The 115,077-nt window shown below is 72.7% G+C and carries 95 protein-coding genes and 1 pseudogene (1 of these 96 only partly in view); 31 read left to right on the top strand and 65 right to left on the bottom strand.

All coding sequences use genetic code 11. The features are described from left to right. From ACGFI1_RS27695 to ACGFI1_RS27670, 6 genes are all read right to left on the bottom strand, one after another. Nucleotides 1–720: the 5' portion of an ABC transporter ATP-binding protein gene (locus tag ACGFI1_RS27695; RefSeq protein WP_392789258.1), read on the bottom strand. Its footprint begins 105 nt before the window's first position; the window shows 720 of its 825 coding nt (coding positions 1–720); it begins with the start codon at nt 718–720; its stop codon lies off the left edge, out of view. Then, nucleotides 717–1,766 carry a FecCD family ABC transporter permease gene (locus tag ACGFI1_RS27690; RefSeq protein WP_392789255.1) on the bottom strand — a complete coding sequence of 350 codons (1,050 nt, stop codon included), beginning with the start codon at nt 1,764–1,766 and terminating at the stop codon, nt 717–719. Before ACGFI1_RS27690 ends, ACGFI1_RS27695 begins: the two co-directional genes overlap by 4 nt. Beyond that, complete coding sequence (locus ACGFI1_RS27685; protein WP_392789254.1) at nt 1,763–2,806, bottom strand: FecCD family ABC transporter permease; 1,044 nt, start codon at nt 2,804–2,806, stop codon at nt 1,763–1,765. The genes ACGFI1_RS27690 and ACGFI1_RS27685 overlap by 4 nt, the downstream gene beginning before the upstream one ends. Then, nucleotides 2,803–3,093, bottom strand: a complete 291-nt coding sequence (locus ACGFI1_RS27680) for a hypothetical protein (RefSeq protein WP_386874029.1) — start codon at nt 3,091–3,093, stop codon at nt 2,803–2,805. Before ACGFI1_RS27680 ends, ACGFI1_RS27685 begins: the two co-directional genes overlap by 4 nt. A 100-nt stretch (nt 3,094–3,193) precedes the next feature. Continuing rightward, nucleotides 3,194–4,393, bottom strand: coding sequence for an RNA-guided endonuclease InsQ/TnpB family protein (locus ACGFI1_RS27675; RefSeq protein WP_386874030.1), 1,200 nt, complete (start codon nt 4,391–4,393; stop codon nt 3,194–3,196). A gap of 40 nt (nt 4,394–4,433) precedes the next feature. Then, nucleotides 4,434–4,799 (bottom strand): AraC family ligand binding domain-containing protein, encoded by a 366-nt coding sequence (locus ACGFI1_RS27670; RefSeq protein WP_386874031.1) that lies wholly within the window; start codon nt 4,797–4,799, stop codon nt 4,434–4,436. Nucleotides 4,800–4,845: 46 nt separating this feature from the next. Here ACGFI1_RS27670 and ACGFI1_RS27665 point away from each other — a divergent pair, with 46 nt between their 5' ends. Next, nucleotides 4,846–5,478, top strand: a complete 633-nt coding sequence (locus ACGFI1_RS27665; protein ID WP_386874032.1) for a pyridoxamine 5'-phosphate oxidase family protein — start codon at nt 4,846–4,848, stop codon at nt 5,476–5,478. Nucleotides 5,479–5,498: 20 nt separating this feature from the next. On the opposite strand, the gene ACGFI1_RS27660 is transcribed toward ACGFI1_RS27665, so the two are convergent. Beyond that, complete coding sequence (locus tag ACGFI1_RS27660) at nt 5,499–7,361, bottom strand: helix-turn-helix domain-containing protein (RefSeq protein WP_392789250.1); 1,863 nt, start codon at nt 7,359–7,361, stop codon at nt 5,499–5,501. 141 nt (nt 7,362–7,502) lie between these two features. Here ACGFI1_RS27660 and ACGFI1_RS27655 point away from each other — a divergent pair, with 141 nt between their 5' ends. Then, complete coding sequence (locus tag ACGFI1_RS27655; RefSeq protein ID WP_364554497.1) at nt 7,503–8,162, top strand: TetR/AcrR family transcriptional regulator; 660 nt, start codon at nt 7,503–7,505, stop codon at nt 8,160–8,162. On the opposite strand, the gene ACGFI1_RS27650 is transcribed toward ACGFI1_RS27655, so the two are convergent. From ACGFI1_RS27650 to ACGFI1_RS27630, 5 genes are read right to left on the bottom strand one after another with little or no spacing between them, the layout of a single operon-like run. Continuing rightward, nucleotides 8,126–9,091 carry a branched-chain amino acid ABC transporter permease gene (locus tag ACGFI1_RS27650; RefSeq protein ID WP_392789247.1) on the bottom strand — a complete coding sequence of 322 codons (966 nt, stop codon included), beginning with the start codon at nt 9,089–9,091 and terminating at the stop codon, nt 8,126–8,128. The two genes, ACGFI1_RS27655 and ACGFI1_RS27650, sit on opposite strands and share 37 nt — an antisense overlap. After that, nucleotides 9,088–9,948, bottom strand: a complete 861-nt coding sequence (locus ACGFI1_RS27645) for a branched-chain amino acid ABC transporter permease (protein ID WP_392789245.1) — start codon at nt 9,946–9,948, stop codon at nt 9,088–9,090. Before ACGFI1_RS27645 ends, ACGFI1_RS27650 begins: the two co-directional genes overlap by 4 nt. A 12-nt stretch (nt 9,949–9,960) precedes the next feature. After that, the gene (locus ACGFI1_RS27640; RefSeq protein ID WP_364554259.1) at nt 9,961–11,202 is read right to left on the bottom strand and encodes an ABC transporter substrate-binding protein; all 1,242 of its coding nucleotides are present in this window, start codon (nt 11,200–11,202) and stop codon (nt 9,961–9,963) included. Between the two features lie 52 nt (nt 11,203–11,254). Continuing rightward, complete coding sequence (locus ACGFI1_RS27635; protein ID WP_392789242.1) at nt 11,255–11,956, bottom strand: ABC transporter ATP-binding protein; 702 nt, start codon at nt 11,954–11,956, stop codon at nt 11,255–11,257. Then, nucleotides 11,943–12,716, bottom strand: a complete 774-nt coding sequence (locus ACGFI1_RS27630; RefSeq protein WP_392789239.1) for an ABC transporter ATP-binding protein — start codon at nt 12,714–12,716, stop codon at nt 11,943–11,945. Before ACGFI1_RS27630 ends, ACGFI1_RS27635 begins: the two co-directional genes overlap by 14 nt. A 275-nt stretch (nt 12,717–12,991) precedes the next feature. Between ACGFI1_RS27630 and ACGFI1_RS27625 the strand changes: the two genes are divergently transcribed. Further along, nucleotides 12,992–14,380 (top strand): tannase/feruloyl esterase family alpha/beta hydrolase, encoded by a 1,389-nt coding sequence (locus ACGFI1_RS27625; protein WP_392789237.1) that lies wholly within the window; start codon nt 12,992–12,994, stop codon nt 14,378–14,380. Here ACGFI1_RS27625 and ACGFI1_RS27620 read toward each other — a convergent pair. Next, nucleotides 14,373–15,281, bottom strand: a complete 909-nt coding sequence (locus tag ACGFI1_RS27620; protein WP_392789235.1) for a LysR family transcriptional regulator — start codon at nt 15,279–15,281, stop codon at nt 14,373–14,375. The two genes, ACGFI1_RS27625 and ACGFI1_RS27620, sit on opposite strands and share 8 nt — an antisense overlap. A gap of 133 nt (nt 15,282–15,414) precedes the next feature. Here ACGFI1_RS27620 and ACGFI1_RS27615 point away from each other — a divergent pair, with 133 nt between their 5' ends. Together ACGFI1_RS27615 and ACGFI1_RS27610 are read left to right on the top strand one after the other, a co-directional pair. Continuing rightward, nucleotides 15,415–16,602 (top strand): CaiB/BaiF CoA transferase family protein, encoded by a 1,188-nt coding sequence (locus ACGFI1_RS27615; RefSeq protein WP_392789233.1) that lies wholly within the window; start codon nt 15,415–15,417, stop codon nt 16,600–16,602. Continuing rightward, nucleotides 16,603–17,871 carry an SLC13 family permease gene (locus ACGFI1_RS27610; RefSeq protein WP_392789231.1) on the top strand — a complete coding sequence of 423 codons (1,269 nt, stop codon included), beginning with the start codon at nt 16,603–16,605 and terminating at the stop codon, nt 17,869–17,871. Nucleotides 17,872–17,890: 19 nt separating this feature from the next. Here ACGFI1_RS27610 and ACGFI1_RS27605 read toward each other — a convergent pair whose 3' ends face one another. Then, nucleotides 17,891–19,075, bottom strand: a complete 1,185-nt coding sequence (locus ACGFI1_RS27605) for a cytochrome P450 family protein (RefSeq protein ID WP_392789228.1) — start codon at nt 19,073–19,075, stop codon at nt 17,891–17,893. Continuing rightward, nucleotides 19,075–19,884, bottom strand: coding sequence for an SAM-dependent methyltransferase (locus ACGFI1_RS27600; RefSeq protein ID WP_364554245.1), 810 nt, complete (start codon nt 19,882–19,884; stop codon nt 19,075–19,077). Before ACGFI1_RS27600 ends, ACGFI1_RS27605 begins: the two co-directional genes overlap by 1 nt. A gap of 169 nt (nt 19,885–20,053) precedes the next feature. On the opposite strand from ACGFI1_RS27600, the gene ACGFI1_RS27595 reads away from it, so the two are divergent. Next, the gene (locus tag ACGFI1_RS27595; protein WP_387075625.1) at nt 20,054–20,494 is read left to right on the top strand and encodes an SRPBCC family protein; all 441 of its coding nucleotides are present in this window, start codon (nt 20,054–20,056) and stop codon (nt 20,492–20,494) included. Then, nucleotides 20,491–21,036, top strand: coding sequence for an NUDIX hydrolase (locus ACGFI1_RS27590; protein ID WP_301176007.1), 546 nt, complete (start codon nt 20,491–20,493; stop codon nt 21,034–21,036). Before ACGFI1_RS27595 ends, ACGFI1_RS27590 begins: the two co-directional genes overlap by 4 nt. Before the next feature lie 24 nt (nt 21,037–21,060). Here ACGFI1_RS27590 and ACGFI1_RS27585 read toward each other — a convergent pair whose 3' ends face one another. From ACGFI1_RS27585 to ACGFI1_RS27550, 8 genes are all read right to left on the bottom strand, one after another. Then, the gene (locus tag ACGFI1_RS27585; RefSeq protein ID WP_392789225.1) at nt 21,061–22,542 is read right to left on the bottom strand and encodes a hydrogenase large subunit; all 1,482 of its coding nucleotides are present in this window, start codon (nt 22,540–22,542) and stop codon (nt 21,061–21,063) included. After that, nucleotides 22,542–23,999, bottom strand: coding sequence for a proton-conducting transporter transmembrane domain-containing protein (locus ACGFI1_RS27580; protein ID WP_387075628.1), 1,458 nt, complete (start codon nt 23,997–23,999; stop codon nt 22,542–22,544). Before ACGFI1_RS27580 ends, ACGFI1_RS27585 begins: the two co-directional genes overlap by 1 nt. After that, on the bottom strand, nt 23,999–24,658 hold the full coding sequence (locus ACGFI1_RS27575; protein ID WP_387075631.1) for a hypothetical protein: 660 nt from the start codon (nt 24,656–24,658) through the stop codon (nt 23,999–24,001). The genes ACGFI1_RS27580 and ACGFI1_RS27575 overlap by 1 nt, the downstream gene beginning before the upstream one ends. Next, nucleotides 24,655–25,599: a respiratory chain complex I subunit 1 family protein gene (locus ACGFI1_RS27570; protein WP_386874047.1), complete on the bottom strand. Its 945-nt coding sequence runs from the start codon at nt 25,597–25,599 to the stop codon at nt 24,655–24,657. The genes ACGFI1_RS27575 and ACGFI1_RS27570 overlap by 4 nt, the downstream gene beginning before the upstream one ends. Further along, complete coding sequence (locus tag ACGFI1_RS27565) at nt 25,596–27,611, bottom strand: proton-conducting transporter transmembrane domain-containing protein (protein ID WP_392789222.1); 2,016 nt, start codon at nt 27,609–27,611, stop codon at nt 25,596–25,598. The genes ACGFI1_RS27570 and ACGFI1_RS27565 overlap by 4 nt, the downstream gene beginning before the upstream one ends. After that, nucleotides 27,608–28,093 carry an NADH-quinone oxidoreductase subunit B family protein gene (locus ACGFI1_RS27560; protein WP_392789220.1) on the bottom strand — a complete coding sequence of 162 codons (486 nt, stop codon included), beginning with the start codon at nt 28,091–28,093 and terminating at the stop codon, nt 27,608–27,610. Before ACGFI1_RS27560 ends, ACGFI1_RS27565 begins: the two co-directional genes overlap by 4 nt. A 130-nt stretch (nt 28,094–28,223) precedes the next feature. After that, on the bottom strand, nt 28,224–28,580 hold the full coding sequence (locus tag ACGFI1_RS27555) for an ArsR/SmtB family transcription factor (protein ID WP_392789217.1): 357 nt from the start codon (nt 28,578–28,580) through the stop codon (nt 28,224–28,226). 188 nt (nt 28,581–28,768) lie between these two features. After that, nucleotides 28,769–29,497, bottom strand: coding sequence for a hypothetical protein (locus tag ACGFI1_RS27550; RefSeq protein ID WP_392789214.1), 729 nt, complete (start codon nt 29,495–29,497; stop codon nt 28,769–28,771). A 143-nt stretch (nt 29,498–29,640) separates the two neighbouring features. Between ACGFI1_RS27550 and ACGFI1_RS27545 the strand changes: the two genes are divergently transcribed. From ACGFI1_RS27545 to ACGFI1_RS27525, 5 genes are all read left to right on the top strand, one after another. After that, entirely contained in the window at nt 29,641–29,925 is a 285-nt protein-coding gene (locus tag ACGFI1_RS27545; protein ID WP_392789212.1) for a zinc ribbon domain-containing protein, read from the top strand. A 40-nt stretch (nt 29,926–29,965) separates the two neighbouring features. Further along, on the top strand, nt 29,966–31,213 hold the full coding sequence (gene fmdA / locus ACGFI1_RS27540) for a formamidase (protein ID WP_392733396.1): 1,248 nt from the start codon (nt 29,966–29,968) through the stop codon (nt 31,211–31,213). Nucleotides 31,214–31,502: 289 nt separating this feature from the next. Then, on the top strand, nt 31,503–33,035 hold the full coding sequence (locus ACGFI1_RS27535; protein ID WP_392789210.1) for a cellulose binding domain-containing protein: 1,533 nt from the start codon (nt 31,503–31,505) through the stop codon (nt 33,033–33,035). An 84-nt stretch (nt 33,036–33,119) separates the two neighbouring features. Further along, nucleotides 33,120–33,743: a class I SAM-dependent methyltransferase gene (locus ACGFI1_RS27530; RefSeq protein WP_387075646.1), complete on the top strand. Its 624-nt coding sequence runs from the start codon at nt 33,120–33,122 to the stop codon at nt 33,741–33,743. 60 nt (nt 33,744–33,803) lie between these two features. Further along, on the top strand, nt 33,804–35,243 hold the full coding sequence (locus ACGFI1_RS27525) for a hypothetical protein (RefSeq protein WP_392789208.1): 1,440 nt from the start codon (nt 33,804–33,806) through the stop codon (nt 35,241–35,243). Between the two features lie 130 nt (nt 35,244–35,373). Here ACGFI1_RS27525 and ACGFI1_RS27520 read toward each other — a convergent pair whose 3' ends face one another. Further along, entirely contained in the window at nt 35,374–35,838 is a 465-nt protein-coding gene (locus ACGFI1_RS27520; RefSeq protein ID WP_392789205.1) for a pyridoxamine 5'-phosphate oxidase family protein, read from the bottom strand. Nucleotides 35,839–36,180: 342 nt separating this feature from the next. Between ACGFI1_RS27520 and ACGFI1_RS27515 the strand changes: the two genes are divergently transcribed. The 5 genes from ACGFI1_RS27515 to ACGFI1_RS27495 all read left to right on the top strand — a co-directional run bounded on the left by ACGFI1_RS27515 (nt 36,181) and on the right by ACGFI1_RS27495 (nt 43,724). Further along, nucleotides 36,181–37,746, top strand: coding sequence for a chitinase (locus ACGFI1_RS27515; protein ID WP_392789202.1), 1,566 nt, complete (start codon nt 36,181–36,183; stop codon nt 37,744–37,746). 10 nt (nt 37,747–37,756) lie between these two features. Further along, a complete protein-coding gene (locus ACGFI1_RS27510) occupies nt 37,757–39,523 on the top strand; it encodes a chitinase (RefSeq protein WP_392789199.1) in 1,767 nt (588 codons plus the stop codon). Between the two features lie 92 nt (nt 39,524–39,615). Then, nucleotides 39,616–40,479: a lytic polysaccharide monooxygenase gene (locus ACGFI1_RS27505; RefSeq protein ID WP_392789196.1), complete on the top strand. Its 864-nt coding sequence runs from the start codon at nt 39,616–39,618 to the stop codon at nt 40,477–40,479. 24 nt (nt 40,480–40,503) lie between these two features. Then, entirely contained in the window at nt 40,504–41,154 is a 651-nt protein-coding gene (locus tag ACGFI1_RS27500; protein ID WP_392789193.1) for a DUF305 domain-containing protein, read from the top strand. Nucleotides 41,155–41,162: 8 nt separating this feature from the next. Then, nucleotides 41,163–43,724 (top strand): glycosyl hydrolase family 18 protein, encoded by a 2,562-nt coding sequence (locus ACGFI1_RS27495; protein ID WP_392789191.1) that lies wholly within the window; start codon nt 41,163–41,165, stop codon nt 43,722–43,724. A 120-nt stretch (nt 43,725–43,844) separates the two neighbouring features. On the opposite strand, the gene ACGFI1_RS27490 is transcribed toward ACGFI1_RS27495, so the two are convergent. The 11 genes from ACGFI1_RS27490 to ACGFI1_RS27440 all read right to left on the bottom strand — a co-directional run bounded on the left by ACGFI1_RS27490 (nt 43,845) and on the right by ACGFI1_RS27440 (nt 54,221). Continuing rightward, the gene (locus ACGFI1_RS27490) at nt 43,845–44,552 is read right to left on the bottom strand and encodes a hypothetical protein (protein WP_392789188.1); all 708 of its coding nucleotides are present in this window, start codon (nt 44,550–44,552) and stop codon (nt 43,845–43,847) included. Between the two features lie 16 nt (nt 44,553–44,568). Continuing rightward, a complete protein-coding gene (locus ACGFI1_RS27485; protein WP_392789186.1) occupies nt 44,569–45,870 on the bottom strand; it encodes an MCE family protein in 1,302 nt (433 codons plus the stop codon). Beyond that, nucleotides 45,867–46,880, bottom strand: coding sequence for an MCE family protein (locus ACGFI1_RS27480; RefSeq protein ID WP_392789184.1), 1,014 nt, complete (start codon nt 46,878–46,880; stop codon nt 45,867–45,869). Before ACGFI1_RS27480 ends, ACGFI1_RS27485 begins: the two co-directional genes overlap by 4 nt. Next, nucleotides 46,877–47,968: an MCE family protein gene (locus ACGFI1_RS27475; protein WP_392789181.1), complete on the bottom strand. Its 1,092-nt coding sequence runs from the start codon at nt 47,966–47,968 to the stop codon at nt 46,877–46,879. The genes ACGFI1_RS27480 and ACGFI1_RS27475 overlap by 4 nt, the downstream gene beginning before the upstream one ends. Then, nucleotides 47,965–48,996 (bottom strand): MCE family protein, encoded by a 1,032-nt coding sequence (locus ACGFI1_RS27470; RefSeq protein ID WP_392789179.1) that lies wholly within the window; start codon nt 48,994–48,996, stop codon nt 47,965–47,967. Before ACGFI1_RS27470 ends, ACGFI1_RS27475 begins: the two co-directional genes overlap by 4 nt. Beyond that, entirely contained in the window at nt 48,987–50,057 is a 1,071-nt protein-coding gene (locus ACGFI1_RS27465; RefSeq protein ID WP_392789178.1) for an MCE family protein, read from the bottom strand. Before ACGFI1_RS27465 ends, ACGFI1_RS27470 begins: the two co-directional genes overlap by 10 nt. 1 nt (nt 50,058) lies before the next feature. Further along, nucleotides 50,059–51,096: an MlaD family protein gene (locus ACGFI1_RS27460; protein WP_392789175.1), complete on the bottom strand. Its 1,038-nt coding sequence runs from the start codon at nt 51,094–51,096 to the stop codon at nt 50,059–50,061. After that, nucleotides 51,093–51,959 (bottom strand): ABC transporter permease, encoded by an 867-nt coding sequence (locus tag ACGFI1_RS27455; protein WP_364552825.1) that lies wholly within the window; start codon nt 51,957–51,959, stop codon nt 51,093–51,095. The genes ACGFI1_RS27460 and ACGFI1_RS27455 overlap by 4 nt, the downstream gene beginning before the upstream one ends. Further along, nucleotides 51,959–52,774, bottom strand: coding sequence for an MlaE family ABC transporter permease (locus ACGFI1_RS27450; protein WP_392789171.1), 816 nt, complete (start codon nt 52,772–52,774; stop codon nt 51,959–51,961). Before ACGFI1_RS27450 ends, ACGFI1_RS27455 begins: the two co-directional genes overlap by 1 nt. A gap of 240 nt (nt 52,775–53,014) precedes the next feature. Further along, nucleotides 53,015–53,665, bottom strand: a complete 651-nt coding sequence (locus ACGFI1_RS27445) for a nitroreductase family protein (RefSeq protein ID WP_386874071.1) — start codon at nt 53,663–53,665, stop codon at nt 53,015–53,017. 28 nt (nt 53,666–53,693) lie between these two features. Further along, nucleotides 53,694–54,221: a VOC family protein gene (locus tag ACGFI1_RS27440; protein ID WP_138639212.1), complete on the bottom strand. Its 528-nt coding sequence runs from the start codon at nt 54,219–54,221 to the stop codon at nt 53,694–53,696. 103 nt (nt 54,222–54,324) lie between these two features. On the opposite strand from ACGFI1_RS27440, the gene ACGFI1_RS27435 reads away from it, so the two are divergent. Beyond that, nucleotides 54,325–55,599 (top strand): acyltransferase family protein, encoded by a 1,275-nt coding sequence (locus tag ACGFI1_RS27435; protein ID WP_392789168.1) that lies wholly within the window; start codon nt 54,325–54,327, stop codon nt 55,597–55,599. 25 nt (nt 55,600–55,624) lie between these two features. On the opposite strand, the gene ACGFI1_RS27430 is transcribed toward ACGFI1_RS27435, so the two are convergent. From ACGFI1_RS27430 to ACGFI1_RS27355, 16 genes are all read right to left on the bottom strand, one after another. Further along, nucleotides 55,625–56,317 (bottom strand): vWA domain-containing protein, encoded by a 693-nt coding sequence (locus tag ACGFI1_RS27430; RefSeq protein ID WP_386874073.1) that lies wholly within the window; start codon nt 56,315–56,317, stop codon nt 55,625–55,627. 34 nt (nt 56,318–56,351) lie between these two features. Beyond that, entirely contained in the window at nt 56,352–57,488 is a 1,137-nt protein-coding gene (locus tag ACGFI1_RS27425; protein ID WP_392789165.1) for a hypothetical protein, read from the bottom strand. Beyond that, nucleotides 57,485–58,381: a protein phosphatase 2C domain-containing protein gene (locus ACGFI1_RS27420; RefSeq protein ID WP_387075693.1), complete on the bottom strand. Its 897-nt coding sequence runs from the start codon at nt 58,379–58,381 to the stop codon at nt 57,485–57,487. Before ACGFI1_RS27420 ends, ACGFI1_RS27425 begins: the two co-directional genes overlap by 4 nt. Continuing rightward, nucleotides 58,369–59,646, bottom strand: coding sequence for a hypothetical protein (locus ACGFI1_RS27415; protein WP_392789163.1), 1,278 nt, complete (start codon nt 59,644–59,646; stop codon nt 58,369–58,371). Before ACGFI1_RS27415 ends, ACGFI1_RS27420 begins: the two co-directional genes overlap by 13 nt. A gap of 5 nt (nt 59,647–59,651) precedes the next feature. Further along, nucleotides 59,652–61,805: a hypothetical protein gene (locus ACGFI1_RS27410; protein WP_392789161.1), complete on the bottom strand. Its 2,154-nt coding sequence runs from the start codon at nt 61,803–61,805 to the stop codon at nt 59,652–59,654. After that, nucleotides 61,802–62,590 carry a hypothetical protein gene (locus ACGFI1_RS27405; protein WP_392789158.1) on the bottom strand — a complete coding sequence of 263 codons (789 nt, stop codon included), beginning with the start codon at nt 62,588–62,590 and terminating at the stop codon, nt 61,802–61,804. Before ACGFI1_RS27405 ends, ACGFI1_RS27410 begins: the two co-directional genes overlap by 4 nt. Nucleotides 62,591–62,651: 61 nt before the next feature. Continuing rightward, the gene (locus ACGFI1_RS27400) at nt 62,652–64,412 is read right to left on the bottom strand and encodes a hypothetical protein (protein ID WP_392789156.1); all 1,761 of its coding nucleotides are present in this window, start codon (nt 64,410–64,412) and stop codon (nt 62,652–62,654) included. Between the two features lies 1 nt (nt 64,413). Beyond that, nucleotides 64,414–66,435 (bottom strand): Rab family GTPase, encoded by a 2,022-nt coding sequence (locus ACGFI1_RS27395; protein WP_392789154.1) that lies wholly within the window; start codon nt 66,433–66,435, stop codon nt 64,414–64,416. 3 nt (nt 66,436–66,438) lie between these two features. Beyond that, on the bottom strand, nt 66,439–67,494 hold the full coding sequence (locus ACGFI1_RS27390; RefSeq protein WP_392789151.1) for a protein kinase domain-containing protein: 1,056 nt from the start codon (nt 67,492–67,494) through the stop codon (nt 66,439–66,441). Beyond that, nucleotides 67,491–69,656, bottom strand: a complete 2,166-nt coding sequence (locus ACGFI1_RS27385; protein WP_392789149.1) for a hypothetical protein — start codon at nt 69,654–69,656, stop codon at nt 67,491–67,493. Before ACGFI1_RS27385 ends, ACGFI1_RS27390 begins: the two co-directional genes overlap by 4 nt. Further along, a complete protein-coding gene (locus tag ACGFI1_RS27380) occupies nt 69,653–72,835 on the bottom strand; it encodes a tubulin-like doman-containing protein (protein WP_392789146.1) in 3,183 nt (1,060 codons plus the stop codon). Before ACGFI1_RS27380 ends, ACGFI1_RS27385 begins: the two co-directional genes overlap by 4 nt. A 25-nt stretch (nt 72,836–72,860) precedes the next feature. After that, nucleotides 72,861–75,266 (bottom strand): vWA domain-containing protein, encoded by a 2,406-nt coding sequence (locus ACGFI1_RS27375; protein ID WP_392789143.1) that lies wholly within the window; start codon nt 75,264–75,266, stop codon nt 72,861–72,863. 234 nt (nt 75,267–75,500) lie between these two features. After that, on the bottom strand, nt 75,501–76,838 hold the full coding sequence (locus tag ACGFI1_RS27370; RefSeq protein WP_392789140.1) for a tetratricopeptide repeat protein: 1,338 nt from the start codon (nt 76,836–76,838) through the stop codon (nt 75,501–75,503). A 103-nt stretch (nt 76,839–76,941) separates the two neighbouring features. Then, nucleotides 76,942–77,640, bottom strand: coding sequence for a Crp/Fnr family transcriptional regulator (locus ACGFI1_RS27365; protein ID WP_386874086.1), 699 nt, complete (start codon nt 77,638–77,640; stop codon nt 76,942–76,944). A gap of 117 nt (nt 77,641–77,757) precedes the next feature. After that, the gene (locus ACGFI1_RS27360; RefSeq protein WP_392789138.1) at nt 77,758–78,729 is read right to left on the bottom strand and encodes a hypothetical protein; all 972 of its coding nucleotides are present in this window, start codon (nt 78,727–78,729) and stop codon (nt 77,758–77,760) included. 129 nt (nt 78,730–78,858) lie between these two features. Next, nucleotides 78,859–80,283, bottom strand: coding sequence for an MFS transporter (locus ACGFI1_RS27355; RefSeq protein WP_392789136.1), 1,425 nt, complete (start codon nt 80,281–80,283; stop codon nt 78,859–78,861). A 192-nt stretch (nt 80,284–80,475) separates the two neighbouring features. Between ACGFI1_RS27355 and ACGFI1_RS27350 the strand changes: the two genes are divergently transcribed. The 3 genes from ACGFI1_RS27350 to ACGFI1_RS27340 all read left to right on the top strand — a co-directional run bounded on the left by ACGFI1_RS27350 (nt 80,476) and on the right by ACGFI1_RS27340 (nt 86,170). Next, the gene (locus ACGFI1_RS27350; protein ID WP_392789133.1) at nt 80,476–83,910 is read left to right on the top strand and encodes an NACHT domain-containing protein; all 3,435 of its coding nucleotides are present in this window, start codon (nt 80,476–80,478) and stop codon (nt 83,908–83,910) included. Nucleotides 83,911–83,959: 49 nt separating this feature from the next. Then, nucleotides 83,960–84,976, top strand: a complete 1,017-nt coding sequence (locus tag ACGFI1_RS27345; RefSeq protein ID WP_392789131.1) for a hypothetical protein — start codon at nt 83,960–83,962, stop codon at nt 84,974–84,976. 147 nt (nt 84,977–85,123) lie between these two features. Beyond that, a complete protein-coding gene (locus tag ACGFI1_RS27340; protein ID WP_392789129.1) occupies nt 85,124–86,170 on the top strand; it encodes a DUF4132 domain-containing protein in 1,047 nt (348 codons plus the stop codon). A 6-nt stretch (nt 86,171–86,176) separates the two neighbouring features. On the opposite strand, the gene ACGFI1_RS27335 is transcribed toward ACGFI1_RS27340, so the two are convergent. Then, a complete protein-coding gene (locus ACGFI1_RS27335) occupies nt 86,177–86,548 on the bottom strand; it encodes a hypothetical protein (RefSeq protein WP_392789127.1) in 372 nt (123 codons plus the stop codon). Nucleotides 86,549–87,022: 474 nt separating this feature from the next. On the opposite strand from ACGFI1_RS27335, the gene ACGFI1_RS27330 reads away from it, so the two are divergent. From ACGFI1_RS27330 to ACGFI1_RS27320, 3 genes are all read left to right on the top strand, one after another. After that, nucleotides 87,023–88,453, top strand: a complete 1,431-nt coding sequence (locus tag ACGFI1_RS27330; protein ID WP_392789124.1) for an OmpA family protein — start codon at nt 87,023–87,025, stop codon at nt 88,451–88,453. A 137-nt stretch (nt 88,454–88,590) separates the two neighbouring features. Next, a complete protein-coding gene (locus ACGFI1_RS27325) occupies nt 88,591–89,250 on the top strand; it encodes a hypothetical protein (protein WP_392789122.1) in 660 nt (219 codons plus the stop codon). A 12-nt stretch (nt 89,251–89,262) separates the two neighbouring features. Then, complete coding sequence (locus ACGFI1_RS27320) at nt 89,263–90,003, top strand: ATP-binding cassette domain-containing protein (RefSeq protein WP_392789119.1); 741 nt, start codon at nt 89,263–89,265, stop codon at nt 90,001–90,003. A 275-nt stretch (nt 90,004–90,278) separates the two neighbouring features. Here ACGFI1_RS27320 and ACGFI1_RS27315 read toward each other — a convergent pair whose 3' ends face one another. From ACGFI1_RS27315 to drmA, 5 genes are read right to left on the bottom strand one after another with little or no spacing between them, the layout of a single operon-like run. Next, complete coding sequence (locus ACGFI1_RS27315; protein WP_392789117.1) at nt 90,279–91,814, bottom strand: serine/threonine-protein kinase; 1,536 nt, start codon at nt 91,812–91,814, stop codon at nt 90,279–90,281. Between the two features lie 8 nt (nt 91,815–91,822). Next, a complete protein-coding gene (locus ACGFI1_RS27310; RefSeq protein ID WP_392789115.1) occupies nt 91,823–93,739 on the bottom strand; it encodes an N-6 DNA methylase in 1,917 nt (638 codons plus the stop codon). After that, a complete protein-coding gene (gene drmC, locus ACGFI1_RS27305; RefSeq protein WP_392789113.1) occupies nt 93,736–94,530 on the bottom strand; it encodes a DISARM system phospholipase D-like protein DrmC in 795 nt (264 codons plus the stop codon). The genes ACGFI1_RS27310 and drmC overlap by 4 nt, the downstream gene beginning before the upstream one ends. Then, nucleotides 94,527–96,425, bottom strand: a complete 1,899-nt coding sequence (gene drmB, locus ACGFI1_RS27300) for a DrmB family protein (protein WP_392789111.1) — start codon at nt 96,423–96,425, stop codon at nt 94,527–94,529. Before drmB ends, drmC begins: the two co-directional genes overlap by 4 nt. Beyond that, nucleotides 96,422–100,252 carry a DISARM system helicase DrmA gene (gene drmA, locus ACGFI1_RS27295; RefSeq protein WP_392789109.1) on the bottom strand — a complete coding sequence of 1,277 codons (3,831 nt, stop codon included), beginning with the start codon at nt 100,250–100,252 and terminating at the stop codon, nt 96,422–96,424. Before drmA ends, drmB begins: the two co-directional genes overlap by 4 nt. 476 nt (nt 100,253–100,728) lie before the next feature. On the opposite strand from drmA, the gene ACGFI1_RS27290 reads away from it, so the two are divergent. Genes ACGFI1_RS27290 through ACGFI1_RS27275 form a run of 4 tightly spaced genes read left to right on the top strand, consistent with a single transcriptional unit; the run spans nt 100,729 to nt 103,803 of the window. Beyond that, nucleotides 100,729–101,151: a hypothetical protein gene (locus tag ACGFI1_RS27290; RefSeq protein WP_392789107.1), complete on the top strand. Its 423-nt coding sequence runs from the start codon at nt 100,729–100,731 to the stop codon at nt 101,149–101,151. After that, entirely contained in the window at nt 101,144–102,334 is a 1,191-nt protein-coding gene (locus tag ACGFI1_RS27285; RefSeq protein ID WP_392789105.1) for a hypothetical protein, read from the top strand. The genes ACGFI1_RS27290 and ACGFI1_RS27285 overlap by 8 nt, the downstream gene beginning before the upstream one ends. Beyond that, nucleotides 102,331–102,927 (top strand): hypothetical protein, encoded by a 597-nt coding sequence (locus tag ACGFI1_RS27280; RefSeq protein WP_392789102.1) that lies wholly within the window; start codon nt 102,331–102,333, stop codon nt 102,925–102,927. The genes ACGFI1_RS27285 and ACGFI1_RS27280 overlap by 4 nt, the downstream gene beginning before the upstream one ends. Before the next feature lie 3 nt (nt 102,928–102,930). Continuing rightward, complete coding sequence (locus ACGFI1_RS27275; RefSeq protein ID WP_392789099.1) at nt 102,931–103,803, top strand: hypothetical protein; 873 nt, start codon at nt 102,931–102,933, stop codon at nt 103,801–103,803. Between the two features lie 40 nt (nt 103,804–103,843). Here the strand turns inward: ACGFI1_RS27275 and ACGFI1_RS27270 are convergent, their stop codons facing one another. After that, nucleotides 103,844–104,494 carry a TetR/AcrR family transcriptional regulator gene (locus ACGFI1_RS27270; protein ID WP_392789096.1) on the bottom strand — a complete coding sequence of 217 codons (651 nt, stop codon included), beginning with the start codon at nt 104,492–104,494 and terminating at the stop codon, nt 103,844–103,846. 79 nt (nt 104,495–104,573) lie between these two features. Between ACGFI1_RS27270 and ACGFI1_RS27265 the strand changes: the two genes are divergently transcribed. Next, a complete protein-coding gene (locus ACGFI1_RS27265) occupies nt 104,574–105,593 on the top strand; it encodes a hypothetical protein (RefSeq protein WP_392789094.1) in 1,020 nt (339 codons plus the stop codon). Nucleotides 105,594–105,643: 50 nt separating this feature from the next. Here ACGFI1_RS27265 and ACGFI1_RS27260 read toward each other — a convergent pair whose 3' ends face one another. The 4 genes from ACGFI1_RS27260 to ACGFI1_RS27245 form a co-directional block, all read right to left on the bottom strand. Beyond that, nucleotides 105,644–109,735, bottom strand: a complete 4,092-nt coding sequence (locus ACGFI1_RS27260; RefSeq protein ID WP_392789092.1) for an Eco57I restriction-modification methylase domain-containing protein — start codon at nt 109,733–109,735, stop codon at nt 105,644–105,646. Nucleotides 109,736–110,398: 663 nt separating this feature from the next. After that, nucleotides 110,399–110,935 carry a hypothetical protein gene (locus tag ACGFI1_RS27255; RefSeq protein WP_392789089.1) on the bottom strand — a complete coding sequence of 179 codons (537 nt, stop codon included), beginning with the start codon at nt 110,933–110,935 and terminating at the stop codon, nt 110,399–110,401. Nucleotides 110,936–111,520: 585 nt separating this feature from the next. Beyond that, nucleotides 111,521–111,697 (bottom strand): hypothetical protein, encoded by a 177-nt coding sequence (locus ACGFI1_RS27250; RefSeq protein WP_392789086.1) that lies wholly within the window; start codon nt 111,695–111,697, stop codon nt 111,521–111,523. A 264-nt stretch (nt 111,698–111,961) separates the two neighbouring features. Beyond that, entirely contained in the window at nt 111,962–112,222 is a 261-nt protein-coding gene (locus ACGFI1_RS27245; protein WP_392789084.1) for a hypothetical protein, read from the bottom strand. A 450-nt stretch (nt 112,223–112,672) separates the two neighbouring features. Between ACGFI1_RS27245 and ACGFI1_RS27240 the strand changes: the two are divergent. Beyond that, nucleotides 112,673–113,454 (top strand): annotated as a pseudogene (locus tag ACGFI1_RS27240) (alpha/beta hydrolase). A 178-nt stretch (nt 113,455–113,632) separates the two neighbouring features. Here the strand turns inward: ACGFI1_RS27240 and ACGFI1_RS27235 are convergent. Then, nucleotides 113,633–113,785 (bottom strand): hypothetical protein, encoded by a 153-nt coding sequence (locus ACGFI1_RS27235; RefSeq protein ID WP_392789082.1) that lies wholly within the window; start codon nt 113,783–113,785, stop codon nt 113,633–113,635. On the opposite strand from ACGFI1_RS27235, the gene ACGFI1_RS27230 reads away from it, so the two are divergent. Then, complete coding sequence (locus ACGFI1_RS27230) at nt 113,784–114,128, top strand: class I SAM-dependent methyltransferase (protein ID WP_392789079.1); 345 nt, start codon at nt 113,784–113,786, stop codon at nt 114,126–114,128. The two genes, ACGFI1_RS27235 and ACGFI1_RS27230, sit on opposite strands and share 2 nt — an antisense overlap. 130 nt (nt 114,129–114,258) lie before the next feature. On the opposite strand, the gene ACGFI1_RS27225 is transcribed toward ACGFI1_RS27230, so the two are convergent. Beyond that, entirely contained in the window at nt 114,259–114,453 is a 195-nt protein-coding gene (locus ACGFI1_RS27225) for a DUF397 domain-containing protein (protein ID WP_392789077.1), read from the bottom strand. After that, a complete protein-coding gene (locus tag ACGFI1_RS27220) occupies nt 114,450–115,013 on the bottom strand; it encodes a DUF5753 domain-containing protein (RefSeq protein ID WP_392789075.1) in 564 nt (187 codons plus the stop codon). Before ACGFI1_RS27220 ends, ACGFI1_RS27225 begins: the two co-directional genes overlap by 4 nt. Nucleotides 115,014–115,077 lie beyond the last annotated feature (64 nt).

Here is a 115,077-nt window from a genome sequence, read left to right as displayed (position 1 = left end):
GAAGACGGTGCGCACGACCTCCTCGGTGAGGACGTCGGCCGGAGTGCCGGAGGCGTGCAGCCGGCCACCGGCGAGGGCGATGAGGTGATCGGCGTAGCGGGCGGCGAGGTTGAGGTCGTGCAGGACCATCACGATCGTGGTGCCGCGGTCGCGGTTCAGGTCGGTCAGCAGGTCCAGCACCTCGATCTGGTGGCTGGCGTCGAGGAAGGTGGTGGGCTCGTCCAGCAGCAGCAGGTCGGTCTGCTGGGCCAGCGCCATCGCGATCCACACCCGCTGGCGCTGCCCGCCGGACAGCTCGTCCACGGCGCGGTCGGCGAGGTCGGCGGTGCGGGTGGCCTCCAGGGCGGCGGCCACGGCGGCGTCGTCCTCGGACTTCCACCGGGAGAAGATGCCCTGGTGGGGGTGGCGGCCCCGGCTGACGAGGTCGAGCACGGTGATGCCCTCGGGCGCGACCGGCGACTGCGGCAGCAGCCCGAGCGTGCGGGCGAGTTCCCTGGCGGGCATGCGGTGCACCTCCCGGCCGTCCAGCACGACCCGGCCCGTGCGGGGCGCGAGCAGCCGGGACAGGGAGCGCAGCAGCGTCGACTTCCCGCAGGCGTTCGCGCCGACGATGACCGTCATCTCGCCGGGCGGCACGGCCAGGTCGAGGGAGTCGATGACGGCGCGGTCGCCGTAGCCGAGGCTGAGGCCCTCGGCCGCCAGGGAGTGGGACGTGGTCACAGCGAGCCTCCGGCACGGTGGGTGCGGACGATCAGGTAGACGAGGTACGGCGCGCCGAGGACGCCGGTGACGACGCCGACCGGGTAGCGGGTGTCGAACGCGAACTGCCCGATGAAGTCGCCGGTCAGCACCAGCAGGGCGCCGACGAGCCCGGCGGGCAGCAGCAGGGAGCCGCCCGTCCCGATCAGCCGGGCCGCGATGGGACCGGACAGGAACGCCACGAACGCGATCGGCCCGGCCGCCGCCGTGGCGAACGCGATCAGGCCGGTGGCGGCGACGATCACGGCGACGCGGGTGCGCTCGACGCGGACCCCGAGCGCGGACGCGGTGTCGTCGCCGAGCCGCAGCGCCGACAGGTCCCGCGCAAGGAACAGCAGCGCGGGCGTGAGGACGGCCAGCGCCGCGACGGTGGGCACGACCTGCTCCCATGTCGTGCCGTTGAGGCTGCCCGTCAGCCAGCGCGTCGCCTCCTGGAGGTCCCACTCCCCGGCCCGCGACAGCACGTAGGAGGTGACGGCGTCGCCCATCGCGGCGACCCCGATGCCGATCAGGATGAGCCGCGTGCCGACCACGCCGTCCCGGAACGCCAGCACGTACATCAGCAGCGCGACGCCCAGCGCGGAGACGATCGCGAACACCGACACCCGCGTCCCGCCCAGGGAGAACACGACGATCGCGATGGACGCGGCGGCGCTCGCCCCGGCGCTGATCCCGATGATGTCGGGGCTCGCCAGCGGGTTGCGGAGCAGCGTCTGGAACGTGACGCCGCCGAGCCCGAACGCGAACCCGGCGGCGACGGCGAGGACGGCGCGCGGCAGCCGGAGCCGTCCGACCGTGAACGACGCCCCGGGCACCTGCTCGCCGAAGACCACGCGGAGCACGTCGCCGGGCGGGTAGAAGGTCTGCCCGACCATCAGCGTGACGGCGAACCCCGCGACGACCAGCGCCGCCAGCGTCCCGACGAGGGCGCGGCGCCGGGCGGCGCGCCGGCGGCGGCCGCGCGCGACGGCCCGGACGGCGGCGGGGGCGGGGGCGAGTGCGGTCACAGCTCACGCACCTTCTGGCGGCGGACGATGTGGATGAAGACCGGCGCGCCGATGACCGCCGTGACGATGCCGACCTCGATGTCCTGGGGCCGCGCCACCACGCGGCCGACCACGTCGGACGCGGTGAGCAGCGCGGCGCCGGCGAGCACGGAGGCGGGGAGCAGCCAGCGGTGGTCGACGCCGACGAGCAGCCGGCAGGCGTGCGGGACGATGAGGCCGACGAAGGCGATCGGCCCGGCGACGGCGGTCGCCGCGCCGCACAGCACGACGGCGCCCAGCGAGGCCGTGACGCGGATGAGGGCGACGCGCTCGCCGAGCCCGGCCGCGACCTCGTCGCCCAGCGCCAGCGAGTTCAGCGACCGCGCCGACAGCAGGCACACCGCGAACCCGGCGAGCAGGAACGGCAGCACCTGCCCGATGCGCTCGTAGGACGCGCCGCCGACCCCGCCGACCTGCCACAGCCGGAAGCCCCCGGCGATGTCGTTGCGGGGCAGCACGACGGCGCTGACCAGCGACGCGAACGCCGCCGACGTCGCGGCGCCGGCGAGCGCGACCTTGAGGGGCGTGGCACCGCCGCGGCCGAGCGACCCGACCCCGTAGACGAACACCGCCGTGACCGCGGCCCCCGCCATCGCGACCCAGATGTACCCGACCGGGGAGGTGAGCCCGAAGTAGGCGACGGCGGCGACGACGGCGAGCGACGCGCCCATGTTGACGCCGAGGATGCCGGGGTCGGCCAGCGGGTTGCGGGTCACGCCCTGCATGACCGCGCCGGACAGGGCGAGCGCGGCGCCGAGCAGCACCGCGAGCAGCGTGCGCGGGATCCGCTTGGCGACGGCGGCCCGTTCGAGGGTGTCGTCCGCGCCGCCGAGCGCGGCCCAGACGTCGGCGAGCGAGACGTCGCGGGAGCCGAGCACGACGGAGGCCGCCATCACGGCGGCGAGGACCGCGCCCGCGGCGACCAGCCCCAGCACGCGCACGCGCGCCGGACGCCGCGCGAGCGCGGCGTCCGGCGGACGTTCGGTGGCGACCGTCGTCACTTGACCTTGTCCGCTGCCGCGGCCAGGGCCTTCACGTAGTCCTCCAGGACCCAGGAGATCGCGAGCGGGGTCGGGTTGGCGGCGGTGCCCGCCGGGGTGGTGCCCGACATCAGGTACATCGAGCCGCGCTTCACCGCGGGGATCTTCGACAGCAGCGGGTCCCTGCCCACCTTCTCGGCCAGCTTGGCGTCGCCGTACCCGACGATGATGTCCACGTCGTCGAAGATGTCGATCTGCTCGGAGCTGCGGGTCAGCGCGAACTTGTCGGTGCCCTTGGACGCGTCCACGATGCTCTTCGGGAACGTATCTGGCTGACGTCGTTCGGGTCGAGGTGCGTCTTGACGTCCTCCCACGCCTGAAGTGAAGGCGGGGATTCCTACGCCGCCCCTATGTGGAGAGGAGAGCGGGTTGGGGTTCGCGGTTCGCCGGCCGGGCCAGGGCCCTGCCTCCCCGCGCGGCCACCGTGCGTCCCACGGCGGTGTCTTTGATGTTGCGGGCGGCGTTGACGTCGGCGTTGGCCCGGTGCCCGCAGGCGACGCATCGGAACACCGCTTGGCTCTCGCGGTTGTCCCGGGCGCAGTGCCCGCAGGCGTTGCAGGTCTGCGACGTGTACGCCGGGTCGACCCGGACCACCCTCCCCGGCGCCTTCTGCTCAAGCCGAGTGACCAACTGTCCCCACCCGTTGGCCAGGATTCCCCGGTTGAGCCCGGCCTTGGCCCGAACCCCTGTGCCGGGTGCCTCGACGGTGCCGCGCGCCGACCGGGTCATCGCGGCGATGTTCAGGTCCTCGACGGCGATGACGTCGAACCGGCGCGCCAGATCCGTCGAGGTCTTCTCCACCCAGTCCCTGCGCCGGTCGGCCTCACGCGCTTTCAGCCGGGCGATGGCGGCCTTGACCCGGGCACGCCTGTTCGACCCCCGGCGCGCGCGTGCCAGTCGCCGCAGCAACCGCTTCAACCGCTCGGCCTCACCCGGCGTCAGACCCGGGACGGTACAGGTCTCGCCCGTGGACAGCGCGGCCGACACCGCCACACCCCGGTCCACACCGACCGCCGCACCGTTACCGGGCGCGGGGACGGGGTCAGGGAAGGCGGCGAACGCGACATGCCAGCGCCCGGCACGGTCCCGCGTCACCCGGAACGACTTCACTCCCGGCGGGACGGGCCGGGACCAGCGGAACCGCACCCACCCCACCTTGGGGATCCGTACCTCACCGGTACGGCGGGACAACCGCCGCACATCCCAGGCCCGGCCGCGGGCACCGACGATCCGGAACCCCTCATGCACCCCCGCCTTACGCCACGTCGGACGCCGGTGCGTGCCCGCGAAGAAGTTCGCCATGGCCTGCGCGAAGTCCCGAAGCGCCTGCTGCTGCACCGTCTGCGACCCCGCCGCCAGCCACCCGAACGCAGCCCGCGCCTCGGTCAACTGCCGGGCCTGCGCGACATACCCCGGCACCGGACCCCGCCGCGACGTCCACCACGCCTGCTGCTCCACAGCCAGATTCCACACCAACCGGGCATGCGAGCAATGCTCCAGCAGCCCCGCCTCCTGAGCAGGGGTCGGACACAACCGGTACCGGGACACGCCCGCACCATACCGACCGCCACCGACAAAACCCGGAGAGTCATTGTGCCCGCTCCAGCAGCAGCCGCAGCAGCGGGGTGATCTCCACCGCGACGGGCGTCGCGGAGATCGGGGACACCGCGTCGAAGCCGAAGAACGTCGCCCGGCAGCGGGTGCCGGCCGCCGCGGCGCCCGAGTGCAGCGTGCCCGCGGGCATCCACAGGCCGAGCGCCGGGGTGATCGTCCAGACCCGGGGCCCGACCCCGGCCGTGGACGCGCCCCGCTCGTTCCACAGCAGCTCGTGGAAGGGGTGGGAGTGCTCGTTCCAGGTGACGTCGCGGTCGAAGTCCTCGCTCCAGCACATGATGGCGAACGGCATCTCGACCGGCCCGGCGGCGAGGGCGGGCAGCGTGCGGGTCTCCTCCACGGCCTCACCCCTCCCTTTTGGTTAGCCTTACCTTATAGTTCGTCGGATGCAGCCCTCTGAGATTCGCGCGGTGCGGAGCGAGGCCGAGCTCCGGGAGATCGTGCGGGAGCCGTCGCAGGTCATCTGGGACAAGGACATCGGCCGCATCGACGAGCACGCGCGCACGCTGATCGCGCACTCGCCGCTCGTCCTGCTGGCGACGTCGGACGCGGAGGGCACCTGCGACGTCTCCCCCAAGGGCGACCCGGCCGGGTCGGTCCTGGTGCTGGACGACCACCGCCTCGCGATCGCTGACCGCCCCGGCAACCACCGCGTCGACGGGTTCCGCAACGTGCTGCGCAACCCGCACGTCGGGCTGCTGTTCCTCGTGCCGGGGATGAACGAGACGCTGCGGGTGAACGGCCGCGCGACGATCGTGTCGGACGCCCCGTTCTTCGACGACCTGGCGATCAAGGGCCGGCGGCCCCGCCTCGCCCTCCTCGTCGAGGTCGAGGAGCTCTACATGCACTGCGCGAAGGCGTTCCTGCGCTCGTCCCTGTGGCAGCCCGAGACCTGGCCGGACCGCGCGAAGCTGCCGACGCTCGGCCGCATCATCAAGGACCAGGTCGACCTCAAGGGCGTGTCCGCCGAGCAGATCGACGAGGACCTCGCCGTGGACGCCGAGACCAACCGCTACTGAGCGCGGCCCGAGGGGGCGGGTCAGGCGTCGAGGGCGCGGCCGAGCCGGTGCAGCCGCAGCGCGAGCTGCACTTCGAGGGTGTGGTCCGGGCTGTTCCAGTCGACGCCCAGCAGGCGTTTGACCCGGTCGAGGCGCTGCGTGACGGTGTTCGGGTGGATGTGGAGCCGCTTCGCGCTGGCGACGAGGCTCTGCCCGGTGGCGAAGTAGGTGCCGAGGGTCTCCATCAGCATCGCCCCGCGCTGCTCGTCGTGCTGGATGACCGGGCCGAGCGTCCGCTCCACGAACCCGGTCGCGGACGCGCCGTCGCCGAGCAGCAGGCCCGCGTAGCCGAGGTCGCCGGCCGTGGCGGCGGTGCCCGCGCGGTCGAGCCGGAGCAGGGCGTGCGCGCAGGCCAGCGCCTCGGCGTAGGCGGCGGGCAGGTCGGCCGGGTCGTCCACCGGGCCGGCGGCGCCGACCGTGACCGGCGACCCCAGCCGCGCCGCCAGCGAACGCGAGATCCGGCGGCCCGTCAGCGACGGGTCGTCGGACGGGACGACCAGCACGGCCCGCCCGTCCCGCACGGTGCTCAGTCCGTCGCGGGCGGCGGCGAGGTCCGACGCCGCGGAGGCGAGGCTCCGCCGGTTCTCCGCCCGGATGTGCGCGACGGCCACGGCGTGCCGCTTCTGCGGCTGGTAGCCGATCCGCAGCGCGCGCTCGGCCAGTGAGGAGTACGTGCGGGGGTTCGGCGTGAGCAGGTCGTCGAGCAGCTCGCCGCGCACCCTGGCCTCCGCGGCGGCGAGGTTGCGGCCGAACAGCAGGAGCAGGGACGCGACGACGGCCGCGCGGCCGAGCAGCCGCTCGTCCAGGTCGCCGATCCCGGCGGACGCGTCCGGCGGGGCCCACACCAGCGCGCCGAGCCGCTCGGTGCCCGCCTCCAGGCCCGTCGCCCAGTACGTCCCGTCGTGGACGCCGCCGCCCGGCCCGCCGAGGCCGCCGCCCGCCGCGGCCGACATCTCCTTCAGCGCGTCGTCGGACGCGCCCGGCGTCCAGGCGACGGGCTGCTCGAACTCGTCGAACACCGCGAGCACGCCGCCGAGCTGGTCGCCCGCCGCGGTCACGACCTCCTGCACGCCGCCGCCGCGCAGCACGATGTCCATGGTGCGGTCGTGCGCCGCGAACGCCCGCTCCTCCGCGACCGTCCGCCGGCGCAGCGCCGCGTTCGCGAGCCGCAGCGCCGCCAGCTCCTGGTCCTTGCCGTGCCTCGACCGCGCCTGCTCGATCGCGGTCGCGGCGAGGACGGCGTACGAGCCGAGCAGCGCGATCGCGTCGTGCGGGAACGGCCCGGGGCTGCGGTTGGACGCGAAGAGCACGCCGAGGACGGCGCCCGCGCGCAGCGGCACCCCGACGATCGACACCTGCCGCTCCGCGCGGACCGAGGCGTCCACGGCGGGATCGTGCGCCAGCCGCTCGTCGCTGAAGTAGTCGGACGTCGAGAACGGCGTTCCGGTGGCGGCGACCCGGCCGCCGACCCCGACTCCGAACGGGATCCGGACGTCCTTCCACGCCGAGGACGTCGCGCCGACCATCACCCGCATCCGCGTCGACCGGTCCGCGTCGTCGTTCAGGCTCAGGTAGGCCATATCGCAGCCGAGCAGCCGCCGTGCCCGGCTCACGATCAGGGTGAGGATCGCGTCGGGGTCGCCGCGGTCCTCCGCCAGCTCCGTCGCGCACTCGACCAGCGCGCGCTGCTGCTCCTGGCGGGCGTGCTGCTTCTCCAGCGTGTCGCGCAGCCGGAGCGCGAGCGTGTGCTCGGCCTGCAGATGGTCGATCTCCGCGGGCGAGGCCGCGTCCGCCACCGCGCGGCGCAGGACGTCGTCGTACCGGGGCAGCGGTGCGCCGTCCACGAGAAGCCGGAGAAAACTGCGCCCTGCCACGACCCCTCGCTTCCGCATGCTGATGCTCAGGGAAATGAGTAAGCGCATAGTCACCGAGTAGGATGCCGCTGTCAAGCGCCCGGCCGCGCCGGGAGGAGGCGAGGGGACGCGATGGCCAGACGGCAGGCCCGGTTCACCGCCCGGGACCTGGCGGACGACCCCCGGCTGCGCGACCGCTCGCCCGAGCTGTGGCGGGCGGACCTCGGCGCGGTGCCGCGCGGCCTGCTGACCGCGGCGGTGCGCTGCTTCGCCGCGAACGGCTACCACGCCACGACCACCCGCGACATCGCCGAGGGCGTCGGCCTCAGCCCGGCCGCGCTGTACGTCCACTTCCCGTCGAAGGAACTGGTCCTCTACGAGATCATCAGGGCGGGCCACGAGCGGGTGCTGGCCCACGTCCACGAGCCGTCGGTCAGCGGAGCCGACGGCGCGGCGGACCGGCTCCGCGCCGTCGTCTCCGCGTATACGGCCTGGCACGCCCGCCACCACGTCGCCGCCCGCGTCTGCCAGTTCGAGCTCACCGGCCTCACCGCCGAGCACTACGACGAGGTGCTGGAGCTGCGCCACCGGACCAACGCGTTCTTCCGCGACGCCGTCGCGCGCGGCGTCGCCGACGGGTCGTTCGCGCAGGTCGACGTCAAGCGGGTCACGCGCGCGATGCTGTCGCTCAGCATCGACCTCGTCCGCTGGTACCGGCTCGACGGCCCCGACACCCCGGAGCGGCTCGGCGAGTTCTACGCCGGCCTGGCCCTGCGGATGGTCGCCCGCTGACGGACCGCCCGCAGGTGCCGGGCCGTCCCCCAGATGCCCCGGCGGAACAGCAGCACGATCACGATGAAGATCAGGCCGGTGACGATCCCGGTCTCCTGGAATCCGGCGGTGGCCAGGTAGTCCTGGAGCTGGACGACGAGTGCGGCGCCGATGGCGCCGCCCCACAGGGTGCCGATGCCGCCGAGGACGACCATCATCACGGCCTGCCCGGACGTCGTCCAGTACACCCCTTCGAGGGACGCGAACCCGTGGCCGATGGCGAACACGCCCCCGGCCAGCCCGGAGAGCCCGGCGGACAGGACGAAGGCCAGCAGCTTGTAGCGGTCGATGCTGTAGCCGAGGGCGCGGGCCCTGTTCGGGTTGTCGCGGATGGACACCAGCACCCGCCCGAACGGCGACCGGACGATCCGCCACGCGGCGAACATTCCGGCCAGGACGAACGGCAGGCCCGCGTAGTAGAAGAAGAACGGATCGGACAGGTCGAGGCCGAACAGCTCTCTCGGGATGCCTTGCAGGCCGTTCTCGCCGCCTGTCGCGTCCCGCCACTGGTTGGCGATGAAGTAGACCATCTGCGCGAAGGCGAGCGTGACCATCGCGAAGTAGATCCCGGTCAGCCGCACCGACAGGAAACCGATCGGGACGGCCAGCAGCGCCGCGAACATCGCACCGCCGATGATCGCGACGGGGAACGGCAGCCCGGAGTGCAGGGCGATCAGGCCGGTGGCGTACGCGGATCCGCCCCAGAAGGCGGCGTGCCCGAACGACAGCAGGCCGGTGAAGCCGAGCAGGAGGTCGACGGCGGCGGCGAACAGCGCCCAGCAGGCGATGTCGAGCGCGACCGGCGGATAGACGAACCAGGGCAGGGCGAGCGCGGCCAGCAGCCCGGCGGCGAGCAGGACGGGCCGTCCGGCGAGCCTGGAGAGGATCACAATGCCTCCTCGCGTCCGAACAGGCCGGCGGGCCGCCACAGCAGCACGGCCGCCATCAGGATGAACACCAGGGTCTGCGACAGCGACGGGACGTAGTAGTTGCCCAGCGCCGACACCAGCCCGACGGCGAACCCGGCCGCGACCGACCCGAACACCGACCCCAGCCCGCCGATCACGACCACGGCGAACACGGTGATGATGAGGTCGGAGCCCATCAGCGGGTTGACCGCCCGCATCGGCGCGGCCAGCACCCCGGCGAACGCCGCCAGCGCGATCCCGAACCCGAACACCGGCGTGACCCAGCGGCCCACGTCGATGCCCAGCGCCCGCGACAGCTCCGGCTTCTCGGTCGCCGCCCGCACGATCATCCCCACCCGAGTACGGGTCAGCACCACCCACACTCCACCGCACACCAGCACGGACACCGCCAGCACGAACACCTGATAGGCCGGGTAGCTGAACAATCCCAAGTTCACCGTGCCGCCGAGTTGGGACGGCCTGGGGTACGGCTGGGAGTTGACCCCGTACTGCCGTTTCACCAGGTCTTGCAAGATGAGCGCCAGACCGAAGGTGAACAGGAAGTTGTAGAGCGGATCCAGCAGGGTCAGCCGCCGGATGAACGCCCGTTCCAGGACGATCCCCGCCGCGCCCAGCGCCAGTGGCACCAGCACGAGCGCCAGCCAGAAGTTCAGGCCGAGCGAGTCGAGCGCGATGAACGCGCCGAACGCGCCCAGCATGTAGAACGCGCCGTGGGCGAGGTTGACGACGCCGAGCATTCCGAAGATGACGGCGAGGCCGAGGGCGAGCAGGGCGTAGAACGCCCCGCCCACCAGGCCGTTGAACGCCTGTTGCAGCACGTCGGCCCCGCCTCAGAGTTCGCAGGCCGGGTCCGGCTGCGGCTGGAACGCCTCCGCCGCCGGGACCGTCTTGAGGACCTTCTCGTAGTCCCAGGGCTCCTTGACCTCGCTCGCCGGCTTCACCTGCGACAGGTACGCGTCGTGCAGCAGCAGGTGGTCGGCGGCGCGGATGGTGGCGTTGCGGGCGAACATGTCGTCGATCTCGGCGCCCTCCAGCTGCGCGACCACCTCGTCCGGCCTGTCGGTACCGGCGCGCTGCACCGCCTCCAGGTACTGCAGGGCGGCCGAGTAGTTGGCGCCCATGTTGGACGTGGGCCGCTTACCGGTCTTGGCCTGGAACCTGTCGGCCCAGGCGCGGGACCTCTCGTCGAGGTTCCAGTACCACATGTCGGTGTGCTGGACCCCGGCCAGCGCGTCCGGGCCGAGCGAGTGGATGTCGCTGAGGGACAGCAGCCCGACCGCTAGGCGGACGCCCTTGTCGCGCAGCTTGTACTCGTTGTACTGCTTCACCAGGTTGACCAGGTCACCGCCCGCGTGCATGGATCCGAGCACCTGCGGCTTGGGGTCGAGGTTCGGCGCCTTCAGCAGGAACGTGGAGAAGTTGTCGTTCGGGAACGGCGTCGGGTCGCTCTTGACCACCGTCCCGCCGGCGCCCTTGATGGCCGTGCCGAACGTCTTCTGCATGTCCTGCCCGAACGCATAGTCGGGGTAGACCATGTACCAGTTCTTGAGGCCGTCCTTGGTGACCTCCGAGCCCGTCCCGTTCGCGAGCATGTAGCTGTTGTAGCCGTAGTGGAAGGTGTACTTGTTGCACTGCTTTCCCTCCAGCTCGGTGCTGGCTGCGCCGACGTCGATGAACACCTTCTTCTTGTTCTTCGCGATGGTGGCGACGGCGAAGGCCGCGGACGAGGTCGGGACGTCCACGATGAGGTCGGCCTTCTTGCGGTCGTAGAGCTCCTGCGCCTTGGAGTTGGCGATCTCCGGCTTGTTCTGGTGGTCGGCGGCCTCGACCTCGATCTTCCCGGCCACCGCCTTGCCGCCGTACTTCGCCCGGTAGTCGGCGACGGCCATCCTGACCGCCTCGACGGTGGCGCGGCCGGAGGTGTCGGCGTAGATCCCCGACGCGTCGTTCAGGACGGCCAGCACCACCTTGCCGTCGCTGATCTTCCCTCCGCTCCCGCCCGGTCCGCCCGCGCACCCCGCCAGCAGCAGCCCGGTCGCGGCCAGGCCGCGGCTCCAGCCCATGATCCTCATTCAGGCGTCTCCTCTGTTCCCAACGGTTCGGCGAGTCGGCCTCGGGGGCACGTCAGATCCCGAGGTAGTCGAGCAGTTCGTGCTCGCGCTCGCGGACCTGGCCGCTGTCGAGCGACTCGACGATCCGGCCCTCGGCGAGCAGGTGGTGGCGGTCGGCGACGGTGGCGGCGAAGTGCACGTTCTGCTCGATCAGCAGGACGGTCACCCCGGCGGCCTTGACCTCGCGCAGGATGGCGCCGATCTGCTGGACGATCAGCGGCGACAGGCCCTCGGTGGGCTCGTCGCACAGCAGCAGCCGCGCGCCCGTCCGCAGCACCCGCGCCAGCGCGAGCATCTGCTGCTCACCGCCCGACAGCTTCGTCCCGGGGAACCGCCGCCGCTCCTTCAACCGCGGGAAGGTCTCGTACACCTGCTCCAGCGGCCAGGCTCCCTCGCCCATACGCGGCGGCAACGTGAGGTTCTCCTCCACCGAGAGGGTGGCGAAGATGCCGCGGTCGTCCGGGACGTAACCAAGGCCGCGGCGCGCGCGCTTATGAGAGCTCAGGCCGCGCATGTCCTCACCGCTCAGCGTGATCGTGCCCGTGGTTCTGCCTTGGGAGCCGTGTAGTCCCATCAGGCAGCGCAGAAGCGTGGTCTTGCCGGCGCCGTTACGGCCGACGAGCGTCACGATCTCGCCCTTGTCGACGTGCAGCGAAACGTCGCGCAGGGCCCGGGCCTCGCCGTACCAGGCCGACAGTCCGTCAACGCGCAGCATGGGAGTCTCCGAGGTAGGCAGTGACCACACGCGGGTCGTGGCGGATCTCGGCATACGGCCCTTCGACCAGGACCTGGCCGTGCTGAAGCACCGTCACCCGGTCGGCCAGGCTCGCGACCACGCTCATGTTGTGCTCGACCAGAACCACCGTCCGCCCCGCCCGGATCTTGCGGACGAGGGCGATGGTGCGTTCCACGTCCTCCACACCCATGCCGGCGGTCGGCTCGTCCAGCAGCAGCACCTTGGGGTCGAGAGCCAAAGCGAGCGCCAGTTCCAGGGCGCGCTTGCGGCCGTACGACAGCGCGCCCGCCGCGACGTCCGCCTGCTCCTCCAGCCCGACCTGGGCGAGGAGTTCCCCTGCGCGCCCGGCGAAGCGGTCGAGCGCCCGGTCGGAGCGCCAGAACCGCCAGCCGAGCCCGGTGCCGGCGGCCAGCGCCAGCTCCATGTGCCGGCGCGGGGTCAGCTCGGCGAACAGGCTGGTGATCTGGAACGAGCGCGCCACGCCCAACCGGGTGATCGCCTCCGGACTCCGCCCCGCCAGCTCATGCCGCCCCAACCGGACGCTGCCCGCGGTCGGCTTCAAGAACCCGGTCAGCAGGTTGAACAACGTCGTCTTGCCGGCACCGTTCGGCCCCACCAGCGCGTGCACGGACCCCTCCCCCACATCCAGGTCCACACCGTCCACGGCACGGAAACCACGGAACTCCCGGACCAGGCCCCGCGCCTTCAGCACCGGGGCCTGCGAGACGGGATCGCCCATGCGCCCTCCTCACGCGTCAAGGCGTGACCCGCGCCACATCCGGGCCGCCGTGACCGTGAACGCTAGGCGGCGGCCGGGCCGGCGAACCAGGTGATCGAGCACATATTCGGGCGCTCCGCTATGAGGCCGCGCACATCGGCAGGCCCGAGGCACCACAGGACGCGGGCGAAGAGTGTGCCCGGGAACGTGGCCCCGCCGTCCGCCGGTCGCTCAGCATGGCTTCTCGCACGGGGCCGACCGGCGAGCCCCGTCCCGTCGTCCCCCGGAGGCCGCACATGCCCGTCGTCCGCAGACCCTCCGTCGTATCGGCCCTGCTGGGGCCGCTGCTGGCCGTTCCCCTGGTCGCGATGGCCGTCCCGTCCGCGCAGGCCGGCGCCCGCTGCGCCGGCCTGGACCGAGTCCGCGTCCCCGGTGCGGAACGGCAGGTCGCCGCCTGCCTGGACGACCTGACGACCGCGGGCACGGTCGCCTCCGGCCACACCGTCCCCGCCCAGTGGACGGGCCTGCACGCGGCCGCCACGAAGAACCCGAGCGGCGTGCCGGGCGTCCAGATCGACGGCTACTTCCGGGACGACTCCTCGTTCAACACCACCCACGGCTGGAACCACGACTCCCAGTTCGTGATCCGGCTCCCGGAGCGGTGGAACGGCGGGCTGGTGGTCTCCGGGGCGCCGGGGACGCGGCTCCAGTACGCCAACGACTTCACCATCTCCGACTGGGTGCTGGCGAAGGGGTACGCGTTCGCCTCCACCGACAAGGGCAACAACGGCGCGACGTTCTTCAAGGACGGCCGCCGCCCCGGCGACGCCATCGCCGAGTGGTACCGCCGGATGACGCAGCTCACCGTCGCGGCCAGGACGACGGTGACCCGCCACTACGGCAAGCCGCTGCGCAGGACGTACGCGGCCGGCATCTCCAACGGCGGCCAGCTCGTGCGCAAGGCCCTGGAGGACCACCCCGAGCTGTACGACGGCGGCCTCGACTCCGAGGGCACGTACTGGCCCCGGGACGGCGGCGACAACGCGCTGGTCTACCTGCCGGTGGCGCTGCGCAACTACCCGAAGTACGCGGCGACCGGCGACCCGGCGGCGCATGCCGCGATGCTCGAGGCGGGCTTCGCGCCGGGCTCGGAGTTCCTCTGGGACTTCAACTACAGCGTCCTCTGGGACAACACGCAGCGCATCTACCGCGAGGAGGTCGACCCGTCCTACGACGGCGACCTGGAGGCGGGCGTCCCCTACTGCGAGAGCGGCACGCCGAACTGCGACACCGACTACCGCTACCACGCGCGTCCCAGGAGCGTCCACAGGACGGTGGAGCGGCTCGGGATGACGGGCCGCATCGGCAAGCCGCTGATCACGGTGCAGGGGACCCTGGACACGCTCCTCCCGATCAAGGTACACGGCGACGCCTACGACCGCAAGGTCCGGGAGCGGGGCAGGGGCGCGCTGCACCGCTACTACCGGATCGAGGGCGCCTCCCACCTCGACCTCGAATACGACATGTTCCCGGACCGGATGCGCCCGCTGCTGCCCTGCATGCGGACGGCGTTCGACGCCCTCGAACGCTGGACCGCCCCGCGCGGCGGCCAGGCGCCCCCGCCGAGCACGACCGTCCCCCGGCAGGAGTCCGGGAACGTGGTCGACACCTGCGCGATCAGCTGACCCCGCGCGCCGCCGGCTCCCGTCCGGCGAGCCCGTCCGCCTCCGCGCGGATGAGCCGCCGGACGATGAGCGCGGACGGCGAGGGCCGCCCGTCCCGCCGCTGGGTCAGGCACAGCTGAACGGGCGGCGCGTCGCGCAGCGGCAGCCAGACCAGGCCGGCGATGTCGGCCGAGGTGGGGAAGCGGGCGAGGACGCCGAGCCCGGCCCCCCGCGCCACCATCACCTTGACGGTGCGCGCCGACATGGCCTGGACGACGACGTCGGGTTCGGGAACGTGCCGGTGCAGCGTCTCCCACATCACCGTGCCCGCCCGCATGGTGACGACCGGCCAGGTCCCGAGGTCGCGCCAGTGGACCTCCCCGCGCCCGGCGAGCGGATGGTCGGTGCGGACGAAGATCCCGAGCGGGGCGGAGGCGAGCGGCGTCCTGCTCAGCCCCGGCGCCGCCGGGCCCTCCGGCATGGTGACGACCCCGAAGTCCAGCTCGCCGTCGAGCACGGCGTCCTCGATGGCGCCCGAGGCGCCCTCGCGCACGCCGAACCGCAGCCCCGGATGCCGCTCCCGCAGCCGCCCCACCACCGGGGCGATGATCGTCTCCGCGGCCACCGAGACGGCCCCGATCTGGACCCGGCCCCGGTAGGCGCCGCTCGCCTCCATCGCCGACGCGCGCACCGCGTCCTCGGCGGCGACGAGCCGGCCGAGCGGCTCGATCAGCGCCTGGCCGGCCGGTGTCGGCCGCACGCCGTGCCGGCCGCGGGTGAGCAGGACGACGTCGAGCTCCTCCTCCAGCAGCCCGATCTGCTGCCCGATCGCGGGCTGGCTGACGCCGCAGCGGGCGGCGGCCGCGCGCAGCGACCCGGTCTCGACGGCGGCCAGGAAGTACCGCGCCCGTTCGACACGCATCGGCCGACTATAGAAGCAGAACCTTTCACCCGTGAACGGAGAACGCGTCTTCCCCGGCAGGTCACCGCCGGTGCATTGTGCGTAGGTCGGTTCTCCGATCTGCCCGAACGTCCTCCAGTGAAAGGAATCCCCGGTGCCTGACGGTCCGCTGAGCGGAGTGCGCGTCCTGGACGTGTCGACGATCCTGGCCGGCCCCCTGGCGTCCTCGCTGCTCGGCGAGTTCGGCGCCGAGGTGATCAAGATCGAGCATCCCGCCGAGGGCGACCCGGCGCGCCGCTACCCGCCGCTGGAGGACGGCGAGTCGGCCGCCTGGGCGATGCTGGCCCGCGCCAAGCGGAGCGTCACGATCGACCTGCACCGCCCCGAGGCGGCGGACCTCGTCGGGCGGCTGGCCGCCGCCGCCGACATCGTGGTGACCAACTTCCGCCCGGCGGCGCTGCGCCGCTTCCGCATCGACTTCGACGACCTGCGGGCGTACCGGCCCGACCTCGTGATGGTGCACGTGAGCGCGTTCGGCCGCACCGGCCCCTACGCCGACCGGCCCGGCTTCGCCCGCGTCGCGGAGGCGTTCGCGGGCCTCACCCACCGGACCGGCGACCCGGACCGGCCGCCGGTCTTCGCCGGCTACCCCGTGGCCGACGGCGTCACCGGCATCTACGCCGCGTTCGCGGCCATGCTCGCCCTGCGGCAGCGCGACCGCACCGGCGAGGCGCAGCTCGCCGACATCCCCCTCTACGAGCCGCTGCTGCGGATGATGGAGGACTTCATCGTCGAGTACGGCGCCACCGGCGAGGCCCGCGGGCGGCAGGGCAACCGGAACCCGCACATCAGCCCGAACAGCCTCTACCGGACCCGCGACGGCCGCTGGCTGGCACTGCCCGCCTCCACCGAGCAGATGTGGCGCCGGCTCGTCGCGGTCATGGACGCCCCCGACCTCGCCGTCCACGACTCCATGACCGCCCGGCTGGAGCACCGCGAGGAGATCGAGGCGCGGGTCGCCGCGTTCGTCGCCGCCCGCGACCTCGACCCGCTCATGGCGCTGCTGCGGGACGCCGGGGTCGCGGCGGGCCCGGTGAACTCGGCGGCCGACATCTGCGCCGACCCGCACATCCGCGCCCGCGGGTCGGTGGTGGAGGTGCTGGACGAGCGGACCGGCCGCCGCCGCCTCATGCAGGCGCCGGCCGGCCGCTTCTCCGGCTTCGGCGCCGTCATCGGCGGCGCCGCGCCGGCCCTCGGCGAGCACACGGCCGAAGTACTGCGCGACCTCGCCGGGCTCGGGGACCCGGAGATCGCCGACCTGCGCCACCGAGGAGTGGTCTGAATGGCGACCCTGTCCATCATCGTGCTGGTCGCCCTGTTCGCGGCGACCCTTCTCCCCGCGTTCGACCTCGGGCTCGGCGCGCTCGCCGCCGCGTTCCTGCTCGGCCTCGCCGCCGACGTCGCCACCGACGAGGTGACCGGCTTCTTCCCCGCCGACTTCTTCGTGCTGATCGTCGGGGTCACCGCCCTGTTCGCCGTCGCCCACCTCAACGGCACCCTGGACTGGCTGCTCGACCTGCTGCTGCGCCTCGTCCGCGGGCGGCTCGTGCTCATCGTGCTGGTCCCGTTCGTCATCGGCGCCGTGCTCACCGCGGTCGGCACCCTGCCCGCCGCCGCGACCGCGATCGTGTCCCCGATCGCGCTGGGCTTCGCCGCCCGGTACCGGATCTCGCCGCTGATCGCCGCCGTCCTCGGCATCACCGGCATCATCGGCGGGCTGCTGTCGCCGCTCGCCGTCTACGGCGTCACGGCGCGGGAGCTGAGCGAGAAGCAGGGCATCGCGCTGCCCGGCTCGGCACCGCTGACGTTCCTGCTCGGCGGCCTGGTCACCGGGCTGGTCGTCTGCGCGGCCCTGCTGGTCGTCGGCACCCGCACGGGCGCCGTGCCGCCCGGCCGGATCACCGCCCCGCCCCAGGCCCTCACCGCGGACGGCCCCGCCGCGCCGGCACCGGCGGACGTGCGCGGGGGAACCGGGGCCCGCGCCCTCACGGTCCTCTGCCTGCTCGCGGTCGTCGCGCTCTCGGTCGGCTTCGACATGAACGTGGGCTACCTCGGCCTGACCGCGGCGCTGGTGCTGCAACTGGCGCTCCGGCTGCCGTCCGGCGAGATCGTGTCGCGGATCCCGTGGAACGTCGTCCTGCTGATCGGCGGCCTGCTGACCTACGTCGGCCTGATGCAGCACCTCGGCGCGTTCAAGCAGATCAGCGACCTGCTCAGGGTGGACGGGTCGCCGCTGCTCAGCCTGCTGGTGCTGTGCTACATCGCCGGGGTGACCTCGTTCGCCGCCAGCTCGATCGCGGTGTTCATCACGACGATGCCGCTGCTGCCCCCGCTGGTGGCCGACGGCGTGTCCCCGGTCGGCGGCGTGCTCGCCCTCGCGCTGGCCTCGGTGCTGGTCGACATCAACCCGCTCGGCATCACCGGCGGCCTGATCCTCGGCGCCGCCGAACCCTCGGCACGGCCCCGCCTGTTCCGCCAGCTCCTCGTCTACGGGCTCGTCTCGATCCCGGTCGCGCCGCTCCTCACCTGGCTCGCCTTCGGCTGGTGGTGACGGATCGGACGCGGAGCCGTCAGACGCGGACGGGAAGGGCGACCAGCCCTCGGACGATGGAGCCGGTGCGGTGGTGCCGCAGGTCGGCGGGCGGGACGGCGAGGGCCAGGCCGGGGAAGCGGTCCAGCAGGCCGCCGATCGCGATCTGCCCCTCCAGCCGGGCCAGCGGTGCGCCGAGGCAGAAGTGGAGCCCGTGGCCGAAGGCGACGTGCCGCTTCGGGGCGCGCGTCACGTCCAGCCGGTCGGGGTCGTCGAACACGGCGGGGTCGCGGTCGGCCGCGCCGAGCGAGACGTGCACCCAGGCGCCCTTCGGGACGAACGTGCCCGCGATCTCCATGTCCTCCAGGGCGATGCGCTGGCTGGCCCGCTCCACCGGGCCGTCGTAGCGCAGCAGCTCCTCGACGGCCGCCGGCAGCAGCTCGGGCTCGGCCCGGAGCAGCGCCATCTGGTCGGGCTCCCGGAGCAGCGCGAGCACGCCGTTGCCGATGAGGTTGACCGTGGTCTCGTGCCCCGCGATGAGCAGCAGCGCGATACCGGCCAGCAACTCCGGCTCGGTCAGCGCGGCGTCCCCATCGCGGGCGTTGATGAGCGCGCTGACGAGGTCGTCCTCCGGACGGGCGCGCCGCTCGGCGATGACCTCGGTCAGGTAGCCGTTGAACGCGCGGGCGACCTCGCGGCGGTGGGCGCGGGCGTCGGAGGTCAGCGCCGGGACGGTCAGCACGGCCGTCCACTCGCGGAACCGGGCCCGGTCGGACGCGGGCACGCCGAGCAGCTCGCAGATGACCTGCACCGGCAGCGGGACGGCGAGGTCCTCGATCAGGTCCGCCGCGCCGCGCGCCGCGATGCCGTCCAGCAGCCCGTCGGTGATCTCCTGGACGCGGGGCCGCAGCCGCTCCACCCGCCGGGACGTGAACGCCTTGGCCATCAGCCCGCGCAGCCGGGTGTGGTCGGGCGGGTCCATGGCGAGCATGGTGCCGCCGAAGAACTGCTCGCCGTTCACCGGTACGGCGCTGTGCGCGACGTCCTTGGACAGGCGCGGATCGGCCAGGGCCGCGCGGCCGTGCTCGTGGTCGACCACCAGGAACGCGGTGGCCCCCTCGGGGAAGTCGATCGGGTGGACCGGCCCGGAGGCCCGCAGTTCCGCGTAGGCGGCGTACGGGTCCTCGCTGAACGCCCGGCTGAACAGGAAACCGAGGGGCAGCATCACACCACCCGTCCCACGGCGGCGAGGAAGCCCGGCCGGGACATGTCGGACCGGAACGGTTCGGCGTCCGCCCGCCAGTCGGCGACCTGGACCAGGCCGGGCCCGACCAGCTCGGTGCCCGCGAAGAACGCCGTCACCTCGGCGGCCCCGCGCGGGATGATGTCGCCGGCGCCGGTCCGGCCGTAGGCGGAGCGCACCTGGTCCTCGACGTCCTGCGTGACCTCGCCCCGGTGGCCGTGGGAGATGGCCAGATAGCTGCCCGGCGCCAAGGGGGCGCGCAGCCTCGCCACGATCTCGGCGGGGCGCTCCTCGTCCGGGATGAAGTGCAGGATGGCCAGTAATAACAGCCCGACCGGCTGCGTGAAGTCGATCCGCGCCTTGACCTCGGGATGGCCCAGGATCGTCTCCGGCTCGCGCAGGTCGGCCTGCACGACGGTGGTCAGCGGGTTGTCGGCCAGCAGCGCCCGCGCGTGCGCGAGGACGATGGGGTCGTTGTCGACGTAGATGACGCGGGAGCCGGGAGCGGCGCGCTGCGCGACCTCGTGCACGTTCTCCTGCGTCGGGAGCCCGGAGCCGATGTCGAGGAACTGCCGGACGCCGCGCGCGGCCATCATCGTGACGGCCCGCGACAGCAGCGCGCGGTTGGCGCGGGTGAACTCCAGGACGTTCGGCATGGCCGCGACCACCTGGTCGGCGGCGGCGCGGTCGGCGGCGAAGTTGTCCTTGCCGCCGAGGTAGTAGTCGTACATGCGGGCGACGCTGGGGGTCTCGGGGTCGATCACCCACTCCGGATGATGCTCACCGCTCATGACGGACCTCCCCTGGCGGGTAGCGATCGCATGATTCTAGGGGCCCGATCCGCCCGATTTTCGATCTTCGGTAACTCCATGGGCTGCTCCAGGAAAAATGCCTGGTAAAGGTGCCGACACGTCCGGGGGCGCGGCACCGGGGGTCCGGCGCGGTGGGAGGATGGGCCGCATGGGAAAAGTCGTGGTCACCGCGGAGACGACCTTGCAGGCGAGCCCGGCGCGGGTGCTCGACGCGCTCGGCGACTACACGGGCGTGCGGTCCCGGATGCTGACCGAGCACTTCAGCGAGTACGAGGTGCGGGAGGGCGGCCAGGGCGCGGGCACGGTCGTGCACTGGAAGCTCGCGGCCACCAGCAAGCGGGTGCGCGACTGCCTGTTCACCGTCAGCACCCCCGATGAGAACCGGCTGGTCGAGCGGGACGCCAACTCGTCCATGGTCACCACCTGGACGGTCTCCCCGGCGGACGGCGGCGCGCGCGTCCAGGTCACGACCACCTGGGACGGCGCGGGCGGCATCGGCGGGTTCTTCGAGCGCACCTTCGCCCCCAAGGGGCTGCGGAGCATCTACGACGCGCAGCTCGCCAAGCTGAGCGCCGAAGTCGCCACATGACGAGTGCGCCGCCCGGCGGCCGCACCGCCGGCGACCCGGCGCCCGGCGAGAACTACCGGCGGCGCACCGCGCGGGTGCTGCTCGTGGACGACGCCGACCGCGTCCTGCTGTTCCGCTGGCCGCTGACCGGCGGCGACCCCGCCTCGGGGTACTGCTGGATCACTCCGGGCGGCGGCATCGAGCCGGGCGAGACCCTGCGCGCCGCGGCGGCCCGCGAGCTGCGCGAGGAGACCGGCCTGGCCGTCTCCCCCGGCGACCTCGGCCCGCAGGTCGCCGTGACCTCCGGCCACGCCGACCTCGGCTGGGCCAAGGGCCTGTTCCGGGACGACTTCTTCCTGTACCGCACGGCCGCCTACGACATCGACACCACGGGGTTCACCCCGATCGAACGCGAGCACGTCGGCGCCCACCGCTGGTGGACGCTCGGCGAGCTGGCCGGCGCGCGGGACCCGGTCTACCCGTTCGGGCTCGCGGAGCTGCTCACCGACCTGCTCTCCGGCGTCGTCCCGGCCGAGCCCGTCCGCCTCCCCTGGCACCACTGAGCCTGCCGCGCGCGGCCGGCGCGGTCAGAGGTCGTTGCCGGCGTAGGACAGGTTGAAGCTCTTGTTGACCAGCGGGAAGTCGGGGACGATCGTGCCGTTGAGCGCCACCGGCAGGGCCGGCCAGTTGAGGAACGACGGGTCCACGATCTTCACGCGGGCCAGCGTCCCGTCCGGGGCGAGTTCGACGCGGTGGACGATGGCGCCGCGCCAGCCCTCCACGATCCCGACGCCGGACGCGCGCCGGGGGCGGCCGGTCGGCGGCCAGGCGGAGACCAGGCCGGGGTTCATCGCGTAGGCGAGGTCGCGGACGATCTCGATCGACGCGGCGATCTCGCGCACCCGGATCTGGAACCGGGCGAGCACGTCGCCGGTCCCGGCGGTGGGGACGGTCAGCGCCGGGCGCAGGTCGGTGAAGGGGTGGTCGCGGCGGGCGTCGGCGTCCACGCCGCTCGCGCGGGCGACCGGGCCGAGGGCGCCGAGGTCGCGCGCGGCAGCGGCGGACAGCGGCGCGGTGCCGGTGAAGCGGTCGGCGACGACGGTGTGCCCGAGCGCGAGGCCGGCGAGTTCGGCGACGTCGGCGCCGATGGCCTGGAGCGCGGCGGGGTCGGGCACGGCGCGCAGGACGGCGCCGCCGAGCAGCACCCCGCCGCGCAGCAGCCGGTGGCCGGTCACGTCGGCGTTGAGCCTGAGCAGCTGCTCGCGGATGCGTCCGAACTGGGCGTTCAGGATCGAGTGGCCGACGTCGTTGCAGAGCGCGCCGAGGTCGGTCACGTGGTTGTAGAGGCGTTCGAGTTCGAGCAGGAGGGCCCGCCTGCGCTGCGCGCCGGGCGATACGACGCAGCCGGCGGCGTCCTCGACGGCGAGGCAGAAGGCGAGGGCGTGCCCGACGGTGGTGTCGCCGCTGACGCGTTCGGCCAGTTGCAGCGCGTCGCCCGGCGGGCGCCCCTGGAACAGCTCCTCCAGCCCCTTGTGGACGAACCAGAGCCGCGCCTTCAGCTTCAGGATGCTCTCGCCGACGACGGAGAACCGGAAGTGGCCCGGCTCGATCATCCCGGCGTGCACCGGACCGACCGGGATCTCGTACACGCCGGGCCCGTCGACCCGGACGAACGGGTAGGGGCCCGCGGGGTCGCCGAACGGGGGCGGCGGCCCGGCGTCGGCGCGCATCGGGTACCACCCGCGCGGCCAGTGGTGGTGCCGGACGAGCCGGCGCGGCAGCGGATGGCCGGTCGGGACGATCCCGTACAGGTCGTGCATCTCCCGTTCGAACCGTCCGGCGGGGAAGCTGAGCCCGGCGAGGCTCGGCACGGCCGGGTCGTCCCGGTCGAGGCGGACGTGCAGTTCGGTGCGCCGGTCCGGGCCGGGCGCGGTGAACAGGTAGACGGCGCGGAGGCCGTCCGGGTCCTCGTGGGCGGCGGCCAGGGCGAGGCGGTGCCCGCCGCTCAGCAGCGCGGCGGCGCGCTCGGGCAGCCGGGCGGGGTCGATGTCGTCGGCGGTCGTGGTCATCAGTGCGCTCCGAGGACGGCGGCGGCGTCGAGGAGGAGCCCGTGCAGGGGGCCGAGGCCGATCCCGACCGCGGCGCAGACGGGCAGGCCGAGCAGCAGGGCGGCGGCCGCGCCGAGCGGCGGGCGGGACGGCGGTGTCGCGGCGCCGGGCCCGGTGCGCGGGCCGCCGAGCAGCATCCGGGCCGTCCCGGCGGCGATGGCGGCGGTGGCGGCGAGCAGCAGCGCGAGCGCGGCGGCGACGGCCCAGCCGAGGCCGGCGGCGAACCCGGCGCGGAAGACGGCGAGTTCGCTGGCGAACAGGCTGAACGGCGGGAAGCCGAGCAGCGCGAGCACGGCGGCGCCGAACGCGGCGGCGGCCAGCGGGGCGCGGGCGGCGACGCCGCGCGCGGCGCCGATCCGGCTGGTCCCGGCGGCCTGCTGGAGGTGCCCGGCGGCGAGGAACGCGACCGTCTTGGCGAGCCCGTGCCCGAGGACGTGCAGCAGGACGGCGGCCATGGCGAGCCGGGTCCCGATCGCGGCGCCGAGCGCGATCAGGCCCATGTGCTCGATGCTGGAGTAGGCGAGCATCCGCTTGTAGTCGCGCTGCCCGAGCAGCAGGGCGGCGGCGAGCGCGAGGGACGCCAGCGCGACGGTCAGCAGCAGCGTCCGGACGAACCCGGCGCCGAGCGCCGCGTCCGCGATCACCTTGACCCGCAGCACGGCGTAGAAGGCGACCGACAGCAGGGCGCCGGACATGAGCGCGGACACCGGCGCCGGCGCCTGGCCGTGCGCGTCCGGCAGCCAGGCGTGCAGCGGCGCGAGCCCGGCCTTGGCGCCGAATCCGAGGACGAGCAGCGCGACGGCGATGCGCGTGACGTCGGGGTCGAGGCGCCCGGCGTGGGCGGCGAGATCCGCCCAGCCGAGCGAGCCGGCGGCCGGGACGTGCGCCTGCTGCGCGGCGAAGTGCAGCAGCACGACGCCGAGGAAGGCCAGCGCGATCCCGGCCGAGCAGATCACGACGTACTTCCAGGCGGCCTCGGTCGCGTTGCGGGTGCGGCGGTGTCCGACGAGGAACGCGGTCACCACCGTGGTCGCCTCGATCGCGACCCACAGCATGCCGAGGCTCGCGGCCAGCACGGCGAGCGCCATCGCGGCGACGAACGCCTGGGTGAGGACGCCGTACCGGCGCGCATCGCGCGGGGACGTCCCCTCGGCGGCCAGGTAGGCGGGGCTCGCGAGCATCGCGGGCAGCGCCACGGTGCCGATCACGATGAGCATGAACGCGCTGAGCGCGTCGGCGCGCAGCAGGCCGCCGGGCCCGGTCTGCGGGTCGGTCGCGGCCAGCGCGATTCCGCAGGCCAGCACCACCGCGGCGGCGGCGGCGCCGAGCCAGGACGTCCCGCGCCGCCACCCGAGGGCGGCCTGGCACGCGGCGGCCAGCAGCGGCGCCCCGATGGGGGCGATCAGCAGCAGGGTCATCAGTCGCGCAGCTCCCGCAGGTCGTCCAGGTCGGTGTCGCCGAAGGCGGCCCGCATCCGCGCGGTCAGCACCTGGAGCACCAGCACCGCCAGCAGGACGTCGAGCGAGACGCCGAGCTCCACGACGAGCGGCACCCCCGAGGCGGTGAGGAACGCGACCGCGGTGATGCCGTTGTCCATGAGCAGGAACCCGACGATCTGGGACACGGCGCGGCGCCGCGTCACCAGCACGAAGAGCCCGATCAGCACGACGGTCAGCGCGACCGGCACGGCGTGGGTCGCGGGCGTCGGGTCCAGCCGCACGATGGGGCGGGTGACGGCGTAGCAGAGCAGGCCGAGCAGCGCCGCGACGGTGAGCGAGGCCGCCACGTTGACCAGCGGCTGCGTCTCGCGGCTCGTCCCGCCCCCGGCCAGGGCGCGGCGCAGCAGCCACGGGAGCAGCAGCGTCCGCAGCGCCCCGACGCCCGCGGCCAGCGCGACCACGCCGGCGTCGCCCTCGTGGACGCCGAGGACCGCGATGAGCAGCGCGAGCGCCGCGCCCTGCAGCGCGAACAGCCGCACGATCGCGGCGAGGTCGCGGCGCCACAGCACCAGCACCCCGGCGAGCAGGAACGCGCCGCAGGACGCGTTGAGGAGCTGGACATAGGTCGTGTGGTTCACGGCGCCACCAGGAAGAAGGACGAGGCGACGGCGAACAGGGCCAGCACGAACGAGCCGGCGAGCAGCTCCGGCACCCGGAACATGCGGAGCTTCGCCATGAAGACCTCGGCGGCGGCGAGGACGGCGCCCGCCGCCGCGACCTTGGCGGCGATGGCGGCGACGCCGACCGGCAGCAGCGCGAGGGAGTCCCCCGCGACGCCCCACGGGACGAAGAGGTTCGACAGCAGGCCGAGCAGCACGGTCAGCCGCATCGCCGACGCCCACTCGACGAGCGCGAGGTCGGGCCCCGCGTACTCCAGCACCATCGCCTCGTGGATCATCGTCAGTTCGAGGTGGGTGGACGGGTTGTCCACCGGCATCCGCCCCGCCTCGGCGATGACGACGACCACGAGCGCGACGAGGGCGAGCAGGCTCGCGGGGAACACGGCGCGCTGCGGGTCGTCGAGCGTCGCGGTGACGATCGCGCCGAGGTTGGTGGAGCCGGCGCGCACCGACAGCGCGAACGTCGACAGCAGGATGGTGGGCTCCACGAGCGCCAGCACGACCATCTCGCGGCTGGCGCCCATGCCGCCGAACGCGGTGCCGGTGTCGAGGGCGGCGAGCGCGAGCGCGACCGTGCCGAGCGCGAGCAGCGCGGTCACGGCGAACAGGTCGGCGGCCCCGTCCAGCGGGGACCGGGTCGTGACGAGCGGGACCACGGCGGCGACGACGAGCGTCGACCCGGCGAGGACGAGCGGCGCCATGCGGAACAGCGGGCCGGTGCCGTGCGGCGTGATCGGCTCCTTGCGGAGGAGTTTGCGCAGGTCGCGCCACGGCTGCAGGACGCCGGCCCCGGCGCGTCCCTCCGCCCGCGCGCGGACCTGCCGCATCAGCCCGACCAGCAGCGGCGCGCCGGCCGCCACGAGGACGACCTGGAGCACCGCCCCGAGGATCCCGCTCACCGGACCACCGCCAGGGCGATCAGCAGGCCGGTGACGGCGTAGAAGCCGTACCCGACGTAGCGGTGCACGCTGCCGTTGGCGAGGCCGCGCGCCGCCTCCCCGGTCCGCGCCGCCGCCGCGAGGACGGGACGGTACAGCCGGTGCTCGACCCGGTCGCCGATCCGCGTCCGGTAGGTCACGCTGTCCACGAGGTAGGCCGACTCCTTCAGCGGGGTGACGTCGAGGTCGGTCTCGGGGGCGAGCACGTCGTCGAAGACGCGCTGCAGCGGCTCGGCGAACGACGTCGCGGTGTACTCCATCCGCGCGGTCATGGGCCCGGCGCCGCAGTCCCACAGCCGGGCCGGGCGGCGGGCCGCCCGGCGGGTCGCGGCGGCGCGCAGCAGCGCGAGCAGCCCGACGGCGGCGACCAGCAGGAACACGGCGATGAGCAGCGGCGACATGGTGCCGGACAGCCCGGCGAGGCGGAGCGTCACCGGGCCCGACACGGCGTCCGGGCCCGGCACGGCGACGGCCACCGGCCGCGCGATCGCGGGCAGGACGAGCCCCGGCGACAGCGCCAGCACGACGCAGGCGCCGGCGGCCGCGGCCATCCCGGCGAGCATCGGCGCGGGCGCCTCGCGGGCCCGCTCGGCCGCCGCGCCGCGGGCCCGCGCGAGGAACCCGACCCCGAACGCCTTCACGAACGCGGCGATCGCGAGCCCCGCCGACAGCGCCACCGCCGCCACGGCCAGCGGCATCGTGACCGCGATGACCGTCCCGCCGGTCGGCAGGGCGTGGACGAGGCTCTGCAGCAGCAGCCACTCGCTGACGAAGCCGTTGCCGAGCGGGAGCGCGGAGGCCATCAGCGCGCCGACGCCGAAGAGCGCCGTGGTCGCGGGCATCCGGGTCCGGAGGCCGCCGAGGGCGTCCAGGTCGCGGGTGCCGGTGGCGTGCAGGACCGATCCCGCCGCGAGGAACAGCAGCGTCTTGAACCCGGCGTGGTTGACGATGTGCAGCAGCGCGGCGGTCAGCGCGAGGGCGGACAGCGTGCGCGCGCCCGACGCCGCGAACAGCCCGGACGCTCCGACGCCCACCAGGACCAGGCCCATGTTCTCGCAGGTCGAGTAGGCCAGGAGCCGTTTGAGGTCGGCGGCCACGGCCGCCTGGAGGATGCCGTATAGGGCCGAGAGGCCGCCCGCCGCGAGCACGATCAGCCACCACCAGGCCGGACCGCCGCCCAGCAGGTCGAACCCGACCCGCACGATCCCGTACACGCCGAGGTTCACCATGGCGGCGCTCATCAGCGCCGACACGTGGCTCGGCGCCTCCGGATGGGCGCGCGGCAGCCACACGTGCAGCGGGGCGATCCCCGCCTTGGACGCGAAACCGAACAGGACCGCGAGGAACACGGCGGCGCGTCCCGCCGGCGGGAGCCCGTCCGCCGCCGCGCGGAGCCGCTCGAACGACTCGCCGTGCGCGGCCGCCGCGAACCCGGCGAGCCCGGCGAGGATCACCACGAGCCCGAGATGCGTCATGACCGCGTACCAGAGCCCCGCCGCGCGGACCTCGTCCCGGCTCCGGTGCTCGGCCACGACCAGCAGCAGGGACGCCAGCGCCATCAGCTCCCACGCCAGCAGGAACGTGCTCACGCTCGCCGCCGCCGGGACGAGCGCCATCGCCGCCGCGAACACCGGGAGCATCGCCTGCGGGACGCGTCCGCCCAGGTCGCCGTGCCGGGTGTAGCCGATGCCGTAGACGGCCGCGCACACGGCCACCGCCCCCGTGACGGCGAGGAAGAGGCCGCCCAGCGGGTCCAGCGCCAGCCGCACGCCCGCGAGCGGCAGCAGGCCGGGCAGCCGGGCGCTCCACTCCCCGCCCAGCATCGCCGCGGCGCCCGCGGCGGCGGCGGCCGCTCCCCCGGCCGCCGTGAGCGTCCCGGCCGCCGCCCGCCGGGCCCCGCGCGGCAGGACGAGCCCCGCCACCGCCGCGGCGAGGTTCAGGGCGAGGGCCGCCGCGAACGCGGTGGACGTCATCGGCCGGTCAGCCCGCGCAGCGCCGCGACGATCGCCTCCGGCGCGGGCGGGCAGCCCGGCACCTCGACGTCCACCGGGACCACGTCGCTGACGGCGCCCGCGACCCCGTACGCCCCGGCGAACACGCCGCAGTTGCGCGCGCAGTCGCCCAGCGCTACGACGACCTTCGGCTCGGGGACGGCCTCGTACGTGCGGCGGAGGGCCGCCTCCATGTTCCGCGTGACCGGCCCCGTCACGAGGAGCGCGTCGGCGTGCCGGGGCGAGGCGACCAGCCGCGCGCCGTAGCGCTCGGCGTCGTGCACCGGGCCGAACGCCGAGGCGATCTCCACCTCGCAGCCGTTGCAGGACCCCGCGTCCACGTGCCGGACCTGGACCGACCCGGCGAGGTCGCGGGCGCGCTCGGGAAGCGCGGGCGCGGGCGCCGGGGGTGCGTCCTCGGCGGCGCGCCCGGTCGTGCGGATCTTGCGGAACAGGTCTCTCACACCGCTCCCCGGCCTCGATAGTGACATGCGCAATTGCCGATTTTAGCAACTCATAAGCATGCGAAAGCCGTCGATCGGGCGGCCCCGCCCGTCAGCCGTGCCCGTCAGCCGTGCCCGTCAGCCTTGCCCGTCAGCCTTGCCCGCGCGTCCGCCCGCCGGGGCCGGAGGCGCGCATCTCGTCCAGCAGCTCCGCCTGCCCGGACAGCACCCCGGTCAGGATCTCCCGCGCCACCGCGAGCAGTTCCGCCACCCGCGGGCTGGTCAGCGAGTAGATGACCGTCGCCCCCTCCTTGCGGGAGACGACGAGGCCGGCCCGGCGCAGGACCGCGAGCTGCTGCGACAGGTGCGCCGGCTCTATGCCGACCTCCGGCAGCATCTCGGCCACCGCGTGGTCGCGCTCGCTCAGCAGCTCCAGCACCCGGATCCGGGCCGGATGCCCCAGCGTCTTGAAGAACTCCGCCTTCAACTGGTACAGCGGAGCGCTCACCGCGCCCACCCGCGGACCATCCGTGGCACCATCTCCTGGCTCTCCCCGCCGGAGTAGCAACATGACAAATTGCCAAGGTTAGCAAGCCCCGCCCGCCGGGTTCCGGCGGCGGCCCGGGGCCGCCGCCGGTCGGGTGTCAGCGGACAGTGTCAGCGGACAGTGTCAGCGGACGGCGTCTGCGGACGGTGTCAGCGGACGTCGATGTAGTCGTCCCGCGACTTCTGCCGGTCGAAGTTGCTCGTCCCGGGGAAGTAGGCGCGCCAGATGCCGTCCCGCTCGGCCGTGAAGCCCTTGCGGAAGCGCCCGTCCTTGGCGGTCTTGGTGGACCCCATGTACGACCAGGACGACGTGCCCTTGGCCATGAAGTAGACCCGGATCGTCTTGCCCGGGTACGCGGTGTACCCGAGCCCCAGGTCGCCGACACGGCGGAGGCGGCCCGAGACGGTGAGCGTGCCGCCCTTCCGGACCGGCTCGGGCGCGGCGTTGTAGCTCTGGATGACCGTGTCGAACTTCTCGTACCAGTACTTCTCGCGGCTGCCGAGGGCCTTGCCGCTCCGGTTGTAGGCGACGAGCCGGACCCGCCATTTGCCCAGGTCGTCGATGGTGGACGGGCAGCCCACGCCCCAGCCGACCTGCTGGCCCGGCAGGACGCGCTTGTAGACGGGCCACGTCGTGCCGTCGGGTTCGATCATGTACGCCTTGGAGTAGGCGACGCCGGACCCCTCGACACCCCAGGCCCAGACGTCCATGGCGCAGGACTTGTCGTACTCGCCCTTCCCCACGGAGACGGTCTTGGGCACCTCGATGCGGAACTGCAGCGCGGCGGCGCCGGCCGGGCCGGCGAGACCTCCGACGAGCAGCCCGCCGCCGACCGCCAGCGCGGCAACCCCGGCGGTAAATCTGGAATACCTCGACATATCACCCCTTGTCATAGAACAGAACGATCATGTCAGTGAACGGCGGCGACTTCCACCGGAATACCGCTCTTCCCGCCGCTCACCGACCCGTTTATCCGCCGTTCTCCGCGGAATGGTCCGCCGTGGAGGCATTGGAGGCTGCCGTGGCCATCTACCGGTACCGGTGCGCGGGGTGCGGACCGTTCGACGTCTCCCGGCCGATCGGGACGGCCGGGCCGGCGGAGCCCTGCGCGTCCTGCGGCGGCGAGGCGCCCCGCGTCTTCACTCCGCCGCTGGTCACCCGCACGTCCCGCCCGCTCGCCCGCGCCTACGACGCCCAGGAGGCCAGTGCGCACGAGCCCCGCGTGGTCGGCCGCCCGCCGGCCGCGCCGCCGCGCGCGCCCGCACCGCCCGCCGACCCCAGGCACGCACAACTCCCCCACCCTTGACCGGAAACAGAGAAACGCAGGGAAAGCACCGGAGGAAAAGATGCCCGAGGTCGTGTTCAGCGTCGACCAGTCGAAATCCATGCGCGACCAGAGGGTGCCCGGACACAACCGGTGGCATCCCGACATCCCGGCGGCGGCCACCGTCCGCCCGGGGTCGGAGATCCGCATCGAGTCGCGGGAATGGATGGACGGGCAGGTCGGCGACAACGACTCGGCCAACGACATCCGGGACCTGAACCTGAACGTCAACCACATGCTGAGCGGCCCCATCGCGGTCGAGGGCGCCGAGCCCGGCGACCTCCTCATCGTCGACATCCTCGATATCGGCCCCGTCCCGCAGGAGAAGGGCGGCGTCGCCGGGCAGGGCTGGGGCTACACCGGCATCTTCGCCCGCGATAACGGCGGCGGTTTCCTCACCGACCACTTCCCCGACGCCTACAAGGCCATCTGGGACTTCCACGGCCAGCAGGCGACCTCGCGCCACATCCCCGGCGTCCGCTTCACCGGCATCACCCACCCCGGCCTGTTCGGCACGGCGCCGTCCGCCGACATGTTGCGCCGCTGGAACGCCCGCGAGCAGGCCCTCATCGACACCGACCCCGACCGGGTGCCGCCGCTCGCCCTGCCGCCGGAGCCCCGGGAGGTCCTCGCGGGCCGCCTCGGCGGCGCCGACCTGGAGCGCATCGGACGCGAGGGAGCCCGGACCGTCCCGCCGCGCGAGAACGGCGGCAACCAGGACATCAAGAACTTCAGCCGGGGCTCGCGCGTGTTCTTCCCGGTTTTCGTCCCCGGCGCCATGCTGTCCGGCGGCGACCTGCACTTCAGCCAGGGCGACGGCGAGATCACCTTCTGCGGCGCCATCGAGATGGGCGGCTTCATCGACCTGCACGTCGACCTCATCAAGGGCGGCATGGAGAAGTACGGCGTCACCACCAACCCGATATTCATGCCGGGCAACGTCGAGCCGCGCTACGACGAGTTCATCTCCTTCATCGGCATCTCCGTCGACCACGAGACGGACACGAACCACTTCACCGACGCCACGCTCGCCTACCGGAACGCCTGCCTGAACGCCATCGAGTACCTGAAGAAGTTCGGCTACACCGGCGAGCAGGCGTACCTCATCCTCGGGGCCGCGCCGATCGAGGGCCGGCTCAGCGGCGTCGTCGACATCCCGAACGCCTGCTGCTCGCTCTACCTGCCCACGGCCCTCTTCGACTTCGACGTCCGCCCCACCGCGGCCGGCCCGCGGCGCGTGGACCGCGGCCAGTGCGCCGTCACGTCCTAGACCCGCGCGAACCAGACCGCGCGAACCCGCCCCAGCGCCGGGCGGTGGCCTGACGAGGCCGCCGCCCGGCGACTTTTTCCGGCCGCCGCCGCACTGGTCCGGCCCGCGAGCGGGACTGGTCCCGGCGGCCCCCCGGGGGCCGCCGGAAGGGGGTTGCCAGCGCGCTTCCGGCCGGTTACCGTTCAGGCGATTTATAGGAAAGTTTCCTATCAGAAGAAGGGAGCGCGCAGCACGACCCGCTCGGGGTTCGGGGGATTCCCGCTCATCCGTCTCCTTCCCGGGAGTGACCTTGCGAAGAAAACTTCTCCCCGGTTTCCTGTTCACCGCCCTCGGCGCCCTCGTCCTCGCCCTGCTCTCCCCCGTCCCGGCGAACGCCGCCGCGACGGTGACCGCGACGTTCGCCAAGGCGTCCGACTGGGGCTCGGGCTACGAGGGCAAGTACACGATCAAGAACGACACCGGCTCGGCGATCTCGTCGTGGAAGGTCGAGTTCGACCTCCCGTCCGGCTCCTACGTCGGGACCTACTGGGACGCGCTGCTCACCAAGTCCGGGCAGCACGCCGCGTTCACCAACCGCGAGTACAACGGCGCCGTCGCCGCCGGCTCCTCCGTCTCGTTCGGCTTCATCGTCAGCGGCACCGGGACGCCCCAGGGCTGCAAGCTCAACGGCGGCTCCTGCGACGGCGGCACGACCGAGCCGGGCACGCCGTCCGCACCCGGCGCCCCGACCGTCACCGGCAAGACCGACACGTCGCTGACGCTGTCGTGGTCGGCCTCGTCCGGCCAGACCAGCGGCTACCGCGTCTACGAGGGCACGTCCGTCAAGGCGACCGTCACCGGCACGAGCACCACCATCAGCGGCCTGGCCAAGTGCTCCAGCCACACCTACACGGTCAAGGCGTACAACGGCGTCGGCGAGTCCGCGGCGAGCGCGCCCGTCTCCGCCACCACCACCGGCTGCACGGTCCCGCCCGTCTCCCGGCACGCCGCGCCCTACCTGTACCTCGGCTGGGGCAACCCGCCGGACCCGACCACGGTGATGAACGCGTCCGGGATCAAGTGGTTCACGATGGCGTTCATCCTGTCCGGCGGCGGCTGCACCCCGGCGTGGGACAGCAACCGCCCGCTCAAGGGCGGCGTGGACGAGCAGGCGATCACCAAGATCCGCGCGGCCGGCGGTGACGTGATGCCGTCCATCGGCGGCTGGTCGGGCAACAAGCTCGGCCCGAACTGCTCCACACCGCAGGCCCTCGCGGGCGCCTACCAGCAGGTCATCGACGCCTACGGCCTCAAGGCCATCGACGTCGACATCGAGAACAGCGACGAGTTCGAGAGCGCGGCCGTCCAGGACCGCATCCTCGGCGCGCTGAAGATCATCGAGCAGAACAACCCCGGGATCCAGACGATCCTGACGATGCCGACGCTCAACACCGGACCGAACTACTGGGGCAAGCGCCTCATCGACCGCGCGGCCGAACTCCAGGTCCCCGTCGACATCTTCTCGATCATGCCGTTCAACTTCGGCGGCGGCGCCGACATGTACGGCAACACCGTCCAGGCGTCCGAGGGCCTGAAGTCCGCGCTGACCTCCGCCTTCGGCTGGTCGGACGCCGACGCCTACGCCCACATGGGCATCTCCGGCATGAACGGCAGCTCCGACCAGGGAGAGATCACCACGACCGCGATCTGGACGCGGATCCGCGACTGGGCCACGTCGCACGGCCTGGCCCGGTTCACCTTCTGGTCGGTCAACCGCGACCGCCCCGGCAGCGGCACCGACCAGACCGACTGGCAGTTCACCAAGATCAGCGCCGGTTTCTGACCCACCCCCGAAAAGCGGCCCGCGTCCCCCCTCCCGGGACGCGGGCCGCCCCCCGCCCGGCGCGGGCGCGCCTACCCTGCGGGCATGGCCACCGATCCCGCCGACCTCGTCCGCACCGGCTACGACGCCCTCTCCCACCACTACCGAGGCGACCACGAGACGGTCGAGCACTACGACCGCTGGCTCGACGCCCTGCTGGCGGGCCTCCCCCGGCGCGGGCACGTCCTGGACATCGGCTGCGGCTGCGGCGTCCCCGTGGCCCGCCGCCTCGCCTCCGCCGGACACCGCGTGACCGGCGTCGACATCAGCGACGTCCAGATCGAGCGGGCCCGAGCCCTGGTCCCCGGCGCCGCCTTCCTCCGCGCGGACGCCACCGACCTCGACTTCCCGGCGGCGTCCTTCGACGCCGTGGTCTGCCTCTACGCGCTGATCCACATGCCGCTCGACCGGCAGCCCCGCCTCCTGCGCGCCATCGCCCGGTGGCTGCGCCCCGGCGGCCGGCTGCTGGCGACCACCGGCCAGGACGCCTGGACCGGCACGGACGACGACTGGCTCGGCGGCGGCACCACCATGTGGTGGAGCCAGGCCGACGCCGCCACCTACCGCGCGTGGCTCGACCAGAGCGGCCTGGAGGTCACCGACCAGCAGTTCGTCCCCGAAGGCGACACCGGCCACGCTCTGTTCTGGGCGACCCGAACCCGCGGCTGACCGCACGCGGAGCACGCGCTCCACTGGTCAGGCGGCGGCCGTTACAGGATCATGACCCGCATGGCCCGTTTGCGACGCGATGCCGCGCTCGTTCCGTTTCCGCGCGAACTCCTGGACCAGGTCGTACGCGCGCTGCTGGACGCGGCGGAGCAGGCACCGATGTCCGAAGACGGGTTCGCGTTCGGTGACGAGGTCATCGACGACGTCCGCCTGGTGGAGGGCCGGCATCTCGCCGCCGGGGCCCGCTACCGCGCCGAGACGGACGGCCTGACCGCCGATGTGCACGTCCCCGCCTGGAACCGGGTCGGCGAGTCGCGGATCGAGGCCGCGGTCGTCTCCGGCGCTCACAGGGTCAACCTGCGGCTGGATCTGCGGATGTCCGCCCGGCGGCTCCACAGCGTCCGCGTCACGGGCGACTACCAGGGCCCGAAGCCGTTTCGCGGGCTGCGGCGCGCACGGTGGGAAGGCGAGCTGCGGGCCGAGGAGTGGTGGTCCCTCCTCGGGCCGAAGACGTCCCCCATCTCCGTCCGGGTCGTCCACCCGTTCGCGTTCGCCGATCTACAGATCACACGACGCAAGGACAAGCGAGGCCAGTGGACCGTCCGGACCACGACGCGGTTCGGCGGGCGTTCCCTCATCCGGCCGTTCGCGGCGGTGGGTCTGCTCATCGCGCGAGGCCGCATCCGTCGCGCACTGGACGAGGGCTTCACCGGCGCCGTGTCCGCCTGGAACACCGAAGTGCCCGGAATGGCGAAGCGCGGCATGCAGGAGACGCTCGACTTCAAGCATCGCGTGACACTCAAGGCCGTGTCCCGCGAATGGGCCGAAGAATATACAGCAGCCCTCCATCAAGGAATCGAGGGACTGCGCTTCTCCAAGGGCCGGCTCGCCAAGAAAGAGCCCGGCGCCTTCGGCGTCCGCCTTCTCAAGGGAAAGCACATCAACCCCGGCACCAGGTACCGCATCGCCTTCGTCCCGGAAGACGAAGTCGAGCCGCTCGATGTGCACGTGGCGGCCTGGAAACTCGACGGCCCGAACCGCATCGAGTTCAACAGCCCGGACGACGCGCAGGCGGGATGGGTCGAGATCGACAGCGCCCGCAGACCCACCGCCGTCCGCGCCGGCTTCACGGGCAGCTTCGAGGGATACTCGCACGTCACCGCGTCGGCCGAGGCCGGCGTCGAGCGCTGGTGGGGCGCCTCTCCCGCTCCGCTCCTCACCGGCACCGCCGAGAACCCGGCGGGCGAGGCGGCTCTGACCGTCGACCGTGTCACAGCCAACAACGGGGAATGGACGGTGGACGTCACCGCCACCGTCAAAGGCCGCACCTGGGCACGGCACCTGGTCTCAGTCGCCGGGCTCCTGCTCGGTTCCGCACTGACGAAATCGTTCCGCGAAAGTGTGGAAACCTACGCCGAGAAATGGAACACCGCCGCCCCTGAAACCGGCGCCCCGGAGCAGGCCGCCGACTCCACCCTCCGCGCCATCCTCGACCGCTAAGCGTCGCGGGGCAAGGCGACGAAGGCTTCGATCGCATCGGGGTCGCCGGTCTGTGTCCGGGCGATGAGTTGAGCGAGACCGTTCAACTATGTCCCGCAAGAAGCGCAGGGTGGGGACAGCACTCCTACAATTAGGGCTCCAACCAGGCCCCGTCGCGCATGATGACTCGCCCGCTCAGTTCCGGCTCGCCGCGCCAGGCGTGCACGGTTTTCGGGACCACGCGCACATAGACGAAGGAGCCCTCTTCCGTGCGCGGGTCCCACCCGAACTTGCCGGCGAACGCGTCCGCCGCGTCTGGGGGCACCTCCCGGTCCGGGAAGTACTCCGCCTGACCTTGGAGGAGCACTACGTCGAAGGTGTCCGGTAGCGACAGGCGCACGCGCGGCTCCTTGCGGACGTTTCGCGCGGTAGCGGAAGCGGCGCCCGTGCACATCCACACTGCTCGCCCGTCCCACAGGAACCACAGCGGCACCTGGTGCGGCCCGTGGTCGGGGTGGGCCGTCGACACCCACATGTCCCGCTCGGTGGCGAGCCGCTCCAGGGTGTCGCGTATGCGTTCCGCGCTCTGGCGACGAACGATCCCTGCGCTCTCCATGAGGATCGACCCTAGCCAGGTGGGCGCGAAGCGCGCCTGAGGCGATGGACCTACTCCCAGCGACCGATGGGCCCCTCGGGTCCCGGGGTCGCCGGCGACCGCCGCTGGCGACTGTTGCCCAAGAAACCCGCATTTCATGGCGTTTCATGCTGATATTCGGACGGGGCTCGGGTGGTTCGGTGTCCAAGCTGGGGTGGTCTGAGCAGGGGCGGAACATCAGGGGGTTGCCCAGGTCACGGACGCTGGTTATCTTGCTCGCAAATAGATAGGAAACTTTACTGTCAAATGCGGTCGATCGGGGTTCGGGGGAATCCGCCAGCGTCGAAACCGAGGGAGTAGCCCTTGCGCCCCCGCTCTGTTCTCAGTGTCCTCGCCGTCCTCCTGCTCGCCCTGCTCGTCCCGGCCACCGCGCACGCCGCGGCGGGCGCGTCCGCGACGTTCAGCAAGCCCGCCGACTGGGGCTCGGGCTGGGAGGGACGGTTCACCCTCACCAACGGCACCGGCGCCGCGATCAACGGCTGGCGGGTCGAGTTCGACCTGCCCGCCGGGACGACCGTCGGCTCCTACTGGGACGCCCTGCTCACCAAGAACGGGCAGCACAACACGTTCACCGACCGCGGTTACAACGCCGCCATCCCGGCGGGCGGCTCGGTCACGTTCGGCTTCCTCGGGAACGGTCCGGGAAGCCCGCAGAACTGCACCTTCAACGGCGCGCCCTGCGACGGCGGTCCCACCGATCCGGGCAAGCCCGGCACACCGAAGTCCGTGGCCGTGACCGGCAAGACCGACACCTCGCTCACGCTCACCTGGGAGGCCGCGACGGGCGCGCCCACCGGGTACCGCGTCTACGAGGGCACGGCGGTGAAGGCGACCGTCACCGGGACGTCCGCCACGATCAGCGGTCTCGCCAAGTGCGAGACCCACACCTACACGGTCAAGGCGTACAACGACGAGGGCGAGTCGGCCGCCGGCGACGCCGTCACCGGGACGACCAGCGGATGCGCGACCGGTCCCCTGCCCCGGCACTTCCTGACCGGCTACTGGCACGACTTCGTGAACCCCGCCCAGGAGCTCAAGCTCTCCCAGGTGCCGGACGAGTACGACCTCATCGCGGTCGCGTTCGGCGAGGCCACCGCGCGGGCGGGCGAGGTCACCTTCCGCGTCGACCCCGAACTCTCGACCGCCCTCGGCGGCTACACCGACGCCCAGTTCAAGTCGGACATCGCCGCGCTGCACGCCAAGGGCAAGAAGGTCATCCTGTCCGTCGGCGGCGAGAAGGGCGCGATCCGGGTGGCGGACGGCTCCGCCGCGCAGCTCTTCGCGAACACCGTCTACGCGCTCATGACCGAGTACGGGTTCGACGGCGTCGACATCGACCTGGAGAACGGCCTCAACCCGACGTACATGGAGCAGGCGCTGCGCGCCCTGCGCGCCAAGGCCGGCGCCGACCTGATCATCACGATGGCGCCGCAGACGCTCGACATGCAGTCCACCGGCGCGTCCTACTTCCAGCTCGCGCTGAAGATCAAGGACATCCTCACCGTCGTCAACATGCAGTACTACAACTCGGGCGCGATGCTCGGCTGCGACCAGAAGGTGTACGGGCAGGGGACGGTCGACTTCATGACCGCGCTGGCCTGCATCCAGCTGGAGGGCGGGCTGCGCCCCGACCAGGTGGGACTCGGGCTGCCGGCCGGGCCCGGCGCGGCGGGCGGCGGCGTCGTGACGCCGTCGGCGGTCAACAACGCCCTCGACTGCCTGGCGAAGGGCACCGGGTGCGGCACGTTCAAGCCGTCCCGCACCTACCCCGACATCCGCGGCGCGATGACCTGGTCCATCAACTGGGACGTCACCAACGGCGGCGGCTTCGCCAGCACCGTCGGCCCGCACCTCGACACGCTGCCGTAGGAGGCCGGAGATGCGAAGTATCTGGGTCCTCGCGGCGCTGCTCGCGGGGCTGCTGGTCGGGGTCACGGCCCCGGCGCAGGCGGCGAACGTGCTGGCCAACGCGGGGTTCGAGAGCGGGTCGCTGAGCCCGTGGGCGTGCGACGGCGGGTCGGTCGTGTCCAGTCCCGTCCGGACGGGGAGCCACGCGCTCGCCGGGGGCGTCACGGCGGGCAGCCCCGGCCAGTGCGCGCAGACGGTGGCCGTCCGGCCGAACACCGCCTACACGCTGTCGGCCTGGGTGCGCGGCAACTATGTGTACCTGGGCGTGACCGGCGGGCCGTCCACCTGGACGCCGTCGGCCGCCGACTTCACCCAGCTGTCGGTGACGTTCACGACCGGGGCGAACCAGACGTCCGCGCAGATCTTCCTGCACGGCTGGTACGGCAACGGGACGTACTACGCGGACGACGTCGTCCTCGACGGCCCCGGCGGCGAGCCGCAGCCGGGCGTCCCCGGCGCCCCCGGAAAGCCGCAGCTCGGAACCGTCACCGACACCTCGGTCGCCCTGAACTGGGGCGCGTCGTCGGGGACGGTCACCGGGTACCGCGTCTACGAGGGCGGCACGGTGAAGGCCACCGTGACCGGCGGGACGAGCGCCACCGTCTCCGGCCTGGCGGCGTGCACCTCGCACACCTACACGGTCGCCGCCTACAACGACGTCGGCGAGTCGGCCGAGTCCGAGCCCGTCAGCGCGCGCACGACCGGCTGCGTCAACACCGGTCTGCCCAAGCACGCCCTGATCGGCTACATGCACGCGAGCTTCGCCAACGGCTCCGGCTACGTGCGGATGGCGGACGTCCCGGACGCGTGGGACATCATCGACCTCGCGTTCGGCGAGCCGACCTCGCCGACGTCCGGCGACATCCGGTTCACCCGGTGCCCGGTCGGCGAATGCCCGAACGTGGAGAGCGACGAGGAGTTCATCGCCGCGATCCGCGCGAAGCAGGCGCAGGGCAAGAAGGTGCTGATCTCGATCGGCGGCCAGAACGGCCAGGTGCAGCTCACCACCGCGGCCGCGCGGGACGCGTTCGTCCGGTCGGTCTCCGCGATCATCGACAGGTACGGCCTGGACGGCCTGGACGTCGACTTCGAGGGCCACTCGCTGTACCTCAACGCGGGCGACACCGACTTCCGCAACCCGACGACCCCGGTCATCGTGAACCTGATCTCGGCGCTGAAGTCGCTGAAGGCGAAGTACGGCGCGAAGTTCGTCCTGACGATGGCGCCGGAGACGTTCTTCGTGCAGGTCGGGCACCAGTTCTACGGCGGGTCGGGCGGCGGTGACAACCGCACGGGCGCCTACCTCCCGGTGATCGACGCTATGCGGGACGACCTGACCGTCCTGCACGTCCAGGACTACAACTCCGGTCCCGTCATGGGCCTGGACGGCCAGTACCACACCATGGGCGGCGCCGATTTCCACATCGCGATGACCGACATGGTGAAGGCCGGGTTCCCGGTCGCGAACACGGGCCGCACGTTCCCCGGGCTGCGTCCCGACCAGATCGGCATCGGGCTGCCCGCGGCGGTCAGCGCCGGCAACGGGTACACGCCGCCCACGCAGGTGCAGCAGGCGGTGACCTGCCTGGTGAAGGGGTCCGGCTGCGGCGGCTACACGCTGCGCGGCGGGACGTCCCCCGACCTGCGCGGCCTGATGACCTGGTCGGTCAACTGGGACCGCTACTACGGCTGGGAGTTCATGAACAGCCACGAGCCCTTCCTGAACTCCCTGCCCTGACCTCCCGCCCCGCCCCGGCCTTCCCGCCCCGACCTCCCCGCCCCCTTCCCCAGCCGCCTCACGGCATCCCACCCCCACGGAGGAAGAAGCACATGAGATCGATCCGTCCCAGGGCCGCCGCGGTCGCGGTCGCCGTGCCGGCCGCGTCCGCTCTGGTCGTGCTCGGCGGCGCGACGGCCGCCAGCGCGCACGGCACGATGTCCGACCCGCCGAGCCGCGTCTACACCTGCTTCCTGGAGGACCCCGAGACCCCGCAGTCGGACGCGTGCAAGGCCGCGGTCGCGGCCAGCGGCACGCAGGCGTTCTACGACTGGAACGAGGTGTCGCTGCTGAACGCCGGCGGCCGCAGCCGGGAGATCATCCCGGACGGCCAGCTGTGCAGCGCGGGCCGGGCGAAGTTCCGCGGCCTCGACCTGCAGCGCGCCGACTGGCCCGCCACGCCGATGAAGGCCGGGCCGCAGACGATCACCTACCACGCGACCGCGCCGCACGCCGACAGCAACTTCGAGTTCTACATCACCCGCGAGGGCTGGAACCCGACGCAGCCGCTGCGCTGGGCCGACCTCGTCCCGCTGGCGTCGTACACGCACGTGAACCCGACGACGTACACCAAGTGGACGCTCAACATCCCGCCGCGGACCGGCCGCCACGTCCTTTACTCGATCTGGCAGCGGGTCGCCTACAGCGACGAGGCGTTCTACACCTGCTCGGACGTCGACTTCGGCGGCACCGGCACCCCGACACCGACACCCACGCCCACCCCGACCGGCACCCCGACACCGACACCCACCCCCACGCCGACCGAGACCCCGAGCGGCACCTGGCAGGCGGGGACGTCCTACGCCACCGGCGACCGGGTGACCTACAACGGCGTGACCTACGCGTGCCTCCAGGCGCACACGGCGATCGCCGGATGGGAACCGCCGAACACGGCCGCGCTCTGGCGCCAGGTCTGAGCGCGGCACGGTGAGGCGCGCGCGATGAGCGGCCGAGCATGGTCCAGGTCCGCCGCGGCGCTGCTCGCGGTGTGCGGCCTGCTGCTGATCGTGCGGTGCGGGACCACCGGCGGATCCCCGTCCGGTGGCCCCGCGCCCGCGGCGCGCGGCGGGGCCGGCTTCAACGCATCCGACGTGATGTTCCTGCAGATGATGCTCCCGCATCAGGAGCAGGGCGTGAAGCTGGTCCGGCTCGCGGAGCGGCACCGCGTCCGGCCCGAGGTGCGGACGCTGGCCGCGGCGATCGAGACCACGGAGGTCGCCGAGGCCCGGCAGATGCAGGGGCAGCTGCGCAGCTGGCGGCGGCCGCTGCGGGCGGACCCGGGCGCGCACGCCGCGCACGGCGGGATGCCGCAGACGACCGAGGCCGAGCTGACGGCCCTCGCGAAGACCCCGCCGGACCGGTTCGAGCGCGCGTTCCTCAACCTGCTGATCGCCCATCAGGACGACGCCGTCCAGATGGCGCGGCTCGAGACCGGCAAGGGCCGGGACGCGTGGACGAAGCGGCTCGCGCGGCGCGTCGAGCGGTCCCGCTCCGCCCAGATCGACCAGATGCTCGCGTTCCTCGGCGCCCGGGCCAGAAGCTCCCCGGCCTACAAGAGCTCCCCGACCCAGAAGAAGCTCCCCCAGAAGTAGGTGTACGCATGCGCAGATTAATCGGCATCCTTCTCACGTTCGTCGTGGTCGCGGCGCTGGCCGCCGCGCCCGCGCGGGCGGCCGACCGGCTGACGGCGGCGTTCAGCCTGTCCGGGACGACCGGCAAGTACGTGGTCAGCAACCCCGGGACGACCGCCGTGACCGGCTGGAAGCTGACGTTCGAGCTGCCCTCCGGGGTGACGGCGGGCAACCCGCAGAACGCCACGCTGACGCAGAACGGCACGAAGGTCACGCTGACCCCGGCGTTCTACATCAACACCGTCAAGGCGGGCGGGAGCACCGACCCGTACAGCCCGACGTTCGCCCTCAGCTCGGCCGTCCAGCCGTCGAACTGCCTGCTGAACGGCGCGAACTGCGACGGCACCGGCGCGCCGCCGCCCGTCCTGAACGGGGTGACCGCCGAGTACACCGTCAGCGGGACGCAGGCGAAGTTCGTCGTCGCGAACCACACCTCCGCGACGGTGAGCAACTGGTCGATCGTGTTCGACCTGCCGGCGGGCGTGACGGCGAGCAACGCCGACAACGGCTCGATCAGCCAGAGCGGCACCACGGTGACGCTCAGCCCCGCCTACTACAACGCCTCGATCGGCGCCGGGCGGACCACCGACCCGTACAGCCCGACGTTCACCGTCAGCCGGTCCGGCGCGGAGCCGACGAGCTGCCGGGTCAACGACGCCAACTGCGACGGGTCGGCCGACGTCCCGCCGAACGCGCCCGGCGGGCTGAAGGTCACGGTCAAGACGACCAAGACCGTCTCCCTCGCCTGGGACGCGGCGCAGGCCGGCAGCCTGCCGGTCACCGCGTACGAGGTCTACAACGGCTCGACCCTGGCGACGACCGTCCCGGACGCGAACGCCACGGTCACCGGCCTCACCCCCAACACCGACTACACGTTCACCGTGAAGGCCCGCGACCGGAAGGGGAACCTGTCCCCCGCCAGCGCGCCCGTCACCGTGAAGACGAACAACCCCGCCGATGACACGCAGGCGCCGTCCGTCCCGTCCGGGCTGCACAGCACCGGCAAGGACTCCGCCAGCGTGAAGCTCGCGTGGACGGCCTCGACCGACAACACCGGCGTCGCGAACTACGACGTGCTGGTGGGCGGCAAGGTCGCGACGACCGTGACCGGCACGTCCGCGACGGTCGCGGGCCTGTCCCCCTCGACCGAGTACTCGTTCACCGTCCGGGCCCGTGACAAGTACGACAACCTGTCGGCGGAGAGCGCGGCCGTGAAGGTCACGACCGACGACGTCGTCGCGAACGGCTACGCGCGGGTCGGCTACTTCGTCCAGTGGGGCATCTACGGGCGGCAGTACTTCGTGAAGAACCTCGACACGACCGGCAACGCCGCGCGCCTCACCCACATCAACTACGCGTTCGCCAACATCGACCCGGTGAACCTGACCTGCCTGCAGGGCGTGACCAAGGGCACGACGTCCGACCCGCAGGACCCGAACCAGGGCGACGGCGCGGGCGACGCCGAGGCCGACTACGGGCGGCCGTTCAGCGCCGCGCAGTCCGTGGACGGCGTCGGCGACACCGGCTGGGAGAAGCTGCGCGGCAACTTCAACCAGCTGAAGAAGCTGAAGGCCAAGTACCCGAAGCTGAAGGTGCTGATCTCCATCGGCGGCTGGACGTACTCCAAGTACTTCTCCGACGTCGCCAAGACCGACGCGTCCCGCAAGAAGTTCGTCGCGTCCTGCATCGACACCTACATCAAGGGCAACCTGCCCGACTACAACGGCGCGGGCGGGCCGGGCACGGCCGCCGGCATCTTCGACGGCATCGACCTCGACTGGGAGTGGCCGGGCGCCGAGGGGCACGCCGGCAACCACATCGGCCCGGACGACAAGCACAACAACACGCTGCTCATCGAGGAGTTCCGCCGCCAGCTGGACGAGCTGACGAAGTCGACCGGCGAGCGGTACCTGCTGTCGGCCTTCACCCCCGCCGACCCGGCGAAGATCGAGGCCGGCTGGGAGCTGGGCCAGGTCGCCGAGTCCATGGACATTTTCAACATCCAGGGCTACGACTTCCACGGCGCGGGCAGCGACAACTCCTGGGAGCCCAACCGGACGGGCCACCAGGGCAACCTCTACACCGACACCGACGACCCGTACTCGTTCCACTTCAGCGTCGAGAACGCCGTCCAGCCCTACCTCGACGCGGGCGTCAACCCGCGCAAGCTGACCGTCGGGCTCGCCTACTACGGGCGCGGCTGGCAGAACGTGACCGACGGCGGCAAGGGCGGCGAATGGCAGGACGCGAAGGGCGCGGCGCCCGGCCAGTTCCAGGAGGAGGCCGGCACCCGCGGCTACAGCAACCTGATCTCCAGCCTGCCCAACTGCAGGATCGTCCACGATGAGCAGGCGGTCGCGACGTCCTGCTACACCGGCGACAACGGGCAGTGGTGGTCGTTCGACGACGCCTGGTCCATCCAGAAGAAGACGGCGTGGCTGCGGAGCAAGAACCTGCTCGGCGCCATGATCTGGGAGATGTCCGGCGACCCGGGCGTCCTGACGAAGGCCCTCGACGACGGCCTGAAGTGAGGCCCGGCCCGACGGCCTGAACCCACACGGCCTGAACCGCATCCCGTCCCCGATCCCAGGGCCGGCGTCGCTGCCCCGCTCGCGGCGCCGGCCCTGTTCCATGCCCCGACTCGGGGGGTATCAGCCGCCCGGCTTCGGCGTCGGGACGGCCTTCCCCGGGTTCTGCTGGTTTCCATCCGGGTCGGTCATGCTCTCGTTCGCCGCCCCGACCGAGGTGACGTCGGTGACCTTCCACTCGCCGCCGCGCCGCACCAGCCGCATGTCGAGGTAGGACCCGAGGACCCGGCGGGTGCCCGCCGTGCTGTGCACCTCGGAGTCCATGACGACGACCGCCTTCGCCGTCCCCGACTCGACCTCCCCCAGGTACACGGCCCGGACGGTCGCCGTCGCGTCCGCCTTCAGCTTGCCGATGACGCCTTCGAGCCCGCCGGTGAACGCCTCGTCGTAGGTCTTGGCGAAGTCGTCGGACGCCAGCGAGAGGACGTGGTTGCGAGCGTCCTGCAGCTTGGTGTGGTCGTAGCTGAGCAGCGCCTGCCCGAACTCGGCGGCACTGGCCCTGACCTGCGCCCGCTCCGCGTCCCGCTGCGCCGCCTGGTCGGCCTGGTACCACTGCATCCCGGCGGTGACCGCCGACCCGACGACCGCCACCGCGACCGTCGCCCGCACCAGCCACGCCTTGTCCGGCACCCGCCGCCACGCCCGCCGCGCGGGCTCCTTCTGGACGGCCTCCTTCTCGACGGCCTCCGGCTCCTCGGCCTCGGTGTCCTCCGCGACCTCGGGCTCCTCGGCCTCGGCGTCGTCCTTCGGGCGGGTGTCGGTCTTGCTCACGGGGTCCTCCAGGGGCCTATCGGGAACGGCGGCGCAGGGCGACGCGGAGGGTGTTGAGGACGGCGACGACGGCGATGAGGCCGCCGAGCACGGGTGGCAGGAGCGGCAGCCAGCGGGTGTCCCGGTCCGCCCCGCCGGCGTTCACCGGGCGCAGGTCGCCGTCCGGGGACGTGCCGGCGGGCGCACCGGTCCCGGCGTCGCCGCCGCCCGCCGCCGGGGTGGGCTCGACCTTCGAGGCGCCCTTCGCGGCCTGCGGGCCCTCCGCCCCGCTCGCCGCGCAGAAGGTGAGGTTCGGCGCGGCGGGCTTCGGGACCGGGGTGGTGTACTCGGTCGCCGCCTTGGCCGGTCCGGTGAGCGTGATGACGGGCGTGACCCGCAGGTACTTGCCGCTCGCGTCGGTCGCGGTGATGTCGGAGACGAGCGCCTGCAGCGTCGGGACGAGCCGCAGCACGTGGTTGATCTTCCGCTGGTTGGCGGGGGTCATCAGCGGCGCGGTGGGCGTCGCGGCGGCGGTGAGCAGGCAGTCCAGGCCGGGCCGGGCGTCCCGCAGCAGCGCGTGCAGGTTCTTCATGGCGCCGGGCCCCTGGGCGAGGACGCTGTCGAGGTCGCGGCTCGACTGCCGCAGGGACGCGGTGAGCAGCGCGAGGTCGTCCACGCCGGACGCGATATCGCCGCGGTGGGCGGTGAGCGTCGCGGTGAGGCGGGTCAGCTCGCGGGCCAGCGCGTCCAGCGTGCCGGCGTCGGCGGCGAGGGTGCCGGTCAGCCGGTGCGCGTCGGAGATCATGTCGTGCAGGTCGGTGCCGCGCCCTTCGAGGCCGGTGGCCAGCTCGTGGACGAGCGTCCGGGTGTCGCGCGGGTCGACGGCGTCGAGGGTGCGGCTGAGGCCGTCGAACAGCTGCTTGTAGTCGGTGGTCCCGGCGGTGCGGGCGACCGGGATGTGGTCGCCGGCCTTGAGCGTCCGGGACCCGGCGGACGGGGACGCCGCCGGGGTCAGCTCGATGTACGGCTCCCCGATCGCCGACTTGCGCAGCACCCGCGCCCCCACGTCGGCGGGGATCCGCGCGTCCCGGTCGAGGTCGAGGCCGACGGCGACGTGGTCGCCGCGCAGCCGGACCGTCCCGACCTCGCCGACCCGGACGCCGAGGTGGGTGACCTCCAGGTCGCCGTGCAGGCCGGGCGAGGACGCGAAGTCGGCGGTGACGGTGAAGGGCCGTTCGAGCGCCTCGATGTGGATGACGCTGCGAACCGCCCAGACCGTGAGGACGGCCCCGAGCACGGCGAAGAACACGAGGTTGACGGCGACGCGGGGATATCTCATGGGCGCGGCCCCAGCAATCCTTGGAGGTTCTGCCGTTTGCCGGACGTCCCGGACGCTGCCGCGGCGGCGGCGCCGGGGTGCGGCAGGAAGCCCTTGATCCACAGGAACAGGAGGGCCTGCCCGCTGGACGACACCGAGGGCCCGTTCAGGAAGTTCAGCACGGTCCCGGCGAGGGTCTTCAGCTCGTCGCGCCCGCGCAGCGCGGCGGCGAGCAGTTCGTCCGCGCGCTTCAGCAGTGCCGCGAGCCGCGCGGTGTGCCGCTTCTGCACCTTGGCGTTGACGGAGGTGGCGAGCTTCAGCAGCGCCTGGATGGTGCGCTTGAGGTTGTCGCGGTCGTCCTGGAGCCGCTGGGTGGCGAGTTCGACGTTGCCGGGCAGCCGCTCGAGGTCCTTGGAGCCCTTGCTGAGGGAGCGTCCGAGCCGGCCGAGGGAGTCGAGGGCGCGGCCGAGGTCGGCGCTGGCGGCGGCGTACTGGTCGCCGACGTCGGCGGCGCGGGCGATGAGCGTGTTGAGCTTCGTCCCCTTGCCGCCCAGCGCGGTCGCGGACTCGGCGCTGATGGTGGCGATGTCCTGGCCGCCGAGGGCGGCGAGCAGCGGCCCGACCTTCTCGCTGATCTGCTCCAGGTCGGGCTGGACGCTGGTGTTCCCGATCGTGGCGCCGGACGCCAGGAAGGGTCCGCTGTCCAGGCGCGCTCCGGCCGGCAGGTTGAGCCGCACGTAGTTCTCGCCGAGCAGCGACGACTTGGCGATGGTCGCCGTCGTCCCGGACGGGACGCGCTCGCGCAGCGACATGGTGACGCGGGCGCGGTAGCCGTCCAGCCGGATGCCGGTGACGGTCCCGACGCGGATGTCGGCGACCTGGACGCTGTGCCCGACGACGAGGCTCTGCACGTCGTCGAACGTGGCGTTGAGGGTCACGTCGCCGCGCGGCGCGCCGATGGTCTGCAGCGAGCAGCCCCCGGCGGCGACCACCAGGACGCACGCCAGGAGGCAGGTCACGAACGTTCTCATCCCCGTCCTCCCGGTGGCGGCTGGCAGTCCGCGAGCGTCGGCTGGCCTTCGAGGCACGGGATGTTCCCCCAGCCCATCGCGGTGAAGAGCGGCTGGAGCCAGGCCCGGACGGTGCCGTGCACGACGAGCCGGATGGTGGCGACGTGGTTGCGCTTGTCCCATGCCTGGACGGCGACGTCGGCGAACCGGCCGAGGCTGTCGATGGCCTGGGTGAGCCCGGCGACGTTGCCCTTGAGGCTGAGCACGATGTTCGACAGGTCCGCGACCGTGGCCGGCAGCGTCTCCCGGTAGGCGGTGATCAGCACGTCGCTCTTGCGGATCGCCGCGGCGAGCCCGGCCACGAAGTCGCGGAGCTGCGTGCGCTCGTCGGCGAGCGTCCGGCTGGTGGTGGAGAACGACCGCAGCAGGTCCGACAGCTTGCGGTCGCGCCCGTTGAGGTCGGCGGCGAGGCTGTGCAGCCCCTTCGCCAGGGACGCGATCTTCTCGTCCTGCGCGGCGAGGTCGCCGGTCAGCTCGGAGGTGTTGTGCAGGGCGTCGTTGATGCCCTGCCCCCGCCCGCGCACGGACCCGGCCGCGCGGTGGATCGCGGGGCCGAGCGCGCCCGCGTCGATCGAGGTGTTGAGCTTGGCGAACGCGGCGAGCGCATCGTCGATCTCGACCGGCAGCTCGGTGCGCTCCTGCGGGACGACCGTGCCGGGCTCGGCCTCCGGCATGCCGGGCTTCCACACCGGGTGCAGGCTGATGAACCGCTCCCCCAGCGCGTCGGACGAGTCGATCGCGGCGTGCACCCCGGCCGGGACGGGCACGGACCGCTTCACCTCGATGTCGACGCGGACCCGGTGCTTCTCGTCCTTGATGGAGGTGATGGTGCCCGCGTCGGCGCCCATCACCTTCACCTGCGACTCCTCGTAGAGGGACGGCGCCTTCGCGAAGTAGATCGTCATCGGGTAGGTCGGCTCGGCGGCGATGCCGCAGCCGCCGAGCGCCGCGGTCAGCACGAGCACGGCGACCGCCGCCACCGGGCGTCCGCGGCGGCGCGCCGGCGGGCTCCCCTCGGGGCTCATCGGCGGGCTCCCTTCGGGGCTCATCGGCGGGCTCCCTTCGGGGCGATGCGGGCGAGGTCGGCGAGGTCCTTCGGCGACAGCGGGCCGAGCCCGGTCGCGACGACCTCCAGCCACGGCCCCTGCCCGCCGGTGCCGGACAGCCCGGACAGCGTGGGCCCCGCCCAGGCGAGCAGCTGGTTGAAGTCGCCGGTCGCGGGGCGCAGGGTGCCGAGCGTGCCGCGCAGGTCGGCGACGAGCGTGAGCAGCTTCGCCTGCCGGTCGTCGATGAGCTGGGTGAGGCTCGCCACGGCCCGGTTGCCGGAGCCGAGGAACGCCGCCAGTTCGGTGCGGCGCGCGCGCAGCTCGTCGAGCATGGCCTGGACGTTGGTGAGCAGCCGGGACAGCTCGGCGTCCTTGGCGTCCGCGAGCTTGAGGATCCGGTCGCCGCCGTCGAGCAGCTTCTTGATCTGCGGGTCGGACTCGTTCACCGTCTCGGCGAGGCCCGCGAGGTTCGTCAGCGCGCGGCCGAGCCGGCCCCGGTCGTCGTCCCCGATCCCGTTCAGCTCGGCCACGATCTTGTTGATGGCCTTCGTGTCGAGTTTGGACACCGTGCGGGTGGACGCGTCCAGCACGTCGTTGATCGTCGTCGGGACCTGGGTGCGGTCCAGCGGGATGCGGCGCCTGCCGTCGGGCAGGTCGGCCAGGTGCGGGTCCGCGACCGGGCCGGACAGCCGCAGGTACCGGCCGCCGAGCACGTTCGCGACCTTGATCTCGGCGCGGGTGTTCGGGCCGAGGTCCACGTCGCCGTCGACCTTCCAGCTGACGACGACGTACCCCCTGCGGTGGTCGGGGCGGACGGAGCCGACCTCGCCGACCCGGACCCCGGCGACCCGGACCTCGTCGCCGGACCGCAGCCCGCCGGTCGCGGCGAACACCCCGGTGACGGTGTAGCGGTCCTGGAACAGGCCGCGCGTCCCGACCAGGTACACCGCGACGACCAGCGCGGCCAGCGTGCCCGCCGACACCAGCCCGACCGCGATCCGGTTGCGGTCGCGGAAGGATCTCAGTGCCATCGGCCACCCCCGACCATGAGGTTCTCCAGTTCCTTCGGCGTGTCGATGCCGGCGGCGCCCTCGCGGGGGCCGGGCAGGCGCGTCGGGTACGGGCAGGGCGGCGCGGCGAGCGACAGGCACGGGATCGCGGACTCCACGTACTGCCCGTTGTCGACGGCGGCGAAGATGTGCTGGAGCTTCGGCGTCACCGACTGCAGCACCTTCAGCAGCGTGCCGCTGTTGCGGTTCACCCCGGCCGAGAACGCGGACAGCTTGTCCACGACCTGGCCGAGTTCGCGCTCGTTGCCCGCGAGCAGCGCGTCGGACGTCCGGGCGAGGGTTGCGAGCTGGACGAGCGTGTCGTCGATCAGCTTGCGGTTGCCGGTGAACGCGTCGCTGAGGCTGACGAGGTCGTCGACGGCGGAGCCGATCTGCTTGTCGCGGCGGGCGATGACGCCGGTGACGGTCGCGTAGTCGTCGAGCATCTGCCGCAGCAGCTTGCGGCGCTTGGCGATCGTCGCGGACAGCGTGTCGATGTCGGCGATCAGCCGGTCGATGTTGCCGGCGTTCCCGTCGAGGGCCTCCGACAGCGACACCAGCACGGTGTTGACCTGCTTCGGGTCGAGGGCGCGGACGAGCGGGCCGAGCTGGTCGAGCAGGGCGCTGCCGTCCACGGCCGACCGCGTCCTCGTGATGTGCGCGCCGTCCCGCATCGTCGCGGTGCTCTTGCCGGGCACCAGGTAGACGACGCGGCGGCCCATCGCGTCGCGCCAGCGGATCGCGGCCTCGCTGTCGGCGGGGACCCGCACCGCGTGGCGGACGGTCAGGCCGACGCGGGCCTTGCCGTCCACCACCTTCACCTCGTCGACCTGCCCGACCGGCGCCCCGGCGATCTTGACCTGGTCGCCCTTCATCAGGCCGCTGGCGTCGTCGAAGGTCGCGGTGACGTGCCGGCCGCCGGCGGTGTCGACGCGGGCGATCTGCATCCCGATGACGGCGGTGAGGACGCCGGTGACGGTGACGAACGTGGTGAGCCGGACGACCAGCCCGATCCGGGCACGACGGGACAGGGTGGACGCCATGTCACCGCCCTCCCTGCTGCGGTGTGCCGCCGCCGTACGGCCCGCACAGGCCGAGGACCAGCTCGCACGGGTCGGTCGGCAGGTAGCCCTGGGTGCGGATGTAGTTCTTGCCGCCGGTGCCCTTCAGATCGGTCAGCTCCCCGTAGAGGGGCAGCAGCTTGTTCCCGGTCCGGACGGCGTCGCCGACGAGCCCGAGCTGCGCGTAGATGATGCGGGCCGTCCGCTCCGACGACCGGAACGCCTGGCCGAGCTGCCCACCGCGCTTGTCGAACCCGTGCGCGACCAGCAGCGACACGTCCGACAGCCCGTCGGCGAACCCGGCCAGCCGGCCGCGTCCCCGCGCCGCCGTGCCGATCAGCGCGTTCGCGTCCCCGGAGATCCCGACCAGCTCGTCGCCCTTGTCCGACAGGGCGCCGGACAGGTCGGCGGCGTCCCCGACGAACCGGCGGGCGTTGGCGCGGTTCTTGTAGGCGACGTCCAGCAGGATGCCGGTCTGGTCGATGGTCTGCCGCAGCCGCGCGCCCTGCCCGTGCAGGCCGGTCGCGACGGTGTGCACGATCGTGCCGACCCCCTTCGCGTCGACGGCGCCGAGCCCGGCGTCGGCGCGGGCGAGCAGGTCCGACAGGTCGCGCGGGTCGGAGGTGCGCGCGATCCGGGCACCGGACGCGAGGTAGGGCCCGGTGTCGGCGTGCGCGCCGGGGACGAGGGCGACGAACTTGGGCCCGAACGCCGACGCGGGCTCGATGGACGCGGTGACGGTGTCGGGGACCCGCGTCCCCGCGTCCAGCCGCAGGGCGACCCGGGCGCGGCCGCCGCCGGTGAGCGCGACGTCCGCCACCGACCCGACCGTCACCCCGCGGATCTTCACCGGGGTGCCGGCGCCGAGGCCCTGCCCGGCGCGGCCGAACTCGGCGGTCAGCACCGTGCCGGGGTCGCGGCCCGGCCGGGCGACCAGCACGTACAGCAGCCCCGCCAGCACGGCGAGCGTGACCGCGCTGATCAGCAGCCGGCGCGGCAGCGGGATCTCCTCGTCGATCATCCGGTGAGCCTCACGGTCGCGCCGTTGCCCCAGAACACGTAGGACAGCAGCAGGTTCAGGGCGACGATCACGATGATGGACAGCCGGATCGCGCGGCCCGCCGCGCGGCCCACCCCGGCCGGCCCGCCGGTCGCGTAGTAGCCGTAGTAGCAGTGGATGGTGATCACCGCGAAGGCGAACACCGCGACCTTGATCGCGCTGTAGACGAGGTCGATGGTCGGCAGGTACAGCCGGAAGTAGTAGTCGTAGACGCCGGGCGCGAGGTCGAAGAAGCTCGTGCTGATCAGCCGAGTGGAGAAGAAGCTCGCGAACAGCGCGATCAGGTAGAGCGGCACGAGCGCGATGAGCGCGGCGACGACGCGGGTGCACACCAGGTAGGCGAACGACCCGATGCCCATGACCTCCAGGGCGTCGATCTCCTCGGAGATCCGCATCGCGCCGAGCTCGGCGGTGAACGCCGACCCGCACTGCGCGGCGAGCGCCACCGCCGCGATGACCGGGGTGATCTCGCGGACGTTGGCGAACGACCCGACGAGGCCCATGAACGACTGCGCGCCGATCGACTCCAGCCCGGTGTAGCCCTGGAGGCCCACCTCGGTGCCGACGAAGAACGCCATCGTGAAGATCACGAAGATCATGCCGCCGCCGACGACGCTGGCGCCGACGCCCACGACCACGTCGCTGACGTGCCGGGCGATCGTCTTGGTGTACTTGCGGCGCAGGATCAGGTCGCGCGCCGAGTACAGCAGGATGCGGTGGACGAAGACCGGCCACTGGGCGAGGTCCCCGGAGCGCTGGAGCGCCGCCGCCCCCGCCTGCGCGGCGCGCGGCGCGATCCTCTCCATCACGGGCAGGTTCGCCATCAGATCCTCGGCGGGAACGCGACGAAGTACACCGTCGTGATCACGTAGTTGAGGGCGAACACGAGCATGAACGCGACGACGATGGCGCGGTTGACGGCGCGGCCGACGCCGACGGGGCTGGCCGCGCAGCTCATCCCCATGTAGCAGGCGACCACGGCCGCGATCACGCCGAACAGCCAGGACTTCAGCAGCGTCACCACCAGGTCGGACGTCTGGAGCAGCGACACCGCGCCGTCGAAGTAGGCGCCGGGCGTGACGTCCTGGAGCAGCACGTTGAACACGAACCCGCCGGCCGCGCCCGCGACGATGACGAGCGAGGCGAGCAGCGTGGAGACCAGGCTCGCCGCCCACAGCCGGGGCGTGACGAGCCGGTGCACCGGGTTGACGGCCATCGCCTCCATCGCCGACAGCTCGTCCCGGATGCGGCGGGCGCCCATGTCGGCGGTCATCGCCGACCCGCCCGCGCCCGCGATGATCAGCGCGGCGGCGATCGGCGCGACCTCGCGGACCAGCCCGACGACGACCGCGCCGCCGGTCGCGGACTGGGCGCCGAGCTGCGCGGCGAGCTGCCCGACCTGGAGCGCGACCGTCGCGCCGAGCGGCAGCGACACGAGGATCACCGGGATGCTGGTGACCCGGGCGAGGAACCACGCCTGCTCGGCGAACTCCCACGCCCAGGTGCGCACGTCCCAGGTCCGGCGGACGGCCTCCAGGGCGATGACGAACAGCTCGCCGACCTCGCCCAGCAGGCCGTGGACGCGGCGCGGCAGGCGGACGGCGGACCGTTGGACGGCGGACCGTTGGATGGCGGACAAGGCCGGGTTCACCTTCCCGTCGGGGGGCGGGAGAGCCGGCAGGCCCCGCGTGCGTCTGGCGCGAAGACGTGGGTCACACGGGGCCGCCGGGGCCGGGGTGGCAGGTGCCTCTCCTGTGCCACCGCACACTAGAACAACTATTGGCGGGGTGGCAATAGCTTATTGGCGACCCGCCAATAAGACTTCGGCCGACGGCCCGCCCGCGTCCCCGGAGGGCCTCACGGAAGGTTCAGGAGGGTGTCACCAGCGGTCGATGTGCAGGACCTCGTCCAGCGGGACGCGCGCGGCGGGACGGAACGTGTCGCCGGTGTAGAAGGCGGTCGGCAGCAACGCGCCCTGCCGGACGTCCTCGGGCAGGCCGAGCAGTTCGGCGACCTCCCGCTCGTACACCAGGTGCAGCGACGTCCAGGCGGTGCCGAGGCCGCGGGCGCGCGCGGCGAGCGCGTAGTTCCACGCGGCCGGCAGCAGCGAGCCCCAGAGGCCCGCCTGGTTGCCGCCCGGCAGCTTGCCGCCCTCCACCCGCAGGCACGGGATCACCAGGACGGGCACGTCGCCCATGCGCTCGGCGAGGTAGGCGGCGCTGTCGCCGACGCGGCGCTGCACCTCGGCGCGGCCGGGGTCGTCCTTGTAGAGGGAGCCGGCCGACTCCTTCGACGCCGCGTACGCGGCGAACGAGCGCCGGTAGTACTCGCCGATCGCCGCGCGCTGCCCGGCGTCGGTGACGACGATCCACTGCCAGCCCTGCCGGTTGCTGCCGCTCGGCGCCTGCAGCGCGATCTCCAGGCATTCGCGGACCAGCCCGAGCGGCACGGGCCGGTCGAGGTCGAGGCGCTTGCGCACGGTGCGGGTGGTGGTCAGCAGTTCGTCTGGGCTCAGCGGCGGTGTCGTCATGCGCCCATCGTGCCCCAGCCGCCCGGCGTCACTCGGTGCCGACCACCGGGTTCAGGAACACCTCCTTGGCCTCCTGCGGGGTGAGGTCGGTGCGGCCGGTGAGGTCGTTGCGGGGGTCGGTGAAGCGGAACCGGTAGCCGCGCGGCGGCAGGTGGCCGATCTCCCACCAGTTGCCGTCGAGGTCCTTGAGGTAGAACGAGTAGACGCCGTGCTGGCGGACGGGCTTGTTCAGCTCCTTCACGCCGTAGTCGTCGCTCACCTCCGCGATGCGCGCGTACGCGGCGTCCACGTCCTCGTCGCTGCCGACGTCGATCCCGTTGTGGTAGAGCAGCGGCATGTCGGGGCGGTCCGGCTTGGACTCCACGCACACGTACGCGTGGTCGCCGCCGAGCCGGATGTAGAGCGCGGCCATCATCGGCTGGACGACTTCCAGCCCGAGCACTTCCTCGTAGAAACGGCGGGTCGCCGCCACATCGGTGATCTTGAGCGTGCCATGGGACAGGAAACGGGACTTGATCAGCGGTTCCCTGGTCGAGCGGTGCGTGATCGCGGGCATGAATCGCTCCCTTTCGGCGCCCTGAGCGGACGCGCCGGCCACCGTACTCACCTATTTCACGGCAAATAACCGATTTAGGGAAGCTAACGACTACCCTGTCCCAATGGTCGTCACTTCCGGCGTTTCCTCCGCTACGTCCAGGCTTGGGTGGCTTGATGCGCTGCGCGGCGGGGCGGCGCTGGCGGTGGCACTGCACCACGCGAGCTACGTGTACCTCCCCGCGCTGCGGGTGCGCCTGGCCGACTGGTTCGACCCCGGACTGTTCGGCGTGCTCGTCTTCTTCCTCGTCAGCGGCTACATCGTCCCGGCGTCACTGGAGCGGCGCGGCAGCGTCCGCGGGTTCTGGATCGGCCGCTTCTTCCGCATCTACCCGCTGCTCGCCGTGACCTGCCTGCTCGCCGTCCTGCCGTTCCTGCTGGGTGTGCTCGGGCTGCGCGCCGGGCTGGAGAAGTACTCCCCCGCGACCGCGATCGTGGCGCACCTGACGATGCTGCAGGACCTGCTGAACGTCCCCAACGCGATGAACGTGCTGTGGACGCTCTCCTACGAGATGGCCTTCTACCTGCTGATCGTCGCGCTGTTCGTGGTGGGCCGGCACCGCGGTTCCGCGCAGGCCGCCGTCGTGCTCACGGTGGTCGCGCTGGTCGCCGTCACGCTGACGGCGGGCGGCCTGCTGACCGGCGCGTACGCGCCCGCGGCCCTGCTGTCGCGCACCGCAGGGACCGGCCCGGTCGTCGCGGTGACCGCCGCCGCCCTGCTGGTGGCGATCGCGGCGGCGGTGTCGCGGTGGGCCGCCGCCCGCACCCTCGGCGGGCTCCTCGGCGGCCTCGTCGCCCTCGTGCTGGTCTCCGCGAACGGCCGCGTCAGCGCCTGGGAGAGCCTCATCCTGCTCGCCACCATGTTCGCCGGCACCGCCGTCCACCGCGCCGAGCACGGCCAGATCACCTGGCGCGCGGGCGCCGCGGCGGGCGGCGCCGTCCTCGCGGGCGCGCTCGCCGCCGGGCTGTGGCACGCCGCCCCCTACGGCCCCAACGCCCAGCTCGTCTGGGGCGGCGCGGTCGTCGCCGCCGCCGTGACGTTCGCGGCGGCGTGGCGGCTGCGGCACCACCGCTTCCCCGCCTGGGCGACCGGCCTCGGCACCATCAGCTTCTCCCTCTACCTGCTGCACCCGCTGCTGCTGATGGTCGCGGCGCAGTTCCTCGGCGCGTCCGAGCGCGAGGACGCCGTCGGCCTGTCGGTGTTCCTGCTGGTCCTGGTCGCGGCCAGCTGGGCGTCCCACCGCTGGATCGAGGCCCCCGCGCAGCGCCTCGGCCGCCGCCTCTCCCGCGCCACCGCCGCCCCGGAGAAGGCGGCGCTGCCGCAGGCCGCCGTCCCCTGACCCGCCCCGCCCCCGCGCGGCCCGGTCACTGCTCGACGTACTCCTCGGACAGGGCGCGGTACCCGGCGACGTCGTCCGGCAGCCGCAGCTCGCGGGCCTGCATCGACGCGACCATGCTGCTCAGCATCCCGTTCATCGCCTCCGGCAGCGCCCGCGTCGCGTCGCCGAGGGCCGGGTCCGCCATGTAGGTCTCGACCGTCGACATGCCGCGCAGGACGTCCTCGACGGCGTCCCCGAACCCGAACGAGATGACCCGGGCGTGCCGCCGCCAGCCCGGGTCGACGAGCGCGCGGTGCGCCTCCCGCCACGCCGTGTCCGGACGGTCGGTCGGCGCCCCGTCCGTCAGCAGGAACACCACCGGCCGCAGCACGCTGTAGCCCTTCTCCTGCAGCAGCGGGACGTCGATGTCGATCCGGTCGCGCAACATCTCGAACAGCGGGCCGAAGTTGGTGCCGCCGTGGCAGCGCAGCACCGGCATCTGCCGCATCCGCGTCAGTTCCGTCATCCGCACGACGACGTTCGGCACCGACGAGAACGTGACGATCGACAGGTGCACGAACTCCGCGACGCGCGGATTCAGATACAGCTCCTTGATGATTTTGGCGAGGGTGTCGTTCAGCAGCGCCTCGTGAATCTGCATCGACTTGGAGACGTCGAGCGCGATATAGGTCGGCATGCCCTTGCCGCGACCGCCCTGCGCGCCTGTTCGCTCGGTCATTTTCGGATGTCCTTCTTCTGGTCGATTCGATGTGTCAGAAAAGGGCGGAAGCGAGACCCGCCAGCGCGAGCACGGCCAGCACGCCCAGGCACGCGACGATCAGCGGCAGGACGTAGCGGTCGAGGCCGCCGGCCGCCGGTCCGGCGGCGTCCCGCTCGAACGGGTCGTCCTCGATGCGCGGCCGAGCCGACGGCGGGGCCGAGGGCCGGACGGCGGGCCGGGTGGGCGTCTCGGCGGGCGGCGGGGCCTCCCGCCGCGGCGGCGGTGCCGGCGGAGTGCGGCGGGACGCGGGGCGCGCGTCCAGTTCGCTCTCCAGCAGCTCCAGCAGCTCCCCGGAGCTGGGCCGCAAATCCGGCGGGTCGTCGATCGCGCATTTCAGGGCGTCCCCGAACGGCCCCGCGCGCAGCCGCCCGCCAAGGGCGTCGAGGGCCGGATGCGGGTCCTGCCCGCGCACGCCGGTCAGCGCGCGCAGCACCGCCACCGCGATCTTGTAGCGGTCGGTGCGGACGGTGAGCCGCTCCCCCGGCCGCACGGCGGGGTCGTCCCAGGAGTTGCATTCGACCCACGAGCGCGACGCCAGGCCGCAGCCGTCCATGTCGATGAGGAAGACGCCGCCCGTCTCGCGCGCCCAGAACAGGTTCGCGTACGACCAGTCGCCGTAGACGACGTCGCGGCGCTCCAGCACCGCGCCGACGCGCAGCATGTTCCGCGCGACGCGGACCCGTTCCCGCCGGTCCGGGACGGCCATGTCGCGCGCCTCGTAGAACTCGCGGTCGTCCTGGACGAGCTGGTCCAGGCTGAGCGGCATCGGGTCGGACGCCCCGAACGGCGTCCGGACCCGGACGAAGAACTCCGCGGGCGCCTTCGCCATCACGACCCCGACCGTCCGCCCGCCCGACTCGACGCGGCTGACGGGCCAGCAGGTCGCCGCGTCCACCACGGCGCGCTCGGCGGGGCTCATCGCGGCCGGCAGCGCGATCAGCCGGTCGAGCACCTCGGCCGGCTCCTCGGGGAAGCCCGGCTTGTACCGCTTCACGAGCCAGCCGGGGTGGGCGGCGCACTCGTACACCATCGTGGACTGGCCGTTCTCCCCGGCGATGCGGGCGCCCTCGGCCGCCACGTCCGGCAGCTGCGTGACCGGCCCGAACGGCCGGTCCGACCACGCCCTCACCGGTCGCACCAGATCACGACGGCGGTGCGGTCATCGAGCCGCCCGCGGGCGTCGTAGCCGACGTCGGCGACGAACGAGGCGATGTGCGGCGGCCCGGCCCAGCGCTCGGCGAACCACGGCGCGGCCCCGCCGGCGAGCACGTCCCCGATCCCGTCGGTCGCGAGCGCGAGCACCGCGCCCGGCGGCACCGTGACGCGCGCCGTCCGCGTCCGGCCGGGGTGGAACGGCAGGAACTCGGTCAGCACGTCCTGGTCGAGGCCCTCCTTGTCGGTGCCGGTCAGCCGCGTCCAGCCGGCGCCGGTGCGCAGCCACGCGCTCACGTCCGCCAGCCACGACAGCCAGACCGGGCGCGTCCCGTCGGGCGCGGGCTCCACCGGCACGGCGGCGGCGAGCGCCGCCGCGCGCACGTCGTTCTCCGTCACCTTCTGCTGGGCGGCCATGCCCGACATCTGCCGGGCCGCGTCCAGGAACAGCGCGGGCCCGTCCGGGTCGGCGCCGCGGCCGAGGTCGGCGCGCAGCCGCGCGACGAGCGCGGTGGCCGCGACGTTCGCGCCGAGATGGGAGCGGCTGCTGTCGGACATGCCGTCGGCGACGGCCGCCAGCAGGAACCGGCGGCCCGGGTCGCGGCCGAGCCGGTAGGCGTCCTGCCGGTGCTGGGCGGGCTCGGCGCAGCGGTGCCCCGGCCCGACGAGCGACGCGGCCCGGACGGTCAGCGCCCCGACGGTGACCGCGTCGGCGGCGATGCCGGAGATGGCGGGCTCGTCCGGCAGCCGCCACGGCATCCGGGACTGCCGGGCGCCCGCGCCGGCCGGGCGCGGGAAGTCCATCTCCGGGCCCCCGGCCGGTACGGCACCGGCCGGGGGCGTCGGGCGGCGGCGGCTCAGGAGTCCCACGGCATCGGCCTCCAGGACTCCACCCCGTCCTCCGAGCGCCCGCGCAGCTGCTCGGGCATGACGTCCTCGTCCGCACCGGGCCCGGCCGCACCGCCGGCCGCACCGGACCCGGCCGCACCGGAGCCGGCCGCGTCCCGGTCGACCCGTCCCGCGATCATCGGGGGCTCGGGCGGCGACGGCGCCGGGATCTCCCGGGTGCCGAACAGGTCGGTCCGGCCCTCCGGCTGCAGGACCCCCGTCATCGGGCCGAGCAGCCGCTCCAGCATCTCGTTGACCTGGGCCGGCCGGATGATGTTCGCCGAGATGGCGGTGTTGTACAGCTCGATGACCCGCTGCTCCTTCAGCTGCTCGTGCTCCCGCATGTCGGCGATGAGGGTGCCGACCCGCTCGGGGTCCTGCGCCAGGTAGCGCAGGAACAGGTCCGAGCTGGTGCGGATCGAGCGGCGCAGGTCGTCGACCTCCTCGTTGGTGAGCTGCCGCTCGACCCGCGCGTCCTCGAACCGCTCCTTGCGCCGCCGGGTCCGCTCGTCCGCGACGACCCGGACGTAGCAGCGGCGCACGCCGATGCCCTCCGCGTAGTCGCGGGGCTCGGCGCGCAGGCGGTCGGCGAGCGCCGTCTCCACCCGGGCGACCTGGTCGATCTCGAACTGGTGGCAGACGGTGCGCGCCACGTCCAGCAGCCGGGAGCGGACGAGGGCGGCGCCGTCGGTGATGCCGTTCCCCACCACCGCGACCGGGTCGGTCACCGCCCACTCCGCCTCGATCGTCAGCTCGAACCGGGCGAGCTCGGTGCGGCTCGGCACCGAGTCGACGAACACGTCCCGGCGCAGCGTCGTGTCGACCTCGACGCGCCACTCGTAGCGCGGGCCGAGGAAGCCGAGCGGGTTGCGGGCCCGCCGGGCGGTCAGCTCGACGGGGCGCGCGTCGCGGTCCGAGTAGACGTAGGAGCGGCCGGGCGGCGCCGCCGTGCGGGGGGCCTGCCGGGCGGGCAGCCAGCCCACGATCAGCGGCGCGGACGGCCCGGACGCCGCCGGGGCGAACCGCTCGGGGAACGACTCCGGAAGCGGCGGGCCCGCCGGCTGCTGCGGGCCTCGCGGGGCCTCCGGAAGCTGCGGAGACTGCGGGTACTGCGGCAGTTGCGGCGACTGGGGAGGCTGCTGGGACTGCGGGACCCGCGGAGGCCGCTGCGGACGCGGGGGCTGCGGGGGCGTCGCTCTGTGCTCGCCCCGCCGCCCGCCTTCGTCGTCTTCCCTGTGCTCGGCCACCTGCATCACCTTCCGTTGAGCGCGGTCAGTACGTCACGGGCGCTGTCGGGCGCGCCGCCCTCGGCCCAGCCGCGCGCCGTGTACTTCAGCGCGCGGGCGACCGTCCGGTCCGTCGCGATCGCCTGGGCGAGCCGGGCCAGCGAGCGCCGGACGACCGGTGCCCCGTCCGCCGTCCGCGCCCACTCGGTCAGCACCTCGTCGGCGTCCTCCTGGAGGACCGGGTCGTGCAGGGTCTCCCGCCAGAGCGCGGCGATGTCGCGCATGCGGTCGGCGTCGGCGGCGGCGACGTGCAGCAGGCCCGGCCAGTCGAACGCGTCGCCCGGCATCCGCCGGACGAGCTGGCTCGCCGCCACCAGGAACGCCAGCAGCGCGGTGATCCGGCGGTTCTCGTCGTCGCCGGCCGCCCACTCCAGCAGCCGCCGCGGGACGTCCGCGCCGTCCCAGCCGTCCTCCCACATCTCGGTGACGGACTCGCACACCGCCGCGGCGACCGCCACGTCGTCGTCGGCGGCGCGGCGGCCGAGCCAGTCGAGCGCGGCCGAGACGCCGCCGTCGACCGACTCCACCCGCCAGGCGCGGGCCGCGCTGGCGCGCAGCTCGACCGACTCCTCCGGGTCGGCCCAGGTCTTCAGCATCTCCCGCACGGGGGCGCGCAGCGCGGGACGCTGCGTCACGGTCACATGCAGCGCGGCGGCGGCGACCGTCCGGTACCGGTAGTCCCCGTCGGCGGCCATCGGCTCGATGACGAGGGTGTTGACCAGGTCGAACGCGTCGGCGCCGAGGAACCCGAGCGCGACGGCGGTCCGGGTCCGGACGGTCTCCAGCGGGTGCTCGGCGCACCACCGCAGCCACGCCAGCAGGCGCGGACGCTGCTCGTCGAACTCGCTCCAGAAGTAGCCGAGCACCTTGCCCTGCGCGTTCGGGTCGAGGTAGCGGACCACCCGGGTGGGCGCGGTCGCCCCGTCCCGCAGCCGCACCGTGGACGGGACGGTGCGGGCGCCGATCAGGTCGAGCCACTTGCGCCGGGTCGGCCGCAGCGGGGCGTCGAGGCGGCGGAGCGAGTCGCGGTGCGGCTCGCGCGTCTCCAGGTCGTCCTTCAGGCTCATCGCCGCGAGCGCGACCGTCTCGTAGGGCTCCCCGTTCAGCACGGCCGTCGCCACCGCCATGCACTGGACGGACAGGCCGCCGAGCCCGGCGAACCACTCGGCGCGCTGCTCCCCGTCGCGCAGCCGGAGCGCCTGCTCGGCGGTGCGGGCCAGGGGCAGCGCGTCGCGGTGGGCGTTGTACAGCTCCTGCGCGACCGCCCGCGCCTGGCCGGGCGGGCCGTCCCCGCCGAGCTGGGCGTCCAGCAGCTCCGGCACGCCCTCCTCGGTGAGCACGGCCCGGGCCCGCCGCCCCAGCCACAGCGTGAGCAGGGCGGCGGCGATCTCCCGGCGGTCCCGGACGCGGCCGGGCCGCAGCACCAGCTCGGCCGCCCGGGGGTCCGCGGGCACCGTGTCGACCGTGATCACCAGCCGGGCGCCGGCGTCCTCCAGCAGCCGCGTGACCTTGTCCAGGACGAAGTCGGTGAGGGCGTCCGTCCGCCGCGGCTCCCGGTAGACGTACCCGGCGCCGCTCACCAGGTCGTCGGCGGTCAGCTCGTCCAGGCCGGCGGCGGGGTCCACGCGGAACAGGGCCGTCCCGGCGCCCGCGTCCGCGCCGCCGGCGGCCTCCTCCCGGGCGAGCACGTGCAGCAGGCGGCGCGCCGCCGCGTACCGGCCGGTGTCGGGGGCGTCCTGGAGGATCACGATGCGGTGGTCGCGGGCGCGCCGGCACAGCTCGTCGAAGCCGTCGGGGTCGACGAAGGCGCGCTCGGTCTCCTCGATGTGCCGCTGCGGCAGCGGCGCGACCGCGCCGCGCCGCCCGCCGGGCGCGGTGAAGGTGTAGTTGTGCTGGTCGCCGCCGACGTACTGCGCGGCCCGCACGAACCCCGACAGCGCGTCCCGCTCGGTGCCGATGCGGTCCTGGACGGTGCCGCGGCGGCGCTGCTCGTTGAGGACGTCGGTCCGGGACCGTTCGGCGTCGCCGGGCTTCGGGTCGCCGCCGGGCTCCTTGTCGGGCTTGTCGCCGCGGGCCTCGGGGTGGACGGGTGGCCGCTCGTCCGGTGCCGGGTCGCTCATGGACGGCCTCCGTAGTAGTGGTTGTGCTGGTCACCGCGGATGTAGGTGCGCGCGTTGACCTTCTCGACATGGACGGACCCCGGCGGCCGCGCGGGCGGCGGCTCAGTGGGCTCGGTGGGCTCGGTGGGCTCGGCGGCCGGCTCCCGGCCCGTCCGCCCCGGCGGCGGTGCGCTCTGCTCGGCGGCGGCGCCGTCCGGGAGGTCGAGGGTGTGCGGGTCGGGCCCGCCGGGGAGCCAGAACCAGCCGTCGCCGTCGCGGTCGCCGTCCAGCCGGGCCACCCGAACCCGCCGCAGGTCCCCCGGTTCGAGCGACGTCATGCCCGCCTCGATCGACCCCCGGAACACGAACTCGGACACGATCACGGCGAGGTCGGCGTCCGCCCGGTCCAGCGCGGTGCGCAGCGGGTCGGCGTTGCACAGCCGCGTCACCGCCACCGGCGCGGTCCCGCTGAAGCCGTTGGTGACCTCGGCGGTGGGGCCGTGGTGGATCGCGAGCCGCATCCGGGCCCGCGCCCGGTCGGCCGCCAGCCGGTTCCGAGCGCGCAGCTCCCCGTTCAGCTCGCGGACGAACCGGCCCACGAGCACCTCGGCGGGCACCCCGTGCGGGAGCACCATCAGCAGTCCGTCGCCGCTGCCCTGCTCCTGCCACCGCGCGGCGTCCAGCCCGCAGTTGCCGGCCGCCTCGCGCAGGGAGTCGACGAGGGTGCGCTGGAGCAGTTCCTGGACGTTCTGCGGCGCGGCTCCGTAGCCCTGGAGGTCGGCGGCCATGACCGTGCGGTAGCTCATCGGCCCTCCCCGCCTGCGGGCCGCCGCCTCCGGTGCTCCCCGGTCCGTCCGGCCATCGGCGTCAGACCAGCCGGAGGACGACGAGGACGGCGAGCAGCACGGGCCACGTCCAGACGAGGAGCCCGACGGCGGCACCGGGCAGCCGCCGGCCCGGCAGCAGCAGCGCCGCCGCCACCGCGGACTCATGCCGGGGCACCGGCGCCGGCCCGGCGGGAGCGCCGCCCTCGTCCGCGCGCTGGGCGAGGGCGTAGCCGAGGCAGCGCTCCGCCAGCCAGTCGGCGCGGTCGGGCTCCAGCCGGGCCGCCAGCACCCCGAGCGCGTCGGCGATCACCGGCGGCAGCCCGCCGTTGGCGTGCGCCCGGCGCAGCCGGTCCTCCAGCTCGTCGTCGCCGAAGCCCGCGGCGAACAGCGGCTCCATCAGCGCGGCCATCCGGGCGGTGCCGTCCGGCAGGCCGGCGACGCGGCCGACGAACCAGCGCTCGCCCTCCATGACCCGCAGGACGCTGGAGAACCCCTCCCGGTCGAGGACGGCGCCGCGGGCGGTGCGCGCGGCGACCCAGTCCATGATGCGGGCGGCGCCGGCGGGCGCCGTGGTGTCCCTGAGCTGCTGGTAGAGCCGCACGAGATGGGGGTCTCCGCGCGGCGGCGCCGGCGGCCGGGCCGGGACGGACGGCGCGTGGACGGGCTCGGGCGGCGGGGCCGCGGCGGGCGTGGCGGCCGGGGCCGCGGCCGGGACCGGGACCGGCTCCGGCGCGGGCGGCCGCCGCACCGCGTGCCCGAGGCCCCGGGCGGGCTCCCGCGCGACGGGGACGCGGCCCGGGTCGATGGCCTGGGTGATCTCCTCGCTGCACGCGACGGCGACGATCTTGTCCTGCAGCGTCGCGCAGTCCCGCACGACGGGGCGGACGAGCCGCGCGGCGTCGTCGCCGAACGCGGCGTAGGCGTCCGCGAGCAGCCCGGCGGCGGCGGACAGGTCGCCCTGCCGCGCGGCGGCGTCGCCGGGCCGGACCTCGCGCGGCCCCTCGTGCAGCGGTGGCCCCTCCAGCCCGCGTTCGCGGAACGCCACGGCCGGCTCGGTCCGCCCGTCGCCGCCGGTGAGCGGCGCCTCGCAGGTGGAGAACGCGGCGCGCCAGCCGTCGAGGGGCCGCCCGTCCGCGTCGGTGAGCAGCGGCTTCAGGATGCGGCGCGACGCCCACAGCAGCGCCAGCGCGCGGCTGGCCGCGACCGGGCTGCGGATCTCGTCCGGGGGCAGGATCATCGTCACCGGGCGGGCCGGGTTCTCCAGGACGGCCGCGATGAGCGCGTCGAGCCCCGGCGCCCGCCGGGCCCGCCGTTCGAGGTCCTCGGTCGCGACGGCGTTGCCGACCAGGTGGGTGAAGCTCATCGGCTGGAGCTGGGTGCCGCGGCCGACCTGGCCCGGCAGGCGGCTGAAGATGCCGCGCGGGTCGGAGGCCGCGACGAGCATCGCTATTTCGGCGGTCAGTGTGCTGCCGAGGCCGATGAGCGCGCGCGCCACCAGGTGCAGGCGGTCGGCGCCCGCTCCTCTGGCCGCACTGGACGCCGCGTTGCCCGGACTCATCGCCCGTGGGTCGACGCTGCGCAGGATGAGCGCCGCCATTCCGTCCGGGTAGGTGAGGTAGACGGCGCTGGACGGCGCCTCCGCCGCCGCCGTCCGGCCCCGCGCCGACACCCCCGCGTGCTTCTTCAACCGGTTGTTCCAGCTCTCGAACTGGGTCCGCGACTCGAACGACCAGGCGATGCCGGTGAGGTCGTAGTCGGGGTCCCAGCGGAACTCGATCTGGTGGATGGGCGTCTCGGTCATCTCAGATCCCCACGTCCTGGGCCTCGGCGGAGGCCAGCAGCCCGGTCATCGCCATCAGCGCCACGAGCGGGCGCAGCACGCGCAGCGGCCGGACGCCGCGCTCGATCGCGTCCGTCCCCGTCGCCGAGACGACGTGCAGGGTGGCCCGCTCGCACTCCTGGTAGGGCCGCGTCCACGCCCCGGCGTCCCGCTGGTGCAGGTAGCCGAACACGTCGGCGCTCTCCTCCAGCACCTCGGCGGCGTCCAGGGCCGGGGCGTCGCGGCTCAGCCAGTGCGCCACCGGGTCGTCGAACTTGTACAGGTCGGCCTTGTTCAGCACGATCGCGGCGCTCACCTTCGACAGCCGCCCGGTGGACCGCAGCAGGCTCAGCACCGTGTTGAACGCCGGATCGCCGAGGCTGCCCGGGGTGAAGCGCTTCGGGTCCGCCACGAAGATCAGCCCGTCGGCGATGTCGAGGAACCGCTTGGCGTCGCCGACATTGCTCAGCTCGCCGCCCGCGACGTCGAACAGCGCCATCGCGCGCGGCCGGCCGGCGCCCGACAGGACGAACGCGTCCGCGAAGGCGACCTCGCCCTCGCGGGTCGGCGCCAGCCAGGCCGACTCGCTGAACAGCGGATGCACCATGTCGCGCAGGAACGCCTGGTGCCGGTCGAGGTCGACGGGCTGGGCGGTGAGGCCGTAGGCGCCGAGCGCGCCGCGCTCGATCTCCGCGACCATCGCGGCGGCCAGGTGCGTCTTGCCCGACGTGGTGCCGCCGATGAAGCCGTAGACGGCCGGGGACCCGTACTGCCCGTAGCCGGCGGGCAGGTAGTGCACGCCGGTCGTGCCGCCGGGGTTGGGGCAGCGCACCGCCGCCGTGCGCACCAGCCGCGCCCGCTGCTCGGCGTTGGTGCCGCGCGGGACGGCCAGCTCCACGTACTGGGCGAGGTTCTGGTCGAAGGTGTAGAGGGGCAACTCCCCCCAGTCGAGCCGGCCCAGGCAGATCGGGCAGGAGACCTGCTCGCGACCGCGCCCCGTGGACCGTGCGGCCTTGGGCTGCTCGGCTTTGGGCTGCCGGGGCTTGGACTGCTCGGCGTTGGGCGGGGCCGCCATGCGCCGCTCGGGCTGGGGTGGCTCGGGCCGTGGAGTGCCCGGCGCCGCGGGCGCGGGTGCGGGACGGATCTCCATCGGCTCGGCCACGAGTTCCTCCGCCGTGTCCAGCAGGTGGGTGACGCGCCCGCTCATCGTGTCCAGCTCGGTCAGGCCGCTGGTGGCGCGCAGCTCGCGCAGGGCGTCCGTACCGCCCCGCGTGTACCGGCGGGCGAGCGCGAGCGCCGCCGGCAGCGTGCCGCGGCAGGGCGGCGGGTCGGTCCCGTCCCGCCGGAACCGCAGGAACAGGCCCGGCGGCGGGTCGGCGCGGGGGTCCCGCGCCGCGAACGTCTCGAACCCCGGCGCCCATTCGGGCCAGTCGCCCAGCCCGGAGCCGAGCACCGTGCAGATGTCGGCGACCGCCCACAGCAGCGGCATGGTGTCGGGACCGACGGCCGCCTCGACCGTGCGGGGGCCGTCCAGGACGTGCGACAGCAGGACGGCGAGCGGCCGCTCCAAGGCACGGGCCCGCGCCTCGTCGGTGAGGCCCGACCGGTGCGCCATCAGCGCGTTCGGGTTGACCATCGGCGCCCGGCCGGGCAGGTCGGCGGCCGCCCACGTCCAGTCCCGCAGTTCGAGCGCGAGCCGCGGGGTGAGCACCCCGGCCGCGCCGGACAGCAGGTGCGCGGTGGCGCTGCGGACGGGACCGGGCTGGCTGCGCCGGATCAGCACCGCCTCGTCGCCGAGCACGGCGTAGCAGAGGCCGGACTCCGGCCTGCCGCCCTCACCGCACCGCAGCCACGGCCCGACGCGGGCGTGCAGGCGGCGCAGCTCGCCGGCGGGCGAGGCGTCCAGGGAACTGGCGACCGGGAACAGGCCCGGTTCGGCGCTCGTGCCGAACCGGCTGTTGCGGCCCCAGCGGAACAGCGTCTGGTGCAGCAGCGACGTGGCCATCGGTCACCGCCCCAGCATCAGGTAGCCGGCGACGACGACCAGCGCCGCGATCCCCGCCCACAGCACCCACGAGCCCGCCGACCCCCGCAGGGGCGCCTGCGCCTCGGGACGGGCCGGGGCCGGGGCCGTGGCCCGGGGTTCGGGCGCCGGTTCCGGCGCGGGCGCCGTGTGCGGATGCTTGCGGTTCCGCTGCGCGAAGAACTGCTCCCGCCCCCGCAGGAACGCCGGGTCGGGGGGCAGCGGGCGCGGCGGCGGGTCCGCCTCGCCGAGCCGGTGCAGCAGCGCCTGCGCGGACGGCCGCCGGTCCGGGTCGCCGAACACCCCGGCCAGCAGCTCGGCGAGCTCCGGCCGGTCGGCGAGCTTGTCCCGGTCGTCGAGGTCCTCGCCGGTCAGCACGTGGAAGATGAGCCGCCCGGCCGCCCACACGTCGTCGTTCGGGCCGACCGTGCCGCGCTCCCAGCCGTCCGCGACCCGCGGCCGCTGCTCGGGCGCCTGCCACGGCGGCGTGCCCGCGACGGTGCGCGGCGCCCCGATCGGCGCGGCGTGCGAGAAGTCGGTGAGCTGCACCTCGTCGCCGTCCCAGCGGACGGTGTCCGGGCCGATCGCGCGGTGCGCGATGCCGGCCGCGTTCAGCAGCCGCACCGCGCGCAGCAGCCCCACCTGGAAGCGGCGCCGCTGGTCGGTCGGCAGCGTGCCCGCGTACACCGCGACCTCGACGCCGCGCAGCGGCTCCAGCAGCGCGAACGGCTCGGCCGCGTCGGCGTCATAGCCGATCAGCCTCGTCACCGCGCTCGGGTAGGGGGCGCCGTCGCAGAGCCGGGCGAGCCGCAGCCCGGCGAGGATCTCGCCGTCCAGCAGCCGGTACCCGGCGGCGCGCCCGCCGGGCCCGCGGTCGACGGGCCGGACGCAGCGGACCGTGCGGGTCCGGTCGTCCAGTTCCAGCTGGAGCCGGACGGCCTCCAGCGGCGGGCGCAGCGGCGGCTCCGACCCGCGCACCTCGACGGCCTTCGCCTCGACGTCCCCGCCGTGCACGTCCCGGTAGCGCAGCCTGACGTTCACGCCGTCCTCCCGTCCCGGCCCGCCTCGACCGATCCGCCGTCGTCCTCCTCGGACCACGTCCACTCCACGACCCCCGCGTGCAGCGGGACGAGCCGGAGCACGCCGCAGTGCGCCGCCGACGGCACGGCCACGGTCCCGGCCGGCAGCGCCCCGGCGCCGCCCGCCGACCGCGGCGCGAACCGGACCGCGCGCGGCTCCGGCGCGGTGTCCAGCAGCGCCAGGTCCTCCGGCGCGCACAGCTGCCACATCTCCCCCGCCGGGTCGTGGCCGGCCTGCTCGGCGGCGAACGCGAGGTCCTCGGCGTCGATGAGCGGCACCGGGCGGGCGTCGGTGACGAACGGCGCCGCCTCCGGGGCGTGGCCCCGCTCGACGGCGTGCTCCCAGCCGTCGAGGAGCCGCCGCGCGGCCTCGCGCACGTGCGGGCCGGCCTGCTCGCCGCGCTCCCCGTGCGGCGCGCCGCGCACCGCCTCGGCGACCAGGTCGCCGAGCCAGCACTGGACGGCCTCCGGGTAGCGCAGCGGGGACCGGGCCGGGCGGCCGTGGTCGTCGGCGTCCAGCTTCGCGGCGCGCTCCACCAGTTCCTCGCGGACGCCGGCGAGCGCCTGCCGCACCGCGTTCAACTCGTCGACGACGTCCAGCCGCCGGTTCAGCCGGGCCCAGTCGGTGACCGCGCCGCCGAGCAGGTGCCGCATGTCCTGCAGCGCCGCCTCGGCCCGGTCGAGGCCCGTCTCGTCGCCCCAGCGGATCGCGCGGGACCGCCACGACTGCGCGACGACGGCGAGCGCGCCCGCGACGGCGACGGCCACCGCCGCCGCCCACGCGGCGGGCGGCAGCCCGGTGTCGCCCGCCACGCCGCCGCCGATCGCCCCGGCGAGGGCGCCGAACGCGTTCAGCCCGAGCGCGCGGGAGTGGTCGGCGAGCCGCCCGCCGGGGCCGCGCAGCACGGTCAGCGCGACCAGCGCCGTCCACAGCAGCGCCATCACCAGGCCGCCCGCGACGCCGAGCGGCGACAGCCCGGCGAGCGCGGCGGCGACCGCGCCGGCCGCCGGCAGCCACGGCTGCGGCGGCGCCATCGGCGCCGGGGCGCGCAGCCCGTCGAGCAGGTCGCCGGGGCACGCGGTGCGCAGCCGCCGGGCATGGCCGCCGCGCCCGTCCAGCGCCGCCGCCGAGGCGCGCAGGTCCTGGTCGAGCCGCGGCAGCGACGCGCCCCGGTGCAGGCCGTCGGCGAGCCAGGCGTGCAGCCCGTCCCGGTACGGCCGGGGCTCGAACGGCTCCGGCGGCGGCGGTTCGACGCCGCGGGCGGCGATCGCGGCCCGCCGGTCGTCGGTGAGCCGGTCGCCGTCCGGGACGGCGCCGAACAGGTCGGCGAGCCGGTCCCGCAGCGCGCCGAGCCGGTCCCCGGCGTCCCGGACCGCCGCGTCGGCGGGCAGCTCCCGCAGCAGCGCGTCGGCGCCGGGCAGCTCGACCGCGGCCTCCCGCGCCTCGGCCAGCGCGCCGTCGGCCTCGTCGAACGCGCGCCGCAGGGCGCTGCCTGCCGTGAAGCGCACCGGCACCCGGCTCCGCGTCTGCTCGTCCGCGCGCTCGGGCGGCGCCGGGGACGCCGGGTCCAGCGCGCGGCGGATCGCCGCGCGCAGCGCGAGCAGGAAGTCCTCATGCCCGGTGCCGCCGTGCCCGGCCAGGTGCAGGCCGGGCACGGCCGCGCCGAACGGCACCTCGCCGAGCACCCGGTGGGTGCGCTCGAACAGGGCGGGCAGCCGCAGCAGCTCGGCCAGCCGGGCGAGCCCGTCGCCGTCCCGGCCGTCGCGGCGGCGGGCGCGGGCGGCGGCCCGCAGCGGCCAGTCGACCCCGGTCTCCTCGATCACCCACAGCGCGCGGCGCTGGATGTTACTTGGCAGCCGCAGCACCGCCGGGTCGGCGCCGGAAGCGGCGGGCGCGGCGGGCGGGCGCCCCGCGACCAGGCACAGCAGCCGCGATACCTGCCGGGACGCGTCCAGCGCCTCGAACGCCGCCCGGTGCAGGACGACCGCCGCCGCGGTGTCCACGACCAGCAGCAGCTCCAGGTCCTGCGAGGTGTGCAGCAGCTCCGCCACCAGGCCCGCGGCCTCGGCGGCGTCGCGGTCCCGCAGGTCGAGGTGGGCGACGCGGGCGGCGCCGGCGCTCATCGCTCCCACTCCGGCCCGGTCGGTTCCGGCCCTCCGGCGGGCCCGTCGGGGTCGCGCAGGGCGGGTCTCTCCAGCGCCCGCAGGTTCGCCCGGACGGCCGACACCTCGGTGAACTCGGTGTCGAGCGCGGCCGGGTAGGTGCGCACCCAGAAGTCGCGCAGCTGCAGCGCGCGGGCCCGGCTGGAGGAGTGCAACTCGCCGATCATCCCGTCGATCCGGCGGACCTGCGCGTCCGCCATGTCGCGCAGCACCAGGTACAGCTCGCCCGGCTGCTTCGGCATGCTGCCGACCCCGTAGGGCGCCTCCCGCATCAGCTGCGCGCAGAAGTCGCGGCGGATCCCGGCGTTGTCGGCGAACGTCCACAGCTCGTACGCCTGGAGCAGGCTGCCCCACGACGAGGCGTGCTCCAGCGGCTTCAGCTCCAGCGTCATCGACACCCCGCCGGACAGCCGCACCGACACGCTGATCGGGGACGCCGGGTCGCCGTCCACGGTCACCTTGTCGTTCCACATGGCGCACAGCAGCCGGTGCAGGATCTGCACGCGGTGCTCCTCGTGGGTGGCGAGGTAGCCGAAGTCGTAGCCGAGCCGCTGCCGCCACTTCAGGTAGTCCTGCCGCTGCGGCCGGTCCATGGCGTCGGCCCAGGTCCGCAGGACGTCCCGGACCTCGCGGACGTCGGTGATGCCCATCGACGACCGGAACAGCACCACGGTGATCGACTCGGCCGTGGTGTGGGTGAAGTCGTAGACGAGGTCGGGCCCGGCGGGCAGGTTCACCGCCTCCCGCAGGTACGCCTCGATCGCCGGGTCGTCGGCCCCGGCCGGATAGGACACCAGCACCTTCAGCCGGCCGGTGCCCTGCGGGCTGAAGTTCGCCGGCACCAGCCCGGCGAGCTTGCCGCGGAACTCCTCCAGCTCCGCCTCGCTCAGCTCCCCGGGCGCCTGCCCGGCGGCCTGCGCGAGCAGGTCGTGCAGCGTCGGCAGCAGCGGGGCGCGGCCCTGCCCGGCCAGTCGGAAGTAGGTCTTCACCTCGGCCTTCACCCGCTCGCGCAGCTGCGCGACGGCCGCCTCGGGGTTGCTGTCCCACGCCGTCCGGTACGCCTCCCGCCAGCCGTCCCCGCCGATCAGCAGGGCGAGCAGCTCCGCCCCGGACGCGCTCGGCCGCAGCTGCCCCTTGCCGACCAGGTCGTCGGTCATCCGCCGGACGACCCGCGTGTAGAACTGCTCCAGCTCGCCGCCGGGCGGCAGCAGGTACGACACCCCGACGCGGGACTTCGACAGGTCCGCGGCCCGGTCCCGGAACCGGTCGCGGTCCTGCGCGGCCTGCTCGCCGAGCGCGCGGGTCAGGCCGCGCAGCACCGCCTCGACCTGGTCGAGCGGCTTGCGCCAGCGCGGCGCGAGCTGCGACCAGGGCTCCGTCCACTGCACGTGGGTGCGCCAGCGGTACCAGCGGTCCTGGTCCTCGCGCGCCTCGACCGGGTCCGGGTCGGTCCACTTGACCTTCACCATGCCGAGGGAGCGGTCCCGCAGCGTCGGCAGCGGCGGCGGGTTCGGGCCGAGGCCCTCCGGCGCGGGCGGCTCCACCCGGCGGCGCTGCAGCAGCCCGACGGCGCCGCCGCGCTCCACCTCGTCGGCGGCGTCCGGGTTGCCGAACAGCGCCCGGGTCAGCCGGAACGGGTCGGTCGCGGCCAGCATCCGCGGGACGGCGTCGCGCGGGTCGAAGCCGCTGACCCGGTCCGGGATCTCCCGGTCGAGCCGGGTCCGCAGCCGGGCCAGCGCCGCCCGCATCGCCTCCGCCCGGTCGTTCAGCGCCGCGGTGACCTCCTTCGCGCCGGTGACGGGCTCCGGCTCGGCGTGGTCCTGCGCGGGCCGGGTGAAGATCTCGGAGATGTTCGCGACCGCGAGGAACTCCTGGATCAGCGACCGGTTGGACTCCTGGCCGGACGGGGCGCCGCGCAGGTCGTCCACCCCGGCGCGCAGCAGCCGCCCGGCGACGAGGTCGGCGAGCTCGTCCACCGGGACGGTCAGCGACGCGACCAGCGCGGTCGACACCCCGCGCCCGCCGATGCCGTTCTCGGCGGGGATCTGCCGGTCGACGCTGGCGTTGATGAAGCTGTCGGCGAAGGACTGGTGCTGCTCACCGTCCTTGCTGGCGCGCTGGTCCAGTTCGGTGCCGATCAGCGACAGCATCAGCGAGACCACCGACCGCCGCAGGTCGCCCGGCTCGGCGCCCACCGGGCGGCAGAACAGGAACCCGGTCTGCGCGGTGCCGGGCCGCAGCGCGATCCGGCCGTCCACCGGGTAGTGGACGGCGACCTCGTCGGGGTCGACGGGCGCGTGCGAGGTGTGCCCGCGCAGGTCGCGGCGGGCGCCGCCGCCGTTCTGCCGGTCGACGAGCCGGAACAGGTCGAGCAGCGCCCGGCCCGCGTTGAGCTGCGCGGGGCGGCCGCCGCCGAGGCCGTCCACGAACGCCGACGGCATCAGCACCAGCGGGTAGATCTTGGGCCGCAGGTCGGTGCGCTCGAACAGCTCGCCGATCAGGTGCAGGTAGTCGTAGAAGATGCCGGCGCCGGTGCCGCCCGCCACGGAGAACGCGACGAACACGTCCACCGCGTTCTTGTTGCTCGACCTGCCGCCGATCTTGTAGAGGTCGGTGGCGGCCTGCGGCCCGGACAGCCGGCCGACCGCGTTGTTCAGGTCGGCGGTGGCGTGCGCGATGCCGCTGCGGAACGTCTCGAACAGCGCGGCCCGGCCGATCGTCGGCAGCTGGCCGGCGCCGCGCTGCAGCGGCGTCACCCGCGGCTCCCCGACGTCGGGCGGCAGCCACGCGGCGACCTCGCGCTCGGCGGTCAGCCGCAGGTTGCGGGCCACCTCCGGGTAGGTGTCGACCCGCGGCACGAGGCCCCGGACGTAGTGCGCGGTGCGCTGCACCGCCGGGACGTGCTGCGGGCCGGGCACGACGCTGGCCGGCAGCCGGTCGAGGTCGGCCTGGTTGACGTCGGCGTACACGAACTGGGTGCAGTCGGGCAGCTGGTAGGGCAGCGCGTCCTCGCGGACCCGCTGGAACGCGGTGCCGTCGGGGCCGCAGAACTCCTCGCGGAGCCGGCGCTCCAGCTCCGCCCCGATCAGGCAGCCGGTTCCGCCGAGTCCCACGAAAAGAACTGACTGGTAGAGCTTCATGGGGGGCTTCCTTGTCATCGGCGGGCTAGAGCCAGGGGTCGTCCTCGTAGGCCGGTTTCGCGGTCGTGGCGGGCTCGGTCCGCGCCTCGCCGGAGGTGTCGCCGCCCCGGTCCGGGACGGTGCGGTCGGACGCCGTGCGGTCGGACGCGGTGCGGCCGGCGGCGGTGCGGCCGGGGGCGTCCCGCCGGGTGCCGGTGCGGCGCGCGGCGCCGCGGCCGGGCCGTGCGCGGCGCGGCCGGTCGTCGCTGAAGGCGAGCGTCAGCCCGGTCTCCTCCAGCGGCTCCCCGTCGCCGCCGACGGCGATCTCGTAGCGCGGGCCGTCCGGCAGCTGGACGACGACCTTGCCGGGCGCGCCGCGGCGGGCCCGGACGGGCCGGTCGCCCGCCCTGGGGTAGTCGAGGCCCGGCTCGCCCGCCGTGCCGTCGTGCACGACGAACCGGAACTCCTGCGCCCACTTCGACGGGGCCTTGAGGCGGGCCAGCTCCTCGCCGTCCTGCCGGAGCGACGCGCGCAGCCACCGGACGTCCACCCCGGCCTTCCAGGCGCGGCGGCGCAGGTGGAGCAGCAGCGCCAGGGCGAGGAGGAGCAGCACCGCGCCCGCGATCGCGTACCGGTGGCGCTCCAGCCAGCCGGGCGGGTCCTCGACGGTGACGGTGAGCTGCCCGTTCGCGTACACCTTCGACAGGTCGGCCGCGTCGACGACCTTGACGGTCATCGAGGTGCCGCCGAGCGCCGCGTCCTCCGGGAACCGGACGGTGAACGGGCGGGTGCTGGTGCCGGTCCCGATCGCCAGGTCGGTGCCGCCGCCGAGCGTCGCGCCGCCGGCCTGCCCGGCCCCGACCATGATGATCCGGCCCCGGACCGGGGCGCCCGCGTTCTCCATCGTGACCTTGCCGCGCACCTCGGCGCCCGGGTGCACGACCGGGTCGGAGGAGAACTCGACGCGGCCCTGCAGCACGGGGGCCTGCGCGCTGACCGCCACGGTCACCGGCAGCCTGTCGGCGTGGACGCCGTACCCGCTGACCACCCCGGTGAAGGTGAGGTCGCCGGGCTGGCCCGGCGCGGTGAGCGTGCCCGCGTACCGGCCGTCGCCGGCCCGGTCGTCGGGGGCCTTGCCGTCGTCGCGGATGACGATGCTCTGCGGCGCGCCGAGCGACGGCCCGGCGGCCTGCACGGTGAAGTTCAGCCCGCTGAGCGCCTTGGCGTCGGTGACCGCGCCCTGCCGGGTGACGAGCGAGAGCCGCACGGTGAGCGGCTGCCCGGTCCGCGCGCTGGGCGGCTCGACCACGAGCGAGGCGCTGACCGCGCCCTGCCAGATGGCGGTGGCGCTGACCAGCTGCTTCGCGAGCTTGTCGGGCGCGGTCAGGCGGATCGTCCAGGTGCCGTTGCGCGGGTTGACGATGTGCAGCGTCTCGACGCCCGCGTTCTCCCCGGCCCGCTTGAACTCCGACTGCCCGGACCTGCCGTTGGGCACGACGGCGGCGCCGCCCGGCTGGACGTAGTCCACCCGGACGCGCGGGTCCCCCTTGGCGACGGTGATGTTGCCGTCCGTCGCGATGATCGGGATGTCGATCTTCAGTTCCCGGGTCTGGCCGGGGCCGAGGGTCGTCTCGTCGCTGCGGCTGACCCCGGCGCAGCCCGCCGCGGCGAACGCGTCGGTGAGCGAGCGCACCACGTCCCCGGAGTCGCGGACGACGCGGGCCTTCGGCCGGGACGCGGTCCGCCCGTCGCACGCGCCCTGGTACCCGCCGGCGGCGAACCGGTCGAGCGCCGCGCGGTCGATGCCGTCGCCGAAGCCGAGCGGCCATACCTGGACGCGTCCGGCGGCGGCGAGCGCCAGCTGGGTTTCGACCTGCTTTTGCGCCTCCCGGTTGCGGTCGTTTTCGATGCGTCCGTAATGGGGGCTGCGGTGCACGTCGAGGCGGCCGTCGGTGAGCAGGAAGACGACCTTCAGCGCCCCCTCGGGGCCGCCTCCGTTCAGTGCGCTGAGCCCTTTGGCCAGCGCGGCGGCATGATCGGTGTCGTTTCCCTCGCCGTCGGCGCGCCGATGGATCTTGCGAATGCACGCGCCGAGCGCGTCCTTCTTCACGGAACTGTCCAGAACGGTCGGCGGGCACGCCTCGGTAATCGCGTTCTGTCCCGGTTCGTTCTGGCTGCCGAACCCGTAGACCGACACGCGGCTGCGGGGGTTCAGCCCGCTGAGCGCGATCGAGGTGGCGGCCTCGATCTCCTCGCGGACGTCGGCGTCGGACAGGCTCCCCGACTCGTCCACCAGGATGGACACGTCCATCAGGGTCGGCTCGGGGGCGGCGGCCGGCCCGGCCGTGCCCGCCGCAGCGGCGGCGGGCACGGCCAGCGGCCCCAACTGGACGGCGGTGACCACCGCCGCCATGGTGATTCGCACCGGGCACGCGAAGGCACGCCCCGTCATTCGCATCATTCTCCAGAGCCCCTGCAATGGTGGATCGTCCCCCGTACGCCCCGAACTTTCCCGATGATGGCCGGGCCGCATCTCGCGACTCGACGCTAGTTATCCGACTGTTACGGATTAACGATCTTCCAGATGAAGGAAGATCAAAAGTTGCCTATTGTCCTAATTTTTCCGTTTGCGAGGGCGATTGCCCCGCTTGAATGATTGGCTTATCGGTCTAAATCGGACACCGAATTAGAATCGGTTATCAGAATGACCGCGCCACTGGCCGGATTCGGACGCCATTCTCGGCGGGTCACCGTCCAGCGCCGTGCCGTCGAGGACCGTGCCGCCCTGGGCCACGCCGTCCTGGGACGCGCCGCCCTGGGACGCGCCGCCCTGGGACGCGCCGTCCAGGGCGGCGTCGTCCAGCGCGGCGTCGTCGATCACGGGAAGGGCCGAGAGCTCGCGCAGGAACGCGTCCAGCAGCCGCTCCTGCGCCCCCGGCTCGGCCTTCCTCGCCTGCTCGCGGATCAGCCGCAGCCCCTCCAGCAGATGGCTCTGCGCCGTCGCGAACCGCCGGGCCCGCCGCTCCAGCTGCCCGAGATCCAGGTGCGCCTCCGCCGACGACGGGACGTGCTCCAGCAGGAAGAGCAGCGTCTGCCGCGCCTCCTGCACCGCCCCGAGCGCGACGTGGCACCGGCCGAGCCGCAGCAGCGCCGACGGGCTCGGCGGCGTGACCGGGTCGTCCCGGACGCCGAGCAGCTCCTCCAGGTCGATGCGCGCGCGCTCGAACTCGCCGAGCCGCATCAGCGCCTCCGCCCGGACGTCCAGCAGCGCGGCCCAGCCCTCGCGGTCGTCGGTCGCCACGCCGGCCAGCAGCCGCACCGCCTCCTGCGGCAGGCCCCGCTCCAGCGCGGCCCACGCCCGCGCGACCCCCTCCGGCGGTGCGGCCGCCGCCTCGGCGGCGCTGTCCGGCGCCCCCGCGGTGCCGGACGGCGCCCGGGCCGGACCGCCGGAGCGGTCCGAGACGTACAGCCAGGCGTCCATCGCGAAGCCCTTGCCGGGCAGCGAGCTGCGCACCCGCCAGAAGTCCTCGGCCCGCAGCGACCGGAACCCGTTGCGGATCACGTCCTGGAACAGGTGGTCCGACACGATCACCGCGAGCTGCGCGGCCGGGTGGTCGTCCAGCGCCTCCTTCACCGGCGGGCTGTCCAGCAGCCGGAAGCAGTCGATCACCGCGGCGCCGTTGAACCCGGCCGGGCCCGGCGTCACCAGCCCGCTGGTCAGCGCGAGCCGCAGCCGGATCCGCGCGTCCTCGGCCAGCAGCCGGTTCTCCTGCCGCAGCGCGACCTCCAGCTCCGCCACCAGCGCCGGGATGGCGGCGGTCTCGTCGATGTCGCTCGGCGGCAGGATCAGCACGCCGTCCCCGCTGCTCTGCACGATCTGCTCCGGCAGCCCCGCCTCCCGGCACGCCGCCATCGCCACCGTCACCAGCGCCTGCTGGGCCCGGATCTGCTCGGGTACGAGCCGGCCGCTCCACCCCTTGATGTCGAGCGCCGCGCACAGCGAACGCCGCGACCGTGCCCCCATGCGTCCCCCTTCCGTCCGTGACCGCAGTGTCGCGGTCCGGCGGACGGAGGAACCCGCACCAGTGCGGGAAAGGCGAGATCGCCTCAGATCCCGCGGCGGCGCATCACTCGCACAGTTCGGACGGCGCCTTCATCTCGGCGAGCCGGGCCAGCTCGTGCACGTCCAGCAGCACCACCCGGCCCCGCGCGCAGACCACGAGGTCGCGCAGCGCGGGCCCCTTGAGGGCCTTCTGCACCGTGCCCTCCTGCGCGCCGATCAGCATCGCGAGCTGCTTCTGCCGCAGCCGGACGACGAGCCGGCCGTCCTCGCGCTCGGGCGCGCGCCATGCCTGGTACAGCAGCGCCCGCGCCAGCCGCACCTCGACCTCGTACCCGGCCGCGTCGGCGCGGTAGGTGTTGGCCTGCGCGAGCCGGTCGCCGGTCATCAGGTTCAGCGCGATCAGCGCCTCCGGGTGCCGGCGCAGGCACGCCATGAACGGCTGCGCCGGGATCACCGACAGGATCGACCGGTCGAGCGTGGTGACCGTCGCGGTGCGGACGCCGTCGCCGAGCACCGCCATCTCGCCGACCAGGTCGCCGCGGTGCCTGATGCCGAGCAGCGACACGCTGCCGTTCTCCACCCCGCGCGCGACCGCCACCCGGCCGTCGAGGAGCAGGTGCACCTCCGTGCCCGGTTCGCCCTGCCGCATCAGGGGCCGGTCGCGCTGGACGGTCCGGGGCATGCCGAGCCGCAGGACCGCGTTGCGGGCCGGCGGGGTCAGCCGGCCGAGGAACGAGAGATGATGCCAACCGGAGCTCGTCATCGACGTCTCCTCAGCGCACGTGCGTGTCGCCGCTCCGGCCCCGCGGAGCCGGGCCGCCCGGACGGGCATTCAGTATGGCAGCCTCTTCACCGGCCGATCCGGTCATGAGACACATATCTACGGTGCCTCCCGTGTCCGGGCGAGCGCGGCGGCGAGCAGCGCCCGCGCCCCCTGCCGGTCGCCGCGGCGGGCGGCCTCCCGGGCCAGCACGCGCAGCGGCGCGCCGCCCGCCGGGAACACCTCCGCCGCCGCGTTCACCAGCCGGTCGCCCTCGTCCCGGCGCCCCCGGTGGTAGGCGCGGTCCGCCAGCGCGAGAAGCAGCTCGTGCTCCAGGCGCTCCCGGTCGGGCCCCGTGCGCGCCCGGACGACGCGGAGCCCGTCGGCGAGGTAGGCGGACGCGACGTCGTCGTGCTCCTCCAGGTCCATCAGCGGGTAGGCGGCGGGCGTCAGCGGATACCGGCGCAGCAGGTACCGGCACGTCTCGACGGCCGCGCGCCGCTGCCCGAGGCTGCGCTGGCGCCGGGCGAGCGCGAGGAGCGGCTCCGGGCCGGGGCACGGGCCTCGGCACGGTTCCGGGCTGGGGCACACCGGGCCGCGCGGCTCGCCGGGCGCGGCCCCGGCCGGCCACACCCAGTGGTCGGGCCCGCACGCCTCGCCCCTGACCCGCTGGAACGTCGGCATGGACGGCGCGTCCCGGAGCCGCCAGTGCAGCAGCGCCCCCATCACGACGGTGAAGGGGGCGTCCCGGACGCCGGGCCGCCGCAGCAGGCGGACCGCCTCGGCGACGACCTCGGCGCCCGTCCGCGGACCGGCCGGGCCGCCGGCGACCCCGATCCTCGTCCCGTCCCCCGGCGGGCGGCGGCGGCGCAGGCCGTCCACGAGCGCCGGGGCCGCCTCCGCGGGGTCGGCGCGCAGGACGAGCGCCAGCACCTCCCCCGACCCCAGCACCGCCCCGACCCGCCCGGCGCGCCCGGCGCGGCCCGGGAACGCGGCGGCCTCCGCGCGCGCCCGTAACCGCGCCGGGGTGTCCAGCCGGTCCCACCCCCCGATGCGGAACGCGACGCAGGTGATCCGCTCGTCCTCGTGCAACCCGACCTCCCGGTGACCGTGCCGCCTCCCGCCACCGTCTCCCGGCGCGGCACCGCGCTCCCCGTTCCAATGCGGGCTGGCGCGGCCGGGCTCGGCCGGGCGCCGCCGCGCCCGGCCGTGTCGGGTCGATCACGGGACGGCGGGCTCCTCCTTGAGGGCGCGCCGCGGGCGGGGCAGGAAGGGGACGATGGCCGTACCGGCGATGGTGACGAGGGCGGCGACGAGGAACGCGGCCGAATAGCCGTCCACCAGGTCGGGGCCCGCCTTCGCGGCGGCGGTGCTGAGGACGGTCAGCCCGATCGCCCCGCCGATCGTCCGGGACGTGTTGACGACGCCCGCCACTGTGCCGGCCTCCGACTCGTCCACGCCGCTCGTCGCGACCTCCACCAGCGGCGTCATGAGCAGGCCGAAGCCGAGGGCCATCAGCGCGCCGGGGCCGAGGATCGCGCCGAGGAACGTTCCATCGGCGTCCAGCACCGCGGCCTGCCACGCGAACCCGGCGGCGGCCGCCAGCCCGCCGATGCCGGCGAGGAGCCGCGCGCCGATGCGGGCCATGAGGGCGGGCGCGAACCGCGAGCCGATGATGATCCCGGCGGTGTGCGGGAGGAACGACAGGCCGGTCTTGACGGCGCTGTAGTGCAGGACGTTCTGCATGTAGAGCGACAGGAAGTACCAGAGCGCGAACCCGGCCATCGTCATGACGAGCGTGGCGAGGTTGCCGACGGCCACGCTGCGCCGCCGGAACATCCCCAGCCGGACGAGCGGCTGCGGCGCCCGCGCCTCGACCGCGACGAACAGGCCGAGCAGCCCGAGTCCGGCGGTCAGCGGGATCAGGGACGTCCAGCCGTGGTCCTCGGTCTGCCCGATGCCGAACGCGAGCAGGCCGACGCCCGCGGTGACGAGGACGGCGCCGGGCAGGTCGAGCCGGGACCGTCCGGCGGCGGGCCGGTCGTCGCGCAGCCAGCGGGCGGCGACCACCGCGACGGCCACCCCGACCGGGACGTTGATCAGCAGGACCCAGCGCCAGCTCAGGTAGTCGGTCAGCAGCCCGCCGACGAGGCCGCCGGTCGCGCCGCCCGCGGTGCCGACGGCGGTCCACATGGCGATCGCCCGCGTCCGCGCGGGGCCGGCCGGGAACGTCGCGGTGATCAGCGACAGCGTGACGGGGGCGAGGGTCGCGGCGCCGAGCCCCTGCGCGGCGCGGGCGCCGATCAGCATGGCGCCGTCCTGCGCGAACCCGCCCACCAGGCTGGACGCGACGACGACGCCGAGGCCCGCCAGGAACACGCGCTTGCGCCCGTAGAGGTCGGCGGCGCGCCCGCCGAGGAGCAGGAACCCGGCGAAGGTCAGGGAGTAGGCGTTGACGACCCACTGGAGTCCGGTGGAGCCGAGGCCGAGGCCCTCGCGCATGTGCGGGAGGGCGACGTTGACGACGGAGATGTCCAGGACGACGAGGAACTGCCCGATGGACGCGGCGAGCAGCGCGGCCCAGCCGGGCGTTCGCCCGGCCTTCCGCACCGCCTCTCCATCGGCAGTGAGATCGGTGGCGGTCATGACGGTCATGCTGCCCTCCGACCCGGTTCGTCCGCGTCGGGCAAGGGGACCAGGCGACCACGTCCGATTGGACTAGGACCCGAGGGGCGGGAGGTATCGGATCGGCGACGGGGGTGGGCGGGACGGCCTCGGCGCGGTTAGGTGTGTACTGCCGGGCCTTGTCGTCGGACGCGGGGGCTGACCGTCGTGCGGATGCTGAAGTACCTGGGCCGCGCCCTGATCGCGGCGTCGTTATCGGTCGCGGCGGGAGTGGCGGTCAACCAGATCCTCAACAACGGGAGGCTGAGCTGGAGCTGGGGCTATCTGGCCCTCGTCTTCACGGTGCTGGGCGGGCTCGTGCAGGCGGCACCGGAGGCCGCGCAGCCGCCTTCGGAGGACGGCCCGCCGCCCGCACCCCGGAGGCGGGCGGGATCGCGGCGCGAGTACCTGCGGCGGATGCGCTCGGCGGTCGACCAGATGGAGACGATCGGCCTGGTCACGCAGGCGGAGTTCGTGCTGCGGACCCGGCAGGTCTACGTCGACGTCATGCTGCGGCCGAGGACGGTCACGGACGTGGTGACCGACACCGGCATCGGCCCAGGCCCGGCTGAGGGGGCCGGTCGGCGGGCGTCACTGGCGTCCTTCCTCGCCGGGGGCCGGATGCTGGCGGTGCTGGGCGCGGCCGGCTCCGGCAAGACGACCCTCGCCCGCCATACGGCACTGGAGATGGTGGAGCGGCGCCGGTTCGGGTGGCCGCGCCGCGGGCGGTTGCCCGTGCTGCTCTACCTGCGCGACCACGCGGCATCCATCCTGGGTGACGAGCCCGGCGGGCTCGCGCAGATCGCGGCGGCCGCGCCCTGGCTGAACGGCGCCGTCTCGGCCGAGTGGCTGGAGCAGCGGCTGGAGCGGGGCCAGTGCGTCGTCCTGCTGGACGGCCTGGACGAGGTCGCCGACGCGCGGCACCGCGGCCGCGTGGTGCAGTGGATGGAGGACCAGTACAGCCGCTACCCGGGCAACGCGTTCGTGGTCACGTCCCGGCCCGGCGGCTACGACGGCAACCGGCTGTCGCGCGCCGACGTCCTGCAGGTGCAGCGGTTCACGTCCCGGCAGATCCGGGACTTCCTGCACGCCTGGTACCGGGCGATCGAGCACCGCTCCCGGGAGGGCGACGCACGGGGGATCGACCTGGTCGCCGCCCGGTCCGCCGACGACCTGTTCCACCGGATCAGCGGCCGTCCGACGCTCTACGACATGGCCGCGAACCCGCTGCTGCTCACGATGATCGCCAACGTGCACCGGTACCGGGGCAGCCTGCCGGGCAGCCGCGCCGCCCTGTACGAGGAGGTCTGCCAGGTCCTTCTCCACCGGCGGCAGGAGGCCAAGAACCTCGCCGACGCCGAGGTGGAGGGGCTGAGCGGCGACAAGAAGGAGCGGATCGTCCAGGAGCTGGCCTGGTACATGATGCGCCGCAAGCTCCGGGACATCCCCGCTGAGGAGGCCGAACGCGCGATCCGCACCGTGCTGCAACGCACTGCACCCGACATCACTCCCGAGGCGTTCCTCCGCTATGTCAGACGCAGCGGCTTGCTACTGGAGCATCAGTACTGGCACTACGGTTTCGTGCACCTGACCTTGCAGGAGTACCTGGCGGCGGCATTGGTTCCCGGGCATGCGTCCCGCCGCCAACTGCTCGTGGAGAACGTCAGTGATCCTGCCTGGCGCGAGACCACGCTGCTCTGGGCCGCCCGCGCCGACGCCAGTCCCGTCGTAGAAGCGTGCCTGGAGGCGCGCACGGTGACCGCCCTCAGCCTCGCCTATGCCTGCCTGGACGAGGCCCGCGAAGTCGATCCCGCGCTACGCGCCCGTCTCGACGAGCTGCTGAACACGACGTCCGACGACCCCGATGAGATCCGGCTGCTGGACGGAGTCGCCGCCGCGCGCGCTCTGCAGGACACCCACGCCCTTGACGACACCGGCACCCGCATCTGCGCGGCCCCCGTCCCCGACGAGCTATGGGCCCGCTACGCGTCGCACGTCGGCGCCGACTCCAACGTTCCCGAGCCGGGGACCGACCTCTGGTCGACCGACATCGCACCCTTCCTCTTCTGGCTCAACGGCCTGTTCGGTGACGGCACCAGCTACCGCCTGCCCACGCCGTCCGAGGCGAGCCAGGCGCTCGGCAGCGACCTCTACCCCGCCGACCGGACGGGCCTCTACGCGGCGGACGGCGACTGGACGAGCGGCCAGGGCAGAACGCGCGTCGTCACCGCCGCTCCCGACCTGCATCCGCACCGCCCGGCGCGATGGCAGATCGCCGCCTACCCGGAGCTGATCCTCGACCACACGCACTTCGTCATCAGGGTGCTCGCCCCGTTCGCGCAGATGACCTTCTGGCAACTCGCCGCGTACGCCGGCAACCGACGTCTCATGGAAACAGAGCAGCGGCTCCTGCACGGCATCGACCTCGCTCTCGATCTCGCTTTCAGCAGCGAGCCCGCCCATGGCCTCACCCGTGACCGCGCCTCGGAGAAGGCCCGCGCTCTCGGTCTCGACATCGACCTCGACGATCGCCCCGCCGCGCCGCGCGCCTTCGACGTGGCGTTCCGCAAGGCCATCGGCCGGGCCCTCGACCATGCGCGCGACCTCCACCGCGACCTCGGCGCCTCCTTCGCCGCCGACCGCGACTTCACCCCGGGCAGGATCGAGGCCCTCCTCCCCGCCCTCGACATCCTGCTGACGTTCGACGCCGGCCACCGCGGCCTGCCCTCCGGCGCCCCGGGTTCAAGCGCCGTCCCCGTGATCACCACCGCGCTCGCGCAGACCGCGCACCATGTCCCCGTCGACGAACTGAACCGCGCCCTCGACCGCGCCCTCGACCGGGCGCTGGGGCTCGCCCACGAGGCCGGGGCCTGGTTTCCGCGCAGCGGCACCGTCGTCCCGACCCGCGACATCCCCCGTGCTCTGGAGCGCGCCCGCCGCGATGACGCCCCGGCTCCCGGCCCCGTGCCCATCCTGGTCCTGGCGCGCGACCTCGCTCTCGCTCAGGCCCGTGCCGTCGACTACGACCCCGACGGCGGTCGGCCCCACACCGACTACGTGGCCCGCGACCTCGCCTTCGCCCAGCTCAGCGCGTCCAGCGGTCTCGGGACCCAGGGCGTGGTCGCCATGGGGCTCGCCTGCGCCCAGCTGACGCACTGCTTCACGGCGCACGCGTTCGAGGACGGCACCGGTCGCCGCCGCCGAAGGGAGGAGGAGGCGTCGCTGACCCGGTACCTGGGCAAGCTGCTGACCGCTCTGGCCCTGCCGTCGGTGCCACCCTCCGACGACCCGGCGGTGACGCTCGGCCGGGCCCAGCTCCTCGCCCAGCGGCGGGGCGAACGGGCCCTGGAGACGTTGATCGCGAACGCGTCCGTCCTGTCCGCCCCGCTGTGGGACCCGAACCGCCCCACGCGGCAGGAGGACCTCGTGTGGGCGGCGACGTCGGTGCTGGCCGCGCTCACCCTCGTGGGCGAGGAGGAGCCGGACGAGGAGTTGACCGAGGTGCTCCGCAGCGTCCTGAGCACGCTGATCGCCTTGACACCCCAAGCCTCCGGCTATGGCGAGCCGGAGCCCCGGGTGCGCAAGCAGCTCGTCCTGGTGCGGGGCTGAGCGGGGGGATTCGCAGTCGTCCGTCGGAGACGTGCCCTACGGTCGGGGCATGGAAGATCAACTCCAGGCGGGGGACGACGCGCTGCCGGACGCTCCTCCGGCCGCCCTGCCCCGCCCGCTGGCCGACCCGCCGTGGCTGCGCGCGGACGAGCGGCCCCGCCCGGCGCCCGTCGAGGGCCTCACGCCTCCCGCCGGTGTCCGGATGCGCTGGCTGCCGGGCGAACGGGAGGAGTGGTCCAAGACCGACCACCGGCACCGCGTACCGTCGACCGGCGACTGGGACGCGCTGGTCGACGAGTTCCGCCGCGGGCGGGCCGGCGGCTACGGGCTCGGCGTCCTCACCTACGGCCCGGAGGAGAAGGTCAGGCCGCTGCTCGGCGCCTGGAGGCCGCAGCTTTGGGAGGCCGAGATGTGGCTGCGGCCGACCGTGGCGCGGTTCGAGGCCGACGCCCTGCCCGTCGCGCTGCGGATCGCCGAGAAGGACATGAAGGGTCTCGGCGACCGGGCACTGCCGTTCCTGGACGCGGAGCTGGCCCGGTTGATGGCCGAGCGCCTGTCCCGTCCGAAGAAGGGACGCGATGTCGCGCTCTCCTGGTTCGACCGGCACGGTCTGGACGCGGTGCCGCTGCTCGTCCCGGCCGCAGTGGGCAAGCCCAGCAAGCCACAGCGCGAGGCAGAGGAGGCCCTGCGCCTCCTGGCCGACACCCACGGAACCGACAAGGTCGTAGACGAGGCGGCGCGCGCGCACGGCGACAAGGCAGGCGAAGCCCTCCACGCGATGCTCGCGATAGACCCCCTGGACGTCCTGCCCGACCGCATACCGCCCGTCCCCGATTGGGCCGACGTGCAAGACCTCCCCCAAGTCAGGCTCCAGTCCCGGAACAGCGCGCTCCCCGCCGACGCCACCCGCCATCTGCTGACAATGCTGGCCATCTCCTCACCCGTACAGGTCTACGCAGGCATCGCGATCGTCAAGGAGGCATGCGACCCGGCGTCCATCGCATCGTTCTCCTGGGAGCTCTTCCAGCTGTGGCAGCGGAACGGCGCTCCCGCCAAGGACGGCTAGGCGCTCGCACAGCTCGGCTGGCTCGGCGACGACGACACGGCCCGCAGGCTGGCCCCGCTGATCCGGGCATGGCCCGGCGAGGGCGGCCACGCCAAAGCGGCCGCCGGGCTGGACGTCCTCACGGCGATCGGCGGCGAAGTCGCCCTCATGCACCTCTACGGCATCGCGCAGAAGGTCAGGTTCAAGGCCCTGAAGGCGCGCGCGCAGGAGAAGGTGCAGCAGGTCGCCGACAAACTGGGTCTGACGTCCGACGAACTGGGCGACCGCCTGGTCCCCGACTTCGGACTGGACGAGAGCGGCGGGCTCGTCCTGGACTACGGCCCGCGCCGCTTCCTCGTCGCCTTCGACGAGCACCTCACGCCATTTGTGACCGACGAGGACGGCACCCGCCGCAAGACGCTCCCCAAGCCGGGCGCCAAGGACGACGAGGAACTCGCCCCGGCCGCCCACCAGCGCTTCGCCGCGCTGAAGAAGGACGTCCGCACGGTCGCCGCCGACCAGATCCGCCGCCTGGAGTCGGCGATGATCGCCCAGCGCCGCTGGACGGCCCCGGAGTTCCGCCGCTTCTTCGCAGGGCACCCGCTCGTCTCCCACATCGCCCGCCGCCTGGTCTGGCTCGCGGAGGACGGCGGCACCGCGACCACGTTCCGCATCGCCGAGGACGGCACTCTCGCGAACGCCGACGACGAAGCGATGAGGCTCCCGGACGACGCCACCGTCCGCCTCCCGCACCCGCTGGAGTTCCGCGACACCCTCGCCGCCTGGACGGAACTCTTCGCCGACTACGAGATCCTGCAGCCGTTCCCGCAACTGGACCGCGCCGTCCACACCCTCACCGAAGCCGAACGCGCCGCCCGGCGACTGGACCGCCTCCAGGGCCTCACCATCCCGGCCACGGCCGTCTTCGGGCTGGAAAGGCGCGGCTGGCGGCGCGCCGCCGCCATGGACGCCGGGCTCCAGTGGTCCATCTACCGAGAGACCCCCGGCGGCCTGTACGTCAACGTCAAGCTGGACCCGGGAATGGCCATCGGCAACCTGGACGACAGGGGCCCCCAACAAATGCAGGTGATCCGCCTGGACGACCATCCGGAAGACGGCTACTGGAACGACACCCGCACGGGCCGCCCCCTAGGCGACCTGGACCCGATCACGGCCTCCGAGGTGATGGCCGAACTCACCGAAGCCGCGTCCTAGTCCCGGTCAGCCCGCACGCGGGCCGGTCATGAGGGGCAGGATGTATTCGCGGACGTGGCGCTCGTCCGGCGGGTCTCCCCGCGTCATCATGTGCACGAAGATCAGCGCCGGGCCGGCGTCCGCGCGGCTCTCCAGGTCGGGCACCGGGCCGATCAACCGCCGCAGGTTCTCCCGGTTGGCCGCCAGCAGCGGATCGACCTTCGCCTCGCGCACCGCCGCCGCCAGCTCGGAGCCGGGGTCGGTCAGCAGTACCGCCAGCAGCCGGGCGCGGCGGTGGCGGAGCCCTTCGACCATCCGCATCAGTCCCGCCACCAGGTCGTCGAGCGGGTCGCCGCAGGCGCGGGAGGAAGGGGCATCGCTGACGCGCCACCTGGGCAAGCTGCTGGACGCCCAGGCCCTGCCGACGGTCCCACCCTCCGATGACCTGGCCGTGACGCTCGGGCAAGCCCAGTTGCTCGTCCAGCGGCAGCGCGAACCGGCCCTCGGAACGTTGATCGCGAACGCGTCCGTCCTGGCCGCCCCGCTGTGGGACCCGAGCCGCCCTGCCGGCGGGGACGCACACCTCATTCGGAGATCATCTGTCTGCGAATTGAGCGGGCGCCGACCAGCCCGAATACCGAGGGTTCCACGCCATTACGCAACCCTCCGGAATAGGGTCTTGTACTCTGGCCGCCATATCCTGGCAGACCGAATGCGTCTCATCCGGAGGAAGCCGTGAACCGTGGTACGGGGGCAGGGCGGCGCATCACGTGCTTAGCCGCAGGTCTGACGGCGGGCGCGCTCATTCTCGCCGGATGCTCCGATGGCGGCAAGGCGTCGCCCCGAAAGTCCGCCGCACGGTCGGCGACGGCGGTGGCGACCGCGCCGCCGGGAGAACTCAAGGCGATCGCGTCGGTGCCGATGGAGCACCAGGACGGGCCCGCCCACGTGGAACTGCTCGCGCTGAGCCGGACGGCGGCGAACACGGTCACGGCCCGTTTCCGGATCGTCAACGAAGGCAAGAACCCCATCAAGCTGGCGACGAGTCTCGGCGAACTCGGGCACTCGCTCGACCCGAATCTCGGAGACGCGCTCGCCGCCAGCGGCATCGGATTGGTGGACGCCCGCAACGACAAGGTCTATTTCCCGCTCCGGACTCCGGACGAAGAGAACAAGTGCGCCTGCACATGGCTGCATAACAACCCCGTACCGCCCGGCGGGTACATCAACGTCTACGCGACGTTCCCGAGCCCGCCCGCCGACGTCCAGCGTGCCACCATCGTGGTTCCGCTCGCCGTCCCGCTCCAGGACGTGCCCATCACCGACGCCCCGATGAAGCCGCTCGAAGACCAGGTCGACCCGGCCAAGGTGAAGCCGGGCAAGCCCAGGATCCTCGCCCTGCGCAGCCTCACCGAGGGCACGGACCAGTCGGTGGCCGACGACGCGCAGGACCGGTCGGTGCTGCTGTCCACCGACACCCTGTTCGCGGTCGACAAGGCCGACCTGAGCCCGCGGGCCGACCAGTTGCTGCGGCAGGTCGCCGCGCAGATCGACGCGTCCGGGGACGACACGGTCACGGTCGACGGCCACGCCGACTCGACGGGCGACGACGCGATCAACCAGCCGCTGTCCGAGCGCCGCGCGCAGGCCGTCGCCGACCGCCTGAAGAGCCTGGTCACCCGGCAGGGGGTGACCTACCGGTCGGCGGGCCACGGGTCGAAGGAGCCCGTGGCCACCAACGACACCGAAGAGGGGCGCCGCAAGAACCGCCGGGTCACGGTGGCCTTCACCCGCCCCCGGCCGTCCGCACCGCCTCCGGCCGGCGGCGGCCGTTCCTACCAGCGCGGGCAGTCCGCCGCGCTGGGGGCGGGCACCTTCCAGTCGGCCTCGGCCGCGGGGCTCAAGGTCGAGGTCAACGGCCTCCACCGCGACTCGTCCGGTCTGGTGATCATGGTGTGGACGCTCCGCAACACCGGGCGGCAGAAGCAGGACTTCGGCCAGAAGCTGGAAAGGACGGCGGCGCACCACGGCAGCGCCCCGCGGCCGATGCGTCTGGGCACCACGGGCGGAGCCCTCCTGTTCGACAATGCGGCGCAGGTCCGCTACAACCCGCTGAGCGTCGAGACCGGCCCGTGCGTGTGCAGCCTTGTGGGCTTCCACGAGGCGCGGCACATCCTCGGGCCGGGCGAGAGCGTCGTCCTCTGGGACGCCTACAAGCCGGCCGCCGGTGCGGCGAACCTCGAACTGCAGGTGCCCTGGGAGAGGGGCGCCGACGGCGTGGTCCCGGGCCTCGCGATCGGCTGACGCCACCACCCCGCATGGCCGTAAGGGGCCCATGACGACTCATCCCGCACATCACCTGACCGCCGCGCCCCGCGATGGTTCACCGTGATCGCGTCGCTCCGGGCAGCCATGAGCATGCGACCACAGGAGGGAGGGCCGTGAAAGTCACCCTGCTGTGGGCCATTCCCCTGGGCGTTCTGCTGCTCGTGGCCGCGGAGTGGGCATTGCTGGCGAATCCCGGAGGACGGCTCGCCGGGCTGGTCGTGCTGGCCGTACTGCTGGGATTCATCGGCGTGTTCGCGCTGGCGCCGGTTACCCTCGCGGCCGGTGCCCTGGCCGACCGCCGGGGCATCGCGACAGCGGTGCTTTTGACGGGCGCCTGCCTTTCGGTGGCGGTTCTGGCCATCATCGGCTCGATCGAACGCGCCAAGCCCGGATACGTCTGGAGGTACGGCACACCGACCAGCGTCGCCATTCCCTATGACTGGACCTGCTCATTGTCCGGGTACACATGCGCGGGCTCCTGGACGGCCGGCGGAAAGACGGTGCGCGGAGGCGTCACGATGTCCAAGGCCGAGCATCGCACCCTGCGCTCACCGATGGCGGTCACCGCGGACGGCACGTACCGGCTGGAGGCGCGCGCCTTGGGACATCGCGCCAGCACCGTCGGGCTGCATAGTGACCCCGCAAGCTCCGTCGCGCTGGGCAAGGTCCCAGAATGGACGGGCTGGACCGCGGGCGCAGTCGGTGTCGGCGCCGCCCTGTTCGCGATCGTCTTCCCCCGGCGCACGTCCAGAACCGCCCCCGAAGAAGGGTGACCCGGCCGTCCAATGCCTGCCGAACTGCGTGAACTGACCGTCCACATCGATACCGGCCGGTGGAACGAGACGGTCCTGGACGCCGTCGACCTCGTCGTCCCGGACGGGAAGATCACCGCGCTGCTCGGCGAGTCCGGCTGCGGCAAGTCGATGGCCGCCGCCGCACTCACCGGCTCGCTCCCCGACTCCGCCCACACCACCGGCCAGGTGCGCATCAACGGCGAGCCGGTGCACGGACGACGCCCGTGGCTGCGCCTTCGGGCCGGCACCGTCAGCCTGCTCCCCCAGGCCGGCGTAACGGCCTTCCACACCGAAGACCCCGTAGGCGCACAACTGCGCGTCCTCGAAGAGCGGTATCGGCGCTGGAGCCTCGACCGCGCCTGCGCAGCCGCCGGATACCCGACCGAACTGCTCGATCTCTACCCGAACCAGCATTCGGGCGGTCAGATCCAGCGCGCCGCACTCGCCGCCGCGCTCCTGCCCGAACCGCGCGTCCTCATCGCGGACGAACCGACGGCCTCGCTCGACATGGAGACCGCCTACGGCGTGTGGGTCACCCTCCGCCGCTACGCCGACGCCGGAGCCGCCGTCCTGGTCATCACCCACGACGTCCCGATGCTCACCGCGACCAGAGTCGCCGACCACATCGCCCTCATGCGCAGCGGAAAGATCGTCGCCACGGGCGACCTAGGCGACCTGGCAGCCCTGGAAGACCCGTACATACGCGGCTTCTTCCAACCAACCGCCCCCTGACCATCAAGAGTCAGCCGGACGGTGTACCACGTCGGCGGACCAGCGGAAGATAGACCTCATCAACGTCTCAACGAGGACTTCGTCAGGGGCGGTAGGGACGCCGCGCACCACGAACTCGTTGCGCAGCAGAACGATCGCCACGGTCGCGACGCGCGGATGGAGCGCCTCCGGAGCCGCTTCACCCCGCGCCACGGCACGCCCGAGGACGGCAAACTCCCCTGAAAGTCACCTGACCGCCCCGACCCGCACCACCGGCGCTCCCGGTGCCAGCGCGGCTAAGCCCGTCCGATACGGACGATGGTCTCCCGGACGGTCCGGAGGGTCGCATTGTCCGGCCCGTGGAGGCGTTCCAGGTCGGCCGCGACCTCCTCCAGCACGCGGACGGCCTCCGCTCCCCGCCCGGCACCGTGGAGGAGCAGACCGAGCTGGCGGCGATGGTCGAGCACTCGGTCGTCGTCCTTGCCGAACAGCCGCGTCTCGTCGCCGATGAGATCTCTGAGCTGGGCGAGGGCACGGTCGATCTCGCCGCCGAGCGCCCGGCTGCCCGCCTCCCGGAAGCGGAGTCCGAGAACGGTCTCCGACCCGGCGCCGTCACGTCGCGCCGCGTCCTCGGCGAGCTTGTGGAAGGCGGACGCCGCCGCCGCGTAGTCACCGGCTTTGAAGAGGACGTCCGCGTGTTCGGTGCGGAGCGCGATCACCTCGGAATGGTCGCCGCCGAGGACGCTCCCGGCCCGCGCCGACGTGCGGTCCAGCCTCCGCGCGGCCTCGTCGAAGCGGGACTCGCGCATGAGCCGTTCCGCGCTGCGGCGGGCGCGGGCGATGTCACCGAGACTGAAGGAGTCCGCGGGCGGCGGGCCGGTATCGGACGACTGGGGCGGCGGGGTGGCAGGAGCGGTGTAGGCCGTGAGCGTCCGCCCGGCGACGTCCGCGTACATGCGCAGCGCGCTACGCCCGGCGCGCACCGCTCCGGGAAGCTCCTGGAGGCCCGCCGTGTACGGGTGCAGGGCGTCGAACACCTCGTCGGCGGATCCGGGGCGCGCCTCCGGAGCCTTCGCCAGCAGCCGTTTGACGAGGTCTGCCAGGTCGGGCGGGACATCGGCACGCACCCGGCGGAGCGGAGCCGCCTCCTCGTAGATGTGGGCATGCATCAGCGACACATGGTCGGGCCCCTGGAAAGGCCCCTGTCCGCTAAGCATCTGGTACAGCACGCAGCCGAGCGCGTACAGGTCGCTGGACGGGCTGTACTGTCCGCGGAACTGCTCCGGCGCCATGTAGGCGAGCGTGCCGAGTAGCTGGTCTGTGCTGGTGAGGCGAGAGCGCTCGTCGGCGTCCAAGGCGACGGCGAGCCCGAAGTCGAGGACCTTGACCGCGCCGTCCTTGTCGACCATCAGGTTGCTGGGTTTGAGGTCGCGGTGGACGAACGATTTGCCGTGCGCGTAGCTGAGCACGGCGCAGACCTGCGCGGCGATCGCGGCGGCCCAGCCGACCGGGAGCGGATCGTGCTCGGCGACCAGGTCGTCGACGTTGATGCCGTCGACCAGTTCCATGACGAGGTAGAGGCGTCCGTCGAACGGGCCGCCGCCGACCCGGTCGGCGTCGTGGAGCACCGGTACTCCAGGGTGCCGCATCCGCGCGGTGAGCTGCGACTCGCGGACGAACCTCCTGATCAGCTCCGGATCATCACCGAACCGGACGAACTTAACGGCGACGCGGCGGCGCAGCCGCGTGTCGGTGGCGCCCCAGACCTCTCCCATCCCGCCCTTGCCGATGTGGACGGGATCCAGTTCGTAGCGGCCGGCGATGGTCGTCACGCCGCCATTCAACTCCCCGGGCCTAGCCCGCCGCCACCGAGTCCCTCGATGCCGAGCGCGATGGTGTCGTCACCGGCGTCCGCCAGCTCGCGCAGCGCCGCGGAGAGTTCCGCGAGGCGGCGGTGGGCGGCCCCGTAGGCGCGCTGCTCCTCCATCTGCAGGCGCGGGACCGCCGTCCTGCGGACATCGGCACGGGATGAGGCGGACGATCCGCGGACCGTTCCCGCGGCCCGCAGGAAGCAGGCGAGGAAATGGGGGTCGTACTGGGTCTGGTCGGCGCGGACCACCTGGACCTGCGGCCCGGCCGCGACGCCTGCGGCCTCGACCACCCGCGGGTGGAGCCGGCGGCCCGCCTGTGCGACGGCGATGTCCCCTTGGCGGAGCAGCAGAAGGCCGGGGGCGGGGACGGTCCGGGCGGATGGGCCCCGTTCGAGCGTGATGTCCTTGCCGGTCAGGACAGGGATGTCGCCCACGCCGAGGTCCATGGTGAGCGGCGGATGGAGCACCTCGACGGTGCCCTGCTGGACCAGTTCGCCGAGCGTCGTCATGCTGTGCTCCCCGGCCTCACCGAGGGGTACCAGTTCGTCCGCGAGGGCGTTGACGGCGGCGAGCCGGTCGCGGAACCGGGCGTGCGCGGCGTCGAACCCGGCCCGGATGTCGGCGCTGCCGCGCAGGTGGCGGGTGGGGGTCACGTCCACCGCGTCGTCGAGGAGATCGATCAGCGGAACGGCCCGGCCGCTGCCCGGGTCGCCGGTACCGCGCAGGAAACGCGTGGTGTCGGCGATCACAGTCTCGGGCGGGGCGGACGCGTCCAGCATCAGCACGTGAGCGGGCGGCGGGTCGCCGTCCGCGGGCCGGCGCAGCAGCCACAGATGGGGCGCGGCGGCCGAACCCGCGGCGCCTGCGGGCAGTTCGAGCACCGCCCGAAGGGTGCCGGTGCGCAGCAGGCCCGCGCGGATCCGACGCCCCGAACGTCGGTCGGCGGCGGCCTGCGGCATCAGCACGGCCGCCTCGCCGCCGGGCCGCAGATGCCAGAGCACATGCTGGACCCACGCCAACTCCGGTTCGCCGCGCGGCGGAAGCCCGTGGACCCACCGCGCGTCGCCTGCCAGATCGTCGTAGCCCCAGGCCCGGTCGCCGAAGGGCGGGTCGCACAGCGCGGCGTCGAACCGGTCGCGGGGGAAGGCGTCGGCCGTGAGCGAGTCGCCCGGTCTGACGTCGATGTCTCCGTTCCCGTTGAGGTGGAGGCGGGTGCGGGCGATGTCGGTGCCGTAGGGCTCGCGGTCCTGCCCTGCGACGCCGGATGCGCCGTGCTGCTGGGCGGCGATCAGCAGGTTCCCGATTCCGCACGCCGGGTCGTACACCCGTCCGCCGCCCACCTGGACGAGCCCTGCCATGAGCCAGGCCGTGTCCGGCGGCGTCGGGACGACCCGCCGCGCATGGGCCTCGACGAGGCGCCGCACGAGGTACTCGAACGTCTGCGGCCCGCGTGTGCGGCGCAGCCGACACGCCGCGGACAGCAGCGCGGGCTCCACGACGACATCGGGTTCGCGCAGGTAGGCGCCACGCCCGAGATCCCCCACGACCTCACCGAGCCGTAGGTCGTCAGTGGCGGTGCGCAGCAGCTGCCAGAGCCGCTCCTCGGGGGTCAGTGTCAGGGGCTTGCCCTGGCCCGCCAGCCATTTCTCCACGTCCGCGAGAGCGAACAGCGGACTGTTGGCGGTCCCGCCGGCGGGCTGCGGAAAGTCCTCGTACCGTCGCCGCCAGTTCGACACCGCGGCGCGCCCGAACCCGGTCAGGCGGGCGATGTCCGCCGCGCTGACCAGCGCCCCAGAGGCGTCCGCGCCAGGGGCGGCCGCGCCGCCCGCACCGGGGCCGGAGGCGACCGCGCCAGGGGCCGCCGCCTCGGGATCGGGTCCGGTCACAGGCGCTCCAGGATCCCGGTGGACCGCAACGCGTCGAAGTGCTCGGCGGCGCGCTCGGGAGTCGTACCGCCGCGGACGAGCAGCCCGGCCTCAAGGTTGCTGTTCACCCCGGACTGGGTGAGGTTGGCGCTGGAGACCAGCAGTTCGCGGCGGTCCGCGACCGCGATCTTGGCGTGCATCCGCCCCTTGTCGTCGGCTCGCTGCGCGACCGGCCAGTGCCACAGCTCAAGGCGGAGCCCGTGGAAGGCGGCGGCGGGCTCCTCGCCGGCGAGCGCACTGCCGGCTCCCTGCAGCGTCTCCACCACGACCCTCACGACGACTCCGCGCGCGAGGGCGGCTTCGAGCCCGTCCCGCAACGGCTGGTACGGCTTGGCGGAGTACGTCATCAGCAGCAGCTCGTGCCGGGCGCGCGCCACGAGCTGGGACAGGACCTGGGCAGTCGACCGGACCGGCACCGCATGGCCGGTCGGCCCGCTCCACACCGACTCCACCTGAACGGACGCCTCCTTCGCCGCCGCGACGCCGCGCAGGTACGCCGCGACGGCCCGCCCGGGAAGATCTTCCTGCCGGGAGGCGGCGATGAGTGCGTCCGCCTCGTCCTCGAAGCCGGGCACGCAGGCGCGGACGGACGAGGCGGTCGGCCACCAGTCGAACTTCTCGGCCATGGCGCGGAGGCCGTCCGGGCCGATCCGCATGGCGGCTTCGCGCGCGCCCCGCTCGAATCGGTCGAGGGGATTCAGGCCGAGATCCGCGTCGTCGTCATCGTCATCGTCATCGTCGAACACGTTCACGGCAGCTCCGGGTAGAGGGCGAGGTCGGTGCCGCCAACAGGGACGACGAAGCGGCGGTCGAGGAACTTGTTGCCGCGTTCGCAGGTCGTCTCGGAGACGAACAGGCAGACGTGGCAGGCGGCGCCGTGCAGGAAGTCGGCCGGGGCCTGGGGAAGGCGTTCGGCGCACAGCGGGTCGGACGAGCAGTGCCGCGCGTCGGCGAGGGCGCGCCGGGTCAGCCGGACGAGCTGGTCGGGCTCGGCCAGGGAGACGAGCCCGCCGAGAGTGCCTTCGGCGTCGGGGACCGCCGTGTAGATGAGGATGCCGCTGCGGTGCGGGTCGTCGTCGGTCCCGGAGTAGATGCGTTCGGACAGGCTCGCGGAGCTGTATCCGCATCCGAGGGAGATCGTGCGGATCAGCAGATGCGACAGGGTGTGCAGGGCGATGAAGCGGGCCCCCGGCCAGTGCGCCATGTCGTCGAAGTCGGTCATGGTGGCGATGCGGTCGGAGTAGCGGTTGCGGCGGTGCCGCGCGTACGCCTCCCGGTGCAGGCGCATCGCCTCGGACTTCTCGACGCGCTCCTCCCAGGCCTGCAGCAGTTCTTCGGGGACCTTCAGGAAGATGCCCTCGCCGCGCACCTCGCTGGCCGGCACCCAGGCCGGCTTCGACCGGGAGAGCTGGACGAGCTTGACGAGGTTCGGGTCCTGCGGGTCGGGAGCGTCCAGGCGCGTGAAGCCGATCAGGGCACGGACCTCGCGGAGCCGCTCGGCCTGGACGACATCGGCGTAGACGCCGGTCAGTTCGTCGGGGACGGGCTGGAAGGCACGGCGGAGGGTGAAGTCGGGATTCGGTTCGGGCAGTTTGGCGGCGGAGAACACCTCCCATTCGGCGGTGCGCAGGTCCGGGTCCTTGTCCGCCCGTTCGTCGCGCACTCCCGCCAGCTTGGCGCGATGCCTGGAGACGGCGTCGGCGATATCGTCGTCGCTCCACTGGTCGAGTTCCTTGAAGGCGGGCGCGTTCTCGCGGGCCCACGGGTACATCGCCTGCGGGAGGTCCTTGATGGGACCCCAGTTCTGCTCGACCTTGGCGTCCAGCGCGCCGGCCCCGGACTGCGGGACGGCGAGGGCGGCGAGCCCCTTGGCGAACCACTGGTTGGACGCGCCGACGACCAGGAGCTTCGGCGGCCGGTCGCAGCCCTGCGGGTCGAAGGTCGCCAGGTGCGGGTGGCGGCCCCGGCAGCGCGGGAGGTTCTCCTCACCGCGCTTGCCCTGGGCGTCGCGGATGTTGCGGTGCTCCCCGCAGTTCACGCATCTGATCTCGACGTTGGCGCCGAGGTTCCCGCCGCGGTCCTCCATGCGCAGCCGCGGATGGCTGGCTTTGGCGCACGTCCCGCCGCGGTGGACGAAGTGCGCGTAGGGGAAGTCGTCGAGATGGCCGTTGGTGCAGGTCAGCACGAACCGGGCCGCCACGGCGAGCGGTCTGCGCTTCTTGCACCTGTCGTGGAAGAAGCGCGCCTCGTGCGGCTTGCGCGGCTTGGTGTTCTCGAAGCGGAAGATGCCGGAGTCGAGGCCGCCCAGCTCGTTGCAGTGGGTGCAGCGCAGCCAGCCGGGGAACGGGGCGACCGGCACGCCGACCTTGGATGCGGGACCTGCCGGGTCCTTGTCGAGGCCTTCCATCCAGGGGGCGGGCATGAGTTTCTGGACGCTCTTGCCGATGCTCTGCTGGACGGCGGCGAGCAGCCGCGGCTCGTTGATCGGCATCGCCTCGGGCAGGCCCTGGTGGTTCCAGTCGTCCAGGCCCTTGACCAGGACGGAGAAGTTCGGCAGGTCGACCAGTGCCCCGACACCGCCGGTGAACATGAGGTGGCTCGGGCGGACGCTTCCGACGCGGCGGCGGAAGATGGCGGGCTCGGTCATCGGGTCTCCCGTCCGGTCGCGGCGTCGAGGGTGGACTGGCCGAGCTCGTCGCCTTCGGGCTCGTCCTCGTCGGGGTCGGCGGGCGGGCCGAACGACCAGTCCGGTTCGTTGTAGAGGGGGTGGTAGATGGCGTCGCCACCGGGGAACAGCAGGTTGATCTCGTTCTCCGTCTCCCGCATGGACATGCCGGTGGTCATCGTCTCCCACCGGCCGCTTCCGGCCGGGCGCAGCAGCCCCTTGATCGTCTGCTTGTTCCAGGTGCCGTCCTGGTAGCCGAGCCGGGCACCGCCGCCGGCCTTCCTGTCCTCCCACACGTCGAGGACGACCTGGGCCCGTTCGTTCAGGTAGTCGCGTCCGCGCGTCCCGGCAACGGCTTCGGCGCGGGCCAGCATCCGGTCGACGATGCCCTGGACGCGCGGGTCGGAGCGGTCGACGTCGTACGCGTCGGGGTTGCGGGAGAACTCCTCGGCGGCGTGCCGGATCGCGGCGACGAGCGTCCCGGCGGTGCCCCTGTCCAGGGAGCGGCGCGTGTAGGGCGTGACGGAGAGGGCTTCGACCTGCCGGTAGAAGGTGGAGTGGTAGTGCTCGAAGTCCTCGTAGTGGGCGAGGTCGCGGGGACGGGACCAGTTGTAGAGCGTCACGACCAGGCCGGGGCGTTCGGCGTCGCGCCCGACGCGGGAGGACGCCTGGATGTACTCGGCGGTGTTCTTGGGCTGCCCGACCATGACCATCAGGCCGAAGCGGGACACGTCCACGCCGACCTGCAGCATGGAGGTCGCGAGCACCACGTCCACCGGCTGGAGCCCGGCGCGTCCCCGGTCGTAGAAGCGCTGCGCGAGCGGATGGGCGGGGACGACCTTGGCTTTGGAGTCCCTGCGCTCCTGCAGGTGCCGCCGCATGTCGTTCACCGTCTCGGCGCGGCGCCGGCTGGTGTCGAGGTCGGGCTCGAAGCCGTGCTCCAGCAGTTTGAGCACGTCGCTGATGTCTCCGGACGAGATGCGGGACGTCAGCTCCTGGATGGTCAGCATGCCGCCGCGCTGCACGATCCGGTCGGACAGCCCCTTGGCCCTGCCGTGGCGGCGGACGCGCGTCGTCACGTCGTCGTCCAGGTACCGGCGCATGCCGGCCAGTTCCCGGGTGGCGTTGAAGTAGCCGACCATCGTCATGTACGGGTCGGCGGGTTCGCCGTACTTGTCGAAGAGCGTCTGCCCGGCGATCAGCAGGATCTCGGCGAGCCTGATCTCGGCGGACTTGATGCGGACGCCGTGCGCGCAGATGCCCAGGTACCGCCGTCCCGGCGTCTTCTCCGTGATCGGCACCTGGCGGGAGAAGAAGGTGTCGGCGATGTCGGTGACCTGCGGCGGGAAGACGGCGAGCTCGCGGCCGAAGACGCCGCGGACCTGCTCGCGGGCCCGCTTGGTGGTGGCGGTCGACGCGACGATCTTCGGGCCGGTGCGGCGGCCCCGGTACGGCCAGGACGACAGCTCCGCGACGGCCGCCTCGAACAGGCCGACGGTCGTGCCGAGCGCGCCCGAGATGAGGTGCAGCTCGTCCTGGATGATCAGGTCGGGCGGGCGGAGCCGGACGACGGGACGGGCACTGACGGCCGGAAGCGGGCCCTTCCTGTTGTGCTTGCTCGCGCACCCGGTCTTGTCGTCCAGGTCGTCGTGGCGGAAACCGTGCCGGTCGCAGTGGCTGCGGGTACGCCCGAACAGGATTCCGGCGTAGCCCTTCCAGGGGAGCTGGGCCAGTTTGTCGACGGTGGCGATGACGAGGCTCGGCGCGTAGCGGTAGATCTCCTCGTCGACGGTGAGGATCGGGAGGCCCTCGCCCGTCGCCGCCCTGCGCGAGAACGGGCAGGCGTCCCCTTCACCGCGCGGGCAGTAGAGCAGGATGCGGCGCCGCTCGTCGTCGATGTGGAGGTCGCGTTCGGCGCGCAGGCTCTCACCGCACCAGGGGCAGGCGAGCGTCTGCAGGACGTTGGCGCGGTGGCCGCTTCCCTGGTCGCGCGCCTCGATGATCTGGTCCTTGGCGTCCTCGAACCAGTTGGGCGACACTCCGGCGCCGACCCACAGGCCGATGCGGAACCGCTCGTCCCCCCACGTGGCGGGGTCGCGCCGCCGGATGACCTCGGCGGCGCACACGAGTGCGGCGGCCCGCTGGAACTGCTGGGCGGTGAGCAGCCGGAGCGTGTACCGCATGAGGACGGCGACGCCCGCCATCCCGTCGCGGGCGTCCTCGGCCGTGCCGAGCGTGCGCTGCAGCCGGCGGATCGCGAAGGTGTAGGCGGTCAGGCCCAGGTATGCCTCGGTCTTGCCGCCGCCGGTCGGGAAGAAGAGCAGGTCGACGAGGGCGGTGTCGTCGGCCGCGCGCTCGGGATGGGCGGGGTCGGTCAGCGATGGCAGGTTGAGCAGGACGAACGCGAGCTGGAACGGACGCCAGCTGGCGGCCTTCTCCCCCTGCGCGTCGATCTCTCGAAGCGCCTCCTCGTAGCCGCGTCCTTCTTCGCGGTGCGGGACGAGCGCCGTGTGGCGGCGTTGCAGGGCCATCGTCTCGTTGGCGAAGTGGAAGGCGGCCAGGGCCTCCGCGTGCCCGGGGCCGCTCTCGTCGGTCAGCAGCCTGATGCCGGCCTCGATTCTGCCGGCCGCTCTCCTTGCGTCGTGGACGGCTCTGCGGGCGGCGTCCCTCAGCCCGTTCGGCAGGCCAGGGATCTCGGCCTCCCGCTCGTCCAGCCAGGCGTTGTAGCCGTCGACCAGGGGCTGGAGGCCGCGCTTGAGCTCCGCGGGGCCGGCCTGGGCGAGGGCGTCCATGGAGAGCGTGACGTGTTCCAGCGGGGTTCCGGGTCCGGTGGGCGCGATGGTCGCGGGCACGTTGTGGACCGGGAGCCAGGTGGTGGTCAGCCGGCGGGCGGTCCGCTGCCCCTCGGCGGCGTCCGGGTGAACGGCGACGTTGCGCCCGGCGGCGTACCGGCGCTCGTTGCGGTAGAGCAGCCGCAGATGCAGTTCCTCCGTGTCGTCTCCGACGGCCTCGAGGTCGTCGGCCGGGTCGTCCACGGGCAGGAAGACGGCCTTCGCGCCGTCGAGCGCCGTCACGGTCAGCTCGGGCTGGAACAGCCACGCCGTGTCCTTGTTGCCGGCCGGCTCCGTCTGCTGGTTGACGAGGGCGACCTCCACGACGCGCCTGCCGTCCCTCGGCCGCACGTTGACGCTGAGCAGCACACCCGGGGCGTCCTCGTGCTCGCCGGTCAGCGCGATCTTGTAGGACTCCTCGGCGTCGAGCCGCACCTCCTTCTCGTGCGTGACGGGCCGGCGCGCCCAGACCCGCGTCTTCTTGCCGTCCTCATCTTCCTGCTCGTGCTGGTCGTAGCGCCCCCAGGCCGCCGCGACGACGACCGCGTCCACGTCGTCGCCGACGCAGAAGGAGAGCCCCATGGAGGATGCCCAGATCTTGCCGAGCGTCTGCGGGCTGACGACCTCCGGCAACCCGCCCTCGGTCGCGTCTCCGTCCACGCCGGTCTCGGTGTCGGGCACCTGGTCGGCATCCTCGATCGTGGACGCCGGCGAGGGCCGCGGACCGAGCATCCCGACCAGGTACCGCTCGCGCGGCCCCATGGCCCGGGGCTCGAACTCCTCCTCCGGACCGCCCCACGGCCCGAGCAGGTCGCGCCGGACGAGCTCCTCCAGTTCGTCCCGCACGTCGAACGAGGTGCCCTCCGTGAACTTCTGCGGCACGTCCAGCGGCGGCTTCATGCGGGCGGCCTCCCCCTTCAGCAACGAGAGCTGCACGTCCCCCGGCTGCGGGAACAGTCCATCGTCATCTTCGCCCACGCCGCGCCTCCGGTCCCTCAAATTCGTGTACACGCTACACAAGCACACCTGTCCGACACTCTCGCGGCGTTCGGCCGCGTGAAGCCTCCCCGCGACCGATGTCGGCCACTCGGGACCGTCTGCGATCGAAACGCCGATCAGCCGATTTCCTGAGAATTCCTGGCCGTGATCTGCGTCTCGATGAGCGCCTGCCGCACCCGCAGGTCAGTGCATTTATGGACACAACTCTGAAAGCAGACAGGTGCACGCCCGCCCGTTTCAGCAGGCGCGGCGGCCGTGATGCGAACCACGTTCGGGTTGCGGTCCCGTCCAGTACATCCGAAACATTGCCAAATATGACCGAAATGAAGTCGGCTGTTCTCTGGCCGCGACCGTCCTTGTGCGCGATAACCCTGGAAGATCCGCGATTACCGTCCCATAATGAGGCCTGAATTGGGGACACGGGCGGCCGCGGCGGAACGGGAAGGTGCAACGACATGGATCCCGCGCTGGCAGGACTCGCCGGCGCGGTCGCGGCGGCTCTCGTGGAGGCCATGACGACCGACTTCTGGGGCACCGCGAGGGCGCGGCTCGCACGGATCGTCGGCCGCGGCGCGCAGGCCGCCGAGTCGGATCTGGCCCGGGAACTCGAGGAGTCGGCGGGAAGGGTCGGCCGGAGCTCCCCGCCGGAATCGGCCGCCATGGCGGCCGAGCAGGCGAGATGGACGGCCCTGCTCACGGCCTTCCTCGCCGAGCACATGGACGCTTCGGCCGAACTCCAGGACTTCGTCCGGCACGTCCGAGAGGCATTGCCGGACGCGGAGACCGTCCACGTCGTGCAGAACATCACCACTGGCCGGAACGCCTTCATCGCGGGCCGCGACCAGCACATCTCTCTGACCCTGGACGACGATGGGTGAGGAGCTGGAACGTCCGGCTCCCACCCAGCAGGTGTGGGCGAGACGCGACGCATTCGTCGCGGCCAGAGACATCTACGTCACCGCGGTGCTGGGAAGCGCGTCGCAGCCAATTCCTGCCGCAGGAAGTGCCTGCAAGCGCGAACGGCCTCTCTTCGTCCAGTACACCAATCCGGAGATCCTGGCGTGCTACGGGATCGACGTCGGCGGAAGGCACGCGGCGCTCACGCTGGCCCAGGCCTTGGACGCCACCCGGCTGGCCCTGCTCCTGACCGAGCGCCATCTGCTCATTCCCGCCTCCTACATCTTCGAGATCCCCTGGTACCCGATCTTCCTCGGATGCATCGAGCCGTTGGTGCGGGCGGGCGCGCTGCGCTACGTCGCCCCGGTCTCCGACCTCGCCGACTACCGGGAGATGAAGGTCCACGAGTACCGCCGGGATCGGCACAACCCGTACCGCCACACCGGGTTGCGGGGAATCTGCGCCGATCCCGACTTCCTCTGGGCTCCCCGGCACGGCGGCGGGACGGCCGCCGGAATCGGCGAACTATGGCGCGCGGCTCTGCAGCCCGGCGGAGAACTGCACTGCGTCGCGCGCGGGACCGCACGCAGATGGCACCGGCCGCGCGGACGGGCCGAACGGCTGCTCGCGCGGACCCCCGAACGGCTGGAGGGCCAGGCGTTCATCGCACGGTTCGTGGAACCCACGCTCCCCGTGCCTCTGTCACCCGCCGAAAGCACGTCGCTCGCCTTCTTCCTTTCCCGCGCCTACCTGCGCAGTTACCTCCTCGACCTGGACGCCGCCATCCTCGCCGACCTCCCCGCGGGCGACCTGACCTGCGGGCTCAGCCACAGGTCGGCGGACATGGACGGCAGGCTCCCCTCGGCGCGGCGGCTCGACACGGTGCTGCACTGGCTCGGCGTCGCGGATTTCGTCCACCGCGGCGCCGGGTGGGACGAACTACTGCGGCTGCGCTCCCTGCCCGCGTTCGGGCTCGTCATCGACCGGGCCTATGACGAAGCCTCGCTCGACGCCCTGCGGTTCGCCGTCCTCGCGGTCCGCGGATCACGCGGATTCCGGCTCGCCCGGACCTATGCCGAGGCGAAGTCGAACGTGCAGGCCGTGGCCGGCACCATGGCCGATTTCACACTCAATGGCAGAACGACCTGGAGAGACGATCGATGATCATATCCATATACTGCTCCGGCTCCATCATGAAGGGCGCCTCGGACGAGAAGAAACTCTGCTGGTCCGACATCGAGCGGCTGGAGGTCGCCAAGGGCGCGTCCCCGCACGAGGTCGTCTTCCTGAACCCCGACGACCCCATTACCGACCCGTCGAACACGCTCGGGCAGTTCGGCCGCGACATGTACCAGGTGATGGTCGCGACAGCGGTCGTCGTGGACGCCCGGGAACGGCGCGGCATCGGCATCGGTGTGGAGATGTCCGCCGCCGCCCTCCTCGGAACCCCGATCGTCGTCGTCGCCCCGCGCAACTCCAAGTACCGCGCGGACGAGCTGGAGTACCGCGGCGTCCTCGTCCGCGACTACGTCCACCCGCACGTGGCCGCGCTGGCCTCCGCGGTCGTCGACGATTTCGTGGCCGCCGGGGAGGCGCTCGCGGAACTGGCACCGCTGAAGGCCCGCGACGTCCACCACATGCCCCCATGGCTCGACGAGGCCATCACGGAGTACCGCGACAACGTCCTGCCCGGTGACCCGCCCATGCTGGCCGCGCTGGAGCGCCTGCACGAGCCGTCGCTCGCCAGAGGACGCTGACCATTGGACACCGAGCTGGAACGGAGCAGCGCGGAACTTGTCAAGGACGATCCCCGGCTCTATCTCGTCCACAACGATGCCCTTGAGGAACTGCTCTTCGATCGCAACCTCATGGGCACCGGCTTTCGCGCGGCCTGCCTCCGTTCCAGCCGGTGGTTCGTCGCCCATCTGGCCGACGAGTACCGGCCCGACGAGACCGCCGAGCTGGTGATCCTCAGCAAGGGCCTCGCCTACCGGCTCGCAGAAGCCGTCTCAGCCGAGACGGGCCACAACCTGCCCACCAACCTGATCGCCACCTCGCGGACGGCGGTCGCCCATGACACCGCCCGCATCGAGGTCCCGTACTGCTGCTTCGAGGCTCCGGCCGAGACCCTGCTGATCGGGGACACCGTCGCGTCCGGCGAGACGATCATCGCGGCACTGCGCCACTTCCTGGACGTCCACCCGCTCCGGCGCGTCTTCGTCATCTCCTACGCGGGCACACTCGTGGGCGCCACCAGAATCGCCGAGTTCTGCACGGAGCGCGGCATCGAGGCGACGTTCCTGTTCGGCCTCGCGGCGTTCGGCCTGGGCGACAACGGATTCGACCTGTCGTTCCTGCACCCCGACACGATCACGCGGGCCCAGTACGCCGAGCGGGCCCGCGAGCAGTTCTCCGGACTTCCGGTGTCGGCGGTCGGCTGGGACTTCGGCTCCCAGGCCATGGCACCGCGCAAGTACCGGCGTCTGTCCTGGGTGGAATCGGAGGTGTGGGACCTCACCGGCGAGGACTGCTTCAAGGTCGCCGAAGCACCCGAGGACTGGTCAGAGCTCGCGCACGAGCGAGCCGCCTACGAGCACGCCCTTCACCGTCTCCGCATCCGAATGGACACGTGAGCACCGCACCCGGTCCGCCCGGCAGATCGACTCGCGCGGGTCAGCCCTCCGGCGCGCCGCGTCGGCGCACCAGCGGGAGGTACACCTCATCGACGATCTCGACGAGCACCTCGTCAGGCGCGGTAGGGACGCCGCGCACCACGAACTCGTTGCGCAACAGGACGATCGCCACGGTCGCGACGCGGGGATGGAGTACCTCCGGGGCGACCTCCCCGCGGGCTACCGCGCGTCCGAGGATGGTCAGCCACGGCGCGGCCACGGCGTCGGCCGACTGGTCCGGTAGCTGCGCCAGCAGTTCCGACGCCCCGCCCGCCGCGGCGAGCAGGTCGCGCAGGATCGCCCCGAGCGGGGAGCTCCAGTGCCGGTTCGCCCGGCGGAGCTGTTCAAGGATATCGTCGCGCAGATTGCCGGTGTCGGGCGGCTGGACGGTCCTGGCCAGCCGCCGGTAGGCGGCGATGCCGAGGGCCAGGCGGTTCGGCCAGCGGCGGTAGATGGCGTTCTTGTTGGTGCGGGCGCGCTCGGCGACCCGGTCCATGGTCAGCCCGGAGAACCCCGACTCGGTGAGCTCTGCGACGGCGGCGTCGAGGATCGCCTCCTCCAGGACGGCGCCGCGGCGCCGCGTGGGTCCGTCCCCTGGTCGCTTCCCCGGATCGCCCGCCATGCCCTCGTCCCCGTATCCGGTACCGCCCATTCCTCGCCAAGGTTGGCGTCGCCGCCGCACGATAGGCAAATAGAGTACGATTCGTACCTTAAACGACAGAGAGGACCCCATGCGCGCCAAGGGCATCACCTACGACACCGGCTTCGTCCGCGACGGGCGGAACTCGCGCGGACGCTTCGACCCGGCGCTGGCCGAGCGCGAACTCCGCATCATCCGGGACGACCTGCACTGCAACGCCGTCCGCGTCAGCGGCGGCGACCCCGACCGGCTGGAACTGGCCGCCACGCAGGCCGCCGACCTGGGCCTCGAGGTCTGGTTCTCGCCCTATCCGCTGGAGCTGACCGGCGAGGAGATGCTGGCGCTCTTCGCCGACTGCGCCGACCGCGCCGAGCGGCTCCGGCGGCGGGGTGCGGACGTGGTGTTCGTGACGGGCGCCGAGCTGAGCCTGATGAACAAGGGCTTCCTCCCCGGCGACTCCCTGGCCGAGCGGGTCGGACTCCTGGGCCGACCGGAGGGGCTGCGCGAGCTGGTCCGCGAGGCCAGTGCCCGCGTGAACGCCTTCCTCGGCGACGCCGTGAAGCTCGTCCGCGAACGCTTCGGCGGCCGGATCACCTACGCGGCCGTCCAACTCGACTTCGTGGACTGGACGCCCTTCGACATCGTCTCCATGGACCTCTACCGCTCGGCCGGCATCGCGGACCAGTTCACCGAGGGCGTCCGCACCCTCGTCGCCCAGGGCAAGCCGGTCGCCATCACGGAGTTCGGCTCCTCCTGCTTCCGCGGCGCCGGCGACGTGGGCGCCCGCGGCCTGGAGATCGTCGAGTATGACGAGACGACCGGCGCACCCGTCCGGCTCAACGGCGAGTACGCCCGCGACGAAGCCGGCCAGGCCGCGTACCTGAGCGAGCTACTGGACGTCTTCGAGACCGAAGGCGTCGACAGCGCCTTCGTGTTCATCTTCGCCCTCTACGACCACCCGCACCGGCCCGGCGGCGACCCCCGCGACGACCTGGACCTGGCCAGCTACGGCATCGTCAAGGTCCTCGAGAACGGCCACGGCGCCACCTACCCCGGCATGCCCTGGGAACCGAAGGCCGCCTTCACCGCCGTCGCCGCCCACTACCGCTGACGCGCTGAGCTAAAAGGCCCGTCCCTTGGCGCACGTCGGGCCACGCTTCCTCAGCGCACCGAGTCCCGGCGATCAGGGGCCAAGGAGTCGACGTCTAGAAGAGTTTGCTGGTCAGAGCCACCAGTCGCACCTCTTCCAGGCGCGACCTTCGGGGCCCCCTTGGCCTTCTTGTCATGCAGGCCGGCGGCGACCTCGGCCGCGTAGCGCTCATGGTTCAGTTCCAGGAGGCGATCGACGATCTCTCGCTGGACGACCTGGGGCACGGTGTACCGCGTATCCCGCCCCGCGTCGTGGTGGCCGTGGCCGAGTTGCGGGACCAGGTCGTGCCACCCGTACGCACGGCACACCGCCTCATCGATCATCTCGTGGATCTGCCGAAGCTCCACGATGTCCGCATCCATGCACGTCGGATCGTGCACCATGTTGTACGTCTTCGTGAGCCCAGTTTGCCTCGCCAGCATGAGATCGCGCCGGAACCGATCCAACCGGTCCCCCAGCACCCGCATCTCGGTCGTCATCTCCGGCAGCGGCAACGTCTCGAACACATCCGACGGCGTGTAACGCACACGGGTTTCTAGAGTCGATGCGCGCGATAGCGTCCACCAGTAGTGCGGCGCACTGCTCAGCAACGCCAACATCGCCGTGTCATCGCTGGCAAAGACACCGAGCATGTGCGAGAACACCTGCCTGCACGGCACCAGCACGGGCATAACGACCTTGCTCACCTTTGCGAGAACTATCACTCGCTCCAGCGATGCCACAGCCCGATAAAGCGCATCACGAGGTCGTTCGAATAACCACCAATTTTCACGAATCACTTTATTCGAACTTCTCACCCGCACAGGAAGCACATGGCGCCGTATCATTTCGTAGCACTCGCGATAAGATTCGACCTTCTCTCGTCTCCAGTCATGAAAATTGATGACGTATCGACTGGCGGAGGAGTCTGGCCTGGAAACGACATCTTCGCCGTTCAAGTATGGGTAGAGCACTTCCTCATACTCTGGGTCGTCACACAGCAACCGACGAGCCCAGCCGGTCGACACGATGAAACCACTGCCCGTCACCTTCGTCCCCTCGAAGGCCAAACCACTATTGCGGACAAGACGCTCTGCCGCCCCGTTGACACGCGTTATCGGGTCGAGAGCCGGGGTTATACCCGGGACGACGTGCTCGTCCACCACGCACTCGGCTGCCTTTCCAAGGGGCGCTTTTGACGTCCAGACCACGCAGTACTCAAGTGAAACCCTCTTTGAAGGCCACGGCTCACTCTTGATCGCTCTGCGAATGCATGTCCCGGTCGCGCAGATCCGATCCAGACCTACCTCCCGCGTTCCACCCTGCGCAAGGGTGTTCGTGGCGATCAAACCGGACTGTCCATCCGATCCCAAAATTTCGTGGGCACGGATCAGGAAGTAGGCGACCAGGTCCGCGTTGCCCCTGGCACCACCGGCGACCACCTGGACCAGAGCATCCCGATAGGCGCCCCCCAACAAACCGCTGATCTTGGAGCCCCCACGGAAGGGCGGATTGCCGATGACGGCGTCGAAGCCGCCGGTCTCGAAGACCTCTGGGAAGACCAGCGGCCAGTGGAGGGGACGGCGTTCCATGGCTCCGTCCGGCAGATCCGCGCGGAGCCACAGCCGGCATCGACGGCGGGCGGCGAGGATAGCGCTCTCATCGCCGGCCATGGCTTCGCGCGCGGCCGCCACGGCCAGTTTCGAGGCGGTGTCGAGGCCGGTTTTGCCCCTGCCGGCATGGACGAGGGCGGAGCCCGTGGTGAGGTCGGCGAGGAGCTGGGCCCATTCGGTGTCTCGTGCGACTCCGTCCAGGATCAGGCGCTTGTCATCCAGCTTGTTCAGGTCGGTACCTTCGATCTCGACCAACCGGCGGCGCTCGATGGCGACGCGGCGAACGAGGACGCGGATCTTCGAGGTCAGGTCGAAGAGGGCTCCATCGTCCTCATGGAGGGCGCGGCCTCGTTCCACGTCCATGTGCATGACTTCGAGCTGGTCGAGGGAGGTGATACCCAGCAGGGAATCGCCGATGATAAGGCGGTCGTCCAGGAAGGCAAACGGGCGGTCGGGGCAGACCAGCCATAGCGACAGCTTGGCGATGTCGACCGCCATGTCGTTGATGTCAGCACCGTAGAGGCAATGCTCGATGATCTGGCGGCGGGCCTCGACGACCACCGAGTCGGCATCGGCGTCGAAGCTCGGGACCGTGGCCGCGGTTTTGTAGTCGCGAACGCGTTCGTCGCCCTCACTGATCCATGCGCCGACCAGGTGATTGGCAAGGTAGCGGCAGGCTGCCACCAGGAACGCCCCCGAGCCCATCGCGATGTCAACGATCCGCAACGAGAGGATCTCGCCCGACGAGCGGGGGCTCCATTCTTTACGGTCCGCGGTCTGCACCGGGCCTGGGGAGTAGACGAGCGGTTCCAGGGCGTTCTCAACGACCTTGGTCGCGAGCTCACTCGGTGTGTAGTGAGCACCTGTCCGCTGGCGGAGGGGCGACTCGGTCACGTACAGGGCGTCCGTCAGGATGACCATCGGCAGGTCGCGCAGGTCCCGGCGGATCAGGCCGAAGAAGGGCAAGAGCCGCTCGGTCAGCTCGTAGTCGCCCCAAGTGACTGCCAGCAGTTTACGCTCAGCCTCTTTCTTCTCGGCCTGCGTAAGGGGTGCAAGACGTCTCTCGACGGCCTTCGGAGATCCGATACGGGAGTCTTTGTACTCATCAGCGAGTCTGGCGGCCAAGGACGGGACGTCCGGGCAGGCACCCGCCAGATCTTCGAGTGCGCTGAGGGCCACCTCCTCTTCGTGGCCCGGTCTTCCGATCAACCCGACATGTGTTTCGCCGGCATAGTATGCGTCGTGCGAAAGAAGCCCTTCGTAGACGTAGCCGATCTCTTCTACGGCTAGCGTGCGGAAAGACAGCCTTCGCCGCTCACGCATCTTCCCCGTGCCGATCTGCACGTACTGCACCGACTGCAGAATGTGCAGGACGGTACGGTCGTCAATCGTCTCGGGCAGCCATGGGTAGCGGTCAGCGTCGAAGATGGAGCCGTCATGGGGCGGTATCGGCATGTCCGGGTGGTCGATGCCCTGGTAGACCGCGGCGAAGAGCGCAAGGAGCCGGGACCATCCGGCGTAAGTGTGCTCCAGGTCCTCCTCGCTGCCGTCCCTGACGCGCTCCTCGAGTTCGCTGCACAGAAGCCCGGCAGAGTAGGACTTCCTGTAGAGCGGCCTGTCCGCGGGCAGCAGCCCGCATTCCTCCGCGCAGAGGAGGAAGATGATGCGCATCATTACGGCGACGGCTCCGCGGTAAACCTCGCGGGCGGGAACGTCGCCTATCCCGGTGCCGCCTCGGGCGATGTCCGAGGTGTGGGAGCGTCCGATTGCCGCGACGAGAAGCTCCACAGCCTGGCGCACTTGGACGCCCAGGGCCTCGGTGATCTCCTCCTGGCTGTCCTTGCTCGCCTCCAGGAGGTCGGGCAGCGTCTCACCGTCGGGGACGCCGAAGAACCGCGTCCGGCAGAGAATGGACACGAACGCGCGGACGACATCGCGTTCCGCGGCCTCCTGCCAGGTGACCGCGTCGAAGACGGCCGTTGTGGTGACGCCGCCGCGCGGAGCCCAGATCAGCGCCCACCAGCGTCCGTCTGTCGCGATCCCGAGGGGCACGTCGTGGTGGCGGCAGAGCTGTGCGAGCCGATCCGCGGGTGTCGCCGGCCAGTCGGATTCCTTGATGCGCTGGTTGGGGTGCGCGTCGCATATGAGGCCGAGAACACGGATGGACTTCGCGTCCGCCCCCGCGTCGGCCCCTGGCTCACGCAGGGCGAAGGACGGCGCCACCGTCGTGTCGTGCGTGGGGACGTCCATGGTGAGGTCGGCGACGTCGTCCTCGTACTGGACGAGCTCTCCCCAGCCGAGAAGTTCGGTCAGGACATAATCGATCCACGGTCGTCCAGGAAGCGCCTTGTGCTTCAGCCGGAGACGTTCACGGGCCTCCTTGCCCAGCGCGTCAAGTGCGGGCCAGGTGCGACGGAGAACCGGAAGGCTGAGGAACGGTCCGGTGACATCGATGAGATCGAGCCATCCCGTGTGGTCGAAGTCGTCCTGACGTCTGGCGAACCGTGCCATTCATCGGCCCTCCCGCCTCGGCCTGTCTACCGTTTCTAGGCCGTGACCGCTCCGTTTTCCTTCCTCCTTTAGAACCAGGCGCCTACGCTTTTTGCATGAGGCAATGCCTTCGCCGGCGGGTAGATGGCCGGGGCGAAGGCGGCTTTCGCCTCAAACTGGACCGCCTGCCATGTGCGGCCCTCCGAACGCGGGGTCGGTGACGGCTTTGCGGTTCGCCTCAGCTTGCGGAACCAGCGGCATCGCGTCCTGCGGCGATCGCCGAACTGCTCGAATTCGTCGTCCGATACGGGACACGCGCCGCGCATGGAGCGACCTTGGGGGGACCGGGGACAGGCGGCTCGTGCGGAAAGCCACCCCGAAGCCTGGGGCGCCGGCGGTGATGTGCGGGCGGTGCGCCAGGCCGCGCACGGCCTAGGAGTTCGTCGGGCGTGGCGGCGGCTTGGAGCAGTCCGGGTCTAGCGACCGAGACTCAGCAGCGCCATGCCCTCGCCTCGGCGTATCCCGCTCTCTGGGGTCCGCAGCGCCGCCCGAGATTGGTCTGCCGCCTCCCCGGTCTCGTGACGGCAGTTACCGGGCGAGCATCAGCCGCACCGCACGTGCCGCTCGTCCTGGGTGTGCGGCCGCTGAGCTCGGCGACGCACAGGCAGCTCGTTTGTCGCGGGGTTACTTGTTCCAGTTCTTGAAGGCTTTGATGACGTCCTTGTTACGCAGGAGCCCGAAAGTCTCGCCCCAACTCCTCTGGAGGGCTTCCGAAAGGTATTCCAGGTTGAAGCGGCCCTCCGGGCGGGCGATGATCGCCCAGGTCGCGGCGGCAGCATGGCCTTGAGTGTCCACCAGATTCCTCAGGGTGGTCGCGAGGGTGTTGTAATCCTTGCCGCGGTTGGCCGAGGTACCCCACACGGAGATGACACTCGCGTCCCGCGCCGTTCCGACGAGCAGGCTCAGGAAAGTCAGCGGGGTCTGCTTGCGGCCCACTGGAGGGACGTCGCTGAAACCGTTGCCGATGAGCCATCCGTTGGGCGCGCGCCTCGAATCGATGTCGGCCTTCAAGCGGGCGTACATCTGTTCGTTGCAGAAATCCGTGAGGGAATTGAGGAAATACTCGCCCGCATCCGGGACGGCGGCTGCCACGTGATCGGCGATGGTCACCTCGCCCGGCTCCGAAAGATCGATCTGTTCCTTCTTGCCGAAGATCCCCATCAGCGGCCACCCTTGAGTAAAACGCCCCATGGACGAAGGAAATCGTTGTGGAGGTCGTACGGCTTCCCCATTCGACGAGCCCCCTTGCACTCGTGGTCACGCATGCCAGGATCACATTCATCCTGGCATGACAACGCTGCTATATTAACGAACTCATCCCCTATGTGGCTATGGCAGCGGGTCGAAAGCCGTGGAATCCCGGAGTGGACCGGACACCGAACGCGAAGCGGTTCGACCACGGCGAAAACCATTGCGGACAGGCTGTTTCGACTATTTCGGCAAGGGCATCGTCGGGGACGGTGGGGACGCCACTATGCCGAACTCGTTGCGGAGTACGAAGATCGCCACGGTCGCGACGCGGAGATGGGGTGTCTCCGGAGCGCGCCCTCGCCGCGTGCCCCGGCGCGTCCGAGGATGGTCAGCCAGGGAACGGCCACGGCACCACCTGTCCCGACGTGCCATGGGAACGAAGGTCGCTTAACCGCCGTCGCCGACCGCTGCCGCCGGCACGACCCGATCCGCAAGGCCCGTAGTCGGGAGGGTAGAGGTGAACCACCAGGTCGAGTGGGCTGAACTGATCGGTGATCAGAGGACGAACGGTATGCCAGGCGGGCCCTCCGTGACCGCAGCCGAGGGCGGGACGGCCGCACCGATGACGCCCGACTCGGTCAGGGTGCGGGCGAGGCCGCGCAGGCCGGTCTCGATGTCGTCAGGCGGGACCGGCTGCGCCGGTGGCGCGTGGTCGGCACGTTGATGACCCATCGGCCGGCGTCGATCGGAACGGCAAGAACCTTGCCGGGCCGCAGACGGCCTTCCGCGCACCTTCGGTGCAGGCGCTGAAGTTGGCGGGGAACGCGCGCTCGAACTGAAGCGCGAGCCCCTCCCCGTCGCCCCGGCCGTGGTGACGGGGTCGCCGAGCGCCTGCGCATCGTCCTGCAGAAGGTCGCCGGTCCCCGCGGTTGCCCGTTGTTCGGCAGTGCCAGGCGGCCAGGGCGAGCCGGGCCCGGGTCAGGCCGGTAAGGCTGGTCAGGCCGGTGGACAAGGTTCTGCCGACCTGATCGAGGCGGCGGGCGACGCTGCTGTGGTGCCGATGGAGGACGTCGGCGGCGCCGCGCACGGCGTCCACGGGGATCTGGGCGGGCAGTGCCATCGCCCCCAGGTCATCGTGGCGGACGACCGATCCAGCAGGACGGGCGGTCCGGGGCGCTCCAGCCACACCGCACCGACCTCTTCCTCGTCGAGGACGATCGGCAGGATGCTGGACGCGGCCGCCGACGAGCCGGGCACCGACGTGCCATCCGGCGCTGCACGAACGACCTGTCCCGGCCCGTGAAGCCGGATTCCGGCCGGGCACTCGGCCAGGCCCGCCGAGGCCCGTGCGAGCGCCGGGAGATCCACCCGCCGGCGCATCAGCGTGTCGTAGAAGGCGACGACGCGGATCGCGCCCTGCCGTACGAGTCCAGTCCCGACAGCCGGACGGCCAGAGCCTCCATGCCCGAAGGATAAGGCCACGGTCGTCGCGTGACCCGGGCCGGATGCGCGACGGACGGCGGATGAGCCCGGCGTCCGCCGTCGCGAGGGTGGACGTGGACGTCATGGATCCCGAACTCGACGCGTTCTTCACCGTTCATCCCGAAGGCCGACCTGACCGATCCCGTCGCCGCGCGCAGGCGACTCGCCGAACTGGCCGCCGCGGCCCCGAGCGAGATCACCGCAGCGGCCCCCGGCACCGAGGGCATGAAGGTCGAGGACCGCACGGTCCCCGCCGCCCCGGACGTCCCGGTGCGGATCTACCGCCCGAGCGGCGCCCACGGCGCCATCGTCTGGCTGCGCGGCGGCTGGATCGTCGGGACCCTGGACGCCGAGCACCCGACCGCCGTCCGGCTCGCCGGAGCGTCCGGCGCGGTCATGATCTCCGTGGACTACCGCCAGGCCCCTGAACACCGGTTCCCCGCCACGCTGGACGACGTCTACGCCGTCCTGGAGTGGACGGCCGAGAACGCGTCCGACTCGGCATCGCCCCGGACCGGGTCGCGGTCGGCGGGCACAGCGCCGGCGCGGGCCTCGCGGCCGGAGTGGCGTGGCGGGCGCGCGACGAGCAGGGGCCGCCGATCCGCTTCCAGTTGCTCAACCAGCCCGCACTGGACGACCGGCAGGAGACGTGGTCACAGCGCGACTTCACCGACCCCCCTTGGCAGGACCACGACAGCCTCACCACGGTGTGGCGTCACTATCTGGGAGAGGCTCCTGTGACCCCGTACGCCGCCCGTGCCCGCGCCGACGACCTGTCCGGCCTGCCACCGGCGTACGTGTCGGCCGCCGAGTTCGACCCGCTCCGCGACGAGGACATCGGGTACGCGCTGCGCCTGCTGCAAGCGGGCGTCACGGTCGAACCGCACCAGTGGCCGGGGACGTTCCACGGCTTGCACGCGATCCTGTCCGCCGACGTGTCGCAGCGGCGGAGCGCCGAACTCGGCGCCGTCCTGCGCCGCGCACTGGCCGAGGGAGGCGACCGGTGAGCGACGTCCGCCCGGATCTGAGCCGACGCCGGGGCGACTATGGCATCGACGGAGACTTTCGTGTGATCCCCCGCGCGGGCACGCCATCATCCTCGCCCTGATCGGCATAGTGCTGGTCGCGCCGACCGTCCGCAGCTCCGCGACCGGTGCCGTCACCGCCGCCGTGATGTTCGGCTTGTTATCGCTCGCTTTCGCGCTGCTCGTCAGCTCGTACCTGCGGACGTCCCGCGTCGGCGAGTTCGAAGTGTGGGCCCGCGTCCTCGGCGACCTGCGGCTGCGCGGCGACGAGCACGTCCTGGACCTCGGCTTTCGGACGCGGCGTCCTGCTCATGACGGCCGCCAGGCTGCTCCCCCACGGATGCGCGGTCGGCATCGACCTAAGGCACGCCGACCAGAGCGGCAGCAGCCCGGACGCCACCCGCCGCAACGCCGAACTCGAAGGCGTCGCCGACCGGACCGAGGTGGAGACCGGTGACATGACACGGCTACCGTTCGCCGACGAGACCTTCGACCTGGTCATCAGCAAGTGGGCCGTGCACAACACTCGTCCGCGGAAGGACGTGAGGCCGCCATCGACGAAGCCGCGCGCGTCCTCCGCCCCGGCGGCCGACTCGCCATCGCCGACCTGCGGCACACGAACCGGCACCGCGCCCGCCTGCACGACCTCGGCCTGACCGACGTCCACCGGCACAAGCTCGGCTGGCGCATGTGGTGCGGCGCGCCGTTCTTCCCACCAGGCTCCTCACAGCGACCAAGGCCGCCCCCACCCACCGGCCAGGACTAGACCCGGGCCGGGCGGGACGATCAGCGGGACGGGTGCCGCTTGACCTGCTCGATCAGGTCGGCGAACTGCGCAACGGACAAGGTGAGGTGACCACCATCCGGGTCCTTGCTGTCCCGTACCCCGATCCCAGCCTCCGGCGCAAGCCGCCCCAGCTCAACGCACACGTCATCGTTCGCGGAGCCACTGTAGGAGCTCTTGCGCCACTGGACGGTCATGTGTAGCTCTCCAAGTACCACTTGATCAGTTTGCGCGAGGCGTCCTGAGAGTCCGCCTTTGCGCCGATACGTTCGAAACTATCAACAACATCCTTGATCTCGTTGGGCATCTCGATCAAGCGCCCACCGCCGTGTGCCCCCGCGTAGGCGATGTCGCGGTCGGGAAGCCCGATGAGCTGGAAGAAACCGTCCGACCCCTCATGCTCACCGGCCGAGAAGGGGACGATCCGGAGGATCACGTTCCAGCGTTCGCCCATTTCGAGGAGGTGTTCGAGTTGCGCCTTCATGACCTCGACTCCTCCTACACGACGCGCAAGAACAGCCTCGTCCAGCAGAGCCCAGATGTACGGCGGATCCTCTCGTTCCAGAATAGCCCGCTTTCGTGCGATCCTTCCCGCAAGCACCGCTTCGCGGTCTTTCGCCGTACTCAGCCGACCGTACCGCCGCGTGTAGTCATCGGTCTGGAGAAGCAGCGGGATCAACTGCCCGTGGAAGACCTTGATCTCAGCCGCCTGGCGCTCGTGCTGGCTGTACTGCTTGGTCGGGTAGCGGGGACGCATTACTACGTCCCCGCCCCCTCAGAACCGTGCGTGCCATTCGTCACGGCACACGGCTCAAGCAGAT

The organism is Actinomadura geliboluensis (genome assembly GCF_043197915.1).
Lineage (GTDB): Bacteria > Actinomycetota > Actinomycetes > Streptosporangiales > Streptosporangiaceae > Spirillospora > Spirillospora geliboluensis.
Note: the sequence above shows the minus strand (reverse complement) of the source record. Positions and strands in the feature narration are given on the sequence as shown.

What these genes read in the sequence shown, in the direction of transcription:
- ACGFI1_RS27665 (WP_386874032.1), top strand. Translation starts at nt 4,846, where the DNA reads ATGCAGCCCTCTGAGATTCGCGCGGTGCGGAGCGAGGCCGAGCTCCGG.
- ACGFI1_RS27655 (WP_364554497.1), top strand. Translation starts at nt 7,503, where the DNA reads ATGGCCAGACGGCAGGCCCGGTTCACCGCCCGGGACCTGGCGGACGAC.
- ACGFI1_RS27640 (WP_364554259.1), bottom strand. Translation starts at nt 11,202, where the DNA reads ATGAGGATCATGGGCTGGAGCCGCGGCCTGGCCGCGACCGGGCTGCTG.
- ACGFI1_RS27635 (WP_392789242.1), bottom strand. Translation starts at nt 11,956, where the DNA reads ATGCTGCGCGTTGACGGACTGTCGGCCTGGTACGGCGAGGCCCGGGCC.
- ACGFI1_RS27630 (WP_392789239.1), bottom strand. Translation starts at nt 12,716, where the DNA reads ATGGGCGATCCCGTCTCGCAGGCCCCGGTGCTGAAGGCGCGGGGCCTG.
- ACGFI1_RS27625 (WP_392789237.1), top strand. Translation starts at nt 12,992, where the DNA reads ATGCCCGTCGTCCGCAGACCCTCCGTCGTATCGGCCCTGCTGGGGCCG.
- ACGFI1_RS27620 (WP_392789235.1), bottom strand. Translation starts at nt 15,281, where the DNA reads ATGCGTGTCGAACGGGCGCGGTACTTCCTGGCCGCCGTCGAGACCGGG.
- ACGFI1_RS27610 (WP_392789231.1), top strand. Translation starts at nt 16,603, where the DNA reads ATGGCGACCCTGTCCATCATCGTGCTGGTCGCCCTGTTCGCGGCGACC.
- ACGFI1_RS27605 (WP_392789228.1), bottom strand. Translation starts at nt 19,075, where the DNA reads ATGCTGCCCCTCGGTTTCCTGTTCAGCCGGGCGTTCAGCGAGGACCCG.
- ACGFI1_RS27600 (WP_364554245.1), bottom strand. Translation starts at nt 19,884, where the DNA reads ATGAGCGGTGAGCATCATCCGGAGTGGGTGATCGACCCCGAGACCCCC.
- ACGFI1_RS27595 (WP_387075625.1), top strand. Translation starts at nt 20,054, where the DNA reads ATGGGAAAAGTCGTGGTCACCGCGGAGACGACCTTGCAGGCGAGCCCG.
- ACGFI1_RS27590 (WP_301176007.1), top strand. Translation starts at nt 20,491, where the DNA reads ATGACGAGTGCGCCGCCCGGCGGCCGCACCGCCGGCGACCCGGCGCCC.
- ACGFI1_RS27585 (WP_392789225.1), bottom strand. Translation starts at nt 22,542, where the DNA reads ATGACCACGACCGCCGACGACATCGACCCCGCCCGGCTGCCCGAGCGC.
- ACGFI1_RS27580 (WP_387075628.1), bottom strand. Translation starts at nt 23,999, where the DNA reads ATGACCCTGCTGCTGATCGCCCCCATCGGGGCGCCGCTGCTGGCCGCC.
- ACGFI1_RS27565 (WP_392789222.1), bottom strand. Translation starts at nt 27,611, where the DNA reads ATGACGTCCACCGCGTTCGCGGCGGCCCTCGCCCTGAACCTCGCCGCG.
- ACGFI1_RS27550 (WP_392789214.1), bottom strand. Translation starts at nt 29,497, where the DNA reads ATGTCGAGGTATTCCAGATTTACCGCCGGGGTTGCCGCGCTGGCGGTC.
- fmdA (WP_392733396.1), top strand. Translation starts at nt 29,966, where the DNA reads ATGCCCGAGGTCGTGTTCAGCGTCGACCAGTCGAAATCCATGCGCGAC.
- ACGFI1_RS27530 (WP_387075646.1), top strand. Translation starts at nt 33,120, where the DNA reads ATGGCCACCGATCCCGCCGACCTCGTCCGCACCGGCTACGACGCCCTC.
- ACGFI1_RS27525 (WP_392789208.1), top strand. Translation starts at nt 33,804, where the DNA reads ATGGCCCGTTTGCGACGCGATGCCGCGCTCGTTCCGTTTCCGCGCGAA.
- ACGFI1_RS27520 (WP_392789205.1), bottom strand. Translation starts at nt 35,838, where the DNA reads ATGGAGAGCGCAGGGATCGTTCGTCGCCAGAGCGCGGAACGCATACGC.
- ACGFI1_RS27510 (WP_392789199.1), top strand. Translation starts at nt 37,757, where the DNA reads ATGCGAAGTATCTGGGTCCTCGCGGCGCTGCTCGCGGGGCTGCTGGTC.
- ACGFI1_RS27505 (WP_392789196.1), top strand. Translation starts at nt 39,616, where the DNA reads ATGAGATCGATCCGTCCCAGGGCCGCCGCGGTCGCGGTCGCCGTGCCG.
- ACGFI1_RS27500 (WP_392789193.1), top strand. Translation starts at nt 40,504, where the DNA reads ATGAGCGGCCGAGCATGGTCCAGGTCCGCCGCGGCGCTGCTCGCGGTG.
- ACGFI1_RS27495 (WP_392789191.1), top strand. Translation starts at nt 41,163, where the DNA reads ATGCGCAGATTAATCGGCATCCTTCTCACGTTCGTCGTGGTCGCGGCG.
- ACGFI1_RS27485 (WP_392789186.1), bottom strand. Translation starts at nt 45,870, where the DNA reads ATGAGATATCCCCGCGTCGCCGTCAACCTCGTGTTCTTCGCCGTGCTC.
- ACGFI1_RS27480 (WP_392789184.1), bottom strand. Translation starts at nt 46,880, where the DNA reads ATGAGAACGTTCGTGACCTGCCTCCTGGCGTGCGTCCTGGTGGTCGCC.
- ACGFI1_RS27475 (WP_392789181.1), bottom strand. Translation starts at nt 47,968, where the DNA reads ATGAGCCCCGAAGGGAGCCCGCCGATGAGCCCCGAGGGGAGCCCGCCG.
- ACGFI1_RS27470 (WP_392789179.1), bottom strand. Translation starts at nt 48,996, where the DNA reads ATGGCACTGAGATCCTTCCGCGACCGCAACCGGATCGCGGTCGGGCTG.
- ACGFI1_RS27465 (WP_392789178.1), bottom strand. Translation starts at nt 50,057, where the DNA reads ATGGCGTCCACCCTGTCCCGTCGTGCCCGGATCGGGCTGGTCGTCCGG.
- ACGFI1_RS27460 (WP_392789175.1), bottom strand. Translation starts at nt 51,096, where the DNA reads ATGATCGACGAGGAGATCCCGCTGCCGCGCCGGCTGCTGATCAGCGCG.
- ACGFI1_RS27455 (WP_364552825.1), bottom strand. Translation starts at nt 51,959, where the DNA reads ATGGCGAACCTGCCCGTGATGGAGAGGATCGCGCCGCGCGCCGCGCAG.
- ACGFI1_RS27445 (WP_386874071.1), bottom strand. Translation starts at nt 53,665, where the DNA reads ATGACGACACCGCCGCTGAGCCCAGACGAACTGCTGACCACCACCCGC.
- ACGFI1_RS27440 (WP_138639212.1), bottom strand. Translation starts at nt 54,221, where the DNA reads ATGCCCGCGATCACGCACCGCTCGACCAGGGAACCGCTGATCAAGTCC.
- ACGFI1_RS27435 (WP_392789168.1), top strand. Translation starts at nt 54,325, where the DNA reads ATGGTCGTCACTTCCGGCGTTTCCTCCGCTACGTCCAGGCTTGGGTGG.
- ACGFI1_RS27430 (WP_386874073.1), bottom strand. Translation starts at nt 56,317, where the DNA reads ATGACCGAGCGAACAGGCGCGCAGGGCGGTCGCGGCAAGGGCATGCCG.
- ACGFI1_RS27410 (WP_392789161.1), bottom strand. Translation starts at nt 61,805, where the DNA reads ATGAGCGACCCGGCACCGGACGAGCGGCCACCCGTCCACCCCGAGGCC.
- ACGFI1_RS27405 (WP_392789158.1), bottom strand. Translation starts at nt 62,590, where the DNA reads ATGAGCTACCGCACGGTCATGGCCGCCGACCTCCAGGGCTACGGAGCC.
- ACGFI1_RS27400 (WP_392789156.1), bottom strand. Translation starts at nt 64,412, where the DNA reads ATGACCGAGACGCCCATCCACCAGATCGAGTTCCGCTGGGACCCCGAC.
- ACGFI1_RS27395 (WP_392789154.1), bottom strand. Translation starts at nt 66,435, where the DNA reads ATGGCCACGTCGCTGCTGCACCAGACGCTGTTCCGCTGGGGCCGCAAC.
- ACGFI1_RS27385 (WP_392789149.1), bottom strand. Translation starts at nt 69,656, where the DNA reads ATGAGCGCCGGCGCCGCCCGCGTCGCCCACCTCGACCTGCGGGACCGC.
- ACGFI1_RS27380 (WP_392789146.1), bottom strand. Translation starts at nt 72,835, where the DNA reads ATGAAGCTCTACCAGTCAGTTCTTTTCGTGGGACTCGGCGGAACCGGC.
- ACGFI1_RS27375 (WP_392789143.1), bottom strand. Translation starts at nt 75,266, where the DNA reads ATGACGGGGCGTGCCTTCGCGTGCCCGGTGCGAATCACCATGGCGGCG.
- ACGFI1_RS27370 (WP_392789140.1), bottom strand. Translation starts at nt 76,838, where the DNA reads ATGGGGGCACGGTCGCGGCGTTCGCTGTGCGCGGCGCTCGACATCAAG.
- ACGFI1_RS27365 (WP_386874086.1), bottom strand. Translation starts at nt 77,640, where the DNA reads ATGACGAGCTCCGGTTGGCATCATCTCTCGTTCCTCGGCCGGCTGACC.
- ACGFI1_RS27355 (WP_392789136.1), bottom strand. Translation starts at nt 80,283, where the DNA reads ATGACCGCCACCGATCTCACTGCCGATGGAGAGGCGGTGCGGAAGGCC.
- ACGFI1_RS27350 (WP_392789133.1), top strand. Translation starts at nt 80,476, where the DNA reads ATGCTGAAGTACCTGGGCCGCGCCCTGATCGCGGCGTCGTTATCGGTC.
- ACGFI1_RS27345 (WP_392789131.1), top strand. Translation starts at nt 83,960, where the DNA reads ATGGAAGATCAACTCCAGGCGGGGGACGACGCGCTGCCGGACGCTCCT.
- ACGFI1_RS27340 (WP_392789129.1), top strand. Translation starts at nt 85,124, where the DNA reads ATGCACCTCTACGGCATCGCGCAGAAGGTCAGGTTCAAGGCCCTGAAG.
- ACGFI1_RS27320 (WP_392789119.1), top strand. Translation starts at nt 89,263, where the DNA reads ATGCCTGCCGAACTGCGTGAACTGACCGTCCACATCGATACCGGCCGG.
- drmB (WP_392789111.1), bottom strand. Translation starts at nt 96,425, where the DNA reads ATGACCGAGCCCGCCATCTTCCGCCGCCGCGTCGGAAGCGTCCGCCCG.
- ACGFI1_RS27290 (WP_392789107.1), top strand. Translation starts at nt 100,729, where the DNA reads ATGGATCCCGCGCTGGCAGGACTCGCCGGCGCGGTCGCGGCGGCTCTC.
- ACGFI1_RS27285 (WP_392789105.1), top strand. Translation starts at nt 101,144, where the DNA reads ATGGGTGAGGAGCTGGAACGTCCGGCTCCCACCCAGCAGGTGTGGGCG.
- ACGFI1_RS27280 (WP_392789102.1), top strand. Translation starts at nt 102,331, where the DNA reads ATGATCATATCCATATACTGCTCCGGCTCCATCATGAAGGGCGCCTCG.
- ACGFI1_RS27270 (WP_392789096.1), bottom strand. Translation starts at nt 104,494, where the DNA reads ATGGGCGGTACCGGATACGGGGACGAGGGCATGGCGGGCGATCCGGGG.
- ACGFI1_RS27265 (WP_392789094.1), top strand. Translation starts at nt 104,574, where the DNA reads ATGCGCGCCAAGGGCATCACCTACGACACCGGCTTCGTCCGCGACGGG.
- ACGFI1_RS27260 (WP_392789092.1), bottom strand. Translation starts at nt 109,735, where the DNA reads ATGGCACGGTTCGCCAGACGTCAGGACGACTTCGACCACACGGGATGG.
- ACGFI1_RS27255 (WP_392789089.1), bottom strand. Translation starts at nt 110,935, where the DNA reads ATGGGGATCTTCGGCAAGAAGGAACAGATCGATCTTTCGGAGCCGGGC.
- ACGFI1_RS27250 (WP_392789086.1), bottom strand. Translation starts at nt 111,697, where the DNA reads ATGGGTCATCAACGTGCCGACCACGCGCCACCGGCGCAGCCGGTCCCG.
- ACGFI1_RS27230 (WP_392789079.1), top strand. Translation starts at nt 113,784, where the DNA reads ATGACGGCCGCCAGGCTGCTCCCCCACGGATGCGCGGTCGGCATCGAC.
- ACGFI1_RS27235 (WP_392789082.1), bottom strand. Translation starts at nt 113,785, where the DNA reads ATGAGCAGGACGCCGCGTCCGAAAGCCGAGGTCCAGGACGTGCTCGTC.
- ACGFI1_RS27225 (WP_392789077.1), bottom strand. Translation starts at nt 114,453, where the DNA reads ATGACCGTCCAGTGGCGCAAGAGCTCCTACAGTGGCTCCGCGAACGAT.
- ACGFI1_RS27220 (WP_392789075.1), bottom strand. Translation starts at nt 115,013, where the DNA reads ATGCGTCCCCGCTACCCGACCAAGCAGTACAGCCAGCACGAGCGCCAG.